The organism is Tenacibaculum holothuriorum (assembly GCF_002120225.1).
Classification (GTDB): Bacteria; Bacteroidota; Bacteroidia; order Flavobacteriales; family Flavobacteriaceae; genus Polaribacter; species Polaribacter holothuriorum.
Map to the genome: position 1 here is coordinate 288,358 of NZ_LAPZ01000001.1, position 115,343 is coordinate 403,700.

Here is a 115,343-nt window from a genome sequence, read left to right on the forward strand (position 1 = left end):
TAATGCCTCTATGCAAAAGCAATATGAAACTGGCGAAGCCGATTATCACGCGCCATTCGGATTAGATGACCAGATGGCAGAAGAAGAGTTTGTTGTAGTTGCTGCGTATCCGGCAATGGCAAAAGAAACCTATAGCTATTACGGAAAAAATGGTGTAAAAGGCCCAGGAACCGTTAAAAACGCTTCAAACATTCATATAGCCGACCAAGCGATGCAATCTATGATTTCTATAGGAGAAGCTTATGCAGATAAAATTGTACAGCCAAGTTTAGTAATATACGGTACCAATGCTTCTACTGCTCCTTGTTCAACACAGTTTATAGCAAAACTTACCAACGATAACACAACGTTGGCATTTGATGAGTTTAGCCATGTAGATTTCTACTACAAACCAGAAGCGGTAAAAGCATCAACAGATGCTGTAGCAGAATTCTTTAATAAATAATAATCATTTAGCACGTATTAGGTTTTTTCTGATTGATTAATAGCACCCTAATACAAGAACCTCTTGCCTAATCCCTAATAGCAAGAGGTTCTATTCTTAAATATTTCATTATGACAGTTCAAGAATTAGAAACATTAGTACAAAGCAAAAAAGTACATCAAATTAGATGTGGAGACCATCGTTTTATCGACATCACCATTGTAGCTACTGAAGGACGTTTTTTTGTACGTCAGTATAAATTCAGAAAACGAAGTTGGTACGATGCTTTTTTAGTAAATCCAGAAGGTGCTATGAAAATTGGCGATTTAGAAGTAGAAATTAAAGGTGTAGTACCTGATGATATAGATCAAGTCAATCCGAAAGTAAATAAGGCATATAGAAAATTGTTAGGACTGATTTATCCTGCGATGCGATTAACCTACGATACTAAAAAACACGAAGCATCTACCTTAGAGCTGGTGCCTACACTTTAACAATCTTTATGTAAAAGTAGTAAGTATTTCAAATACTTATTCAGAAAGCATTATAGTATTCACTATGATGCTTTTTCTGTAAAAAAGTACTTTCCACCCAAAAAGTATAAGTATCTAACCAAAATGTATAAGTACAAAAGTAGTAATCGTTAGAACTTTGTCGTATCATTTTATCACACATTAAAATTCAAAAAAATGAGCGAAAATATATTTGGTAAAGAAGGTTGGACACCTAACCGATTAAAAGACTTAACAGGAAAGACGTATGTAATTACAGGTGCAAATGCAGGCGCTGGTTTTGAAGCCACTAAACTGTTTCTTCGCAAAGGAGCATCGGTAGTAATGCTGAACAGAAACAAACAAAAATCTGAAGCTGCTATTACCGAACTAAAACAAGAGTTTGGTAAGGATGCCAAGGTATCTTTTATCCTTATGGACTTAGCAGAGTTAGATTCTGTTAGAACTGCAGCACAAGAAGTTAAAGACAGAGTACCGTACATAGATGCTTTTTTATGTAACGCTGCCGTGGCGCAAGTAGCCACACAACAATTAACATCATCAGGATTTGAAAGCCAATTAGGTATTAATCATTACGGACATTTTTTATTGCTGAATTTGTTATTCGATAAGATAGAAAACACAGGAAAACGCATTGTTATAATGGGAAGTAATGGGTACAAAATGGGGTTAAAACGGTTGAATTTAGAAGATATGAACTTCGATAAAAAATACAACCCAATGAATGCGTACTGTAATAGCAAGTTAGCTCAAATGGTGTTTGCCTACGAGTTACAACATCGAATTAAAGAAGCAGACAAAGATGTTGAAGTCTACGTATGTCACCCAGGAGCATCAAGAACTTCTTTAGCAAAAGATGAGGCTAATTTTATGACTAAGTTAATTTTTACCATTATGTCGTATACACCATTGGCACAATCGGCTGAAAAAGGTTCATGGCCTGAAGTGATGTGTGCCACTGAAGACGGATTAAAACAACAAGCTTACTATGGCCCAACAAAACGAATGGATTTAGTAGGCCCCATTGGAGAATGTAAATTAGAACCTTTTGTACTCAACAGAGAGATTGCTATAAAACTTTGGGATATGTCTGAAGAGTTGACTAATTGTAAATGGAAGTTTTAATAATAACCTAATAATAGAACTTAAAAAACAAAGAATTTAATTTTAAAATAATAATCATGAACACTAAAAAAAACATCGTAGTAACAGTAGTGGTGGTATTGAGTGTATTTTTAGTAAATGCGCAAAATAGAAACTGGAAAAAAGAAGTTTCTAAAGACGGAAAAGTAACAGTAAAAAGCGAAGTTGCCAAAGATGAAGAAGGCAAAATGATTTATTACATAGCCGAAACAACAACAAATGTAACAGCAGAAAAAGTTGAAGAGTATTTAAGAAAACCGTCTAATTACACCTATTTTTTAGACTATACTGAAAATAGTAAAAAAATAAAAGAAGTGTCAGAAGATGAATGGTTTACTTATATGTTTGTTGATGCACCTTGGCCTATGTCAAACTTCGATTGCGTTCAAAAATATAAATTTCAAAAAACAGACAAGGGATTTAAGCTAAAAGGAGTTGCTGATACAGACGCTTATAAAAAAGGAGATGTGAAGCGTATGCAAGTATATACAATTGAATATGCCTTTGAAAAAATAAACGATACGCAGAATAAATTAACTATAACAGCTAATTATAGACCTACGGCTTCTATGCCTAAGTTTTTATTAAGAGGATGGTTTCCAAACGGTCCTGCTAAGTTAATGTCAAAATTATTAGAAGGAGCTTCTAAATTATAGTAATGCATAAAAATGAAAAGAACAATCGCATTAATAATAACTGCTTTTCTAGGATTTAATTCCATCGCACAGCAAAAAGTTAAAGAAATTCGTGATATAAAATTAGTCGCACCAAATTTTAGCCATAACGCTTCGCTATACGATGCTCTAATGAATAGACGTTCTAAACGTTCTTTTTCTAAAGAAAAGATTAACGACCAAGATATGAGTAATCTACTATGGGCAGCTGCGGGTATTAATCGTAAAGGTAGAGGAAGAACTGTACCCCTGTTAGGAGATATTGCTATTTATGTTGCTATGGAATCGGGCGTTTATTTATACAATCCTAAAACGCATGAACTAGAACATAAATTAACTGAAGATGTCAGAAAGAAAATATCATCACAAGGTCCTGTAAAAAAAGCTCCAGCAGTTTTTATTTACACTATAGACGACAAATCGTTTCCTGGATATATGAAAAGAGCAATGAAAGAAGCTCACGGAATGGATTTTTATTACGGAAATCAAGTAGCCTATTCTACTCAAAACATATACCTGTATGCAGCAGCTAAAAAAATGAATGCAGTTGTGATGGGTGGTTTTTATAGAGAGAAAGTTGATGAAATGCTAGATTTAGATGAAGACCACAATTCTTACTTAATTCAGTTGGTTGGTTATAAATAAGACTATTATAAAATATACTTTAAATGAAAAACTATATAAAGCATATTACAAACATTGGTTTTTTCTTATTGTTATTTTTTTCCTTTGGTTTTAAATCAGAAACTAAAGAGATAAAACATAAAATTCAGGTCATTCATCCTGGAAAAGATTTGAAAGAGCCAGTTGAGACCATTCTGGTTGAACGATTAAATAAGAATAACGAAACTCTTGAATTTTACGTCAATGTAGAGTCAGTAATCTGTTCAGATAATACCTGCAAGATTGTTCCAGTAAACATTTTTTGGGACATAAATGGTGAATACAATCGTATTGAACTAGAAGAAGGAGGCTATTTAGAAAAAATTGAAGGTGTAGAATTTAATGAAGACGATTATCTAAAACTAGATGGTATTCTAAAAAACAAAAACTCGGCTTTAGCAGATTATGACATCAATGAAATTATAGATAAGAATAAGAAAAGTAAACAACAGGATTTCAATTTTAATTTTAATGCTGATGTTGACGCTGTTTCTGGAGCTACAATTATTACTATTGATGAGTCAGAAACCATTGTTGGTGCTACATTAACCAGTTACACGTTGTGGCATTGGGTAAATGGGCCTATACCACAGATTATTAAAAAAATAATGGTAGAGAAACTTTCTCAAGAAGGTCTTATTAATTTATTAAATACTTCTGGTGAGAAACAAGTAATTGCTTTAGAAGAGATATCAAAAAGAAAGCTATTTAATAAAGCTGTAAGAAATATAGTAGTTGAAAATATCGCTTCTGAAAATATAGCGTATAGAAAAGAAGCATTTGCTTACATAAAAAAACTACCAAAAGCGCAGCATTTTGAAGCTTTAAGAGAAATTTTCAATAAAAAGGATGATAAAATACGTTTCAAAGCGCTCTATCTAGTTGAAGATAGTCCATATCCAATTTCTCAAAACTTTAGTGCTTTTCTAACCAAAAATATTATCGAAAAGGAGAATCAAAAAGAAATAGAAAAATTACTTGATATATATCAAGGCAGAAAAAAAACCTTTTCTACCACAAACCAAGAAATTATAAAACTTTTAGATTCTGAAAATTTTTCAATAGCACGTAATGCATATGAGTTTTTAAAAGACAAAGCACTTTTCAAAACGCAACAAAAACTTATAAATAAGTTTTACAATACACATAAAACAGCTTTAGAAAATACCAATAAGTATCAAGGGTTTTAGTATGTAGTTATGAAATATAAATTATTTAAAATAGTAAAAAAGATGTTGTTAACACTTGGAATATTTGTTGGTGTTATTATAATTATGGGTTTGTTATTCGTAAACTTAAGTCCGCAATTTGGTGGTAAGCATACTGATGAAGCTATTGCTCGTTTTGAAACTTCTCAAAACTTTAAAAAAGGAAAGTTTACCAACCAGTCCTTTACACCAACATTTCCTGGTTTTAGTGATTTAGGCAAAGTATTTAAAGCGGTAACTAAAAAAGTCCCTAACACTATTCCTTCTAGCCCAATAAAAGTAGAAAAAGTAAGCAATCAAGAATTTACAAAACCTTCAAACGAAACAAAGTTTATTTGGTTTGGGCATTCTGCTTTTTTATTAGAAATACAAGGCAAGCGTATTTTAATAGATCCTATGTTGAGTGATGTTCCAGCCCCACATCCATGGTTAGGAGGAAAACGATTTACTGATGGATTACCCATGTCTGTTGAAGATTTACCAAGTATTGATGCCGTTATTTTTTCACATGATCATTATGACCATTTAGATTATGAAACTATCCAAAAAATAAAAAAGCGTGTTAAAAAATACTTTACTCCTTTAGGTTTGGGAACCCACTTACAAGCTTGGGGAATTGACAAAGACGATATTGTAGAACTAGATTGGTGGGAAGAGACCCAATTTGAAGACTTAAAATTCGTAGCTACTCCAGCACGCCATTTTTCAGGACGAGGACTTTCAGACTCTATGAAAACGCTTTGGGCTTCTTGGATCATTCAATCAGAAACAGAGAACATCTATTTTAGTGGAGATAGTGGTTACGATACGCACTTCAAAAAAATAGGAGAAAAATATGGGCCTTTTGATATCGCATTTATGGAGTGTGGGCAGTACAATGATGATTTACCTGATTCACCTATACATATGTACCCTGAACAAACTGCTCAAGCAGCTTTAGATGTAAAGGCACAATATACCATGCCCATACATTGGGCTTCATTTAAGTTAAACAATCATCCATGGAAAGAACCTGTAGAAAGATTAATCAAAAAAGCTGAAGAGTTTAATATTACGTTATTAACGCCTAGAATAGGTCAAGTATTTACCCTAAACAGCCTAGATAATAGCTCTTCTAATTGGTGGGAGAAATATTAAAATAAGTCGTAACTTTCAAAAATGTAAAAGAATGAAAATGCCAAGTTTAAAATTTAATAACATATCAGAGTTTCATAAACATTTTGAATTGCCTGAGCCTGAAAATCCACTATTTGGTGTATTATATACCCAATTGGAAGAAGGCGAACAAGCGAGTTGTGAAACCTATGCTTTTGATGAACCTGTGATAATGTCTTGTGATTTTTACAGCATTAGCTTTAAAAACATCATTTCAGGTGAGTTCTCTTATGGTCGTACCAAATACGATTGTACCAATGGTACATTGTTGTTTACAGCACCAAATCAAACCATGACCTTTAAAGATATGGTGTTCAGTTCAGAAAGTTATCACATTGCTTTTCATAAAGATTACATACGTAGTTTGGATATCTATGAAAAAATCAAAACCTATAATTTCTTCAATTATAATGTAAACGAAGCCCTGCATTTGTCGCCTAAAGAAGAGCAGATTATTAAAGATATTTTCAAAAATATAAAAACCGAATATCATAATAATCAGGATGAGTTCAGTAAAGAGATCATCATTTCCCAGTTGGAAACATTGCTGAAATATGCTGATAGGTTTTACAAAAGACAATTTCTCAACAGAACCGATGATAACAAGATTTTAATCACTAAATTCAAGGATATCCTCAACACTTATTTTGAGCAAAACCTATTTGCAGAAGAGGGTATTCCTACTTTGGATTGGATGGCTGTACAACTGAATGTGAGTCACCGCTATATGAGCGACACCATTAAAGCTGAAACAGGACGAACTGCGGTAGACCAAATCAATTTGTTTTTAGTAGAAGAAGCAAAAAGTTTATTACTCAACCCAAACCTTTCTATCTCGGAAACAGCTTACAAGCTAGGTTATGAATATCCTGCTTATTTTACCAGAGTCTTTAAAAAGAAAGTGGGTATGAGTCCTAAGCAATATATTAAAGAATATTCTTTGAACTAGTACAATCCAATCCATAAAACCTACTTATATAATTCCCTTTTATTTCAAATGAGCTTTTAAGAAAAAATAGGGTTAAAAAAGAATATATAATGAAGTATTCATTTAACTAATAAAAAATGAAAAAAGTATTAATAATTGCAAGCATCACAATGATGATGCTAAACTGTAAAAAACAAGAATCAAAAATGGAAAATCCAAAAAGCAATATTGAAATTTCAAAAAATGAAATGATGAAAGGTACACTTATTACTAACGAAAATATCGTAGATGTATTAGAAATACAGCGTGTTATTGACGCGCAAGTGAATGCCTATGATAATCAGGATTGGGACATCGCAAAATCATTTATGACCGATGAATTTGAAACTACCGTTGGACAAGAAGGCACAGGAATGATGAAAGCTGACGATTTTCTTGGGCGTGCAAAAACCTACCATGAAAATGCGGAAGAATTTGTAACACATCATTCAAATTCGGGGTACCGAATATTTTTTAACGACAAAGACCATGCAACGGCATTTGCTCGTGGTGTTATCATCGTAAAAAGCACACCTGCTGGTGAATATGAAGAAGGCGGAACTCTACAAATGGAACGTTGGAACAGCTATGAATATGGTTTAAAAAGAACTTCAGAGGGTTGGAAAATCAATAAGATTTTAATTACCTATAATAATGATAAGATGACTTCGATTCCAAAGAAATAAATCCTAAAGAATGTACTAAAACTTTTTCTTTAGGACTCATCTTGATTAAACCTTATGATTGTTTTAAAATAATGTCTTAAATTTTCATAAGGTTCTTCCCCTGGAATCCAATTTGCAAATTTCCAATACCGCCATTTAGCTATTGTTTTATTGGGTGGTATTAATAAAAAATGCTGCTCCTCGTATAAACCTCCAATCAGAATACTTTCTTCTAATAACTTTCCAACCTGCTCAAGACCTTCAATCCTATATGCTTTAATTAATTCTTGATCTATATTTCTTAAGTAATCTACCTTTTCTATGGATAAAAAATTAGGTTCAATAGCATTCGGTGCAGTAAACCCATTGGTTAATCTTATTAATTCTTTGTAATCTTCTGGAAGTTCTAGAGCTAAGCTTTCTTCTAGCTTTTTAATTTCCTTATTTGAGGCAGGCTTATTTCCAATCCAACCCTTGTTAATCTGTTCTTGAGCATATACTATATCTCCTAGCCTTATGGCTGATTCTGAAAGTTGTTTAAAAAGGCGTTTCATAGTTTAATTTTCTTTGATTTTTTTATACAAGAGATATAATTTGTAAAAAGATATACAAAGAACGTAAAATTGTATACATTTTAACTTGCTTTATTCGAGAACTTTGCATTGTAATTAATTTAAAATTAAATATCATGGCACCAATAACCGAAGAACAAAAAGCAACATTAAAAGCCATCGCTCAAGGATATATAACGGTTCCTGCTAACCGCGCTCCTATTTTAGAAACACCAAAAGATTATGGATTAGATTTTCAAAATGTAACATTCAACACCGAAGATGGTATTGAGTTGGCTGCTTGGTTTATTCCTTCTGAAGGTTCTAACAAGTTGATTATTTGTAATCATCCCGCAACACTAAATAAATATGGATTTCCTGGACATCAAAAACCTTGGAGTGATTTTCAAGACATTGAAGTAAAATTCGGAAAAATACACAAAGCCTTACACGATGCGGGCTATAATGTATTAGCATACGATTTAAGAAATCACGGAGAAAGTGAAGGAACCAAAACACGAATCTGGGGACAAGGATTTGGGGATGAGTATAAAGACGTTATCGCTGCTTTCGACTATGTAAAGTCGCAAGATCACTTAAAAAATATGACGATTGGATTGTTCAATCCATGTGCTGGTGGTAACGCTGCAATGCATGCTATGACTGAACGTCCAGACTATTTTGATGATGTAAAAGCCTTTGTATGTGCACAACCAGCATCTATCAACATTATGTCAAAAGTTGCCCTTAACGGAATGGGATTGAGTGATTTTTTTGATGACTTTGCAAAAGAAATTGAAAACAATATAGGTGTTAAATTAGAAGACATGACACCACATAAACATGTACAACACCTTAAAACACCAATGCTTATTGCCCAAAACAAAGACGATGTATGGACAATTCCAGAAGATGTTCAAACAACCTACGATTTAATCCCTATTGAAGAGAAAAAACTCATTTGGATTGAAAAAGGCGATACCAGACGTTTTATTGGATACAACTATTTCGGTGAAAACTCAGAGGAAATGATTGAATGGTTTGATAAATATATGAGTTAGATATTATTTGTAACTTGAAGTTTTATAATTTATAAATGACTAAAAAAGAAATAGCACGAGAGTATATTATTCAATTAGAAAAAGGTAATATTGAAAATATAGTAGCATTATTCAATAAAAATGGTATTGTTGAATCTCCTTTGTATGGAGTACAAAAAGCAGACGAGTTCTATAAACTGTTAAATAACGACACTAATAATTCAAAACTAACTCTAAACGGAATTTTTGAAGATAATAATTCAAATAATATTGCCTTATATTTTACTTATAATTGGACGTTAAAAAACAACAATATAGTTAAGTTTGATGTCGTAGATATCATTCAATTTGATAATCAAAATAAAATCAGCAATCTAAAGATCATTTACGATACAGTTATTTCCAGAAAGTTAGTAGAACAAATGAAAAAGCATAATGACTAAAATTTCAGTATTAAATATGCAACATTTTAAGAGTTTATCATCCTATTTAGAATATCTCAATTTTCCAAAGTCAGAGCATCCATTGTTAAGTGTCTTACCTATTACACCTGAGCTAATGAAAAGCTTTAAAGAAAGTTCTCCCCCAATCACAACTGATTGTTATATCATTACTTTAAAAACAGTATTAAAAGGAAATATCAACTATGGAAGAACTAAGTATGACTTTACTAATGGAGCTATGGCTTTTGTTTCTCCTCGTCAAATATTACAATGGGATAAATACACCGAAATAGAACAAAAAGGTTTTTTTATCACATTTCATGAAGATTTTATAAGAAGTACAGTATTATCTAAAAATATTAAAAACTATGGATTCTTTTCTTATACTACCAATGAAGCTTTACACCTTTCTCCTAAAGAAGAGCAATTAGTACAAGCTGTTTTTGATACGATTGAGGCTGAATACCATAACAACCAAGATCAATTTAGTAAAGATATTATTCTCTCTCTGCTAGATACCTTACTAACATTTTCAGATAGGTTTTATAACCGTCAGTTTATTAATAGACAGGAAGTTTCAAATATTTTATTAGATAAGTTTAAAGCTCAGTTGCGTTTATTCTATTCTGAAAGTAAGATAACAGGAGTTCCTAATATTGAAAACATAGCCAATAAACTTTCTGTTTCTCAGCGTTATTTAAGCGATACTCTAAAAAAAGAAACAGGAAAAAGTGCCAAAGAGCACATCAACTTATTCATTATTGAAAAAGCAAAAGATAAACTCATTGGAACTTCAGAAACTGTTAGTCAAATTGCCTATGATTTAGGCTTTGAATATCCACAGCATTTTAGTAAAATGTTTAAAAAGCAAACTGGGAAATCTCCCAAAGAATATAGGGTTAATTTGAATTAAAAGGTTAGTAAGAATTTATACCTCTACCAACCCTATTTGAAAAATGATGTTTGATTGTTATTCACATCAAATAGCATCTTATATTATTTATTTTAGGACTCTATTAAAAAAACATTTGTTTTTTGGTAAAGTAAGAAATGTTTTTATGTATTTACATATAAAAATAAGCACAAAAACATTGAATAATATGAACATTTTTCATGAACGTTTTTTTAATAGAAATTATTGAACTATTAGTTTTTATAGATTTTTTTTACATTTATGAACAAATTACATTCCACACTTGACAAATAAATGTTTTAAAACCCATATATTCTATCCATAAACTTTCTTATTAAGAAAAAAAACAGTAATTTGTAAGTGTTTAAAAATTAATGGAATCATTAACCTAGCTTTTAGGTTAATTTTATCCCCTAATTTATCTGCCACACTAAGTAATTTTACTTAGTGTGGTTTTTTATTTATTGTAAGTTTGGATTAGCACCAACAACTCCATTATAAAAAGATTTAATAGTTTCTATATCTTTTTCCATATTATCAGTTGGATAAAATGGTTCAGAAACTGCAACTTGTTTTCTACCAAAATCTAGTGTAAACATAACAATTGGTACTCCAGCACCTTTAGCTATATAGTAAAATCCTGTTTTCCATTTATCTACCTTTTGCCTTGTTCCTTCTGGTGAAAGAGCTAATCTAAATTCATCTTTAGAATCAAAAACTTTAATAATAGCATCAACTAAATTGTTGCTTTTACTTCTATCTACTGGTGCTCCTCCTAACCATTTGAAAATAAAACCAAAAGGAGGTTTAAATAAAGACTTTTTTCCGATATAATTTATCTTTGTTCCCCAAGAGTTTCTTGCAAGAATCGCAATTGGAAAATCTTTCCAGCTAGTATGTGGAGCTCCAATGACTACATATTTTTTTAAATCAGTAGGAAACTCCCCTACTAACTTCCAACCCAATATTTTAGTGTATATAAATTTTGATATCATGTATTAAAAGGGAAAATTAATGGCTTCAATGATACGGTTTTCAGTAAGAACATCAAAAAAAATCAGATATATTTGCTAAAAAACACTGAAATCAACCATTATTTAAAATGCAAAACAATCTTATTTTGTTAATAGTTATAGCTGTTTTAGCTATAGCTGTAGGAATTATAATAGGTAATTTATTAGCTCGTTTAAAAAGTAAAGAACAGTTATTAGTCCTTGAAAAAGAGAGCGACAAATTACAAGCTACTATTAATAATGTTGAGGATCAAAAGATAACGCTTAGTAAATCATTTGAACTTCAAAAAGAAGAACTAAATGAGCGTTTAAACGAAAAAAACAAAGAAAATAATGAGCTAAGACGTGAAAAAGAATTTACTACTATTGAGTTAACCAAACGAAATGAAGAATTGAAGAATCTTCAGCTTAAATTAACTGAAAATAAAGAAGAAGTAACTAAATTACAGGAGAAATTTACTAAGGAATTCGAAAATTTAGCGAATAAGATTTTAGATGAAAAATCGAATAAGTTTACAGAACAAAACAAAGTAAATTTAAAAAATATCTTAACTCCACTTCAAGAGAAAATTCAAACATTTGAAAAGAAAGTAGAAGATACTCAGAAAGAGAGTATTTCTATGCATTCAGCATTAAAACAGCAACTTTTTCAGTTAAAAGAGTTAAATGCTCAAATGAGTAAAGAAACTATAAATCTTACCAAAGCATTAAAAGGTGATAGTAAAACTCAAGGTAATTGGGGCGAATTGGTATTAGAACGTGTTTTAGAAAAATCGGGATTAGAAAAAGACAGAGAATATTTTGTTCAGCAATCATTTGTAAATGATGAAGGTAAACGAATTATGCCCGATGTGGTGATACATCTACCAGATAATAAAAAGATGATTGTCGATTCTAAAGTATCATTAACAGCTTATGAGCAATATGTAAATTCGGATGATGAATTAGAAAAAGAGCAGTTTGTAAAAGAACATATTAACTCTTTAAAAAGACATGTTGATCAATTATCTGAAAAGAAATACGAAGATATTTATAAGATAGAATCACCAGATTTTGTTTTACTTTTTGTTCCAATCGAACCAGCATTTGCAGTAGCTTTAAGTCAAGATAATACTTTATATAACAAAGCTTTTGAAAGAAATATTGTTATTGTAACTCCTACTACGTTATTGGCTACGCTACGTACCATAGATACTATGTGGAATAACGAAAAACAGCAACGAAATGCTATTGATATTGCTGTACAAGCAGGTAGGTTGTATGATCAATTTGTAAACCTAACAAACGATTTAATAAAGGTTGGTAATCAACTAAAAACCGTTCAAGGGAGTTATGATAGTACAATGAAAAAACTAACAGGACAAGGTAACTTAATTAGAAAAGTTGAAGTGATTAAAAAGCTTGGAGCTAAATCGTCTAAAAACTTTAATGATAAATTACTAGGTCGTGCTTTAGAAGAAGATTCTTAATTGAATTAAGAATCTTCTTTTTTAAGTTTTTTTACTAAGTTTCCTACAGTAAGTCCTTGTACTACTATTGAAAATATTACTACGATATAAGTTATAACAAGGAATAAATCACGATACATATCTTGAGAAAGTCCTAAAGCAAGGGCTATTGAAATTCCTCCACGTAACCCTCCCCAAGTCATAATTAATCCTGTATTGGGTACAAAATCTAGTTTCTTTTCAAAAAGTTTTACAGGTAAGAATAGTGATATATAACGGCACAATAGTACTATTGGAATTGCTAATAAACCAGCAACAATATACTTACCTTCTATTACTAAAACTAGCATTTCCATTCCTATTAAAACAAATAAAATTGCATTTAAGAGAATATCAATCAGTTCCCAAAATTTATCTACATAACGTTCTGTAGTTTCTGACATTGCAGTTTCTCTAATCGTATCGTTACCAACTATTAAACCTGCAGTAACCATTGCTAAAGGCGCAGATAAATGAAGCTTTTGAGCAAGTACAGTTCCTCCCATTACAGCTGCTAAAGTAATGATAACCTCTATATCAAAATCATCAATAGATTTTAATAATCGATAGGTAATCCAACCTATAATAAGTCCTAAACCTATTCCGCCGATAACTTCTTGTCCAAATAATTTAATAACATCGAATGTTGTTACATTTTCTGTTCCTGATTTAGCAATTTGAAAAATGGTTAAAAACACTACAACTCCTACTCCATCATTAAATAACGATTCTCCTACAATTTTGGTTTCTAATTTCTTTGGAACTCCAGCTTTCTTTAAAATCCCTAAAACTGCAATAGGATCTGTAGGAGATATTAACGCTCCAAAAAGTAAGCAATAAATAAAATTTACAGGGAAACCTAAAGCTTGTAAAACGAAATACATAACTCCTCCCACTAAAAAAGTAGATGTAAGTACTCCTAATGTTGAAAATAACAATATTGGCCAACGCTGAACTTTTAACTGTTCAAAATTAGTGTGCAAAGCTCCTGCAAAAAGTAGAAAACTAAGCATTTCGTCTAGTAGAACCTTTCTAAAATCAATCTTTGATATTATTTCTTTTTCAAAATTTAGTAATGTAGGATCAAAATAACTCAGTAGAATAACAATAAATGTAAATACAATTGTTATAATCATTAACCCAATTGTATTAGGTAGTTTTAAGTATTTTACATTTATATATCCAAAAATTGCTGCCAGTGAAATTAAAACAGTAGAAATTAAATAAGCGTCCATTCAGTAGTTTTTTAATCGAAAGATAATAAAAAAAGTAACCAAAATAATTCAGTTACTTTTTTGTAGTTATAATTTATAAAATTGTTTAGATAACAAATAATTGTCTGTGGTGCATTAATTCGTATACCTTCTCTCCTATTTGTTCTAAAGCTTCATCATTAGTCGCATTGGTAATTGCTTCATCAATTAAGTCTACAATTACTTCCATATCATCTTCTTTTAAACCTCTTGAAGTTACAGCAGCAGTACCCACTCTAATACCAGAAGTAACAAATGGCGATTGCGTATCAAACGGAACCATGTTTTTATTTACCGTAATATCAGCTTTTCCAAGAGCTTCTTCAGCTTCTTTTCCATTGATATCTTTATTACGTAAATCAATAAGCATCATATGATTGTCTGTTCCTCCAGAAATAATATTATATCCTTTATCTACAAAAGCTTTTGCCATAGCTTTGGCATTTTCTCTTACTTGAATAATATAATCTAAAAATTCATCAGAAAGAGCTTCTCCAAAAGCAACTGCTTTGGCAGCAATAACATGTTCTAAAGGTCCACCTTGATTTCCTGGGAAAACTGCTGAATTAATTAGCGTAGACATCTTCTTTAATTTTCCAGATTTTAACTTTAATCCGAATGGATTTTCAAAGTCTTTACCAATCATAATCATTCCTCCTCTTGGACCACGTAAGGTTTTATGAGTTGTTGTAGTTACAATATGGCAATGTGGTAACGGATCAGATAAAATTCCTTTAGCAATTAAACCTGCAGGGTGTGAAATATCTGCCATTAAAATAGCACCAACACTATCAGCAATTTCTCTAAAACGTTCAAAGTCCATATCTCTAGAATATGCCGATGCACCTGCAATAATTAACTTAGGTTTATGTTTTTGAGCTTGCTCTTCTAAATGCTTATAATCAATTAAACCAGTTTCTTTGTCTACTCCATAAAATACTGGGTTGTACAATTTACCAGAAAAATTAACAGGAGAACCGTGTGTTAAATGTCCTCCATGAGATAAATCAAATCCTAAAATAGTATCTCCTGGTTGTAAACAAGCAGCAAAAACTGCCGTATTTGCTTGTGACCCTGAATGAGGTTGTACATTTACATACTCAGCTCCAAATAATTCTTTAGCTCTATCAATAGCAATTTGTTCAACTATATCTACTACTTCACAACCTCCATAATAACGCTTATTTGGATATCCTTCAGCATATTTATTAGTTAAAACAGAGCCTTGAGCTTTCATTACTTGTTCGCTTACAAAATTTTCTGAAGCAATAAGCTCTAAACCGTTTACTTGCCTTTCTTTCTCGGCTCTTATCAATTCAAAAATTTGACTATCGTGTTGCATTGTTGTTTATTTAAAATAAGATTTTCAAAAGTAACAAAATCATTTCAAGTACCTAAGAAGTATTTAGATTAAATAGTAACAAAAACTATACTTATATTAACTATTAAAAATTGTTCTTTTTTAAAATAATTGAATTAAAACTGCAAAAAATTATGTAGGTTTGAGTTAAAATTTAAACACAACAAATTCAATGGAAATAACAGCAAATAACCCTAATAGAAAATCTTGGTTAAAAGTTGAAGAAAACTCAGATTTTCCTATTCAAAACATTCCTTTTGGAGTCTTTTTAACTAAGGATGATATTATTACAATTGGTACCAGAATTGGTGATTTTGCTATAGATTTAGGAGCTTTACATCAATTAGGTTACTTTGATGGAATTCCTTTAACAGACGATATTTTCTTACAAGATACTTTAAACGATTTTATTGCTGATGGAAGAAAAACTTGGCGTTTAGTACGTAATAGAATTGCAGAAATTTTTGATGTTACTAACGGTAGTTTACGTGATAATGTTGAGCATAAAGACAAGATAATTTTTAGAATGGACGAGGTAGAAATGCAATTACCTGTTTCTGTGGGAGATTATACCGATTTTTATGCTAGTAAAGAACATGCTACAAACGTAGGATCTTTATTTAGAGACCCAAAAAATGCATTATTACCAAACTGGTTACAAATTCCTATTGGTTATCATGGTAGAAGTTCTTCTATTGTTCCTTCTGGTACGCCAATTCGTCGTCCAATAGGACAACAGCGCCCTAACGAAGGAGAAACTAGACCTAATTTTGGACCTTCAAAATTATTAGATTTTGAATTAGAAATGGCTTTTATTACTACAGTTGCTAATGATTTAGGTGATAGAATTCCTATTGAAGATGCAGATGAGTATATCTTCGGATTAGTATTATTCAACGATTGGTCTGCACGTGATATTCAAGCTTGGGAATATGTTCCGTTAGGTCCTTTCTTAGGAAAGAATTTTGCTTCAACAATTTCACCATGGATTGTAACTTTAGATGCTTTAGAACCTTTTAGAGTTGATAATCCTAAGCAAGATTTTGAGCCACTTCCATATTTAAAGAGAGAAGGAAAAGATAGTTTCGACATTAATTTACAAATGGCAATTCAACCAGAAGGTAAAGAAGAAACTGTAGTTTGTAATTCTAACTTTAAATATATGTATTGGACAATGGCGCAGCAATTAGCACATCATACTGTAAATGGATGTCCTGTAAATGCTGGCGATATGATGGGGTCTGGTACAATTTCTGGGCCAACGCAAGATAGTTTTGGTTCTATGTTAGAATTAACTTGGCGAGGTCAAAAACCATTAAAAATGAATGATGGTTCTGAACGTAAATTTATCAACGATAACGATACTGTGATTATGAGAGGATATTCTCAAAACGATAGTGTACGTATTGGTTTTGGTGAATGTGTTGGTAAGGTTTTACCTGCTAAAGAGTAATTATAACAGTTTATTATAAATCCTAAAAACTCGCTAATTAATAGCGAGTTTTTTGTTTCTTAATATTGAATTGTAATTAGACGATTATTCTTTCTTTTTCAAATCCAAAATCTCTTTAGCATCTACCCAATAAATATCTGCTCTATTGCCACCATAACCCCTGTGAAAGAAAAAATATTTGCCATCAGAAGAAATACTTCCATAAGATTCAGCATGTTCAGTATTTATCTTATCACCTAAGTTAATGGCATTTCCCCAAGAACCATCTTCTTGTTTAAAACTGATATACAAATCATTATCACCATAACCTTCCTCTCTTTCACTATCCCAAATTAAATAAGATTCGTCTGGAGCAATAAATGGATGAGCCGTCCATTTCCCGGTATTTATATGCTCACCAAGTAGCTTTGGCTCTTCACGTTTACCATTCTTGATTGTAGAAATACTAATGACGTCATCACTTTTATAATCATCAAAAACATAGGTTCCACTAGCAGAGGCTGTCAGTCTCATAATCCCTCTGTCTTTACCGTCTAATAAAAACTTTGTGTCTTTTACTTCTCCCCATCCAGTATTGGTTTTTTCTCTATATTTTCTTCCTAAGAATAGTGTCTTAGCATCTGGTGTAACAAAAGGTTCGCCTGCATAAGGAGACACTTCTGATTCTACCCATTTATTATCTATATTTTTAATAACAAATAATGTATTCTTTTTATACTTCCCTCCTCTTCTTCTAAAATAAAATTCTTTAGCATCAGGTGAAAACGCTGCTGCGGCTTCTCTAAATTCATTTTTAATAATATCTGGAGCAAATAATTCCGGAACTAAACCAGGAGGTTTCTGTCCTAAATAAACATCCTTAAAAGCTTCTTTGTTTATATCTTTAGATTCTTTTTTTTCTAATTTACAAGAAGCTAAAATTAAGAGGCTAAGTAATGTTAAAGTATATTTTGTTTTCATGTATTTTATAATTCTAATTATTTATTCGGTTTTGAATATTCAATTAATTCCTCCACGTAATTAAAATCCCCTTGAATCTGAGTAAGCTTAATAAAGTTTTTCACCTCTGGTGCATAAAGCCAAATTTCCTCTTCATCTGCATTATAGCCTCTAGAATTTGAAGTTTTACCAGTGTACTTAATAGTATAGGCCATGAACGTACCTGCCGCTACAGTTTCTTCTTTATATGAGAGTATCTCAGCATTTTGACTCTGCTTCCCTGTTGTTCCATCTTGACTGGTCCAACTGTTTTCATATTTCCATTTTTTGCCCACTTTCAAAGGCCAATTATATTTAGGCGTCTTACTATTGTCTGGCTTTACAATTTCAGAAACTGGAATAGTATCCTTTCCTATTGTCATACCTAAAACACCTTTGGTCTCTACTATTTTTCTAGTATCTGTACCATTTGATCTTACTTCTCCTTTGTCAGTTACACCTTTATATTTCCAAACCCATTTTTCACCAACTTGATAGTCAGTAAGAGTTGGTTGTGGAGTAGCACCAGTACTCTTTGAGTTATTACAAGCGCTTAATGTTACTACTAAAAGGAATAATAAAATTTGTTTTTTCATGTTAAATAATGTTTTTGTCCAGTTGCTTAACTATATGTTCTTTATACGATTTTTAGGCTAATTTTATTTTCAAAAAGGTTTTACAAATTTAATCAAAAGCAGGTATTACAATTTCAAAAATAGGTTTCATAATTTTATCATCTTCACTGTCATGACCTGTAATCGTAATGATTAAATCAAGTTCTTTAACTACAATAATGCGTTGTCCACCACCTCCCCAAGTAATTTTAATATCATAACTTTTATTTTTTATCTTCAAAGTTGTTTGGTACCATAGATAACCATAAGAGAATGTTTTAGGTTGCCAATCTTCAGTAGGCTTAGTAATTGCACTAGTCGCTTTTGATAAATATTCTGAAGAGATAAGTTGTTTACCATTCCATTGTCCCTTGCCTAAGACTAAGGTCCCTATCTTCGTCATATCTCGAGAAGTGAAACTTGATCTAGAATCAGCTATTGGTAAACCACTAAGATCATCTCTCCATTTATAATTGTTGATTCCTAATTTATCTAGAAATTCATTTTTTATAAAATCTTTAGCTGAACCTGGTACAACAGCATCTAGAACTTGCATTACTATAATTGGATCAGGTCCTTGATATTTATAATTTTGAGAAGTTGTTGTTATTGGATTGCTCAGTGATAGAAAAGCCTGAACTTGTTTTATTCCCTTATATTTTTTAGGATTCTTTCTAAAATCTGCAATTTGCTCATTACTAAATCGTAAACCAGAACTCATTGTTAACGCCTTACGAAGTGTAATTTTTTCTACTCCGTCAACAAGCTTTGAAGAATCCAAATCTTTTAAAAAATGTACTATAGGCTTATCTAAATCTTCCATGGTTAAATACCCTAATTGAATAGCGCGACCAACTATAAGACTCGTATAACCTTTAGTTGCAGAAGCTTGCATATGAGGCAAATTGATACGTCCTTTTTTATAATAAGACTCAAATACTAATTTGTCTTTATGCGAAATAAGCAATGCATCATAGTGTCCATACTTGCCTTCAAAAATTTCTTGAGAAAGATTAAGGATTCTGTTTCGATCATTGGTTTTAACAACTAATGTATCAACTGATATTCCATCTTTTCTGTTTTCGGGTGTAGTAGTAATAAATGGGCTATTTAGATGTGGAGTATTCCAGAATGATACTTCATAGTTATCCTTTGAGACATGTGTCATTAAGGTTGACAACCAATCCACACTTTTAACTGCTGTCATTGGAAATGCAGTTTGATGAGTGCCATCAATCACTTCTTTAATAACAGATAAGCCATCATCTAATCTACCGTTTAATAATTTAACAAATGTGTTAATCGGTTCACTAACAGTCTTGTCCTCTAAAGAACCATAGGTGATAAAAACATTGGCCTTCAGACTTGAGTTTTTATTTGAAGCTTTGTAAGATCCAAACTTGGTATTAAGCTCAGATAAATGCTTCATCTCTTTTTTAATCGTTGGGCTACCAATAATATAATTATTAAAGGTCTCAGGTTGAGTCATTAGTATATAAGCACCAAATTCACCTCCTAATGAATACCCAAAATAAGTGCGACTGTTTGGGTTTGTACGATAGGTATTATCAACATATTTAATGACATCATTGCGAATAAAATCTAAATGTTTATCTGCTTGCCCAAATTGATACTTATTTTGAACTTCTGAATTGCTGTGTTCACTCATAGAATAATCACGGAACCTACTTACATGGTCTCCTCTTTCTTTTTTTAGATCTTCATTGATGTCTAATTGCCAAGAAATTCCAACAAGAATTATGTCTTCCAGCATGTATTCTGTGACTCCAGATAGCATTTCAAGATGCCACATAGCGTCTGTATAATAAAGCACAGGATACGTTTTATTCTTGTTTTTCGAATAGTCTGCTGGTAACTTTATATAAAGTTTATAGTTTCTTGCTGTTTTTGAATCTTTTATAGGGACTACACGAATTTTTGGTAATTCTAAAGGATACAACCCATTTATACTAGTTTCAACTTCTTTCGCACTATATTTTTGTGCAAAGCTATTGTTTACAATGAGAAGCATAAGTAGTAGCTTACCTAAAATAGTTTTCATAATTGTTAATATTATAATTAAATCTTTCGTAAAGATATAGGTAGAACTAAAGCAAAAATTTTAAACAGGATGAACCATATAATTAAATGACCAACTCATTTCATCATTGATATTCCTGTTTTATCAAGAAATAGTGGATTTATGTTCTTTTTGGTATTACCTTTATCCATTAAATAGACAAATTTCCTATGACCAAAAAGTCTTTAAAGAATACGTTACTCATTAATATTGGAGCTTTTATATTAGTGGTTCTACTTGAAGTAATGAGTGGTTGGGTTACTAGGGATAATTTTGATACAAGTTATTCTTTTTATTTGTGGAACCTTAAATACGCAACTTATATCATGGGGCTCATTTGGATAAATCATTTTGTTCTTATTCCCTTTTTTTTAGATAAAAAACGTTACGTATTGTTTGTTATATTACTCATTGGTAGTATTATTTTAGGGGCGTATTTTAAGACATATGGAAAACCTTGGTCTTCAGTCTCCAAAGTTTCATTTTTTTTTCTATATACAACCGGAACAGGAATGGCTGCTTTCTTTTTAAGAAGAAATCTACTCATTAAAAGAGAAAATTCAGAGAAAGAAAAACTTCAAAAAGAAACTGAACTTAAGTATTTAAAAGAGCAAGTAAACCCTCATTTTTTATTTAATTCATTAAACAGTATTTATGCACTCTCTAGACAAGCTTCTCCAGAAACACCTGAACTAGTTATGCAGCTATCAGAACTGATGCGCTATCAATTAGAAAGCTCTAAAAAAGATATTGTTTTGTTAAAAGAAGAACTTGAGTTTATAGAAAACTATTTACTTTTAGAAGAAAGGCGTTTAAGTAATCGTTGCCATATAGAATTCTTGATAAAAGGTGAATTAAGAGGACTGAAAATAGCACCGATGTTATTGATTCCTTTTGTTGAAAATGCCATTAAACATGGAGCACAAAGTACAAATCAGCAGAGTACTATTGACATTACAGTAACTATAAATAGCGATAGTCTTCATTTTACGGCAATAAATTCAAAACCTAGAGTGTTACAAGAGTCAAAACGAGAAGGTTTAGGACTCGAAAATGTAAAAAGACGTTTAAATTTACTATATCCAAATGAGTATGTATTAAATATTACTAACTTAGAAGAGGAATACAAAGTAAATTTATCAATAAACCTTATTAATAATAAATAAGACGAAAAAGAATGATTAAAGTAGGTATCATAGATGATGAGTTACTGGCACGTAAAATTTTAGAAGACTACTGCTCAAAAATTGACAATTTTGAGTTAGTGATTAGCACTGGTAACCCGTTGGAATTTATCAATTTTATTCAGCAACAGGAACTGGATCTTATATTCTTAGATATTGAAATGCCAGAACTTAATGGTATGGAAGTTTTGCGTTCTATGATAAATCCGCCAAAAGTGATTTTAACCACTGCTTATTCTGAATATGCTTTAGAAAGTTATAATTACGGTGTTGTAGATTATCTTTTAAAGCCAATTAAAATTGAACGTTTTCTAAAAGCGATTAATCGAGTTTCTGCTTCAAAAATAGTACCTAAAGAATCTAGTAGTAATAAAGAACTTCAAATAAAGCACGATGGATTGCCTGTTAATATTCCATTAGAATCTATATTATACATCCAAAGTTTTGGCAACTACTTAAAGATTTTTACTGACGAGAGAATGTATTTAATTCAGGAAACACTTATTAATATTACTAAAGTGTTATCGAAAAATTTTCAAAGAACCCACAAATCCTACATTTCTAATTTAGAACGTGTCACAAAAGCAACTAAATCTCATTTATTTATAAATAATTCTCAAATTCCAATCAGTTCGACGTATCGTGTTTTAGTAAATCAAAAACTAGAAGAATTATAGTTATCTTTTATAAACCTTCAATTTTAGCTTTCCTTAAAAAATAAATTGCAAAAAATGTGGTAATAATCGGAATCATAAAACCATATTCGTCAATCCAAAAAGTAGAATTATCATTTGTAATAGTTAATGGAGTTGCTATTTTTTGAATAAAAATATTGTGAACTGAATGATATATAGCTGCTGGCCATAAACTCTCTGATTTAAAAGTATAATAAGCTAGAATAACTGAAATCCCAATAATCATTATTGTAAATGCAGCTATATGTAAATACAAATGTTCCCCTCTACCATAAATTAGGTTAATGATTGGATAATGCCATACAGCCCAAATAACTCCACTAACCAAAGAAAGCATTCTAAACGACATTACTTTTCTTAATTCAAAAATTAAAAAACCTCTCCACCCTATTTCTTCCCCTAATGTTGAACCAAGGTTTTTAACAACACCAACAGTTAGTAATAAAAAAATCATTAATCCAATAACCAAACTCTGGTTTGCTTCCTCAAGTCCTAACTCTTCACTCCAGCGAGTAACTCTTTCTAGACTAAAAAAATCTCCAAAACCAAATATCCATATAAAAAAATAAGCTAATGTTACATAAAGTATTGGTGTTAAATAAGAAAGCTTTAAATATTTTAAACTTTTTAATTTCCAAGGTAAAACTGATAGCTTTTTCCCTTTTACAAGTAACGTAGCAAAAGTAGCTAATGACGGAGATATCATTAAAACTCCAACATACATACTGGTTGGGTTTAATTTTAAAATTGCATAATATGCAATTGTACTAAACAATGTTAAAAATAAAAGAAATATTCCAATAGTGCTCCAAGCTTCTTTTTTATTAATTGAATTAGTAGTCATTTTCTATTTATTAGTTATTTAAAAAAGACGAAGATTAGGAATGTTTGTTACATAGAAAAACCCATTCCTTTCGAAATGGGTTTATTTTATGCTATTCTTCTTCTGGTGGTGGATGTCCATGAATTTGTTCATACACTTCGTCGAAGTTATTACGTAAATATGCGTTTAACTTTTTTCTGTAATCGTCACGTAACCAATCTATAAAATTATGTGTGCTCTTACATATACATTTAGAATATCTGTGAATTCTATCATCAATATCACTTCCAAGCTTCTTTGCTAAGATCAATGCATCAAAAACATCTTCACTGTTTTCAATACACATTTTTGCATGATGTTCAATTGATTTTTCTAATACTTTTTTTGAAGATTGTCCAGATTGAATTGTTTGTGTATACACTTTCTTTACATCAAAATATAAATCTTCAGAATTGGCGAATTCTTTTTTAACATCTGCAGGTAATTCATATCTAAATGTATTTTCAATTTCTTCATCAGACAATAAATTATCTAAATAGAAATTAGGTGCTCTAAACATTTTTTGCCAATCTAAATCTGCCCCCCAAGGACCAAAACGATGGAAGTTATTCCCTAAATCAATTACATTAAATGTAGGCTTGTTTGGTAAGATACGAGATCCTCTACCAATCATTTGATAGTATAAGGTCAACGACTTGGTAGCTCTATTTAAAATAATAGAGCCTACAGTTGGTTCATCAAACCCAGTAGTTAAGATACTTACCGACGTTAAAATTGCATTAGGAGTTTCTTTAAACCACTTTAAAATTGCATCACGCTCTTTTTTAGAGTTTGTATTATCTAAGTGTGCAATTGGATATCCTGCTCTTCTAAAAGTATCATATACGTGTAAAGAAGTATTAATACCATTGTTAAATATTAATGTTTTAGTATTCTTTGCACGCTCTTCGTAAGCTCTTAAAAGCTTACTTAACATATCTGAATTTGTATATAAATCTTCTGAAGATTTAACTGTATAATCTCCATTTGCTCCTACTTCTAAAGAAGTTAATCCAACATTGTATGAATATACTTCAGAACGAGCTAAATATTCATTTTCTATTAATGAAGCAATAGACTCTCCCACCAATAATTCATCATAATTCTGATTCATTGGTAATTTAATATTTGAACTTAAAGGAGTTGCTGTTACACCTAAAATGAACGACTTATTAAAGTATTTAAATAGCTTCGTAAATGAATTATAGTGAGCTTCATCAATAATAACTAAACCAACATCAGAAATATCAAGCATATCGTCATTTAAGCGATTGTTTAATGTTTCAACCATAGCAACAAAACAATCGTAATCTGCTTGGTCGTCTAAACTAGCTTTACTATCAATAATTTTGTTTTCTACTTCAAACTCACCAAGCATTCGAGCTGTTTGCTTACAAAGCTCAATACGGTGCGTCATAATTAAAACCTTCTTCTGATAGTGTTTTAAATACTGACGAGTAATTTCAGAAAATATTACGGTCTTACCTCCTCCTGTTGGAAGCTGATACAATAAGTGATAATTTTCGGGGGCATTTTCAAAAGCCTTGAAAATTCTGTGTAAAGCGTCTTTTTGGTAATTATATAAATCTTTACCTACTTTTTTAACGGATATATTTTCGCTCAATTTATTTGGATTTTGAAGCATACAAAAGTACCACCATTCCTTAGAAAATAGAAGAAAAAATGCAATTTATTTTACAAAAGAAATCAACGGTATTTCTAAAATACCATAATGAGAAGCGTGAGCAACTGCTTCTCCGTTTTTAATTACCAGTAATTGAGGAGATTGATGTAATACTTGAAACTCATAGCCTACTTCATTAGAAATCTCTCGATAACTCAATAAATCTAAATAGTACACTTTTAAATCTTTCATTTCTTTAGTAAATGATTCTTCAAATTTTCTGATAACCATACTACTTATTCCACAACGGGTAGAATGTTTAAAAATTAAGATAGGTTCTTTTTTCGAAGCGGCTTTAATTTCTTTGAGTTGTTCTAACGATTTTAAAGGTCTCCAATTTATAAATAACTGTTTCTCTTCTTTTGTTTTTTTTGAACTTCCAAATATTGAATTTAATATTCCCATTTTACTAATTTACGTTTCTTTCTAAGTCGATAATCATTCAAAAACCTTTCATTCAGTCAAAAAGACAGTGAAAATTTAAAAAAAAAGACATTTTGACTGTTTTTTTGTTCATTATTTTGATTGGTATTGAATTTGAAATCCCCAAAGCATGAATTTTAACAATTATACAATAAAATCACAAGAAACCATACAACAAGCGCAACAGTTAGCGCAAAGCTATGGGCATAATCAAATAGAAAATGAGCACATTTTTAAAGCCATTTCTTTGGTTGATGAAAATGTGTTACCATTTATATTAAAAAAACTCAACATTAATAGTAATGTTGTACAGCAAATTTTAGACAAACAATTAGAAAGTTTTGCTAAAGTTTCTGGTGCCGAATTAATGCTTTCTAGAGAGGCGGGAAAAACCTTAAATGAAGCATCTATTATTGCTAAAAAAATGAACGATGAATACGTTTCTATCGAACATTTAATATTAGCTATTGTAAAATCTAAAAGAGGTATTGGGCAAGCATTACGTGATCAAGGAGCCACTGAAAAATTAGTAATGGCTGCTATTGAAGAATTACGTAAAGGAGATCGTGTTACTTCACAATCTGCTGAAGACACCTACAATTCTTTAAATAAATATGCGAAGAATTTAAATCAATTAGCACAAGACGGAAAGTTAGACCCAGTAATAGGTAGAGATGAAGAGATTCGTCGTTTATTACAAATATTATCGCGTAGAACAAAAAACAATCCGATTTTGGTTGGTGAACCTGGTACAGGTAAAACTGCTATTGCCGAAGGATTAGCACATAGAATTATCCGTGGCGATGTTCCTGAAAACTTAAAAGAAAAACAAATATTTTCTTTAGATATGGGAGCCTTAATTGCAGGTGCTAAATATAAGGGAGAATTTGAAGAACGTTTAAAATCGGTTGTAAAAGAAGTAACAACTTCTGATGGAGACATTGTACTTTTTATTGATGAAATCCACACCTTAGTAGGTGCTGGTGGCGGACAAGGTGCTATGGATGCAGCTAATATTTTAAAACCTGCCTTAGCTCGTGGAGAGTTACGTGCTATTGGAGCCACTACTCTAGATGAATATCAAAAATATTTTGAAAAGGATAAAGCTTTAGAACGTCGTTTTCAAAAAGTAATGGTGGATGAACCAGATACTGAAAGTGCTATTTCTATTCTTAGAGGAATTAAAGATAAATACGAAACACACCATAAAGTTCGTATTAAAGATGAAGCTATTATTGGAGCTGTAGAATTAAGTCAACGTTATATTACCAATCGTTTTTTACCAGATAAAGCTATTGATTTAATGGACGAAGCTGCTTCCAAATTACGTATGGAAATCAATTCTAAACCTGAAGAATTAGACGTTTTAGATCGTAAAATAATGCAGCTAGAAATTGAAATTGAAGCAATTAAACGTGAAAATGATGAGGCTAAATTAAAATCGTTAAATGCTGATTTAGCCAATTTAAAAGAAGAGCGTAACGAGATTAATGCCAAATGGCAATCAGAAAAAAGTGTGGTTGATACTGTTCAACAATTAAAAACAGATATTGAAAACTACAAACTAGAAGCTGAAAAAGCAGAACGTCAAGGTGATTACGGTAAAGTAGCTGAAATACGTTATGGTAAGATTAAAGAAGCGCAAGAAGCACTTGAAAAACAGCAAGAAATTTTAGCCAATCAAAGTGAAAATGCTTTAATAAAAGAAGAAGTAACTTATGATGATATTGCTGAAGTAGTTGCTAAATGGACAGGAGTTCCAGTAACTAAAATGTTACAATCTGAACGTGAAAAATTATTGAGACTAGAAGATGAATTGCACAAACGTGTAGTTGGACAAGAAGAAGCTATTGAAGCGGTTTCTGATGCTGTACGTCGTTCAAGAGCTGGGTTACAAAATCCGAATAAACCAATCGGTTCTTTCTTATTCTTAGGAACTACAGGGGTTGGTAAAACTGAGCTTGCAAAAGCATTGGCAGATTATTTATTCGACGATGAAAATGCTATGACTCGTATTGATATGAGTGAATATCAAGAGCGTCATTCAGTAAGCCGTTTAGTTGGAGCACCTCCAGGATATGTAGGTTATGATGAAGGTGGTCAATTAACAGAAGCTGTTCGTAGAAAACCGTATTCTGTTGTGTTATTAGACGAAATTGAAAAAGCACACCCAGATACGTTTAATATTTTATTACAAGTATTAGATGAAGGTAGATTGACCGATAATAAAGGTCGTGTAGCAGATTTTAAGAACACAATTATTATCATGACCTCAAACATGGGAAGTCATATCATTCAAGAGAAATTTGAAAATATGAAGGGTGATATTCATACTACTATGGATCTTGCCAAAACTGAAGTTCTTGGATTGTTGAAACAAACAGTACGTCCAGAGTTTTTAAATAGAATTGATGATATTATTATGTTTACTCCATTATCTGAAGACAACATTAAGCAAATTGTAAAATTACAGTTGAATAGTGTTAAAAAGATGATTGCTGAACAAAATATCACATTAGATGCAACTGATGAAGCTATTGATTATTTAGCGAAGAAAGGATATCAGCCAGAATTTGGTGCACGTCCTGTGAAGAGAGTAATTCAAAAAGAAGTTTTAAATCAATTATCTAAAGAGATATTATCAGGAAAAGTAACCACAGATAGTATTATTTTATTAGATGCTTTTGATGATCAATTGGTGTTTAGAAATCAATCGAATCTTGTGGAGAGTTAATAGGTTAGTTTATAGTTAATAAATAATAGCCAATACTTAAAAAGTATTGGCTATTATTATTTTATAATGACTCTTCAATGAATAATTAAAATCTCATACCTAGACCGAATCCTATTAATAATGGATTAATATCGACATCGGCAGGAACAGTTGCTGCACCAGCATTTACTGTTACGTCTGTGTTTAAACCAATGTATTTAGCGTCTAAATTTAAAAACCATGTATCGTCTAAATCATAATCGAATCCTACTTGAAAAGCATATCCAAACGAGTTTTTATAATCTACATCTACAACAGCTCCAGGATCTGCGTTATAAAAAATCGTATAATTTGCACCAGCACCAACATATGGTCTAAAATTTTCTAAATTAAAATGATACTGAACTGTTAATGTTGGAGGTAACAACCAAACATGACCTAAATCTACATTTCCTAAAGTTGTTTTAACTGCTTTTACATCGTGTTTTGTTGTACCCAAAATTAATTCCGTCGAAATATTTTCAGTAAAAAAATACGTAAAATCTAATTCAGGAATAAACGACTTGCTTATTTCTACATCACCTCCTATTGTACCAATTGTTGCAGATTCGTTTGGTAAAACTGTTACCCATCTAAATCTTGCTTGCCACTTTTTAAAATCGTTATTTTTAGTTGTTTCTTGTGCATTTATATTATTAAAAAATAATAGAGCTAAAACCAAACTTGATATAACTTTTCTCATAATTTTGAATTTAAATATTGTATTTATTTTAAGCAAAATTACCTTCAAAGTTTACCTTAAAAGCTGATTAAAGTCATAGAATATTATTTATTAATTATGCTTTAGTTTGATTTTAAAAATAAAAAAAGTACTAAAAGCACTTTTTATTGTTGTTGTAAACCTAATTTCTTTCCCTTCTCAATCATAAAATCGTATGAAGCTTGATATTCATTAGGAATTTTGCCATCTAAAATGGCTTCTTTTATAGCTTCTTTAATTTGCCCGATTTCTCTACATGGTTTTAAATTAAAGGTTTTCATAATTTCTTCACCTGTAATTGGGGGCTGAAAATTACGAACTCTATCTCGTTCTTCTACTTCTTTAATCTTTTGACGAACTATTTCAAAATTTTTATGGTAACGAGCAAATTTCTTAGGATTTTTTGTTGTTATATCTGCTTCACAAAGTGTCATTAAACTATCTACATCATCTCCTGCATCAAAAATGAGTCTTCTCACAGCAGAATCCGTAACTTCAGTAGCCAAAACAATTGGTCGAGAGCTTAACAGTACCATTTTTTGTACAAATTTCATTTTATTATTCAAAGGCATTTTTAAACGTTTGAATAATTTGTAAACCATTTTAGAACCTACGAATTCATGTGCGTGAAATGTCCAACCTTGCTTTTTATGAAATTTTTTGGTAGGTGCCTTTCCAATATCATGTAATAAAGCTGCCCAACGCAACCAAACATCATCTGTATTTACAGCTATATTATCAACTACTTCTAGGCTATGATAAAAGTTGTCTTTGTGTTTTTGTCCTTCTACCTCTTCTACTCCTTTTAAAGCAATTAATTCAGGAAGTATTCTTTTTAGCAAAGTAGTTTTATGTAATAATAAAAAGCCAATAGAAGGTTTTGGAGAAGCTAAAATTTTATTCAACTCTACTACTATTCGTTCTCTTGTAATAATATCTATTCTTGCTGCATTCTTTTTTATTGAATTCAAAGAATTCTCTTCAATTGTAAAATTTAATTGAGTAGCAAAACGAATAGCACGCATCATACGTAAAGGATCGTCAGAATAGGTTACATCTGGTTCTAAAGGAGTTCTGATGATTTTGTTTTCTAAATCTTGAATTCCATTAAAAGGATCTAATAACAAACCAAAATTATCTTCATTCAAACTTAATGCTAATGCATTTATGGTAAAATCTCTTCTATTTTGATCGTCTTGTAGAGTACCTTCTTCAACTTGAGGATTTCTACTGTCTTCTGTATAAGATTCTTTTCTTGCTCCAACAAACTCAATTTCAACTTCTTTATAACGTAACATTGCTGTTCCGTAGGTTTTAAAAACCTGAACTTTTGGTTTGTTTGGTAATAACGACGCAACTTTTTGAGCTAATTCTATTCCGCTTCCTACAGCTACTACATCTATATCTTTAGCAGTTCCTCTTTTTAGTATAAAATCACGTACAAAACCACCTATTACATAACTTTCTAGTTGTAATTCTTTGGCAGCTTTTGAAATGTATTGAAATATATCAGCAGAAAGTGCTTCTTTGTAAAATTGTTGCATACAATTATTCTCTAATCACAATAATATCATCTCCTTCAATTTTTAAAATAGTCGATGATTTTTCGTTTACTTTATCTTGCTGCAAATTTACCACATAATCTACACTCTTTAAAATGGCTTCACTAATTTCTGAAAATGTTTTTGGTGTAGGCTCTCCACTAATATTTGCAGAAGTAGACACAATTGGTTTTCCAAAAGATTCTATTAATTGAATACAAAACTCATTTTCAGGAATTCTTATAGCTATCGTATTATCTTTTGCTATGGTATTTGGAGCCAATCCTATAGGATTATTATAAATAATGGTTGTGGGCTTTGTAGATTCTTTTAAAATATCTAATGCTTTTTGTGGAATATTATTTATATATTCTTTCAGCATTTCTATTGAAGAAACCAAAATAATTAAACTTTTAGATTCTTCTCTGTCCTTTATTGAATAAATCTTTTTTACAGCGTTATTATTTGTAGCATCACACCCAAGCCCCCAAACAGTATCTGTTGGATACAGTATCGTGTTTCCTTCTTTTAATTGTAAATTAATATTTGAAATATTTTTTATCATTGATATTACAATTTCTAAAAAAAAATTAAGTTTGTATTTAACATTATAATAGCAAACATACAATTATCAAAACGAAAATACTACATAAAATAAGTGCTGCTATAATTACATTAAATGAAGAAGTAAATATCGCACGTACTTTAGAGCAATTAACTTGGTGTGATGAAATTGTTGTTGTAGATTCTTTTAGTAGTGATAAAACAGTTGAAATTTGTAAAGAGTATGGTTGTATAGTACATCAAAGAAAATTTAATGGTTATGGAGAACAGAAACTCTTTTTGGTCTCGAAATGTTCTAACAATTGGATTTTGAGTATTGATGCAGATGAAGTTTTAACGAATGAATTAATTAATGAAATTCAGGAAGAATTTTCAAAAAAAACGATTCCCTTTAAAGCTTATAATTTAAATAGAAAACATGTATACTTAGGTAGAATATTTAAATTTGGCAGACTACGAAACACTCCAATCTTACGGCTTTTTAATAAAAGCTATGCTAATTTTACCAATAAAACAGTACATGAAACTGTATCGTACAATGGAATTGTAGGGAAATTTAAAGGATATTTTTTGCACTATACTGCTAACTCAATAGAAAAGATTAGCTATAAGAAAAATAGATATGCTAATTTGGTGGCAGAAGAATATGCTAAGAAAGGTAAAAAGACAAATTTTCCTCAATTACTTTTCAAGTATCCATATACTTTTATTAAAGAATATCTTTTTAGGGGTAATTTTTTAAATGGATATGAAGGTTATGTGTGGAGTGTATATTTGGCTGAATACAGTGTTTTAAAATACCTAAAATTACGAGAGAAAAATAAGTTAAACCAATAACTTTTTATACAAACTCTCATATTTCCTTGCACAAACTTGTACTGTGAAATTTTCATGTAATAAATTATAAGCATTCTTTGTTAAAGAGCTTTTTAACTCTTCATTATCTATAATTTTAATTGTTTTTTCGGCTAAACAATTAAAATCTTCTACATTACAAAGTAGTCCTGTTTCATTTTCTTTTATCAAATCTAAAACACCTTGAGAGTTTGTTGCTACTACAGGTATTTTATGTGAAAAAAAATCTAAAATTGTTGAACCTAAACCTTCTTTTTTTGAAGTAAACAATAACAAATCAAAATTTGGTATTAAAGTATCTATATTATTAATAAACCCAGTTATTGTAATACTATCCTCTAAATTATTTTCTTTAATAAAATTGAAAATATCTTTTTCTAATTTACCTGAACCAACAATATAAAAATGAACATTATTTTTAGTTTTAAGAATTTCTTTAGCCGTTTTTATAAAAGTAATATGATCTTTTTCTTTTGTAAGTGCAGCAACATAAGCAATATTAATTTTACCATCTTTTAAAAAAGGAAAAAATTGGTTTTTATATTCTTCTTTTATTTCAATATAATCAGGAATAATTTCTATCTGATTTTGATCTACAACTGAGCTTAATTCTGCTTTCACTGCCGATGAAATAGCAACAACTTTATTTATAATAGGTGTTTGATACTTTAGTTTTGAAAAATACCCTTTAACAGGAAAAATAACTTTTCTTGTTACTACTATTTTTACATTTAACTTATAAAGTTTTTTAGCAAAAAATGCCTGTGTCTGAGCTTTAGAATCGTGAATATGAATAATATCTATAGATTCTTCTAGACATATTTTGTAAATCTTTTTAATCCAAGTTAAACTAAAACTAGAAGGTTTTTTAATGTAAACTACTGGTAAAGTATCAGACAATCTATTACCCAACTCAGAATTATTAGGTGTGATTAAATATTGTTTAATACTATATTTTTTAAGCTCTTTTACTAAGTAATAAATTTGTCGCTCTCCTCCTCTCCAGTCTTTAGCAGTAGAAATATGTAAAACATTCATTATTGTAAACTTTTATAAACATTAAACACATTTTTTGCAACATTTTCATCCGTAAACTGTTGCGCATATTCAAGACCTTTTTCTTGCATTCTATTTTGCAAACCAGCATCTGATAAAACTTTTACAATTTGTTGATTTAACTCTTCAACATTATACGGTTCTACATAAATTGAATGCTTTCCTCCTGCTTCTGAAAAACAACTTCCTGTACTTGTAATAACAGGCGTTTTAGAAAATAATGCTTCTATAATTGGAATACCAAAACCTTCAAAAATACTTGGATACACGAATAACTTTGTTTGTTGGTATAGAACAGATAGTTCGAATAACGTTAGTTTTTCTAAAAAAATAACTTTCGATTGCAATTTATGTTCATTTATATATGCATCAATCTCTTGCTGATAATCTTTCGTTTTTCTTCCTACCAAAACTAATGGAACATCAACATTTTTCATTGCCTTTATTAAGGATAATGCATTTTTTCTTCTTTCTATGGTACCAACATACAGTACAAACTCTTTTGGTAAATTATATTTTTGAAGTACAACTTGCTTCTCTTCTACCGTTTTTTCTACTTTAAATTCATTATGACATCCTTGATATACTACTTCAATCTTAGAAGGCTTTATTTCTAAAAATTCAATGATATCTCTTTTAGTTTGTTCGCTAATCGCAATTACTTTATCAGCAACTTTGGCTGCATGCTTAAATTTCTTAAAATGTATTTTTCGATCGAAAAAACTATATAACTCAGGATATCTTACAAAAATTAAATCGTGAATTGTTACCACAGTTTTAATCTCTGCTTTATTAATCTTTATAGGTAATTCGCCACTCAACCCATGAAAAATAGTAAGATTGTCTTTTTTTAATTGAGAAACAATTGGTTTTTGACGCCAATATGACGATAATTTCTTCCATATTATTTTATCTGGTAATATTTCCTGCATATTACTTTCTAAACTTAACCTTTTAACAGTTTTGGGTTTAGGGTTGTATAAAAAATATTGATTATCTGGATAAAAATCACTTAAAATTCTTATTAAATCTCTACTATAATTTCCTAAACCTGTAGTATTGTGAAAAGCTCTTTTAGCATCAAAACCTATATTCATTTTCAACTATTTAAGAAATTAATGTATTGTTGTTGTTGAAATTCGTACGTCCATTTTTCTTCTTCATATTGTTTCCCTTCTTTATCAGACAATGAATTTAAGACATTTATAAACGAATCATCAGTATAAAAATAACTTTTAGCTAATAAATTTGGTATAACTTTATAATACTCATCATTTAGCATTGTCTTTTTATAAGCATAAGCTAGATTAAAAGTTCCTGTTATTTTTTGATTAACATAACTCTTATCATTCTTATTTAACAAAGGTAAAATATAGTCAGAACTATGTAGATAATTGTAGTAGGTATCATTCTCTATAAAACCATCAAAAAACATAAAATAGCTTTGAATGTTTAAATCATGAATTTCATTTTTAAATTGAATTCCGTCTGTTGTATTTATATTTCCTAGAATTATAAATTTAATGTTACTATCTAAATTTGTCTTTTTGGCTAACTGTTCAATCAAAAATCGATAATCTCTTCGAGTAAAAAAGATTCTACCAGGAATACAAATCCATATTTCTTCTTTATTTTTCTTCACGTTCTTCAATTCATGATTTGGAAAAAAAATTGGATAAAAAGAAGCTAATTTAATATCATTCGGAACTTTAGCAGCAGCTGCTAAATCGTTGCTTAAAGCAATGTATTTTTTTATTTTGGTTGAAATTACTTTTTGCGTAAAACTATTCTCCAGTTTAGACACATCATGAATAACACCAACGCAAGAAGTCTTTTTAAAATTTAATAAAAAAACTACATTCCTAATTATCTTAGAAGAAGATGCTGTGTTAAAAATAACTTTATCATACCCTTTTAAAAGTTTAAAAAGCTGAATAGATTTTTGAAGTCTTTTTCCTTTGCTATCTCCATCAAACTCTATAATATTTGAAAAATATGATTTATAACCCTTTGATTGCTGAATAACTTTAGGATGTGCGATTAAAGAAATAGAGTAACCTTCATCTTTCATAAATGAAACCTGACTAAATATGCATTCCTCGTGTGACTCACTAATTTCTACAATTGCAATATTCATAAACAATAATAAATAGTATTTTTGACGCTACGAAAATATAAAAATATGAAACCTTTAAAATACTATTTTCATCATCTTTTCAAAAAAGATAACGGAGATACAAGTGTAAAAACTAAAAATATTAACGATTCATTTAACTACTTACAAAAGAAATTAGAAGAAAATGAGCGTGTGTTTTTTGTTAGGTTTGGAGATGGTGAGTTTGTAACTTTAATGAAAAGGAATCATAGAAATTATAAGTATAACGAAAATTTAGATCGTGAAATAGAACAGTCTTTTAACATTAAAGATCCTAACTATCTTATTTCATGTCCTATTAATTACCCTTATGATGAATATATAGCCAAAGGTATATATACGCAGTTTAGTTGGCAGCAAGAAATGATAGATCTAATTAAAAGTAAAAAATTTGATACTTCTTTTATTTTTGAAAATCCTTGTATTTTTCAATGCTTAACGGTTTTTAATCCTAAAAAATTAAAATCTTTTTTAGATACTCACATTAGACCAAAAACAAAAATGTTTATAGGTTCTACAGAAAAAGAAATTGCAGAGAAATTATATGGTAAAATTGATTATTATATTCAAATTCCACCAAAACATGCTTATGAAACGATAGATACTTGGTGGCCTCAAATAGAAGAAAATTATAAAAATGTAGATTTAATAATTCCTTCAGCTGGAAGCACATCTAATGTAATATCTTTACGTTTGTGGAACTTAGGGTACCATAAAAAATTAATAGATTTTGGATCTGTTGTAGATGCTGTAGATAATAAAACTACGAGAAGTTGGATTAGACTTCAAGGACACAAAACTTTAAAACTCTTAAACGATAAACCAAAAATATCCTTTAAAGAAAGAGTTGTTTTTCTATTAAAGGATATTAAATTTTATTTCAGAAATCAGTTTATTTAAACCGCTACATCATATTCACGTAGCGCATCATTTAAAGATGTTTTTTTATTTGTACTTTCTTTACGTTTACCAATAATTAAAGCACAAGGAACATTGTATTCTCCTGCCGCAAACTTCTTAGTATAACTTCCTGGAATTACAACAGATCTAGCTGGAACAATTCCTTTCATCTCTACTGGTTCATCCCCAGTTACATCAATAATTTTTGTTGATGCAGTTAATACTACGTTAGCACCTAATACTGCTTCTTTTTCTACTCGTACACCTTCTACCACGATACAACGAGAACCAATAAAAGCATTATCTTCAATAATTACTGGTGCCGCTTGTAAAGGTTCTAAAACTCCACCAATACCTACTCCTCCAGACAAATGCACATTTTTACCTATTTGCGCACAAGACCCTACAGTTGCCCAAGTATCAACCATTGTACCTTCATCTACATAAGCCCCAATATTTACATAACTAGGCATTAAAATAGTACCTGCAGAAATATATGCCCCATGACGAGCTACCGCATTAGGAACCACACGAATTCCTTTCTCTTGATAATTTCTCTTTAACGGAATTTTATCATGATACTCAAAAATACCAGCTTCTAAAGTTTCCATTTTCTGAATTGGAAAATATAACACTACTGCTTTTTTAACCCATTCGTTTACTTGCCATCCAGTTTCTGTAGGCTCAGCAACACGTAAATCTCCAGCATCCAATAAATCAACTACTTTTCTAATAGCACTTATGGTAGTTTCTTCTTTTAAAAGCTCTCTATTATCCCAAGCTTTTTCTATAATAGATTGTAATTCTGTCATTCTTTAAAAATTTGTACAAATATAAAATCAGATTTTATAATTTATCACGAAGATACATTTTTTAAACAGATATTTTTTCCTTGTTTAAAATCTGTATTTTTGCAGAAAATATTTGAATTTGGGAAGAATATTAGCCATCGATTTTGGTAAAGTAAGAACAGGAATTGCAGTTACAGACGAATTACAAATTATAGCTTCAGGGCTTACTACTGTTGCTACCAAAGATTTGATTCCGTTTTTAAAAGACTATATTCAAAAAGAAAATGTAGAATTATTTGTATTAGGAGAACCAAAACAAATGGATAATTCGGCAAGTGAAAGTGAAGCTTTAATTACTCCTTTTATTGAAAAACTATCTAAACAAATCCCGACTATTCCTATTCATAGAGTTGACGAACGTTTTACCTCTAAAATGGCTTTTCAAACTATGATTGATAGCGGTTTAAAAAAGAAACAGCGTAGAAACAAGGCGCTTGTTGATGAAATTAGTGCTACAATCATCTTACAATCATATCTTTACAACAAATAAAACTAAAAACCTTCTTATTGTAATCTTATACTACCGCCTATTTTTGTACTTTTGCAATCCAAAAACAAAATTTTAGTACATGATTTTACCTATTGTAGCTTATGGAGATCCTGTTTTACGAAAAGTAGGAAAAGAAATAGATGCAGAGTATCCTAACTTAAAAGAGCTTATTGCTAACATGAAAGAAACCATGTACAACGCTCAAGGTGTTGGATTAGCTGCTCCTCAAATAGGAAAAGATATTCGTTTATTTATTATTGATGCTTCTCCTTTTGCAGATGATGAGGATTTAAGTGAAGAAGACCGTAAAGTATTAGAAAACTTTAATCGAGTATTTATCAATGCTAAAATAGTTAACGAAGAAGGTGAAGAATGGGCTTTTAACGAAGGTTGTTTAAGTATTCCTGATGTTAGAGAAGATGTTTTTCGTCATGAAACCATTACTATTGAATATCAAGATGAAAATTTTGATAAACATACTGAAACTTTAAGTGGATTAGCAGCGAGAGTTTTTCAGCATGAATACGATCATATTGAAGGAATTTTATTTACCGACAAACTTTCTTCTTTAAAGAAACGTTTAATAAAAAAGAAGTTAGAAAATATTTCTAAAGGAAAGATAAACGCAGGTTATCGTATGCGTTTTCCAAATGCCAAAAAAAGATAAAATAACTTTTGAATGTATTATTTATTAATGCTATTCAATTAAAAATATTAAGATTATGGAATTTAATAAAATTATAGCCGTTACTGGTAAACCAGGATTATTTGAAATCTTAACACAAACTAAAACAGGAGTAATTGTAAAGTCTATTGTAGACGGAAAGCGTTTTCCTATTACTGCAACTCATAATGTTAGTTTATTAGACAATATTGCAATTTACACATACGAAGAAGAAATTCCTTTAGGACAAGTATTTAAAAATATTGCTGCTAAAGAAGACGGTAAAGAAGGAATCTCTCACAAAGAAAGCGGAGCTAAATTACAAGCTTACTTTTCTGAAGTTTTACCAGGTTACGACGAAGAAAGAGTATATACTTCTAACATTAAAAAAGTAGTTCAGTGGTATAATATTTTAGTAAAAGCAAATTTTGATTTTGCTTCTATAGAGTTAGCTACTGAAGCAGAAACTGAAGAATAATAAATCGTATGAATACTCGTAAGGATCAGTTAGAAGCTTTAAATCGTTTGTTAGATATAATGGACGATCTTCGAGAAAAATGTCCTTGGGACAGAAAGCAAACACTCGAAAGCTTAAGGCATTTAACTATTGAAGAAACTTACGAATTGGCAGATGCTATTCTAAACAACGATTTAGAAGAAATAAAAAAAGAATTAGGCGATGTGTTATTACACATCGTCTTTTATGCTAAAATAGGTAGCGAAAAAAAAGCTTTTGATATTGCTGATATTGCCAATGCTATTTCTGAAAAATTGGTAGATCGTCATCCTCATATCTATGGAGATGTAAAAGTTGAAAACGAAGAGCAAGTAAAACAAAACTGGGAAAAGCTAAAACTAAAAGAAGGTAAGAAATCGGTTTTAGAAGGAGTACCAAAAAGCTTACCTGCTTTAGTTAAAGCGAATAGAATTCAAGATAAAGTTGCTGGTGTTGGTTTCGACTGGGAAGAACCACATCAAGTATGGCAAAAGGTTCAGGAAGAGTTAGCTGAATTAAATGCCGAAATAAAAAAAGGAAACCAAGAAAACATTGAAAAAGAATTCGGAGATGTACTATTTTCAATGATTAACTACGCACGTTTTATTGGTGTAAACCCAGAAAATGCTTTAGAAAAAACGAATAAGAAGTTTATCAATCGTTTTCAATATTTAGAAGAGCATTCTAAAAAAGATGGTAAAGATTTATCTGAAATGTCTTTAGACGAAATGGATTCATACTGGAATGAATCTAAAAAAATCTTCAAGTAAAACTCCTTAAAATTATACCCTTTTTATTTTAATAGTCTTTATTAAGTTAATTTATTATATTTATAATCAAACAATTAACTTAATATTTAAACTATGAGACAAATACCCCCCGTAATTTTGTCCGTTGTTATTTCTATTGCTTTATTTGCAGGATGTAACAGCAATGATTTTCAAACAGAAAAAGAGTCATTAATTTCTGAAAAAGTCTTAAAAAAACTCAAAGACTTTAACATTAACACCAAAGACGTTACAACAGTCATACGGCATTATCCAGACGGAACTTCCGAAAATTTATTTTTAGTAGAAGGTGATATTTATTTATCCTACGATCAAATAATGAATTTTGAAAAGATTGGTGAACAATTAGGCAGAAACTACCGTACAAGTAATTTAGTAGATCTCAATACCAACATTAAAATAATGGGATATACAGCTAGTTCTTTTGGTCTTTCAACTACAGAACAAAACGCACTAGTTTTAGCTGTAGAAAATTACAATGAACTAAATTTAGATATTACTTTTATTTTAAGTTTTGGTACTGATCTTTCTGATAAAGATATGGTTGTATTTAATGATACTTTTGCTTCTGGTGCTGGTGGTTCAGCCAGCTTTCCTTCCAACGGAAAACCAAATAAATGGATAGAAATTCATGGTTTATCTAACTTTAGTATAGATGTAATCGAACATGTAATAACACATGAAATTGGGCATTCTATAGGTTTTAGACATACCGATTGGCAAACAAGACAAAGCTGTGGAGAAAATGTAAATGAAGGTGATGCTGGTGTTGGTGCTATTCCAATACCTGGTACTTCTGCAGGCTACGATCCAACATCTTTAATGCTAGCCTGTTTTAATTCAAATGCATCTGGTGAATTTAATCAAAACGACAAAATAGCCTTGAATTATATGTATTAAAAAAATGGTATAAAAAGCTCTTATTTAAATAAGAGCTTTTATTTTTGAATAAATAAGTTTTTTATATGAATATATTAATTCTTACAGGAGGAAGTAAAGGTATTGGTAAAGCTTTAGCTGAAAAATATAGGTCACAAAATTATAAAGTATATTCTTTATCAAGAAGTATAAACTCTCTTGAAAATATTATTCAAATTTCAGTAGACTTATCTAATTTAAAAGAAACTCACAACTCATTTAAAATGTTGTTTGATGAAATTAAAAAAGAAAAAATTTCATCACTAACATTAATCAACAATGCTGGTAGATTAGGTACAATTGCTAACTTAGAAAATATTAGCTCTGAAGATATTGCGAAAACAATTCAATTAAACACCACTACTCCCCTTTTAATTTCAAGTTTATTTATAGAATTAAGTCAAAAACTACATTGCAAAAAACAAATTATTAACATTTCCTCTGGCGCAGCCACAAAATCCTATGAAGGATGGAGTGTTTATTGCACTTCTAAAGCTGCCATAGATATGATGACAAAATGTATTGCTGCGGAACAAACTGAGCTTACAAATGGGGTTAAATGTGTTTCTATATATCCAGGAGTTGTAGATACAAATATGCAAACTCAAATTAGAGAAACCCAAAAATCTGACTTTAAAAACTTACAACGTTTTATCGATTTAAAAGAGAATAATCAATTATTTACTCCTAAATATGTAGCCGAAACTATTTTTAAAATAGATACTTCTAATTATTTAAACTCTGGAGATGTATATGATATTAGAAATTTCAACCATTAATAGTTGATTTAATTTTTTATAACAATTTACAATAAAAACACTATAATCACAATAAAAAAGATTAAATCACTATAAAATAATCAACAATACTTTCTCTTTTTTGATTTATATCAAAAAATTAAAAATCAATTCATTTCATTTTTGCAGCATAGAAATTTCTATTATTTATTAATTATTTAATCAAACTTTTCAAATGAAAAAAATCACCCTTCCGATTTTATCATTGATTACAGCTGCTGTGTTAATGGTAAGTTGTAGTGACAATGAATCACATCCTGATCAAGAAAAAGCTGTTTCGAAAGAAATCTTAGCAAAACTTAAAGACTTTAACATGAACACTAATGATGTTCAGGTTACTAAGCAAAATTTACCCGATGGTACTTCTAGAGATAGATACCTTGTAGAAGGTGACATCTATTTAACCCGCGATCAAATTATGAACTTTGAAAAAATTGGTGAGCAATTAGGTAGAAATTATCGTACAAGTAATTTAGTAGCTCGTGGTAAAGTAATTGATATTATGGGATATGTTGCTAACGATGGTTATGGTTTAACAAGTAAAGGACAAACTGCCTTAGCTATGGCAGTAGAGAACTTTAATGAGCTAAACTTAGATATCCGTTTCAATCTAACATTCGGAACTAATTATGCACCAAAAGATATGGTTGTATATGTAGATGCTTTAGCTGGAGGTTCTGGTGGATCTGCAGGTTTCCCTACTAATGGTAATCCATACAAATGGGTAGAAATTCACGGTTTAGAGAATTTTAGTTTAGACGTAGTTGAACACGTTATTACTCACGAAATTGGTCATTCTGTAGGATTTAGACATACCGATTGGCAAACAAGACAAAGTTGTGGACAAAACGTTAATGAAGGAGATGCTGGTGTAGGTGCTATTCCAATTCCAGGAACTACTGCTGGTTACGATCCAACGTCTTTAATGTTAGCTTGTTTTAACACTGGGGTTTCTGGTGAATTTAACCAAAACGATAGAATTGCATTAGAATACTTATATTAGTAGGTACGTGTAAATTGAATAGAAAAAGAGGTTATCAATATTGATAACCTCTTTTATTATTAAGCTAATTTCTTAGCGTTTTTTACTTTTTGTTTGGTGAGTGCAATTTCAATTACTTCACTCATCTCAGTTACATAGTGGAATTTTACCCCCTTCAAATAACTTTGTTTTATTTCTTCTATATCCTTTCTATTATCAGCACATAAAATAATTTCTTTAATATTAGCTCTTTTTGCTGCTAATATTTTTTCTTTAATACCACCAACTGGTAATACTTTTCCTCGTAAAGTAATTTCACCAGTCATGGCTATTTTATTCTTTACTTTACGTTGAGTAAATACCGAAACCAAAGAAGTTAACATCGTAATACCAGCACTTGGTCCATCTTTTGGTGTTGCTCCTTCTGGCACGTGAATATGAACATCATACTTATCTAATAGCTCTGGTTTAATTCCAAACTCTTCTGCATTTGCTTTGATGTATTTCATTGCAATTGTTGAAGATTCTTTCATTACTGTTCCTAAATTACCTGTAATTGATAATCCTCCTTTTCCTTTAGATAAAATTGATTCTATAAATAAAATATCTCCTCCAACACTTGTCCATGCTAAACCTGTAACAACACCAGCCGTATCGTTATTTTCATATTTATCACGTTCTAAACGAGCAGGTCCTAAAATAGTTTCAATATCTTCATTGGTTAATGTAACGTTGTACTCCTCCTCCATCGCGATAGATTTTGCAGCATAACGAACTACTTTAGCTACTTGTTTTTCTAAAGTTCTTACTCCAGATTCGCGAGTATATCCTTCAACAATTTTTTCTATTTGAGCTTTTCCTAATTTTAAATGATCATCATTTAAACCATGCTCTTTCAATTGCTTTGGCAACAAATACTTTTTAGCAATTTCAACCTTTTCTTCAATCGTATATCCTGTAACATTAATAATTTCCATACGATCACGTAATGCCCATGGAATTTGATTAATATTATTTGCAGTAGCTATAAATAATACTTTAGAAAGATCGTAACCAACTTCTAAATAGTTATCGTAGAACTCAGTATTTTGCTCAGGATCTAAAACTTCTAACATTGCTGAAGAAGGATCTCCTTGATGACTCTGACTTAATTTATCAATTTCATCTAATACAAATACAGGGTTTGAAGTTCCTGCTTTTTTAATATTCTGAATTAAACGCCCTGGCATTGCTCCAATATACGTTTTACGATGCCCACGAATTTCTGCTTCATCACGTAAACCTCCTAACGACATACGAACATATTTACGACCTAAAGCTTCTGCAACCGACTTTCCTAAAGAAGTTTTACCAACTCCTGGAGGTCCGTATAAACAAATAATTGGCGATTTCATATCTCCACGTAGCTTTAACACAGCTAAATGTTCTATGATACGCTCTTTTACTTTTTCAAGTCCGAAATGATCTCTATCTAAAATTTTCTGAGCTTTCTTTAAATCAAACTTATCTTGAGAATATTCTCCCCAAGGTAATTCTAACATCAACTCTAAATAATTACGTTGTACACCGTATTCTGCCATTTGAGGATTCATTCGTTTTAAACGACTTAACTCCTTTTCAAATGTTTGTGCAACTTCTTTATTCCACTTTTTATCTTTAGCCTTAGTACGCATTTCTTCTAACTCTTGGTCATGAGAAACACCTCCTAATTCTTCTTGAATGGTTTTTAATTGCTGATGTAAATAATATTCGCGTTGCTGTTTATCTAAATCAGATCGTGTTTTAGATTGAATATCATTACGTAATTGTAATTTTTGAAGCTCTTTATCTAAATTTTTAAGTGTTAATAAAGCACGCTCTTTTAAATTATCTTTTTCTAATAATACTTGTTTTTGAGCAACACTCAAATCCATATTAGAAGAAATAAAGTTTACCAAAAATGAGTCTGATTGAATGTTTTTAATCGCAAAAGAAGCTTCTGAAGGTAACATCGGGTTTTCTTTAATTACCTCTAATGCTAAATCTTTAATCGATTCTATAATAGCATCAAACTCCTTTTTATCATCTATATCACGTTCTTCAATTGCTTCAGTAACTTTTGCCTTTAAATAAGGTTCTTCTTGAATAATCTCCTGAATTTCAAAACGTTTTTTACCTTGAATAATAACAGTGGTATTTCCATCTGGCATTTTTAACACTCGTAAAATCTGAGCGACTACTCCTGTAGTGTGAATATCATCAATTCCAGGATTTTCGGTATCACTATTTCTTTGTGCTACTACTCCAACAACTTTATCTCCGCTATTGGCATCTTTTATTAGCTGAATAGATTTATCTCTACCAGCCGTAATTGGAATTACAACACCAGGAAATAAAACGGTATTTCTTAAAGGTAAAATAGGAAGCTCACTAGGAATTTCTTCCTTATTCATGTTTTCTTCATCTTCAGGAGTTAATAAAGGAATTAACTCTGAGTTTTCGTTAAAAACGTCTTGAAGCGACAAATTGTCTAAATGTATAATTTTTGATTTACTCATATCTCTTATATCTGTCATACTGACATTTAAAAAGAATTCTTATGAAGCCTTTTAAAACATCTTAATTACCTAAATAACTAGTTAACACTATATTTGTTGGTAATTGTATTACTTTTTCATCTAAATTAGTCAATTCTTATGCCAAGGTTTATCAAATTTAGTGTAACTATTTTCTAATTAGGTCGTCGTATAAGTACAAACTAACAAACTATGAAAGCTAAATACATTTTATCTACACTAGCCATTGTATTTTTACTACTTAATTGTACGTCTAAAAAGAATTCAGCAGACTTCATTAATAAAACTTCAGGAAGGTATTTTTTTAATGCTGATGAAATTATTGAGGTATTTTACGAAAATGACGAATTAAAATTAAAATGGAGAAAACAAACACTAACTCCTTTAAAAGTAAATGACAGTACTTTTTATGTTAGAGAATTGAATGAAAAACTCATTTTTTCTCCTTCAAAAGATTTGATAAAACTTGCAAAAAAAAGAGAGCATAAAGACAAAAAGTTTGTTTTTAAAAAACTTAGAGAAGGTGAAAAAACTCCAAGTGAATATTTAGCTGAAGGCAATTTTGAAATGGCTTTAAAAGGATATAAAACCATTAAAGCTCAAGATAGTTTAAGTCCTGTAATCCGTCAGCGTAGTTTAAACAGATTAGGATATCATTATTTAAGTAATGACGAGTATGATAAAGCCATAGATGTATTTAAAATAAATATTGAATTATACCCAAAAAGTTCGAATACTTACGATAGTACGGGTGATGCTTATCTAAAAAAGAAAGATACAGCTACTGCTATTGAATATTATAAAAAAGCCTTAGCAATTAATCCAGAAAACAGAAGCTCTAGAAGAGCAATTAAAAGATTAACAAAGAAAAAGGAAGAATAGTGAACGATTTAAGATATCCTATTGGAAAACCTGATATTCCTAACGAAATTACTACTGAAGTAATTGATAAATGGATTTTAACTCTAGCCGAATTTCCTACTAAACTAGAAGTTCTTGTTCAAAACTTAACTCAAGATCAACTAGATACTCCATATAGAAATGGTGGTTGGACAATAAGACAAGTAATACATCATTGTGCCGATAGTCACCATAATTCATACACTCGCTTTAAATGGACTTTAACAGAAGACAAACCTATTATCAAAGCATATTACGAAGATCGTTGGGCAGAATTGTTTGATTCAAAATCAGCACCAATTCAATTTTCAATAAATAGTTTAAAAGCACTTCACGCTAAATGGGTATACTTTTTACAAGGATTGAATGAAGAGGATTTAAATTCAATTTTTATTCATCCGGATGGAAATGAAGAAGTTTCCTTAAAAGAAAATATAGGTATTTATGCGTGGCATTGTAATCATCATTACGCACATATAGAACATCTATTAATCCGTAAAAACTGGATGTAATTAATGGTCATGTTCATCATGCTTTAAGATTTTTATATTTCCATTGAGAAATTCTTTTTTCTCATCCATTGTATGTGCATAACCTATAATTATCTCTTTACCAACAGCTAAAGTTTTTAATTCTTCATCACTATTTAAAAGGTATAAAACATCAACCTTTAAATCGTATTTTTTAGCAATAGATGTAACTGTTTCTCCTTTCTTTACAACATGTGTTATGGTTGGATCAAAGATTTCATCATCGTCATCATCTTCAAAAACAAGGTCTACTTTTTTAGCTTTGGGCTTTTCTCTAGTTATTTTACCTGTTGTTAAATTTATATATGCTGGTTTTCCTTTTAAAGATATTAAACTCCATCCTTTAGGAAGTTTTAAACCTTGAGAAAATATCAACGAGCAATTAAACAATAAAAAAAGTAGTAGCAGTTTTTTCATAGTATTGTGAAGGGTTAAGTTTGGTCGTTTGGTTTATATTAATATTAAGGCAGCAATACCTATAAAAACAATAATTTGTGCCCATTTAAGATAAACTCCTATTTGAGCGTTTTGCTTTATATATGTTGAAATTGAGCCTGCTAATAAAGCTATAGTTGAAAATATTATAAAAGATGTTAGTATAAACAACCCTCCCAAAACATAAAACTGAACCACATTTGAAATACTATCTGAAAATAAAAATTGAGGAAAAAAGGCTAAAAAGAAAATAGTAACTTTTGGATTTAAAACATTCATCCAAAAACCTGTTTTGAATAATTGCAAAGTTGATTTCTTCTCTACTCCCTCAGTTGAAAAAGCAATTTTAGCATCGCTTTTATATACTTGAAAAGCCAGATATAATAAATACCCAGCTCCTAATAATTTAATTACAAAAAATAAACTCGGATTTTGTTTAATGATTTCTGAAACGCCAAATGCTACCAGAGTTGTATGAATAATACAACCTGTCATTAAACCAGCAACCGTAGCTAAACCGTACTTTTTTCCATTTACAATACTTTGAGTAAGCACAAAAATATTGTCTGGCCCTGGTGAAATTGCTAACGTAGCAGTTGCCAAGACAAATGAAAAAAGGGTTTCTAGCATGGTTTAGTTTTCTGCTAAAATAGCTTTATTGATTCTTTTTACCAAACTCGGACCTTCATAAATAAATCCTGTGTAAATTTGAACTAAATCGGCACCTGCATTTAACTTTTCTAAAGCATCTTTTTCTGAGTGAATACCTCCTACTCCAATTATTGGAAATGCTTTGTTAGAATTATCTGCTAAATACTTTATCACTCTTGTGCTTCTTTCTTTTACAGGTTGCCCGCTTAAACCACCATTACCAATTTCTTGTAATCGTTTTTCTGAAGCTTTTAAACCTTCTCTATTAATAGAAGTGTTAGAAGCAATTACACCGTCAATTTTAGTTTCTGCTACTAATTCTATAATCTCATCTAATTGTTGGTTATTTAAATCGGGAGCTATTTTTAATAAAATAGGCTTTTGTTTCGCTTCTTGATTATTCAATTTTTGAACTTCGGTTATTAATTCTTTTAAATAATCTGCATCTTCTAATTTTGCATGGCTACTTACATTTGGGCAACTTACATTCAACACAAAATAATCTACATACGGATGTAAACCTTTAAAACACGTTACATAATCTTCGGTATAGTTTTCAGGCTTTGTTAACGTGTTTTTTCCAATATTTCCTCCAATAATTAACTTTCCTTTATTCTTCTTTAATTGTTCAATAGCAGCCTCAAGTCCTTCATTATTGAATCCCATTCTATTAATAATTCCTTTGTCATCTTTTAAACGGAATAATCTTTTCTTCGGATTACCTACTTGTCCTTTTGGTGTTACCGTTCCTATTTCAATAAAACCAAAACCAAAATCAGCTAATTCATTATACAGCACTGCATTTTTATCGAAACCAGCTGCTAAACCTACTGGATTTTTAAATGTTAATCCAAATAAGTTTCGTTCTAATCGTTTATCATTTACTTGATACATTCCTCTAAAAACAGAAGATATCAACGGAATTTTTGATAAAAACTTAACTAATGAAAATGTGAAGTGATGGATCTTCTCTGGATCAAACAAAAAGAAAATTGGGCGAATAAATAACTTGTACATAATTAATTATCAAATATAAAAAAAGCCCCAATAAATTGGAGCTTCTGAATTATCTTAAAACAGCATCTAAATTCTTCTCGAATGTTTGCTGTAATTTTTGCATTATTTTATCAATCTGCTTATCAGCTAAAGTTTTGTTTTCGTCTTGTAAAACGAAACTAACCGCATAAGACTTTTTACCTTCTGGCAATTTATCTCCTTCATAAACATCAAATAAATCTACTTCTTTTAATAGCTTTCTTTCTGATTGAAATGCTAAATTGTAAATTTCTTTAAACTCAACTTTATTATCTAACAACAAAGCTAAATCACGCTTAACAGCTGGAAATTTTGGTAAATCAGTTACTTTAATTTTCTTTTTACCAACTAAACCTAAAATATTTTGCCAGTTAAAATCAGCGAATAATACTTCTTGTTTAATAGAGAATTCTTTTAAAATTACTCTTTTAACTACTCCAAATTCTACTAATTTAGTTTTACCCAAACTCAATACAATTCCTTCAGAATAAACATCAGATTTTATTGGAGATGTTTTTACGTTAGCAATTCCTAAACGCTCTAAAACTCCTGTAATAATTCCTTTCATATAAAAGAAATCTGAAGTTTGAGTTTCTACTTTCCAACTATCTTTAACTCTATTTCCAGTAACAAATAAGGTTAAGTGCTTATCTTCTTGATATCCACTTTCGTATTTATGATAGGTTTTACCAAACTCATAAAACTTTAACGCATTGTTCTTTCTATTAATGTTATAAGCAACACTTTCTAACCCACTAAATAAAAGTGATTGACGCATTACTTTCAAATCGTTACTTAACGGATTTAACATTTCAACATTATGCTCATCCTTTAAATTTTCTGATAATGCTACATAATCAGCTTTTGTTAAAGAATTTGCCATAGTTTCATTAAAACCTAACGACGTTAATTGATTCGCAACGATGTTTTCTACTTTAACTTCAATATCACTATCAAAAGAAATTGATGTGTTTAGTTTATGAGAGAACTCTATATTATTATATCCGTAAACACGTAAAATTTCTTCAATAATATCAGCTTCTCTTTGAACATCAACCCTGTAAGATGGAATAGTTAACCCTAATCCCCCAGCAGTTTCACTGTTGATTTTAATTTCTAAAGATGCTAAAATATTTTTAATCGTTTCTTTTGGAATTTCTTGACCAATTAAACGATAGGCATTATCGTATGATAAGAATACTTGGAAATCTTCAACTTTTTCTGGGTAGAAATCCAAAATATCTGAAGATAATTTTCCTCCAGCATACTCTTCAATTAATAAAGCTGCACGTTTTAAAGCATATTTAGTTAAATTGATATCAATTCCTCTTTCAAAACGGAAAGAAGCATCAGTATTTAACGCATGTCTTTTTGCAGTTTTACGTACAGAAACTGGGTTAAAGTATGCACTTTCTAAAAAGATTGTGTTTGTATGTTCTGTAACTCCTGAGTTTAATCCTCCGAAAACTCCACCAATGCATAATGGATTATCATCGGCGTCACAAATCATAATATCTTCAGAAGATAATTCTCTTTCAACTTCATCTAAGGTTGTAAACTTAGTTCCTTCTTCTAAAGTTTTAACTACAACTTTATTTCCTCTAATTTTAGATGCATCAAAAGCGTGTAATGGTTGCCCCAATTCATGTAAAACATAGTTTGTTATATCTACAATATTATTTTTAGGTGCTAAACCAATCGCTTTTAATTTATTTTGAATCCATTCTGGAGATTCTTTAACCTCTACATCAGTAATTGTAATTCCACAATAACGAGGTACTAATTCACTATTATCAATTTCAATATCAACTTTATGAGTTCGTTCATCTACATGGAAATCAGATACCGATGGAGAAATCAATTCTAAATTCGTTCCTTGTTGAATTAAACCAGCACGTAAATCTCGAGCAACACCAAAATGACTCATTGCATCGGCACGGTTTGGAGTTAAACCAATTTCAAAAACGTAATCAGTTTCTATATTAAATACTTCTGAACAAGGAGTACCAGGAACTAAACTTTCTTCTAAAACCATAATTCCGTCATGACCTTTACCTAAACCTAACTCGTCTTCGGCACAAATCATTCCATGGCTTTCTTCTCCTCTTATTTTTCCTTTTTTGATTTTAAATCCTTCTCCCTTATCATCATATAACATAGTACCAATAGTAGCAACAGGCACTTTTTGACCAGCAGCTACATTAGGAGCACCACAAACTATTTGAACTGGTGCTTCACCACCTAAGTTCACAGTAGTAACTCTAAGTTTATCTGCGTTAGGATGTTTTTCACAAGTTAACACCTCACCTACTACAACACCTTGTAAACTACCTTTAATACTTTCTACTTTTTCAATCCCTTCTACTTCAAGGCCTAAATCAGTAAGAAGCTCACCAGTTTTTTCTGCTTCCCAATCAATTTGTAAAAACTGTCTTAACCAGTTATATGATATTTTCATATTAATTCTTTGAATTAGCCCGCAAATTTAAGGAAAATCCAGCTAATAAATTCAAATGTTAACGTCTTGTTTATAACTTATTGTGTGTTAACAATTTGATAACATTAACATAACGTTAACAAATGTTAAAAAGCTGTTAATTTGGCGCGTCAAAATCATAAATATTATTCAATGAGAAAACTATTACCCCTTCTTGGGTTGTTACTATCCGTAACAATCTACTCACAAGTTCCATCATACTATAATGATGTAAACATTAACCTTACCGGAACAGCATTAAAAGATGCTTTAGCTACTAAAATTATTAGTTCTCACACTACTTATATTTCATATACCCCAGGTGTATGGGAAGCTTTGAAACAGTGTGATATTAGTCCTACAGATCCAACAAAAGTTGTATTAATTTATGGTTGGAATGATTCAGATTCTGATATTACTAATGATAGAACTAGAGGAAAAGATAATCACGGATCTGGTTCTGGTGTATGGAATAGAGAGCATGTATACTCAAAATCTCTAGGAAATCCTAATTTAGGAACTACTGGTGTTGGTGCAGATGCTCATAACTTACGTCCTTGTGACGCGCAACGTAATTCATCTCGTAGTAATCGTAAATTTGCTGCAGGTAGTGGTACACAATCTTATATTACCTCTGAAGGTCACTGGTATCCTGGTGATGAATGGAAAGGAGATGTTGCTCGTATGATGATGTATATGTACTTACATTATGGTAACCAAACATTGCCAAAAAATGTAGCTGTTGGTACAGTAAATAGTAACGATTCTAATATGATTGATTTATTATTAGAATGGAATGCTGCCGATCCTGTTTCCGATTTGGAAAAACAACGTAACCCTGTATTACAAAACATTCAAGGAAATCGTAATCCATTTATTGATAATCCTGCTTTTGCTACTAAAATTTGGGGAGGACCACAAGCAGAAGACAGATTTGGAAACACAGGAGGTGGAGATACTCAAGCCCCTACAGCTCCAGGAAGTTTAACTGCTTCAAACATTACTCAAAACACAGTTGATTTAGCATGGTCTGCTTCAACAGATAACACTGGAGTAACTGGTTACGATATCTATAATGGTTCTACTAAACTTACATCCACTACAAATACTAATACAACTGTTACTGGTTTAACTGCAGGTACATCTTATACTTTTACAGTAAAAGCAAAAGATGCAGCTGGTAATGTATCTTCTGCAAGTAATATTGTAAATGTTACTACTTCAGGAGCACCTTCGAACGGTACTGCTACTGAATTATTAATTTCTGAATATGTAGAAGGTTCTTCATACAATAAAGCTATTGAGATTGCTAACTTTACAGGAAGTACTGTAGATTTATCTGGTTACTCAATTAAAAAAGCTACAAATGGTGGTGGATCTTGGTCTAACACGTTAACATTAAGTGGTCAATTACAAAACGGAAAAGTATATGTAATTGCTCATAGTAGTGCTTCTACAACTGTTAAAAATAAAGCTCAGTTAACTAACAGTAGTGTTATGAACTTTAACGGTAACGATGCTATCGCTTTATTTAAAGGTAATACTTTAATTGATTTAGTAGGAAATCAAAATAGTAGTGCTAACTTCGGACAAGATGTTACTTTACAAAGAAAGTCGTCTATTAAGTCTCCTAATGTAGCATACACAACTGCAGAATGGAATACTTTAGCTAAAGATACTTTCTCTGGTTTAGGAGATCATACTATAGATGGAGGAACTCCTATTGATACGCAAGCACCAACTGCCCCTGGTAGTTTAATAGTATCTAACGTTACTGAAACTACTGCCGATTTAGCTTGGACAGCTTCTACCGACAATACCGCTGTAACTGGATATGATGTTTACCAAGGTAGTACTAAAATAGCTACAGTTACTGCAACAAATTATAATGTAACTGGTTTAACTGCTGCTACTAATTATACATTCTCTGTAAAAGCAAAAGATGCTGCTGGTAACGAATCTGCTGCTAGTAATACTGTAGGTGTAACAACAAAAACTCCTGCTGATACACAAGCACCGACTGCACCTAGTAGTTTAACAGTTTCTAATGTTACGCAAACTACTACTGACTTAGCCTGGACAGCTTCTACTGATAATACTGCTGTAACTGGATATGATGTTTACCAAGGTAGTACTAAAATAGCTACAGTTACTGCAACAAGTTATAATGTAACTGGTTTAACTGCTGCTACTAATTATACGTTCTCTGTAAAAGCAAAAGATGCTGCAGGTAATGAATCTACTGCTAGCAATACTGTAGGGGTAACAACTAAATCTGTTACTTTAAACTACTGTACTTCTAAAGGAAATAATGTTAATTATGAATATATTGACAATGTAGCAATTGGCGGAATATCTAACAGTACAACAGCTAATGGAGGTTATGGAGACTTCACTTCACAAGTTGGTAATTTATCTGTAGGAAATAACACTATTATTGTAAGTGCTGGTTTTGCTAGTTCTTCATATACTGAATATTGGAGAGTTTGGATTGACTTTAACCAAAACGGAACTTTCGAAAGCTCTGAACAAGTAGTTAGTGGATCTTCTTCTAGCGCTGGAAACTTATCGTACACTTTTGCTGTACCATCAACTGCAAAAATGGGTAACACAAGAATGCGTGTATCTATGAAGTGGAACGGAGCTCCTACAGCATGTGAAACATTTTCTTATGGAGAGGTTGAAGATTATACTGTAAATATTAGTAACACTGCAGCTAGAACATCATTTGACATTACTTCTTTTGATGTAGAAGGTGAATTAGGAAATGAAGCTCCTGTATTTAGTGCAGATGTTTATCCTAACCCAACAACAAATTTCATCAACATTAAAATGGCTGATGATAGATATGCAGAATATAAATTAGTTAACATGATTGGTCAAGTTGTAGAACAAGGAGAAGTTACTAGAGCTAGTATCAATGTTAGTAATTTACAATCTGGAATGTATATCTTAGAAGTTAATGACGGAACACGTTCATTCACTAAGAAAGTACTTAAGAAATAATCAAACTTTACTTAATCCTTTAAAGCTCCGGAGTAATTATTACTTCGGAGTTTTTGTTTTTATAAAGTTTAAAAGATTGATTTCAAATGAAAATTAATACATCAATTTTATCAATAATTAAGATAAAACTAGAAGGAAAAAATAAGTAAAAGTATATAAAACAAAAACTCTGGCTTAGAGCCAGAGTTTTAATTAAAATATAACCAACCCCTCAAAGATTATATTTTAAGATTTAATAAAGTCCCCTATTCTTTATTAACTATACAAATATCATAATTTTAGCTAAAAAATCATAGAGGTATTTTCCCCTATATAAAAAGTTAAATCATTTATTTACAAACAAATAATACAATTAAATTAAAAAAGCATCTCAAAAATGAGATGCTTTTTTAATAACTTATTTCTTCTATGATTTTAAAAAATATAGCGTAAACCTAATTGCATTTGCCAACGAGAATTTAAACTTGTATCATAAACAAATGTTTCTTTTAAATCTGGATTAAAAGAATAGGTTGGTTCCTTACTATAATCAGGAACATAATTAGCAGGGTTCGTATTAGCAGGATTTGCATCTGGAAATCTTACACTAACAGGTTGTACATTTCCTACTTGTTGTACCACTCCCCAATCAGAATTAATTAAATTCCCTACATTTAAAATATCTAAACTTAACTGAATAGTATTTTGTTTATTTTCTGAAACATTAAAATTAAAATCTTGTAATATTTTTAAATCCCATCTTCCTCTCCAAGGAGCTAAAGCTGCATAACGTTCAGCAAACTGACCTCTTCTAGAACTTAAGTATTCATCTTGTTGAATATATTGTTCAAAAGCAGCAGCTTGAGCTGGAGTTGCAAAGTTCATTTGTGATAACTCAGTAGCTGTAGGGATATATAGTAAATCATTTAAACTAGATCCGTCATTATTAATATCTCCTCCATAAGTATAATTAAACCTTCCTCCTTTTGCATATTCGAAAAAGGTAGAAATTGTAGTTGCAAACCTACCTGAACCATAATTAAACTTTTTAGAAGCTACACCTAAAACTCTATGTGTATCACCATACTTAGAATATGACAAAACATCGTTATTTACATTTCCAACTACTGGATTGAACGCAAAAGCATCACCTGTAATTTCTGCTTCAATTGAGTTAACATCTTTAGAGTTTAAGTAGTTATAAGCAATGTTTGCATAAATACCATTAGAAAAGTTTTTCTCTAATTTTAAAGTAGCATTAAATGTTCTTCCTTTATCAGAATTAGTAAATACATAAGCGTTGTTTCCTTTATTAGCATTATCATAAATAATTCTATTTCCACTACCATTTCCTTGTAAAGTAGCTGTTGGAGGTCTTAATCCCCAATTTTGAACATGAGCTCCATTAATATCTTTGGTATAAGCTATGTCTCCAGAAAGTATATAACCACTTTCAAACTTATAATCTGCTCCAATATTCGTTCTCCATACTTGTGGAAATTTAAAATCAGGATCTACCATTTGATAGAAAAATACATTTGGATTTGCTATTTGGTTTCCTAACCAAACGAAAGGTAAACGTCCTGTAAATACTCCTGTACCTCCACGAACCTGTAATTTCTTTTCTCCTTTAACATCCCAATTAAATCCAAACCTTGGTGAAACTAACCATTGATTTGTTGGCATTTTTCTATTATCTAACTTTACTGTTTCTCCTGTATTTGGGTTATAATAATCAATACTTGGTACAAAACAACATGCATTATCAATTACTTCTTGGGCTTTTTCAGCTGTATTAAAGAATAATGGTTTATCAAAACGAACTCCATAGGTTAATTTTAAATTGTCATTTACTTCCCATTCGTCTTGTACATAAAAAGCTAATTGTCCAACATTAGTTTCTGCTAAAGCCCATCCTCCTGGATTACCAGTTCCATTAGCGTTTAAACTATTGTGCGCACTAATTGCTCCATTAAATTGAGCTTGAAAATCAGCTACTAAAGCGGCTTCAGCAGTTGAATTTCCTACTGTGTTTCTGAAATCAGCAATACTTCCTGTAGGGAAAAATACTCCTCTAGCACCGTAAACACCTAAGTTAAATGAGTTATCAAATTCAAACTTTTCAAAAGAAAATCCTACTGTAAAAGTATGATCTCCTTTAAAGAAATTCATATTATTTGTTAATTGAAATACTTTTTGATCTAATTTATTATTAACTGAAAATGGCTCATGACCAGCAATAATATAATTAGAACCGCCTGTTGGATCTAAAATTGAAATAGAAGGCGCTGGTGATGATAACGCATTTCTAAAATCATCGAAATGTGTATAACCAATTTGTAACTTATTAGTAGTTTCTTCGTTAAATGTAGAATTCACTTCTAATAAAAATGAATTGATGTTGTTATTAATTTCATATCCTGCATTTTCAAACTGTAATGTTGTTGCACTAGGTCCTCTAAATCCTAACGCAGTTGGATGTGCAGGCTTTTCTTTTGAAGCTCTTAAGAAGTTGTAAATTAAAGCTAAACGGTGTTTTTTATTAATATTCCAATCTAACTTAAAAATTCCTTTGGTAGATTTAGAATCATATGTAAATCCTCTATAAGCTCCTGGATTATAAAAAATATCATTTCCGTTATCCTCATTACCAATAACTACTTGAGATAATATGTTTTGAACTAATTGTAAGTCAGATTCTAATACTCTCGATTCATTGATTGAACCTGAGCCAGTATTTGGTATCCATCCATTTGAACCTAAGTCTGTACGATCATCTTTTTCAAAATTTGCGAAAAAGAAAAGTTTGTCTTTAACAATTGGTCCTCCTAAACTAACACCATATTGACTTTGATTTAATTTTGGTTTTACTACGCTTTGTCCTTTCACACTACCACCTGTCATATCTTGATTTCTATAAAAACCATAAACAGTTCCTTTAAATTCATTCGTTCCACTTTTGGTTACAGCATCTACAGAAGCTCCTGTAAAGCCTGATAAAGTAACATCATACGGTGCTACTGAAACTGATATTTGTTCGATAGCATCTAATGAAATTGGTTGAGAATCTGTTTGCCCTCCTGGTGTTGCAGCATCTAATCCGAATGGATTATTAAAAATTGATCCATCTAAAGAAAAGTTGTTAAACTGATCGTTACGTCCACCAAAAGATCCTCCACTTGCTGAAGGCTCTAAACGTGTAAAATCTGAAGCTGAACGAGAAATTGTTGGTAATGTTTTTAATTGTTGCGCACTAACACTTGTTTGTGCACCGGTTCTATCATTATTAAATACTTTACTTTTCGATACAGAAATAACAACTTCTTCTAGTTGTTCTCCATCTTCTGAAAGTTTACCATTAATATTAGTCGTTTTTCCTAGCGTTAAGAATATATTATTTATCTCCTGAGATTTAAATCCTACAAAACTAAAAGTTACTTTATAAGGTCCTCCTACTCTTAAATTCGGTATAGTATACTTTCCATTTCCTTGAGTTACAGAACCCGAAACCGTACCTGTAGGTACATGTAAAACCACTACGTTAGCTCCTGGCAATGGTTCACCTAAATTGTCTACAACAGTTCCCTTTATTTTTGAAGTTGTAACCTGTGCTATTAGGTTTCCTCCTAAAATCAAAAACAAAGAGAGTATTAAAAGTTTTTTCATAATTATGTTTTTGGTTAGTTAAATATTTCCCTCTCTAAATTTACACAATAAAAAAACCCACTCAATTGAGTGGGTTTTTGTTTTATTAACAAGTTAGTTAACAGAATATTACTTTTCTGCAACAACTTCAAATACGATGTCAGCTACAACTGTTCTATGTAAACGTACAGCTGCATTGTATTTACCTAATCTTTTTACGTTACCTCCAGTAACTTTGATAAATTTCTTATCGATTTCTGTACCAGCTTTAGCTAAAGCTTCAGCAACGTTAATGTTGTTTACAGATCCGAATAACTTATCTCCTGAACCTACTTTAGAAGCAATCTTTAACTCATAACCTTTAACAGTTTCAGCTAACTTAGTAGCATCTTCTATTAATTTAGCTTCTTTATAAGCACGTTGTTTTAAGTTTTCAGCTAATACTTTCTTTGCAGAAGAAGTAGCTAAAATTGCAAATCCTTGTGGGATTAAGTAGTTACGACCATAACCATTCTTAACAGTTACGATATCATCTTTAAAACCTAAGTTTTCTACGTCTTGTTTTAATATCAATTCCATAATCGTACTGTTTATTATTTTAACATATCACCAACGTATGGCATTAAAGCTAAGTGACGTGCTCTTTTAATAGCTTGAGCCACTTTACGTTGATATTTTAAAGAAGTTCCTGTTAAACGACGAGGTAAAATTTTACCTTGCTCGTTTACTAAATACATTAAAAAGTCAGCATCTTTATAGTCGATGTACTTAATACCGTTTTTCTTAAAACGACAGTATTTAGCTTCTTTCTTAGTTTCGATATCTAAAGGAGTTAAGTATCTTACTTCTCCTTGTTTTCCTCCTTTTGCTTGTTGATCAATAGATGCCATTTCTTACTTTTTTTCAGATTTAACACGATTTCTTCTCTTCTCAGCCCAAGCAGCAGCGTGCTTGTCTAACTTTACAGTTAAGTAACGCATAATGCTATCGTCACGTCTAAACTCTAATTCAAACGGTGCAATTGCATCTCCAGCTACTTTGTACTCGAATAAGTGATAAAATCCACTTTTTTTCTTCTCAATTGGATACGCTAATTTCTTTAAGCCCCAATTTTCTTTGTGAATCATTTCGGCACCCTTACTAGTCAATAAGTCCTCAAACTTTTGTACTGTCTCCTTTATCTGAGCTTCAGATAAAACGGGATTCAAAATGAAAACAGTTTCGTAATGATTCATAATTAATTATTTAAAAATTTAATTTTAAGCGTGCAAATATACTGATTATAGATTAATAACTACTATAAACTTTATTATTTTTTTGGTATGTTTGTTACTATTAACCTTTAATTATGCAAATACCCGAATTACCCAATTTAATACATTATGCAATTCCTTTTTTTGTACTAACAGTTATTATAGAAGTTATACTGACTGTTAAAGTAAAAATGGAAGATTATGAGTATAAAGATGCTTTAACGTCCATAACTATGGGACTAGGAAATGTTTTTATTGGTTTATTTGCTAAAGGGATTATTCTTGCTTTTTTTATTTTTCTGTATCAATTTCGAGTTTTTACACTACCTTTTGCTTGGTGGACTTGGATTCTCTTACTTTTTGCTGAGGATTTTTGTTACTATTGGAATCATAGAATTGCACACGAAAGTAGATTATTTTGGGCGAGCCATGTTGTGCATCATTCTTCACAAAAGTATAATTTAGCTACAGCTTTAAGACAAACATGGTCTGGAAGTTTTTATACATTCATTTTTTGGGCTCTTCTCCCACTTTTAGGCTTTCATCCAATAATGATTGTAATGCAAATGAGTATTTCTTTATTATATCAATACTGGATTCATACCGAATTAATAAATAAACTTCCTCGTTGGTTTGAGGCTATTTTTAATACTCCAAGCCATCATAGAGTACATCATGCAACGAATCCACAGTATTTAGATAGAAACCATGCTGGAATTTTTATTATTTGGGATAAACTCTTTGGCACTTTTGAACCTGAAGTAGAGAAACCTGTGTATGGTTTGGTTAAAAATATTGATACTTATAATCCTATTAAAGTAGCTTTTTTAGAATGGTATTATATGCTTTCTGATGTTCTAAAAAGTAAAACTTCATTAAGAAAACGATTATTATACTTAATAAAACCACCTGGTTGGAGACATGATGGAACTGGAAAATTATCTACAGATTTACGTGCCGAATGGGAACAAAATAAAAAAGGAGAAAGTTAACTTTCTCCTTTTTTATACTCTTTTTGATGAGATTCCGAAATAAATTCAGAATGACAAAAATTTAATTTATATCAAAACGTAATCCTAATGAAATATTTCTAACGTTTGTATTTTTAAATAATGGATTTAAATCATATTTAGCATATAATCCGTAACCTTGGTAAGCAAAATAAGCACTTAATCCGTAGTTAATTGTATTGGTATTAAAACTGTTCTTTTGCACTTCTTCTACTTTAACACCTTGAGCATTTACATATTCTAAATACTGACGTGTTCCTAATTTAAATCCGAAGAAACCACCAACTCCAAAACGGACTCCTTTATGAGTTCTATCTACTACTTCTCCATCTGAATATTTTTTGTTCTTAGAAAAGTCAAATTCTAAATGCATAGGAAAGGTCATTTGTACATGTCTTAATCTACTTTCTGATAATGAATTTGGATTCACAACTAAATCAGTCTGATTACCGTTAACAACATGATATTTATTATTCTCAGCTCTTAAGTTATTCCATAAAAACGATACTCCATATTTAAAATATGTTTTAGATGGTTCTTTAGAAAAACGAGTTTTAAAGGTAAACCCTAATTCATAAAAATGCGATTGCCAAAACTTGTAATCAGAATTATTTAATGAGTTAAAACTGTTATCTACTAAAACATTGTTGACACCTAAAGCAAAAACAAACTGCGTAGTAGTTCTTTTGTTCTTTCTCCTTCTCTTTTTTCTCTTATCACCTTCTAATAATCGCAAACGAAATGTTTCTCCTCCAATAGTAAATACATTATCATCAAAATCTTCTTCATAACTAGCTATTTTTCCGTCAGTTTTATCTTGAACTAATTGCTGAAGCTTAAGTTCTTCGACACCTACTAATTGTTCAATTCGAGTTGCATGATAAGTTGCTGCTTCTTTTTTTAATTTATCTGCTTCTTGTTGAGTAATTCTACTTTCATCTAATTTAACATTAATTTCTTTTACTTTTTGCTTTAAAGAATCTTTTTGTTGCTGTGTAATCTTATCTATTTTTTTAGATATTTTACTTACTTCTTTCTCAAAGTATTTTTCTTGAGATTGGACAATAGTTGTGCTTAACAACACTAATAGTATTAGTATTCTTTTCATAATAAATTTGTTTTAATTGTAAGTTATTTTGCTTTAGGAATAAGTTTGGTACTTATTTATTTCGGTCGGCTATTGCAAGAGCAATATCTGAAATTTTGAGTTTTAGTTTTTGCATAAAATCTCCCTTAAATTCATCGTTTTCTATAGAGCGCTCTACATCTGCTAAAATGGTTTCTGGGTTTACTTTTAAATTAGATAATCGTAATTGTTTTTTTATAGTATCTAAAACATCTTCTCTATTAAGTTTTAGCTTTGCGTAATACGTTTTTACCTCTTCCGGAGAATGAGTAACAGCATATAATAAATCATTACTATTTACTTGTATTCTCTTCTTTTTCTTAAATACAGGAAGTTCATCTTTTACTATTGGATTTACTTGTTTGTTTTTTGTTTTAGCTATAATTACTTCATCTTTTTTAGCAGTGTTAATTGGCAATGTATTTTCAACTAGTTTTATTTTTTTTCGAATTATTGGTTTTATTTCCTTTGAAGCTATCATTGTTTTTTCTTCTTCTACTTTTAAAGGTTCGATATCTTCAATCATTTCAATCTTATCTTCGATAATTTCTGTTTCTTTTGGAGCTTCAACCAATATTTCTTTTTGAGGAATAATTTCTTCAGTATTATTTGATTTCTGAAAAATAAAAACACTTAGTAATAGCAATATACTTGCGGCAACAGCAATTATTTTATAATTATAACCGCTTTTTGTGTTTTCTTGAGATTCATTTAAAGAATTTTCTAAACGTTCCCAAGCTGATGGTGACGCTTGTAAATTTCTATTTTCAAATTTCTCTTTTATTAATTTATCTATCTTATTATCTTCCATCACTAACTTCATTCATCTTAATATAATTCGTTTGCAACCATTTACGTGCTTTAAATAATTGCGATTTAGAGGTACTCTCAGAAATATTTAATTTCTTAGCAATTTCTGAATGTTTGTAACCTTCTATAGCATATAGGTTAAATACTATTTTATATCCTTCTGGGAGTTTATCTATCAACTTTTGAATATCTTCTACCGATGTATTTTCCATATTTTCAATAGCGGCATCAGAAAAAATATATTCTTCATCAGTTAATTGAATTGGTTTTTTCTTTTTTAAATAAGTAATGCAAGTATTTACCATAATTCTTCTTACCCAACCTTCAAAACTTCCTTCATTTTTAAACGTATGAATATGGGTAAACACTTTTAAGAAACCCGAAAGCATTAACTCTTCTGCATGATGTAAATCTTTTACATATTGTCTACAAACACCTAACATTTTAGGAGAAAACTGTTCAAATAATTCTTTTTGAGCTTCTCTATTTTGTTTCGCTGCTTTTTTTATTAAAGTAGCTTGAGATGTATGTAGTGAAATAATTTTCAACCTATTCGATACGTTTTTTGTGTCTTACAAATATAAAGACAAGGTATTTACAAAAAAGGTTGCCTGGAAGTAAAAAAAAGAACCTCCGACTTTGCAAAATCAAGTCGGAGGCTCAAACATCACACTTAGATGATATTTCAGGGGTACCTATTAGCATTAAGCTATTATGCCTCTGAATATATACACACAAAAATAATGATGTTTTTCAGTTTACTTTACAGGAAAAACACTAGATATCTTACAATTTTAGCGTCTTTTTAGACTTTTTTAATTGTTTTTTGAAATTTTCTTCTGTAATAGTATTCTTGTAAAATGGTACTATTTTTTCTAATTTTTCTTTAGCTTCATTACTGTTTATTATCTCTGGAAAAGCTTTTTCTAAAACCTCTAACATTATTGAAGTTGCAGTAGACGCACCTGGTGATGCTCCTAATAAACAGGTTATACTTCCGTCTTTAGATGAAATAACTTCAGTACCAAACTGAAGTTTTCCTCCCTCAAATTCATCTTTTTTAATAATTTGTACTCGCTGACCTGCTACTAACAATTCCCAATCTTCTGCTTTTGCATTTTTCATGAACTTTCTTAAAACTTCCATTCTATCGGAATGATCCATTAAAACTTGTTCAATTAAATATTTGGTTAGAGGAAGATTGTGCCAAAAAGCCCCAAACATTGCTGGTAAATTATCTGTTTTAATAGAATTTACTAAATCTAAATACGACCCTTCTTTTAAAAATTTAGGACTAAAACCTGCAAACGGACCAAAAAGTAATTCTCTTTTACCGTTAATATAGCGAGTATCTAAATGTGGAGTAGACATTGGCGGATCTCCAATTCCTGCTTTGCTATATACTTTAGCATTGTGTTGTTTAATAATTTCTTCATTCTTACAAACCAACCATTCTCCACTTACAGGAAAACCTCCATAACCTTCTTTTTCTAGAATCTCTACTTTTTGTAACAATAAAAGACTTCCTCCACCTGCTCCAATAAAAACATGCTTTGCTTCTAAATTATGAGTAGCATTTGTTTTAGTATTCTTAACTTCAACTGTCCATTCTTCAGCATCTGGATCAATATCTTCAACTTCCATATTACAGTAAACAGGAGTATTGTATTCTTTCTCTAAAACCGTAAAAAGTTTTTTAGTAAGTACTCCGTAATTTACTTCGGTTCCTCTATCCATTCTTGAAGCTGCCATAATCTCATCTTCCTCTCTTTCATTCATAATTAGAGGAAACCATTCGTTCATTTTTGATTGTTCTCTTGTAAATTCGATAGAATCAAACATAAAATGATTTTTAAAAGCTTTGTATCTTTTCTCTAGATAGTCAGAATTTTCTTTTCCCGTTACCCAACTGTGATGTTTTACTGGATTTACAAATTCTTCTGGATTATCAATTAAACTATTCTCTACCAGATAACTCCAAAACTGTTTAGAAGTTTCGAATTGTGTACAAATTTTAATTGCTTTTTCTATAGAGATTGAACCATCTTCTTTTTCTGGACAATAATTCAACTCACACAATGCCGAATGACCTGTCCCTGCATTATTCCATGCAGCAGAACTTTCTTTTGCGACTTCGTCTAATCGTTCTAAAATCAGAACTTTTAAATTCGGATTAAGGAGTTTAGCTAACAATACTAAATTGGCACTCATTATTCCTCCTCCTACACAGATTAAGTCGTATTCTTTCTCGAAATTCATAAACTCTATATTTTAATACGCATCTACATCAATTATAAATCGTATCGCTCTAAAATCTTTTACAGCTTCAAACGAATTTTTAATTTTTTGCAATTGCTTTTTGGTTTTATCTAAAGATTGTTTGGGTGGTATTTTTATAATCAGGTTTTTAATATACTGATTTCTAATTCTGGACACAGCAGGAGCTGTTGGTCCTAAAACATTTTCTCTAAAAACATTTTGTAAAGCTTGGGCTAACCAATTTACTCCCATATCTACTCGGTTATAATCTTTATGCTTTAGTGTAATTTTGATTAATCGATAATAAGGCGGATAATGAAACTGCCAACGATCTTGCAGTTGTTCTTTATACATTTCCTCATAATTATTAATCGATACTTGTTGTAATATTTGGTGATACGGATTATAGGTTTGGATAGCTACATTTCCTTGTTTTTTTGATCTTCCTGCTCTCCCCGACACTTGAACCATTAACTGAAAAGCTCTTTCGTGTGCTCTAAAATCAGGAAAATTTAGCATGCTATCGGCATTTAAAATTCCTACTAAAGATACATTTTCAAAATCTAATCCTTTTGAAAGCATTTGAGTTCCGACCAAAATATCAATTTCTTGGGCTTCAAAAGCTCCAATAATTTTTTGATATCCGTATTTTCCTCGAGTAGTATCTAAGTCCATTCTACCAATAGAATGATTCGGAAACAATTCTTTAAGCTCCAATTCTATTTGCTCTGTACCAAAACCTTTGGTATCTAAAGTAGCGCTTCCACAAGCACCACAAGAACTAGGCATTGCTCTTTGGTAATGGCAATAATGACAACGTAATTCTTTTCTGAATTTATGATAGGTTAAACTCACATCGCAATTAGGACATTGAGGTGAGACACCACAAGTAGTACATTCTACCACTGGAGAGAAACCTCTCCTATTTTGAAATAAAATTACCTGCTCTTTCTCGTCTAAAGCTTCTTGAATCATTTTTAATAAACGATCAGAAAAATGACCATTCATTAGTTTTTTCTTATACTTTTCCTTGATATCAATCAATTCAATTTTTGGTAATTGAATGTTTCCGAAGCGTCTTTTCAATTCAACAAAACCATATTTATTTTGTTTTGCATTAAAACAACTTTCTAACGATGGTGTGGCAGAACCTAATAACACATGTGCTCTGTGTTGATGTCCTAAAACAACCGCCGCATCCCGTGCATTATATCTTGGTGAAGGTTCAAACTGCTTGTATGAACTTTCGTGTTCTTCATCAACAACAATAAGCCCTAAATTAGAAAATGGTAAAAACACCGAAGATCGAGCTCCTAAAATAATTTGTGCTTTTGATTTGTTTTCTAAAACATTATTCCAAACCTCTACACGTTCGTTAATGGAATATTTTGAATGAAATACCGAAATCTGATTCCCAAAAAAGTTTTGTAATCGGGTTATAATTTGCGTTGTTAAAGCAATTTCTGGTAGTAAAAACAATACTTGTTTTCCGTTTGCTAATACTTCTTTTATGAGTTTTACATAAATTTCAGTCTTTCCAGAACCGGTAACTCCATGTAATAACGTAACAGCTTTAGTTTTGAACGATTCTTTAATAGAATTGAAAGCTTCTTCTTGAGCTTCACTCAGCTCTTTTATTGAATTGGTTTCTCCTAAAAAGTTAATTCTATCGGTTTGAATATGATAAAATTCAAAGATATTTTTATCTACCAAAGCTTTAATTACTGCTGAAGAAACTCCTGATTTCTCTTCTAAATCCTTAGCCTTAATTGGCTTTTTAGAAGATGCTAATTGAAAATAATGTAATAATACTTCTTTCTGTTTCTTAGCTCTTGAAACTAATTCTAAAAGCGATTGGAGTTCATTTTCACCAGCATAATCAGCATGTAAACGCACATACTTTATCAATTTTGGTTTATAGGTTTCGTAAATCTCCTCTTTAATATAAACAACACTTTTTTCTATTAAAGAATTAATTACTGGCAATACCGTTTTTTTACCCAAAATATCAACTATTTGATGAATGGTCAATTGCGATTGATATTGTAATGCTTCAAAAATTAAAAACTCTTGGTCTGAAAGTATCGATTCATCAATAGAAGCTTCGTTTTTATAAATAACCGTTTCACTTTCTAATAAAAAAGCTGAAGGTAATGCAGCTCTATACACATCTCCCAAAGAACACATATAATAACTTGCTACCCATTGCCAATGTTTTAACTGCTGCTCATTCACAATGGGTTTTTCATCTAAAATTTGATGAATCTCTTTTGCTTCATACAACTCAGGTGCTTGCTGATGAATAGCAAAAACTAATGCAGTATAAATTTTTGATTTACCAAAAGAAACTGCTACACGCATTCCTTTTTGTAAAAAATCAGCCTCTTCTTTTGTTACCGAATAAGTAAACGTTTTTTGAAGTGGTATAGGTAATATGACGTCTATAAAATGGATAATAATATTCTTTAGAAGAAATCAAAACTAAGTAAAATTCCCTACATTGTAAAACAGAAAACACTTAATATATGACTTCACAAGAGTGGAAAGAAAAAGGAAACTTTATTACCATTAATAATAGAACTGTTTTTGTTGTTGATGAAGGAAACCATGAAGAAACATTAGTCATTCTCCATGGCTACCCTACTTCCTCTTACGATTATTACAAAGTGTTACCAGAACTCGTAAAACATTATCGGGTAATTATTCATGATCATATTGGTTTTGGATTTTCAGACAAACCTTTAAACTATTCTTATTCGTTAATTGAGCAAGCTGATGTTACTATTCAATTATGGAGACATCTACAATTGAAAAAAGTAACCTTACTCGCTCACGATTACGGAACAAGTGTAGCTACCGAAATTATAGCTCGACACAACAAAGAACTAATCGATATAGAAATAGGCCAACTAATCCTTTGCAACGGAAGTATGCATATTGAATTGGCTAAGCTTAGAACAATTCAAAAGCTTTTAAAGAATAAGATTACAGGAAAATGGGTTGGTAAACTTGCTAATCAATTTATTTTCAATAGAAATATTCGAAAAATATATTTTGACAAGAGTAAAGTCACTCAGCAAGAACTAGACGAAATGTGGTTTCAAATTAACAACAATAATGGTAGATCTGTTATTCATTTATTAAGTAACTATATTAATGAGCGATACTTTTTTTGGCATCGTTGGATTGGTGCTTTAAAAGAAACTACAATTCCTACGAGTATAATTTGGGCAACTCACGACCCTATAGCTGTTAAGGCAATTGCTATGCAACTTTCAAAAGAAATACCTAATAATAAATTGTACTGGTTAGAAAATTCTGGTCATTTCCCTATGCTCGAAAATCCAAAAAATTGGAGTTCTTCAGTGCTACAATCTCAAAATAAGATTAACTAAATGTAAATACAATTCATTTTTTACGCCAAAAATTCTTAAAGTCTGTTAATTCTCGTTAAGCTTTTATTAAATCGTGTTAAAGGCTGAAACATTTTATCATAAGCAAGAGTCTATTAGATAACTTAAACCTATAAAACTCTAATTATGAAATCTTTAAAAACGATTGTAAGTATTCTTTTAGTAAGTGTATTTACTGTTGGTAGCACAATGGCTAACAACCCAAATCCAATTGAATCTAAAAAGATTCTAAGATCTGAAATTGTTTCACTTATTGGTGACAACATTCCTTTAGAAATCAACAAAGAAGTTAATGCAGAAATTACTTTTGTATTAAACAAGAACAACGAAGTTGTTATTGTATCTGTAGATTCTCATCACGAAAATTTAGACGCTTTTATTAAAAACAGGCTTAATTACAAAAAGCTTTTTACTAAAACAGCTAAAAAAGGTGAAGTGTATAGATTCAATTTAAAAGTACAAAAACCGTCTTAAAAGCAATTAATTTTGGTTGATTGGAGTCCGTTTAAACAAATTAGTTTACTCGGACTTCTTCTTTTAGTGAACTATCTAAAAGCACTCTTACTTTATCACTATTCCAATTAGCAGCGCCTTTTTTACTCATAACAATGCTACCTTCTTTATTTATAATAAAAGTAGCTGGAATAGAACTACTACTCAACTCTTTCGGCGGATTTGACAAATTATTATATGTAGGAAAATCATATTCATTTTCTCTGTAAAACTTGTTTATTACTGGCCACTTTTCATTAGAAACGAATATAAAAACTACCTTGTCTTTATAATCTTTATGTAACTTCTTAATACTAGGCATTTCAGCCACACAAGGCGGACACCAAGTAGCCCAAAAATTTACGAAAACTACTTTATTTTTAAGTTCATTAAAATTGACTGCCTCTGTTGTATTCAATCCTTCTAAACTCCAATTGTAATTATTTAGTTTTTGTTGCTTATTTTTCTCTATGATAGAAGGTGCAAACGAAATAAGTCTTATAAACTGAATTTTAGTTGGTGGATATATTAATAAGCCTATAATTATTAAAAAGATGAGATTAGATATTTGTCTTTTACTGAGTTTCATTCTTTAAATTTAAACCTTATACTATTTACTAATGCGAGTCTCTATAATATATATCGAAATAAGTTATAATACCTTACCAAAATACTATTTAAAAAAGGTAAAATATAAAACAAATTAGCATAAAATATTTCTCATTTTTTCAATACTTTAGCAACACTTTTAACAAACAACAATACGTAATGAAAAATACTGCATTATCGCATATACATGAAGCTTTAGGAGCAAAAATGGTTCCTTTTGCAGGTTATAACATGCCTGTACAATACGAAGGTGTAACTATAGAACACGAAACTGTAAGAAAAGGAGTTGGTGTTTTTGATGTAAGTCATATGGGAGAGTTTTTCTTAAAAGGAGAAAAAGCTTTAGACTTAATTCAAAAGATTAGTTCTAACGATGCTTCAAAATTAGTTCCTGGTAAAGCTCAATACAGTTGTATGCCAAATGCTGAAGGTGGAATTGTAGATGATTTAATTATTTACATGATTGCTGAAAACGAATATATGTTAGTCGTTAATGCATCTAACATTGAAAAAGATTGGAACTGGATTAAATCTCACAATTCTTTTGGTGTAGAAATGGAAGATCGCTCAGAAGATTGGTCTTTATTAGCTATTCAAGGTCCAAAAGCTGCTGAAGCTATGCAATCATTAACTTCGGTAGATCTATCTACTATTAAATTTTATACTTTTGAAATTACCGATTTTGCAGGAATTCCTAATGTTGTAGTTTCTGCTACAGGGTATACAGGTTCTGGTGGATTTGAAGTATATGTTAAAAATGAAGATGTAGAACAACTTTGGAAAAAAGTTTTCGAAGCTGGTGCTGATTGGGGAATTAAACCAATTGGTTTAGCTGCTCGTGATACACTTCGTTTAGAAATGGGATATTGTTTATATGGTAATGATATTGACGATACTACTTCTCCTTTAGAAGCAGGTTTAGGTTGGATTACTAAATTCACCAAAGATTTTGTTAATGCAGAAGCCTTAAAAGCTCAAAAAGAAGCGGGAATTACCAAAAAATTAGTTGCTTTTGAATTAACCGAACGTGGTATTCCTCGTAAAGACTATGATATTGTAAATGCAGATGGCGACAAAATTGGTCGTGTAACATCAGGAACTATGAGCCCTTCTTTAGGTAAAGGAATTGGTTTAGGGTATGTTCCTAAAGAAGTTTCAAAAGTAGATTCAGAAATTTTTATTCAAGTGCGTAAAAAGCAAATTCCTGCTAAAGTGGTAAAACTTCCATTTTACAAAGGATAACAGTATAAAAAAGCAGCTTTCTACGAAAGCTGCTTTTCATTTCCCCTTATTTTTTTAACCCCTAAAAGTTAAACTCAATTTTTATTGAGCACTATAAAGATTTAATTTTTATTTTATTCTTTTAGATAAAAAGTCTTGAGCGTTCCTATTTTATACTCAAGCGTTTGAATTTAAAACTTCACTTTCTTTTACTTTAAAGACCATAGCTTATTCCTTTTTTCCAAAAAAATAAAATCTTTGATTGATTCTTTTCAAAAAAATCACTTCTCATCTTATCTCCAAAGTTTTGCCAATTTTTACTTTCATTAGTATTTTTAATAATAAAACTATCTACCACTTCTCCTAAACTTTGAACTATTTTTATACTATTTATCGAACGATCACTATTAAATTTTATTAAATATATCCCAAAGTCATTTTCAAACTTACTTTGTAAACTTTTAAATTTTTCTCTTTTTTGAAAAGTTATTCCACCACCACGTATCGGATTCATCTTTTTTAGAGACAAACTATTCAAAACGTCAGATTTTAAAGCAAAATCAATTACTTTTAAATATCTTTTAAAATCATTTCTATACTTTTTTGCTCTTTTTTCTGAAGTTCTTTTGATATAATTACTTGGTTCAAAATTTTTGGATGGATTACAATAATTAATTATTTGATCTCCATTTTTATCTTTAGATGTAAAAAACAACCAATCATCTCCTTCGTAAAAAAATGGTTTATTACAATCTGAATAATTAAAATCTTTTACTACTAAAATAGTTTTAGATGGATTTCCTTTATAAATTTTTCCTACTTTGATTTTTAACTTCTGTTTGTAACCATCTACTTTTTCAATCCTTTCAACTTTCCCTATATAAACATCAGGAAAATTCAAATAAGCATCTACAGGATTTTCAATTGCACATATACAACTACAAGAAAATGCTTGATAACTAAAAAGAATTAAAATAATCGAAATTATTGATTTCATACATTTTTAAACTTCAATCGTTTTTTTAGGCTCGTTAGCTTCTTTTCCTTTAAACACATAAGTATATAACCACATAAGTGTAAAAGTTGGTATAACATCTAACCCTGGCATTGCTTCTTCTATAAATGTTATCGCTGCCGCAATTTTACCTTTATTTCCTTTGTATAATTTAGTCATTAAATATGCAGATGCTGGTGCCCAAATCACGTCAAACAACTCCCCTATTCCAGGAATTAAAAAAGTGGCGTATCCCACAGCATCAAAGAGTAAACTCAAAGCTAATTTTTTGTATTTGTCATTCATGTTTTTTCCGTTTTTTGATATTTCCATTAGCTCTTAATCAAATTTTAAGCCAAATTCAATATTAATTTTATCTAAATACAGTATGTTTGTTTCAAACATCTTAAAGTTAGTTTATTTCAATGGATTTTAAAACTTTTATAAGCAAAATACCTTCATTACAAAGTAAAGCTCTAAACGGATTGGATGCTCAATTTAAATTTGCTCCTAAAATGCGTTTGCAGTATAATGAAGAAAAAATAAAAGCTCAAAACCCAAGAAGAGCAGCTGTATTGGCTTTCTTTTATCCAGATGAAGAACATAACACACGCTTTTTATTAACACAAAGAGCAAGTTATAACGGTACACATTCTGCCCAAATTAGTTTTCCTGGAGGCAAGTATGATGAAGTTGACAACAACTTGCAAGAAACCGCTTTGAGAGAAGCTTTTGAAGAGGTTTCTATTCTTAATGAAACAGTAAAAATTGTTAGAGAAATTACAGATGTTTACATACCTCCGAGTAATTTTTTGGCAACCCCTTTTATAGGATATTCAAATAGTAAACCCAACTTTATTCCTAATGAAGAAGTTGCTGAAATTATCGAAGTAAAATTAGAAGACTTACTTAATGATAACAACATTACTACCATTAATATCACAACATCTTACGCAAAAAACTTAGAGGTACCTTGCTTTAAACTAAACGATTATATTGTTTGGGGTGCTACAGCAATGATGTTAAGTGAAATAAGAGAATTATTTTAATCTTTGTTTTCGTAACTTAGCATTTCGTTTTATCTTAACAGGTAAACAAACCCCTTAAATTAAAAACTATTAAAACTAATTAAGAATGCCTTTATTTAAAAGGAATCCTTTCGGACACATACTATTTATAAAACGTTTTTTAATACAAACACTTGGGTTAATTTCTCATGGTAGGTATCGTAAATTTAACGATCTTCAAATTGAAGGAATGGAAACTTTAAGAAACTTACCTGATAAGAATGTGTTATTCATTTCAAATCATCAAACTTATTTTGCAGATGTAGCTGCTATGTTTCATGTGTTTAACGCTGCTTTAAAAGGGCGAGATAATCACATTAGAAATATTGGTTACCTATGGAAACCAAAACTAAACATTTATTACGTAGCTGCTGGTGAAACAATGCGCTCAGGTTTATTACCAAAAATCTTTGCTTACGTAGGTTCAGTTTCTGTAGAAAGAACATGGAGAAGTGCTGGTAAAGATGTAAAAAGACAAGTAAAAATGTCTGATATTTCGAATATTGGTAAAGCCCTAGATGATGGTTGGGTAATTACCTTTCCACAAGGTACAACTACTCCATTTAAACCTATTAGACGTGGTACAGCTCACATTATAAAAACCTTTAAACCTGTTGTAGTTCCTATAGTTATTGATGGGTTTAGACGTTCTTTTGATAAAAAAGGATTGATGATAAAAAAACGTAACGTACTTCAATCTATGGTGATAAAAGAACCATTAGAAATTGATTACGAAAATGAAGATGTGGCAAGTATTGTAGAAAAAATTGAATATGCTATCGAACAACATTCTTCTTTCTTAAAAGTGTTAACCCCAGAACAGATTAAAGAAGAACAAGAATATCGTGAAAGAAGGCGTTTTTGGGGACCTGAACCTATAACTGAGGAAGAAGAATAATTAACATAAAATATTATGGCTGAAAAAAAATCTATACTAAACAAAAAGTCGTTAGACTTCTTAGAAAAATATTTAAATAATGCTGCTCCTACCGGTTATGAATGGGAAGGACAAAAAATTTGGATGGACTATCTTAAACCTTATGTAGATGAATTTATTACAGATACATACGGTTCTGCAGTTGGTGTAATTAATCCAGACGCTCCATACAAAGTAGTTATTGAAGGACATGCTGATGAAATTTCGTGGTATGTGAATTATATTTCAGACAACGGATTAATCTATGTAATTCGTAACGGAGGAAGCGACCATCAGATAGCCCCAAGTAAAGTAGTAAACATTCACACTAAAAACGGAATTGTAAAAGGTGTATTTGGTTGGCCAGCAATTCATACACGTAACAGAGCTAAAGAAGAAGCACCTAAACCAGATAATATTTTTATTGATGTCGGTTGTTCAACAAAAGAAGAAGTTGAAAAATTAGGAGTTCATGTTGGTTGTGTAATCACCTATCCAGATGAGTTTCATGTTTTAAATGAAAACAAGTTTGTTTGTCGCGCATTAGACAATCGTATGGGAGGATTTATGATTGCCGAAGTTGCTCGTTTATTACACGAAAATGGCAAAAAATTACCTTTCGGACTATATGTTACTAACTCTGTACAAGAAGAAATTGGTTTACGTGGTGCTGAAATGATTACCGAGACCATTAAACCTAATGTAGCTATCGTTACCGATGTAACTCACGATACCACTACTCCAATGATTGATAAGAAAAAAGAAGGTCATTTAGAGTTAGGTAAAGGTCCTGTGGTGGCTTATGCTCCTGCAGTACAACAAAAATTACGTGATCTAATTATTGATGCTGCAGAAGAGAATGAAATTCCATTCCAACGTTCAGCATTATCTAGAGCTACAGGAACTGATACCGATGCTTTTGCTTATAGTAACGGTGGAGTTGCCTCTGCATTAATATCATTACCACTACGCTATATGCACACTACAGTTGAAATGGTTCACAGAGAAGATGTAGAAAACGTAATTAAAATGATTTACGAAAGTTTATTAAAAATTGAAAACGGAGAAGATTTCTCTTATTTTAAATAATATTTAGAATCCCGCTTTTTGCGGGATTTTTATTTCTTATGGATGAACTAATAGATATTCTCGATGAAAACGGAAATTATACTGGTAAAAGTTCTTTAAAATCAGTAGCTCATAAAAAAGGATACTTCCATCCTACTGTTCATATTTGGTTGTATACAAAAAAGCATCAAATTTTATTACAAAAAAGAGCACTCACTAAAAAAGTCTTTCCTGGTCTTTGGGATATTTCTGTTGCTGGTCATATTGCAGCTGGAGAAAATATTGAAAATGCAGCTATTAGAGAAATTGCTGAAGAAATCGGATTTACAATTTCCCAAAAAGAATTACAGAAAATTGGCACAAGAAAACATATGATTAATCATCCAAATGGAATTATAGATAATGAGTTTCATCATGTTTTTATTGCCGAATTAACCATTCCTATAAAAAAATTAAAAATACAAAAAGAAGAAGTAGACGAGTTAAAATTATTTGATCTCAATACCTTAATCAATACAAAAAACTTAGAAAATGTGTTGCTTCCTCAGTATCACGATTATTATTCTTTTGTTTATTATTCAATTTTAGAAAATCTATAGTTTATCATATTTAAAAAAGCTAAAACTTTTAATATTAATTACTTATATTTAAGATTAAAAGTTCTACATGCTAACCAAACAACAAAAAACATTACTAAGAAGCCAATTATTTCGTCATTTAGACGGTATTGTTACTTGTCCTTCGGCTTACGTCTTATATGAAAAAGGAATTACAGATTATCTATTAGAACATACATCAGTAACTTTATCAGAAATAGCAACTCAATTCAATGCTAATGATGGTTATTTAAATGTAGCGTTAAGAACTTTATGCTCTCAAGGCTGGTTAACTCAAATTGTAGACAATACTAAAAACACTGTTGTTTTTGAGCTTAATGAAAAATCAGCAAGTGCTTTTTCTTATTTTCATTTGTACAAAGAAGCTTTTGAATTATTACAATTTTCTGAAGAGTATAGTTCTAGAAAATTCGAAAAACCTCCTTTTTTAAAATTAGAAAGTCTGTATCTAAATTTCAAAAATAAATTCGGAATTACTGCCAGTGAAAACAATGCAATTCTAAACCAAATTCTAGCGCATATTGAAGGAATTATTGTAGGGCCTACCATCGTACTTTTAGGTATGAGTGGTATGTTTCATCAATATTTTATGCAAACAAAATTTACCGCAGAAGAATTTCATAAAGATGCTGAAACTTTTAGTCGATTATTAAACATATTATCAGAATTACAATGGTTTGAAAAAAGCAATGATTCTTATGAATTTACTGATAAAGGGCTCTTTTTTGCAAGACGAGCTAGTGCATACGGAGTTACTGTTTCTTACATTCCAACCTTAAGAAAGCTAGACAAACTCATTTTTGGAAATCCAACTATGTTTGATACTCCGAGTATTCATAACGAAGAAATTCATGTGGATAGAGAAATGAATGTTTGGGGAAGTGGCGGTGCTCATGCAGCCTATTTTAGAGTGATTGATGAAATAATCATCGAATTATTTAACAAACCTATTCACGAACAGCCTAAAGGTATTTTAGATGTAGGCTGTGGTAACGGTGCTTTTTTAAAACATCTTTTCAATGTGATTGAAAATCAAACCAATCGAGGAAAAGTTTTGGAAGATTATCCTCTATTATTGATTGGTGTAGATTATAATGAAGCTGCTTTAAAAATTACTAGAAAAAACCTAGTGCAAGCAGATATTTGGGCTAAAGTTATTTGGGGAGATATTGGGAACCCAAAAGCGATGTCTGAAGACTTGCAAAACAAATATGGAATCAACTTATCGGATTTGTTAAATGTAAGAACATTTTTAGATCATAATAGAATTTGGCAACCACCAACTATTAATGGAAATATCCCGATAACAACTTCTACAGGAGCTTATGCCTATAAAGGAAAACGCTTAAATAACAACTTAGTTATTGAATCTTTAAAACAACATTTTAAAAATTGGGTTCCTTATATTAATAAATTTGGCTTGTTACTCATAGAATTACACACATCAAAGCCCGAATTAGTTTCAGAAAATATGGGAAAAACTGCTGCTACTGCCTACGATGCAACTCATGGATATTCAGATCAATATATTATAGAATTGGATGAGTACATGAAAACTATGGAAGAAATCGGATTAGTTTCTAATCAAAATACTTTTAAAAAGTTTCCAAATTCAGAATTAGCTACAGTTTCTGTAAATCTTTTTAAGTCTAAAAAATAAAGCCTTAAAGATTAAAATCTTTAAGGCTTTTAGATATGATAATATTTTTGAATTAAAGCTTCATTTTTTCTTTAGACTCTTTCTTCTCTTTACCTATAGATAACATATTTGAGAATAATTTGTAAGCTCCAGGAACTCCAGCAGGCAATTCTCTAAAGAAACTTAATCCAGTATAAATATAGTTTCCTTTACCATATTTGGCAATCAGTAAACTTCCTTCTTTAGGAGATTCTCCTTTGTCATTCATCGATAATATTGGTGTAAATTCTTTTGCCCATTGATTAGGAAAATACAATCCACGTTCTTGAACCCAACCTTCAAAATCTTTGTTTGATATTTTATTTGGATAATTTAGCACCGAATGATCTTTAGCTAACATCGTTACATTTGCATGCTCATCTGTAACTCTATCTCTCGATAACTTTAAATTAAATGGAGCTTTTACATCTACTCTTCTATTGGTGTTGTACTGTACAATTAAATTACCTCCATTTTTCACAAAATCTAATAAATACTTTTGTTTAAACTGTAATTCTGGTAAAGTATTATACGCTCTAATACCAACCACAACTGCATCGAAATCTTCTAAGTTTTTATCGTTTATATTTTTCGGATCAATCTCAATAACGCTATACCCTATCTGTCGTAAACTTTCTGGGACAGCATCACCAGAACCTTGAATATACGCAATCTTTTTTCCTACTTTTTGAATATCTAAACGTACAACTTTAGCTGCTGAAGGCATTAAAACTGATTGCTTAGGAATATGATTGTAATTAATTTCTATCAATTCTCTATCAAACTTTTTTCCATTTACAGTTGCAACTGCTTCAATAGTTCCTTCTGATTGATTTTTAGACGGGCTCAACATAAAATCTACTAACTGAATATCTCCTTTTTGCTCAATAGAAAAAGATGCTTCTTTTGGAGATACATTCCATCCATCAGGAATATTTAATGCAATTGTTCCGTTAGTATTCTTAGCTCCTGCTTTAACTTCAACAATTACTTTTTGCGATTGTTCGTTAGAGAAAATTAATACTTTATGAAGTAATTTTGTTGTTACTTTCGGCAGAATTTCAAAAGGCTCGTAAATTTCTCCTTTATCTCTTTTTGAATATCTATGTACTACTGGAATGATAAATGAAATAGCTTCATTATCAATCATTAAATCGTATTGAACTTGAATTGGTCTCGGAGTTTCTGGTTTCCCAATCAATCCCAATTCTTTTACCTTGTACATACCTAAACTCGATTTTTCATTCAGCCAATAAGGTGAAGAATATTCTAAATTTCCTACCGACAACGTTTCTTTGAAATTTTGCTTCTTGTTTGGTAATAAATCTAACTCTTTTTTAATTTTTTGTTGCTCTGGTAAAAACGTAATTGAACTTAATTCTATAGATTGATTGCTTCTATTCAGCGCTTCAAAAGAAACCGTTACGTTACTATTTGGTGTAGTGCTAGAGGTACTTGCCGAAGCTTCTAAATACAAACCGCTACAAGCTAAAATAATATCTTTAATTTCTTTTGTTTTGATTTTTTTCCAATGTTGGTCTTCTAATTTCTGAATCTTTCCATATGCTTTTATCAATGCAGGAAGATGTTTTGACGGATTTACAAAATCGAAATTCTTTTCAACTTCATATAAAATATCACCTATTTCTCCTCCTCCTTTTACACGATTCCATGTGGTATTGATTCCTGAGAAAAGATCTTTTTTATCCTTCGGAAAATCTCCTTTTAAAAATTCCACCCATTCAGTTTGACTTCCACGAGTAGTTAAACGACCAAATCCTTGGCATAAATGCTGGCTACTTGCAATAGAAGCTAGTTCGTTATTTGACAACCCTTTTAAAGGATAGTACACTCCTACATCAACATTCAACATTTTGCTCTTATCTGCTTTTGCAAAGTTTTCTCTACTTCCGTAGAACCACCAAGAAGTATTAAAAAACAATCTGTTGGGTTGCCATACAGATGTTTTATTAAGTTGATTTGGATATTTTGTTTTATCTCCTGCTAAATCGAAAGCCTCAACACTTAACATGGCTGATGAAGTATGGTGACCATGCGTAGTTCCTGGAGTTCTATGATTAAAACGATTGATGATTACATCAGGTTTAAAAGTTCTAATTGCCCAAACTACATCGGCTAGCACTTTATCTTTATCCCAAATTTTTAAAGTTTCATCTGGGTGCTTAGAATATCCAAAATCATTGGCTCTACTAAAACGTTGCTCGCCTCCATCAACTCCTCTTGCCGCTAACAATTCTTGCGTACGAATAACTCCTAATAACTCACGAATTTCCGGACCAATTAAGTTTTGCCCTCCATCACCTCTTGTTAATGATAAATAAGCTGTTCTTGCTTTTTCATGATTCGCCAAATAAGCAATTAAACGTGTGTTTTCATCATCAGGGTGCGCTGCTATATACAATGCTGATCCTAAAAAATTAAGCTTTTGTACTTTTTCAAAAATTTGATTTGACGTTAACTTTTGAGGTTTTTGAGCATTCATATTCGTAACAACTAACAATAGTGTTACAACAGATAAGATTCGTTTACGCATTCTTAATAGTTTGATTGGTAAACAAATGTACTATTTTTAAATAGCGATTAAATTATATTAACAAAATGCTAACATTTTATTCTAAAAAATACTCTTCTTTAAAACCAATTAAATACAGTTTTTCTTGGGCACGTGTTATAGCAGTATATAACCAACGTAAATATTCTACAGATGGTCCGTCCGGTAAATAAGGCTGCTCTATAAATATAGTTTTCCATTGCCCTCCTTGAGATTTATGACAGGTCATTGCATAAGAAAACTTAACTTGTAATGCATTGAAATATTTATTCTTTTTAACACCCATAAACTGTTTGTACTTCGATTTTTCGTGTGCAAAATCTTCTTTTACAGCTTCGTAAAGTTTATTAGATTCTTCATAAGTTAATGATGGACTTTCACTCGTTAACGTATCTAACAACAATACAGTATCAAAAGGTTGCATATCAGGATAATCAATCATACGGATTTCTACTTCAGCAAATTTAAATCCGTATAATTCTTTAATGTTATGAATTCGTTGAACTTCACAAATATCTCCATTGGCAATAAATCCTGCAGATGAAGAACTTTTTAACCAGAAATAATTGTTCTTAACTACCATTACATAATCACCAACCGATATTTCGTTTTCTTGTCCTCTAATTTTTGTTCTAATTTGCTGATTGTATTGATTCGCTCTTTTATTAGAACGAACAATAATTGCGGTATCTTCTACACCAATATCTCCATCATATGCCGATGTTATAGCATCTTGAATATCGTAACCGTCTTCTAAACGAATAATGTCAGGAAAATTCAAATCGAATATAAAATGAGTTGCTTCATTTTGAATTAGGATACGTAAATCGGTAGCATTGAATAAGATTCCAGAGTCTTCTTGCTGTCTAACTACTTCGTCTAATTCGATGTCTAACACATCCTTATTATATTGATAAGCAAGTTCATCGGGTTCTAAAGCTGGACTCACATTCAACTTTACTGGTGGTAACTGTGCTGTATCTCCAATAAAAATAAGTTTGCAATTTTTACCAGAATACACATATTGCATTAAGTCATTTAATAACGATCCGTTTTCAAAAAGTTTCGCATTTTGCTGTTGATCAGAAATCATGGAAGCTTCATCAACTATAAATATTGTATTCGTATGCTTATTAGGTTGTAATACAAAATTTACACCTCCATTACTTTGTTTTTTAGGAAAATAGATTTTTTTATGTACGGTAAATGCTTCTTTTTTAGAATAATTGGCTATTACTTTAGCGGCTCTACCCGTTGGAGCTAATAAAACACCTTTTTTACCTGCTTTCCATAAACTATTAACAAATACGCTAATTACAGTTGTTTTTCCTGTACCTGCATATCCTTTTAAAACAAATAATTCTCTATCATTATCGGTATAAATAAACCTAGAAAGAGTTTCTAACAACTTGGTTTGCTTTATAGTAGGTGAATACGGAAATTTTTTAAGGATTTCTTTATAAAATTCAGAAGGTGTCTTTAACATATTTTTAAATATGAGCAAAGATAAATCTAATTGCAATATTTATTTTTATGATTAAAAAAAAATTGTAGATTTGCCAGTATCATATATTAAAAACAATAAAAATGAATTTATTAGTAATGATTTTAGCAGCTGTGGCGGTTGCATTTCTTTTAGCTTTTTTAATAGTAAAATTTGTACCATTAAAAGCAAGACCTGTAATATCTATTTTATTATTACTGGCAGCAGGGTATTTAGGATACCTTATTTATGGTGCTATTATGGAGCCTATTAACTTTAACAAAGAGAAAAAAGTTCGTTACGCTAAAGTTATTAATAACTTAAAACAAATTCGTGATGCCCAAATTAAGTACAACGAAGCTAAAGGTACTTACGCTAAAGATAAAAACGAATTAATTACTTTCATCGAAGGAGATTCATTAGCTATCACTCAAGTAAACAACGTTGAAAAAGAAGTTGAATTAGGTGGTGGAATTACTAAAAAGATTTCTGTAAGAGTTGTTGATACTGTAGATTTTGAACCAGCAAAGAACTACTTTAAAGATGTAGATTATAAAGGAATGTTTAACGTTCCTGGAACTGATAAAGAATTTACTATTGCTACTGGAATGGTAGAAAAAGTAGCTGGATTAAACGTTCCTGTATTCGAAGCTAAAGTTGATAAAGCTTCAATCTTAAAAGGAATGAATCCTAACTTAGTAAAACAAGAATTAGAAGCTGTAGAAAATGATCAAATTAAAGGAGAATTTGTTTCTGTAGGATCATTAGACGAAGTTTCAACTGGTGGTAACTGGCCTCCTTCTTACGATAAAGCTGAAGCACTTGCAAAAAAAGACGAGAAGAAATAATAAGGCAGTAGCACAGAATAAAAAATTATCCATCCAATTTAGTTTGGATGGATTTTCTTTTTGTATTCTAAATTCAGATACTGAAGAAATCATCACTTTCACTAAATACGAATTTGATAAACCTGTTTCTTCTCCTGAGCTTTTATTAAGTAATTTAATGAATGTTTTTGCTTCTGATAATGACTTACAAGGAGACTTTACCTCTGTTTTTGCAGTTCATCAAAATAATTTAGCGACTCTAGTTCCTGAAGAATATTTTGATAGAAACAATCTTAAACCGTATTTAAAATATTCGGTAAAAACCTTACCTACCGACTATATCACTTACGATACTCTTGACAATATTGAAGCTAATACCGTTTACATTCCTTATGTAAATATCAATAATTACTTATTTCAAAATTTTGGGGAATTTGAATTCAAGCATCATTCAACTGTATTAGTAGATAAACTCTTGAATCTTAATAATGAACACCAACAATTTTATGTTTATGTAAATTCAAAATCTATAGACATTATTGTAACCAAAGGAAAGCAGCTTTTATTTAGCAATTCATTTTCTTACGAAACAAAAGAAGATTTCTTGTATTATATTTTATTTACAGCTGAACAATTACAAATGGATCCTAATGAGTTTTCTTTAACATTTATTGGTGATATTGAAAAAGAATCAGAATTGTACAACATAACCTACAATTATGTAAGAAATGTTGATTTTATAAAAAGCAACAATACTTTCTTTAAGGAAAGTGAAGAGTTTTCTAATCACTCAAACTACATTTTAATAGGATAATGAGAATTATATCAGGAAAATATAAAAGTAAAAGAATTTCTGCACCAAAAAATTTACCTGTTCGTCCAACGACAGATATGGCAAAGGAATCTCTATTTAATATACTTAATAACTTGTATTATTTTGATGGAATTTCTGTCATCGATTTATTTGCAGGTACTGGTAACATCAGTTACGAATTTGCTTCTCGAGGAACACAAGAAATTTATGCAATTGATACACATTATAATTGTATTAAATTCATCAATGAAACCGCAAAAAATTTAAATACTGAAATTAATACTTTTAAAAGCGATGTTTTTAAATTCTTAGAAAAAACTCCTTTAAAAACCGATGTTATTTTTGCTGATCCTCCTTACGATTTTGAGGAAAGTCAATTTTTAAAAATAGTCGATTTAGTTTTTGAAAGAAACCTTTTAAATGACGATGGATTGTTAATTGTTGAACACTCTAAACATACAGATTTAACTGATCATCCAAAACACAGTTACGATAAACGTTATGGTGGTAATGTTTTCAGTTTTTTTGAAAATGAAAGTATTACTGACGAAGAAAAATAAAAAAAGGAAGCAAAATTGCTTCCTTTTTTGTTTTATAAATTAAGTATTCTGCGATTTTAAAAATACATTTTCTCTCTTAATTCTTTTACTTTCGGATCGTCTAAATACTCATCGAAAGTAGCATATTTATCAATTACTCCTTTTGGTGTAATCTCAATAATTCTATTCGCTACAGTTTGTGCAAACTCATGATCGTGTGTTGTAAATAATACAGTTCCTTTAAAATTAATTAAGGAGTTGTTTAGTGCTTGAATAGATTCTAAGTCTAAGTGGTTTGTTGGTTCGTCTAATAAAAGAATGTTAGCACGAGTCATCATCATTCGAGATAACATACAACGTACTTTCTCACCTCCAGACAATACATTACTTTTCTTTAATGCTTCTTCACCAGAGAAAATCATTTTCCCTAAGAAACCTCTTAAGAAAACTTCTTCTCTCTCCTCCTCTGTTTTTGCATACTGACGTAACCAATCTACTAAGTTTAACTCTCCGTTTTGGAAAAAATCAGAGTTGTCTGCTGGTAAATATGATTGCGTTGTGGTAACACCCCAACTAACTTTTCCAGCATCAGCAGGATCATTATCAGTAATCGCTTGATAAAAAGCAGTTGTTGCTTTAGAATTTTTAGAAATAATAGCAACTTTATCTCCTCTATTTAAGTTTATATCGATGTTTGAGAATAATAATTCTCCTTCAGCATCTGTTTTAGATAAACCTTCAACATTTAAAATCTGATCACCTGCTTCTCTATCTCTTTCAAAAATAATTGCAGGATAACGACGACTTGATGGCTTAATTTCTTCAACATTTAATTTCTCAATCATTTTCTTACGAGATGTAGCTTGCTTAGATTTTGCTACGTTTGCAGAAAAACGACGGATAAATTCTTCTAATTCTTTCTTCTTATCTTCTGCCTTCTTGTTTTGTTGAGCTCTCTGTTTAGCCGCTAATTGAGAAGATTCATACCAGAATGTATAGTTCCCTGAGAAATGGTTAATCTTACTAAAATCAATATCAGAAATATGCGTACAAACAGCATCTAAAAAGTGACGATCGTGAGATACAACAATTACAGTATTATCGTAATTAGCTAAGAAATTTTCTAACCAAGAAATAGTTTCGAAGTCAAGGTCATTGGTAGGCTCATCCATAATTAATACATCAGGATTTCCAAATAATGCTTGTGCTAATAACACACGTACTTTTTGCTTACCATCTAAATCTTTAACTAAAGAATAATGTAAATCTTCTTTAATACCTAAGTTAGATAACATTGCTGCAGCTTCGGCATCGGCATTCCAACCATTCATTTCTTCAAACTTAACTTGAAGTTCACCTATTTTCTCTGCATTTTCATCAGTATAATCGGCATATAAAGCATCTATTTCTTTTTTAATAGCATATAAATCTTTATTACCCATTATAACAGTTTCTAAAACTGGAAACTCATCAAAGGCATAGTGGTCTTGAGAAAGTACCGACATACGCTTTCCTGGTTCTAAGTGTACATGACCAGAGGTAGGATCCATTTTCCCAGATAAAATCTTTAAGAAAGTAGATTTTCCTGCTCCGTTAGCACCAATGATCCCGTAGCAATTTCCTTGCGTAAATTTTGTGTTTACTTCATCAAATAAAACACGTTTACCAAATTGAACTGATAAATTAGAAACTGATAACATTCTTTATTTTTTAAATTCGGTGCAAAAGTAAAAAAACTAAATACTTTTTAAGAATTTGCACACAAATATTTAACATATTACATTTGGGCTTTTATAATTCTTTTAACAACGCGTTAACATCAAGATTATAAGGAGATATCTATTTTTGAACATTGAGCTAAACTCATGTATATTGAATGATAAGATACGTTTTACCTCTCATATTATTAACGTTTATTGGTTGTAACTCTAAGCAAAAGGAGAATTACACTTATTTTGGCGGAAAAATAATTAACCCAAAATCTAAGTTTGTAGTTCTTACAAATCATAACAATTTTGCAGATACAATTCCTTTAAAAGACGATCATAGCTTTTTAGGTAAATATAAAGACATAAAAGAAGGTTTATATTACTTTAAGCATGGTCCTGAGCATCAGTATGTTTATATTCAACCACAAGACAGTATTTTACTACGTTTAAATACTTGGGGAGTTTTCGATGAATCTTTAGTTTTTAGTGGTTCAAATGCGCAAAGAAATAATGCTTTAATTGAAGTATTTTTAGAAAATGAAGAAGACCTTAAAAAGTTTTATCAGTTTAAAGGATTAAACTCTAAAGATTACAAAAAAGCATTTGATTCTATCATAAGTCTTAAAAAAGATAAATTAGCTTCTTATATAGATCAAAATGAAGACGAATCTGAACGTTTTTTAAGTTTATTAGAAATAGCTCTCACCTATCAAGCATATACTAAATTAGAGCAATATGCTATTAATAATGCTACGCATCATAAAAAAGATTCATTAAATAATAATTACTTTAATTATAAAGAAAACATTAATACCTCTCTAGATTCATTAATGTTCTTCTATCCTTATAATGAATATGTAATTACAAGTTTATACAACGACGTACATCAAAAAGGAATTAAACATAATACTGAAGCTTTTGTAATTGAACTATTAAATAATATTGGAAGTAAAATAAAAGATGAAAAAGTGAAAAATAGGCTTTTATTTAATTCTACTATTAAACATTTCTTTACCGAAACTTGTCATCGTTCTAACAAAAAAGTTTTGTATACTTTTTTTAAACTAAGTTCTGATATTGATAATAAAAAAGAAATTCAGCGGTTAATTAACGATACCAAGCATGTTACTAAAGGAGATAAATTGCCTTCATTTAATTTAGTAGATGCTACAGGTGAAATGATTGAAGCTTCTAACTTAGTAAAAGGTAAAAAAACCGTTTTATACTTTAGAAATCATAAATCTACTTCAGATGAATGGGTTGCTTCTAGAATAAAATATCTTCAAAAGAAAAACCCTAATATCAACTTCTTAATAGTTAATTCTTGTAAAAAATCTAAAAATTGTTTTACAAAAAATATCGATATTAAAGGGCAACTTAGATTAGCTGACGATAGTAAAGCAAAAGAATTTTTAACTAGTAAATTTTCTCGTTTAATTTTAGTAGATGAAAATGGAATTGTAAAAAACGGGTATAGTAGTTTATCTTCTGATAAATTAAACCAACAATTAGCTGATTTACAAAAATAACTCATCAAGTAGTTCTTAATCGTTTTATTTACCGTACTTTTGCGCCGTCCAAAATCTCACTAAGAGATAAATTTAATTAATAAGAGTTCGCAGAGGGGCATCTGTGAGTTCTGAAAAATTCACAGCATGTCGACATTTTTAGAATTAGGTTTAAAAGAACCTATCACTAGAGCGTTAGTAGACTTAGGTTACGAAACGCCAACTGTTATTCAACAAAAAGCAATTCCACAAATAATTTCTTCAGAAGAAGATTTAAAAGCTTTCGCACAAACTGGTACTGGTAAAACAGCAGCTTTTAGCTTACCTATTATTGAGTTAGCAGATCAAACAAATGTAAATACTCAAGCAATTATTTTATCGCCAACAAGAGAGTTAGCAGTTCAAATTGGTAAAAACATAGAACAATTTTCTAAGTATTTACCTAACTTAAAAACTGTAACTGTTTATGGTGGTGCTAATATCGATGAGCAAATAAGAAAGCTTAAAAGAGGTGCACAAATAGTTGTGGGTACTCCTGGTAGAACAGTTGATTTAATTAAAAGAAGAGCTTTAAAATTGGGTAATGTTCGATGGTTGGTTTTAGATGAAGCTGATGAAATGCTGAACATGGGATTCAAAGATGAATTAGACCAAGTTTTAGAAGCAACTCCAGATAGCAAGCAGACTTTATTATTCTCTGCTACATTCCCAAAGGAAGTTGAAGCAATTGCGAATAATTATATGACGCAACCGGTAGAAATTACTTCTGGTCAGAAAAACCAAGGTTCAGATAACGTAAGTCACGAATATTATTTAGTAAACGAAAGAACTCGTTATCCTGCTTTAAAAAGAGTTGCCGATTTAAATCCTAATATTTACGCAATTGTTTTCTGTAGAACTCGTAGAGAAACTCAAGAAGTTGCTAATAATTTAATTAGAGACGGATATAATGCAGATGCTCTACATGGAGATTTATCGCAAGCACAACGTGATTCTGTTATGGAGAAATTCCGTAAGAAGAATATTCAAATTTTAGTGGCTACAGATGTTGCTGCTCGTGGTTTAGATGTAAATAACTTAACACACGTAATTAACCATAAATTACCAGATCAAATTGAAAATTACAACCACCGTAGTGGTAGAACAGGTAGAGCTGGTAACAAAGGAGTTTCTATTGCTTTGGTTACTAAAAAAGAACAAGGTAGATTACGACCTATCGAAAGAATATTAAAAAAGAAGTTTGAGCAAACTCCTGTTCCTTCAGGAAAAGAAATTTGCGAAAATCAATTATTCCACTTAATCGATAAAGTAAAAAATACAGAAGTTAACACAACTCAAATAGAAGGATTTTTACCTAATATTTATGAGAAGTTAGAAGATTTATCGAGAGAAGAATTAATTCAGAAGTTCGTTTCTTTAGAATTTAACACCTTCTTATCGTACTATGAAAATGCACCAGATTTAAATGATTTAGGTTCGAGAGATAATTCAAGAGGACGTTCTACAGCTGAGAACATGACTCGTTTCTTTATTAATATTGGTAGAAAAGATCGTTTAAATCCAGCCAAATTAATTGGAGTTATCAACGATCAAAACATTGGAGATAAAATTGAAATCGGAGCTATTGATATTTTAGACACCTTCTCTTTCTTTGAAATTGACAAGAATTTTGAAGCTGAAACTTTAGCTGCTTTCGAACAAAACAAACCTGAATTTAGTGGTAGAAAAGTAAATGTAGAAATTACTAAGTCTGACAGAAGATCAGGTGGCGGTGGTCGTCGTAGAAGAAGAGGTCCTGGAGGAGATAGAAGAAGCGACAACAACAGCCCAAGTAAAGGTTTTGGAAGAAGAAGACGTAGTGATTCTAATTCAAACTCAAGTTCTCAAAAAGGAAAAAAAGTAGAAAACTTTAGTAGAAGACGTAGACGTAGATAGTTTTCTTTTTAAATAAGATTTATAAATATCGATTAGGATTTTCTAATCGATATTTTATTTTTGCAACATTATTAAATGTTATGAAACAACTTCTTTCAATTTTATTCTTTCTTATTGTATTCTCAATGAATGCTCAAGAAAAAAGTAAGTTAATTCCGTACAAAATTGGAGTTTTATATAACTACGGAAATGAAGAAAACTTCCTTTTTAACGATAAAGATTATTACTATACAACGAATACTATCAAAGCGCAACTATTTTATAAACTCACCCAGTTTAATAATTTTAAAGTTGATTTAATTTTTCAACCTCAAGTACAATTTTTAAAACATCAGTTATTAAATATTCACTTTGTACAACCTGAAGAAGAAAATTACTTGCTGAAAAGAGAAACTTATGCTTTGCTAAAAAGCATGAACTTATACTCTTTTGAAACAGCTTTAAGTATTCGAAGAACGCTATTAAAAAAACTCGACATACAATTTTCTGTAGGATTAGGGCTATCATACATTGATACACCAACAGAAAGATTAGCTAAAGGTTTTACTTTTATAGAGAACTTTTCTTTAGGTTTTAACTACAAAACAAGTGCTAAAACAAATATTTATTTAGGAAGTAATTTTGGACATGTATCTAACTTTAACTTTGCAAACCCTAATAGTGGATACAACATTTTAGGAATGGAAGTTGGTATTGCTTATCAACTAAAATAAAAAAGGCCCAAGTTTCACTTGAGCCTTTCTTTCATCAACTATTAAAAACTAACTAATCACTAACTTAATTGTTAAGCAATCACTTATAAGACGATGTTTAACCAAGTTAGTTACGCTAATTAATAATCTTTAACAATTTTTTAAGAGCATTTATTTAATTCTCAACTTTTGTCCCACTTTAATCATATTAGAATTTAAACTATTTAACTTTTTTAAAGCCGCCACAGATATATTATGTTTTCTAGCTATACTAAATAAAGTATCACCATTTTTTATTTTATAAACTGATACTGATCTCGATTCTTCTTTAACATCGTTCTTCTTCACAGAACTTTTCTTCTGTATTTTTTCTTCTTTATAACCAACAACTATCTCCTGCCCTACTTCAATTGTATCAAAATCTTCTAAACTATTTAATCTGTATAATTGTGCTAAGTTTAAATTATACTTTCTAGCTATAATACTTAAGGTTTCACCTTTTGATACTGTATGAGTAATTGTAGGATCATATTCTACAACCTTTTTTGGTTTCTTTGCTGCTTTTGTTGGTTTTTCAGTAACAACATCACCTGTAATTAAATTCATATAAGCTTCTTTTCCTTCTAACAATATTGTATCCCAGCCTTCTGGCAACTCTTTTTTTTGAGAAAATAAAACAAGATTAATGAAAAAGAACACTAAAATTAAAATTCGATTTTTTGCCATGATTCGTTAAATTTCCTATCAAATATATAAATCTTTACAGCAGTAAAAAACCTTTTACTTTGATTCATTGTAGTTTATTATTAAATTAGATACCTACTAACTCAACTTTTTAACTATGACAAACACTAACAAACCTTCAGTTTTATTTTGGATAATTGGTGTTGTAGCTCTCTTATGGAATGCCATGGGAGTAAATGCTTACATTCAACAAGCCTATAAAACAGATGCTTTTAAAGCTATGTATCCTGACAAAGAAGTTTTAGAAATGGTTCTAAATACTCCTTCTTGGGTTATGGCAGCTTTTGCTATTGCCGTTTTTGGTGGAACGTTAGGCTGTATTTTCTTATTATTAAGAAAGAAAATAGCAACTCCTATCTTTCTTTTGTCTTTAATAGGGATTATAGTTCAAATGTTCTATAATTTATTTATTAGTAAAGCATTAGAAGTTTATGGACCAGGAGCAGTAATTATGCCTATAATGGTATTAGCCTTAGGACTATTTTTATATTTCTATTCTAAAAAAGTAACTCAAAAAGGGTGGCTTTCATAAACTAAATAAAAAAAGCTGATGTAAAAACATCAGCTTTTTTATTCTATTAAGACAAAAATGAATTCTGCTATACACGCAGGTTTTTCTTGCCCTTTAATTTCTACCAAACAATCTATTGTTAATTTTTTTCCTTTGGAAAAATCTTCAATATTTTTAAGTGAACTTTTTAATCGTAATTGGCTATTTACGGGTACCGAATTTGGAAAACGAACTTTGTTTAATCCGTAATTCAATCCCATTTTTACACTTTTAACTTCAATTACGTTCGCTATCAATTCCGATAGCATTGAAACCGACATAAAACCATGAGCTATAGTAGTTTTTGTTGGTGAGTACTTTGCAGCCTTTTCTTCATCAACATGAATCCATTGTTTATCTAATGTTGCATTAGCAAAATCGTTAATCATGGTCTGAGTTATAGTAAACCACTCTCCTACTGGTAAATCTTTACCTACTAAATTATCTAACTCACTAAGGTTATTTAACACTAATTTTTCCATAAACATTTATTTTCCTAAAACATCATTTTTAATTTTCGGTAGCTCTAATTCATATACAACTGCTACAGTTCTAATGGTTACAATTACTAAAGCAGCTAATATAAATTGTAAATCGGCATTTAATTGTAGTTGATCTAATAATAAATATACAACTCCACCCGCTAAACATGCCGAAGCATAAATTTCTTTTTTAAATATTAAAGGAACTCTACGAGTTAACACATCTCTTATAACGCCTCCAAAAACTGCGGAAACCATTCCCATTACTAAAGCTACGAATGGATGTAATTCATAGTTTAATCCTTTTTGTAAACCTAATAATGTAAATACGCTAATACCAATTGTATCGAATAAAAACATGGTTTTTCTCAGAGGAGCTATTTTACTTTTGAACAGAAATGTCACTAAAACTGCTGATAAAATTGTCCATATATAATTAATGTCTCCAATCCAATTTATAGGATGTGCATTAATTAACACATCACGTATCATTCCACCACCTACCGCAGTAACAAAAGCTATTATTATAACTCCAAAAACATCAAAGTCTTTTTTAATAGCAACCAAGGCTCCGCTTATAGCAAAAGCAAAAGTCCCTGCAATATCTATGGCGTAAATAATACTCATTAAATAGTAATTTCTGACAAGTTTATTTGCAATGACTTTTCAACTTCTTTAACCTTGTTTCTTTCGTTTTCAAGAATTAAAGATAACGACACTCCTCTTTTTCCTGCTCTTGCTGTTCTTCCACTTCTATGTGTGTAATATTCTAATTTTTCTGGTAATTGATGATGCAATACAAAACCTAAATCTTTTACATCAATTCCTCTTGCTGCAACATCTGTTGATACTAATACTTGTAAACTTTCATTTTTAAAAGCACGCATTACCTTATCTCTTTCTTTTTGCTGCATATCACCCTCTAAAGCTTCAACTGAAAAACCTTCTTCTTGTAATTCTTTCGTTAACTTTTTAGCTCCAGCTTTCGTTCTACAGAAAATAATTCCTCTTTCTGAATGTCTTTTCTCTAAAAACTTAACAATTACATCTAACTTTTCTTGAATGGTAGTTTGAACAAACTGATGCGTAATATTAGCATTTACTAAGGCATTTTTATTTACTTCAATTTGTTTTGCTGAAGCATTCATATATTTATTAATAATACTTCTAATTTCATCGGGCATAGTTGCTGAAAACAGCCATGTTTTTCTTGATCCAGACGTGTATTTTAAAATTCTATTCAATTCAAGTTTGAACCCCATACTCAACATTTCATCTGCTTCATCTAAAACTAACGTGTGAATGTTTTTTAAATCAACCTCTCCTCTTTCAATTAAATCTATTAATCTGCCTGGAGTTGCCACCACAATATGAGTAGTTCTTTTTAAATTCTTGATTTGTCGATCAATCTTTTCTCCTCCATAAACAGCTTCAACAAAAATTTTATCATCTACATATTTAGTAAACTTAAATAATTGCTTTTTAATTTGCTGAACCAATTCTCTTGTTGGAGATAAAATTAATGCTTGAATTTGATCTTTCTTCGGATTAATTTTGTGTAAAATTGGTAACCCATAAGCGGCAGTTTTACCAGTACCAGTTTGAGCCAATCCAATAAAATCTGAATTATTTTCAAGTAAATACGGTATCGCTTCTTGTTGTACCTCTGTAGGAGTTTTAATTCCTAACTCTTTCAATCCTTTTATGTATTCTTTTCGTACTCCTAAATCGGTAAATGTTGTCATTTCAAAATTTTATAAGGGCAAAGATAGGAGTATTTAAGGCAATAATAACTTTTTAATTTCTTCAGTAATTCGTTTAGGTCTATGCGATTTAGCATCTAACAAACACCAAGTAGTTTTTGCTTTGGCTAACAAAATTTCTTCTTTAAAAAATTCGACATGACGCTCAGATTTTATTCCTTCGGTAGTACCAACCCAGGTTTTTACAATAACTTCATCATTCAATACTGCCTGATTTTTATAGTCTATTTCATGACGAATAACTACCCAAATATAGTCCGTTAATTGCTCTTTATCTTTGGTTAAATAGTTCCAATGCTCTTCGGCTACATCTTGTACCCATTGTAAATACACCACGTTATTTACGTGATTAAGCATATCTATTTCATTTTCTTTTACTAGTCGTGTTGTTTCATAAACTTCCATTTAACAAACTTACAGTATTGATGTTAATTATTACTTAAATGTGATAGAGATTTTATACCAATCGGATAATATTTTAGATATTCGAATGCTCAATTTTAATTATGAATAAAACTACCAGCAAATTTGGTACTGAAAAAATAAGTAAGCTTCTTTTACAGCAAGCAATACCTGCTTCCATAGGAATTTTAGTCATGTCTTTAAACATGATTGTAGATACAATTTTTGTTGGAAAATGGATTGGCGTATTAGCTATTGCAGCTATTACGGTTGTATTACCAATAGCTTTCTTTATTTCTTCTATTGGAATGGGAATTGGTGTTGGTGGTAGTTCTATTATCTCTAGAGCATTAGGTAAAAAGCAATCTTCTAAAGCTTTTGAAGTATTTGGTAATCAGATAAGTTTAACCTTAGGTCTTTCCTTTTTATTTGTATTTGGCAGCACATTTTTTTGCTTACCAATCTTACAGCTTTTTGGTGCGAATGGTAACATCATAGAGCCTGCTACAGAATATTTTCATGTAATTATTTGGGGAGTTCCTTTTTTAGCGTTTGCTATGATGGGGAACCCAGTGATTAGAGCCGTTGGAAAACCCAACTATGCAATGTTTACGTTGATATTTCCTGCTATATCTAATATTATTTTAGACATACTTTTTATTAAAATAATGAATTTAGGAATGTTCGGAGCAGGATTAGCAACCTCAATATCTTATGGAGTTAGCGGATTGTTTATTTTATGGTTTTTTCTTTCTAAAAATTCTGAATTAAAGATTATTCCTAAATACTTTATTATCAACTTTTCGATATTAAAAGAGATTGTTTCTTTAGGTGGAATTACAGTTATTAGACAAGGTGTAATTAGTATTCTTGTTGTCATTTTAAACTATACACTTTATAAATACGGTGGTGAAATTTCGATAGCTATTTACGGTATTATCAATAGAGTTATGATGTTTGCTTTATTTCCTGTTTTAGGTGTAACTCAAGGTTTTTTACCCATCGCGGGGTATAATTATGGAGCTAACAACTCGATGAGAGTGAGAGAAACTATTAAGACATCTATTTGGTTTGGAACTGCAATTGCAACCTTAATTTTTGTATTAATAATGCTTTTCCCAAACCAATTGGTAAACTTATTTACAAACGATAAAGAATTATTGCTACTTACTCCAAATGCTTTAATTATCGCCTTTTTAGCTACTCCAGTAATTACCATTCAATTAATTGGTTCAGCTTATTTTCAAGCAGCTGGTAAAGCAACTCCCGCCCTATTATTAACGCTATTAAAACAAGGTTTTTTCTTAATTCCCTTAGTATATATTTTACCTGAATTTTTTGGTGTAAATGGTGTTTGGATGTCATTTCCTATTGCCGATATTCTTTCGACAGTAGTAACTTATTGGTTTCTTAAGAAAGAAATTAAAATCAACTTAAATTAAACTCTCTCCGTTTAGATTTGTTGTTAAAATATCACTCATTAAATTGAAATACGGTCGAAGTGCTTTAAATGAATCGTCTATTTCTTGTACAAAATTTGCTGAAAGCACCTCTTTATCCGTAAACTTTCTAACTGCAATAAATCCTTTTTTTCTGATTAAATCTATTGCTGGATGAGTTTTATCAAATCCTTTTGGTGCAGATTTTAATTCTTCTCCTTCTAACTCTCCTCCGAAATATTTGACAAATTTTTCTTCTGAAAGGATTTCTCTAATCTCAGAATCATCTAATTCGAATTCTTTTCGTATTCTAAATAAATCGTCTTTTTCTGGTTGCCAAAATCCACCTCCTAATACGGTATCTCCTGGTTTTATTTGTAAGAAATATCCGCCCCTTAAATGTTTTCCTTTTCTTGAATAAGAAACTGCAAATCGTGGATTGTAGGGAGTTTTATCTTTTGAAAAACGTACATCTCTGTATATACGATACACTTTTTGTTTTTCTATCTCGTCGTGTAATTCTAAGTTGTGATGAATGTTAGAAAATACTTCTTTAGCATTAGCTAATGAATTTTCGTATACTTTTTTATGTTCTGCAAACCAATCACGGTTATTATTTTCATGTAAATCTTTTAAAAACTGATACGAAGTATTTTCTAATTTCATTATTTATATAGATTATTTAATAATAATTTCAAGATACAAAAAAACTCCACAAAATAATGTGGAGCTTCAGTAAATCTTATTTTTAAATCATGTTGTTTTATTCTACATACTTGGTTTTCTTTAACGTGCTTAAAATTATAAATGACGCTAAAAAGAAAATCGCTAAACATAATACACTCCATTGCATAGAGTTAGTTATAGCATAAAGTAAACCATAAACAAATGTACCTAATACGATAGCTATTTTTTCGGTAACATCATAAAAACTAAAGTAGGTTGCATGGTCTTCGGTTTCTGGTAATAATTTAGAATATGTTGATCTTGTTAACGATTGAATAGCTCCTTGTACCAAACCTAATAAACCTCCTAAACCGTAAAAATAAACCGCTACATGCTCTTGGTTTTTATCTAACATAAAAGCACAAAAACAAACCAATGTCCAAATTCCTAATGTTATTTTTAAAGCTGAAATATTACCAATTCTTTCAGACAATCTAGAAAAAATAGCTGCTCCTGCAATAGCTACAATTTGTACTACCAAAATAGTAACTATTAAACTTGTTGACGAAAGTCCTAATTCTGATGAACCAAAAATAGCAGCCATTAAAATAATGGTTTGTACACCAACACTTAATAAAAAGAAGGATATTAAAAAACGTTTTAATGTTGGATATTCTAATACTTCTTTTAAAACTATTTGTAGTTCTCTAAAACCTTTCCAGATATAATCTGCTTCAGGTTTTTTATTATAAATATCGTCTGGTAGTCTTTTAAAAGTAATTTGTGCAAAACCAATCCACCAAATACCTACCATAACAAATGATATTCTTGAAGCCATACCCGCTGTGATTCCAAATAAATCTGGCATCTGGATTAAAATAAGGTTTATAATTAATAGAATTACTGAACCTATATATCCATAAATAAAGCCTTTTGCACTTGCTCTATCTTGTTGCTCTGGATGTGCTACTTCTGGTAAATAAGCGTTATAAAATACTAAACTTGCCCAAAAACCAATGCTTGCCAAAATAGTAAACCATATTCCAATCCAAACGGTATCTACTCCATCAAAAAAGAATAAACTCATTACAGATAAACCTCCCATCCAACAGAAAAATTTCATAAATTTTTTCTTACTTCCGGTATAATCAGCAATTCCTGATAAAATTGGAGAAATAAAAGCTACTACTAAAAATGAAAAGGATAAAGCATAACTATATAAACTATCTGGATGTTCCCACTCCATTCCTAAAAATTGTACTGTTTTACCATCGGTAACAGCACTATAATACAACGGAAATACTGCTGTACTAATTACTAAAGAATATACTGAATTTGCCCAATCGTAAAACGCCCAAGCATTAATTAACTTCTTATCTCCTATTTTATACATATAAATAAATTCAATAAAAAAACCGTTCAAAAAAATGAACGGTTTGCAATATACTATAATTTATTTATCCTCTTATTTATTGGAAGGAACATTATATTTAGCTGCTAAACGCTTAGCTTCTGGTAAAAACGCCCTTAAAGTTTGAATTCTAGTTTGGTTAGAAGGGTGCGTACTTAAAAATTCTGCTGGTGCTTTACCTCCTGCTTTTTGACTCATTCTTACCCAAACTTCAGCAGCTTCATTACCATCATAACCTGCCATTAACATAAATACTAATCCTAATTTATCTGCTTCAGTTTCGTGGCTTCTACTAAAAGGCAACATAATTCCTACTTGAGTTCCTAAACCATAAGCCATATTCCACATTTGAGCATTCTTACTATTTCTTGTTCCTAAAGCTACTGCTACTCCTCCTAATTGTTGTAATTGTCCTGTAGACATACGTTCTTGACCATGTTTAGCAAATGCATGTGCAATCTCATGTCCCATTACAGCAGCTACACCATCTTCATTTGCGCAAATAGGCATAATACCTGTGTAAAAAACTACTTTTCCTCCTGGTAAACACCAAGCATTTACAGTTTTGTCTTCTACTAAATTAAATTCCCATTTGTAAGAATCAGCTTCAGCTTTCATACCATTAGCACGCATAAATCTATCTACAGCTGCCGATATTTTTTTACCAACTCTTTTTATTTGATTGGTTTTTGATACATCTTTAGATAATTTATTTTTTTCTAAAAACCCTTTATATTGAGCAAAACTTGCAGGTAAAACCTGAGCATCACTTACAAAGTTAAGTCGCTTTCTACCAGTAATTGGCACTGTACTACACTGAATAAAAAATACCGTAGTAATTACTAATGCTATAAGTCTTTTCATTTTAATTTAGTTTTTTATATGTAATAGTTTGTACTTTTTAAGACCCAAAAAATTGTAAAAGTCACATTCATTAAACTATTTTAGCTCTTAATTATTCTTTAAAGTTACATATTCTGTAGTTATCTTTAAAATTATTTTTTTACAATTATGAATCTATTACACTCAAATAAAAAATTTGATGCTAGTATAAAAATTCCAAAGTTCATTCAAATATCTGCTAAGGTTTTACAATCAATATCTTATAAGTTTTTAGTGCGATTTGCCGATTTTTTATTTACAACTCCTATAGGTTACCCTACTCCTAAAAGAGAACAAACTATGGAAGAAAGTGCTCAAAAGAAATCTATTTTTGTTCCTTCTATAAACAGGAATATTCATGTTTTATCTTATGGTTATTCAAAGAAAAAAGTACTATTAGTTCATGGTTGGGCAGGAAGAAGTACTCAACTTTTTATGCTTGCTGATAAACTTTTAGAAAAAGGTTATATGGTAATTTCTTTTGACGGACCAGCACATGGAAAATCTGATGGAAAAAGAACTTACATGCCCGAATTTATGGATACAATTATTGAAATCACCAAAGAATTTGGTCCTTTTAATGCTGCTATTGGTCATTCTTTTGGTGGAATGTCTTTAATAAATACGCTTGATAAAAAAGAGTTCAATTTAGAATGTTTAGTAACTATTGGAGCTGCAGATTCTGTAACCAATGTATTAACCAACTTCTCAAAAAACTTGGGTGTAAAACCAATATTAGCTGAAAAGATGCAGCAATTTTATGAAAAAAATTGGTCGGTAAAACTGAATGATTATGCTCCGATGAATGCTGCAAAAAATGTTAAAATTCCAACATTAGTTGTTCACGATAGTGAAGATGGAGATGTGCCTGTAAGGGCGTCCTATAATATTCGTCAAAATTTACAGAATGGAACATTATTAGTTACTCACGGTTTTGGACACACTAAAATTTTACGTAACAATAATGTCTCTAATAAGATCGTAAAATTTATAACGGAACATACCTAAATAGAACTCTCGCAAAGGGTTTTATCAAAAAGTTAAACACATGAAAAAAATCCTTTTAATAATTCTAACAGTATTTATTGCTAACTGCACAAGCTACGGACAAAAGAAAAAGAAAGTTCAGCGAACTTATAAAATCGAAAAAACGAATGCTGAATGGAAAAAAGCCTTAACTCCAAAACAATATTATGTTTTAAGAGAAGCTGGTACAGAAAGACCTTTTTCTAGTCCACTAAATAAGAATTATAAAAAAGGAACTTATGTTTGTGCTGCCTGTGAAACACCGCTTTACAAATCTGAAAATAAATTCGATTCAGGAACTGGTTGGCCTTCTTTTGATCAAGGAATTACAAAGAATTTAGAATTAGATGTAGATTATAAAATCGGATATGCTCGAACAGAGCTAAAATGCAACACTTGTGGCGGGCATTTAGGACATGCTTTTAATGATGGACCAAGAGAAACAACAGGACAAAGACATTGTATAAATGGAGTCGCTTTAAAATTTATTCCCAAAGGATAAAATCTTTCAAAAAATCGTAAATTAGGGCTGAATATCAGCTCTTTTTTTATGGACAATTCTTACTTAACAAGTGTAAAAAAACAAATAACATATTATAAAAGTTTAGGAGATAAAACATTTGAACAACTAACTGAAGAACAGCTTTTTTGGCAAAAAAATAAACAAAGTAATTCTATTGCTATTATTATAAAACATATTGCAGGAAACATGTTATCTCGTTGGACAAACTTTTTTACAGAAGATGGAGAAAAACCATGGCGAAATCGTGATGATGAATTTGTAAATACTTTTAAGGATAAAGATGAAATGCTAGCTTATTGGGAAAAAGGATGGAACTGTTTTTTAGGTGCAATCAATTCTTTACAACCAGATGATTTAGAAAGAATTATTTATATAAGGAATCAAGGACATACAGTTACAGAAGCTATTAATCGACAAATTTGTCACTATCCATATCATATTGGACAAATAGTATTTTTAGGTAAAATGCTAATTAATGACGAATGGAAATCTCTTTCTATTCCTAAAAACGCTTCAAAACAATACAACAACGAGAAGTTTTCAAAAGAAAAAACTCGTAAACATTTTACTGATGATTTATAGCCCTGTTGTATTTTAGCACCCTATGAAAAATTATATTTTTACTTCAGAAAGGTTAGGCTTTAGAAATTGGAAAAACTCTGATATAGATTTCTTATTTGAACTGAACTCAAATAAAGAAGTGATGAAATATTTCCCTTCTACTCAAACTAAAGAACAATGCGAAGCATTTATGAATAGAATGCAAAACTTATATTATAAAACTAAGTTTTGCTATTTTTTAGTTGAAGAACTAACTACACAAAAAAGTATTGGTTTTATTGGCCTATCTGAACAAACTTATAAGGCCGATTTTAATCCTTCAATAGATATAGGTTGGAGATTACATCCTGATTTTTGGAATAAAGGTTATGCTACCGAAGGTGCTAAAGCTAGTTTATTATATGGTTTTCAACAATTAAAATTAAAAGAAATCGTATCGGTTGCACCAATTATTAACGCTCCTTCAATTTCGGTAATGAATAAAATAGGTATGGAAAAAGTTAACGAATTTAATCATCCGCTTTTAGCTGAGTTTCCTAATTTAGAAAAGTGTGTGTTGTACAGAAAAAGTAACACAATGTAAGTTTATTCGTCTTACTTAGGTAAACTAACCAAAACCTATTATGAAAGACAAAACTCTACCGCAATTATTTATTATTTATCTACGATACATGCTTGGATTTGCATTTGTTTTTGCTGCAATTGTAAAAATTCAAGGATTACGTTTTACTGCAGATAGTGGTGCTTCAAATCCTATAAATTCTGCGTGGCATTATTTTGAAACCATGTATCAATCTGGAATATATTGGAAATTTATAGGAATTGGTCAATTTTTAGCTGGTTTTTTGTTGATGACTCAGCGTTATGCAAAATTAGGTGCTCTATTATTTTTAACTGTAATCGCTAATATTTTCTTTGTCACCATTTCCTACGATTTTAACTATACTCCAGTAATAACAGGTTCAATGTTATTAGCTACAATTTTACTTATAATTTGGGATTGGAGCACGTTTAAAATATTATTCAATAAAACTCCTGTTTTAGAAAACAAGAAACGTTGGGAACATGATAAATCTTGGGAAATTATTGGACTAATTATGGTTTTAATAACAATATTTTCTCGATTAGAATTAACTCCAAATTCAGTTTTAATAGGTTTTCCTTTGTTGTTAATTACTGGAATAATTGGATTGATTATTGGATGGAAAAGGAAAAAGTTATACTAATTACCTTCAAACCATTTTTTAAACAACGATACTTTTTCTCGACTTACAATTATTTCTTTATCAACACTTACTTTTGGTGATATTTTTAAACGACTATTAGAGTAAACTACCACATCTTTTATGGTATTAATTGATATAATAAAGGTTCGGTTTACTCTAAAAAATGAATCTGTGTTAAGAACATTCATAAGATCTTCTAACTTATAATCTAGAATAAACTTTTTATTATTGTTCGTTACTAAATAAACCGTTCTACCATCAGCATAAAACAGAGAAATATCTGTAGTTTTAATAGAATGAATATGATTACCTAAACGAACCAAAAAACGATCTTTTGTTTTTTTAGTAGCTATCTCATCTACCACTTTTTTTATAACTTCTTGAGGAGTGAATAAATTTTGCATGTTTTTAAACTTATTCATTGCCTTAGAAACATCGGTAAATGTTATGGGTTTTAGTATATAATCTATACTATTTACTTTAAATGCATCTACCGCATACTCATCAAAAGCTGTTGTAAAAATTAAAGGTTTATTTATGGTTGCTCTATTAAAAATTTCAAAACTCAATCCGTCGGTTAATTGAATATCCATAAAAACTAAATCATAGTTTTCATTTTCTTGAAACCATGATGTAGCATCTTTTATACTTGATAAAACTTTAATTATACTTATTTCTCTATTAAACTTTAATAAGTAGCGCTCTAGCTTTTCTGATGCTAAATTTTCGTCTTCTACAATTACAATTTTCATTTTAAAGTTTGGTTGTTAGTTTGGGTAAAGAAATAGTTCTTTTATTATTCTCTTCTTCAACTTGAATTAAATCATCACTATAAATTGTATATACTCTTTCTATTTCAGCAAGCATACTAGCCTTGAATGGTTCTGTTATTTTATCGTTAGATGAATATTCAATTTTAAAAAACTCATCAGAATCTGTTACTATAATTTTTAATTCTAAAGCTGATGTAGTTATCGTTGTTCTTACAATTAATTCGATAATAAATAATAAACTTTTGGGTACTACTAAAAACTTAGATTGTAAATTATTCTCTAAAACTATATTTCTATACGGTAAATAATTAAAAAGTTTTACCAATTCTTTACTGGTGTTTATTTCATCAGTTATTTCAATCAATTGTTTGTTTTTACTTGATAAAATATAACGGTAAATCGTTGCTAGATAATCTATAAAATCATCTGCTTTGTTTTTGTCTTGCTCAATAAGAATTAGCAATGTTTCTAAGCTTTCAAAAAGCAACTTGGGATTAATTCCTTGTTTAAAATCTTGAAAATCGGCTTCAATACTTTGCTTTATTAATGCTTCATTTTTTAACCTTTCAGTATTTATTTTAAACAAATACTCATGACTAATGTATAATAAAATATAAATGAATGTAATAGCGCAAAAAATACTATTAAAAAGCCATAACTCTTCTGTATTAGGAGAAAAGCCTAAAACGTTTTTATAATAAATAGTGATTGAAACACTTACTATAACTACACATAAAAATAATGATACTACAATTTGGATAATAAAGTTTATAACTTCATTTTTAACCTTCGGAAGTCGTTTATAAAGTACCAATAACAACCTAGAAAATTCTTGAATTACATATGACAACCCTATACATACATATAATTCCTCTCCTAAAAATTCTTCTTGTAATTGTGCTACATTATTGTTTACTAACAAAATAAGCAAATACACCACTACCCCACTAAAAACAGGACTTAACAAACGAAATAACGGTTGATGCACAAATAATTTTCTCATACAATAATGGGTATTTTAACCGTAAAATCATTTCCGTTTGTAGTAATAATACCTTCACCGTATAATAATAAATATCTTGAGTTTATATTTTTTAATCCTATTTTAAAAGAACTTACTTTTTTAGCTACAGAAGTTATATTGTTATGAACTTTAATATGTTTTCCATCCACAGTAATTCTTACTTCCAAAAGGTTTTCATCACTCAATACATTATGCTTTACTGCATTTTCAATAAGCATTTGTAATGTTAATGGTGGAATTTTAGTTTCAAGTAATTCTTCAGGAATCATTATTGTACAATGAAACTTATTTTCAAAACGTGTTTCAACTAAAAAAATATATGAATTCACAAACGCTAACTCTTCTTGTAAAGTGATAAGTTTTGTGTCATAACTTTTTAAGGTATAATCGTACATAGTTGCTAACTTCCTAATAAAAAGTTTTGCTTTCTGTTCGTTTTTATAAACTAAAGACGAAATTGTATTTAATCCGTTGAATAAAAAATGGGGACTTAACTGAGATTTTAAAGCATTTAACTGTAATTCTATTTGTTTTCGCTCTTGCTTAACGGTTTCAATCTGCAAGGTTGCATATGAGTAATAAGAATATAATGCGAAGTATATTACTTGAAATAGTATACAAATTAAAAACACCAAAATTGCCAACTTTATAAAAGATGATTCATAACTATTAAAAACATCTTCAGTATTAAAAATTATAGAATTATATAATTTAACTGCTGAAAAAGTCAAAAGCGAAATCAATACAAAATGTGCTATAATTCCAACAAATAATCTATTTCCAACTTGATTTTTCCAAGGTAGTAATCTATCTAATTGTATGGATAAAAAATAACTTACGTACGCTATTAAAATACCACCTAAAGCAGATAAAATAAGTGACATAATTTCAATAGCAGCTAATTCTTGATCGCTAATTAAAATATAATAACCTAACGACAGCCCAAGTATTGCTCCTATTAAAATGATAAGCAAATGCTTTTTCATTACAGGTTGATTGATTAGTTGATGTAGTGACTGCATAAAACTAAGGTAGTTAAATATCTCTATAGAAAATCTAACTACCTTAATTTTTTATTTTAGTAAATAGCTTTCATAGCTCTACCGAAATAAGTATCTGAACTTATTGATTTTGCAACTTTCATATAAGCGTCTTTTACTCTCTGAGAACTATTTTTTACTTGTGGAGCAAAAGAAATTAATGAACTTGATAAATAATTACTTGAACTAATATTTCTCTTCATAGCATCCATTACTTTTATTAACTGATTATCATTAAGTTTCTTTTTACTTAATCGTTTATAAATTCCAGATGCGTAATAATCTGAACTTACATTTTTAGTAATTAATTGCAACAATTTATCTAACGATTTATCGTCTAAATCTTTCTTTAACAATCCATTAATAACTCCTGAAGCGTAATAGTCTGAACCAATATCATCCATTGAAGAAATAAATGTCTCGTAATTTTCAGAAGATAAATTCTTCTTATTCAACGCTTTTTTTAATACTTGAGACTTGTAATAATCTGAATTTATATTGTTTGAAAGCTTCATTATCTTATTCATGTTCGATTTATTCAACTCTCTATTCTTTAAAATATCGGTTAATACTTGAGATAAATAATAATCAGATCCTATATCTTCAGAAATTTGAAGTAAATCTGTTAGTTGATTGTCATTAATATCATCCGTTTTAATAGCTTCTCTTAAAACTTGTGCCATATAATAATCTGAACCAATATTTTTTGAAGCTGTAATGTATGCTGAAATTGTCTCTGGACTCGATAAAAATGCTTTTTGATTACTTTTTAAAATTTGAGCTAAGTAATAATCAGATTTAATATTTTTCCCGGAAGATTGAAGTACTCTAGTTAACTCACTATTGCTTAAATCTCTCTGTAATAAATACCCAAAATATTTCGCTTGAACGTAATCGCTTTTCAGTTCTCTAATTTCTGCTAAAACAGCATTAACACCTCCTTTATCAAAAAACCTGTTTACTCTAGACTCTGCACCAATAGTTGTTGATCTTACTATTTCTGGTAAAATTTCTGCTAACCAAGCTTTTCCTTCTGGGTAATAATCTTTTTCACTCCACCCAACATAATAACGTTTGTTAAGTTTTCCACTTTCTGCTTCAATTACAATTTTTCTCTTCTTTCCGAAGCTCGATTTTTTAATTTCAATAAATCCGCCTCTAGAAATATCTACAATATCTTTATCATCATCAGACAACGTAATTTCACCTTCATACTCTACTTTAAAATCTGTTTTACTATTCTTAACATGAATTTTATGAACTCCATTATTAACTACTGAAGTATAAGTTTGATTCTTTTTTGAATTAGAAACAGATACAGATTGTGCTAACATTGTTTGACCTTGAAAAACTAACAATGCTAGTAAAATTCTAACATAAAACATTTTTGATAAATTAATTGCTACTTTCATAATATTCGTTTTTTTGATTTTGATACTTCAAATGTATTTTCATTTCCCACTTTAAAAAAATTGAATGTAATGAACTGTAGTTTTAATGTATTCAATTGTAATTAATTTTAAATTCCTATTTTTAAACTGTTATTATTTTAGAACTATGGATAAAAAAGCGATTGCAGATTTACTTGAAGAAAAACACAAAAATTTATTTGATTGGACTAATAATCAACCAGATGCTATCAATGAAACAGGTCCTGAAGGAAAATGGACTACAGGACAACATGTCGTTCACTTAGTTGATTCTATAAAGCAAGTGAATACTGCATTAAGCTATCCTAAGTTTTTATTAAAATATAAATTTGGAGTTGCTAACCGAGAAGTTAGACCGTATGAAGAAATTGTAAAACGCTATCAAGAAAAGCTTTCAAAAAATCAAGAAAAAGCTCAAGAGTTTAATAGTAATGTAAAAACACCTTCACAAAAAAAATACAAAGAATTACTTTTTACACTTCAAGTACAAAACAAAAAACTACAGCATAAAACAAAAAAGTGGAACGATAAAGATCTTGATAATATTATCTTACCACATCCTCTTATGGGTAAAATGCCTGTACGCGAAATTATTATGTGGACAGCCTATCATACAGAGCATCACACAAAGATTTTAGAAGAAAACCACTCATAAACAGCAGCTTATAAAACATAAGTTCTTAGTACTACATCTAACCCAAATTTCCTATATTTGTGCTTCCAAAAAAAGCACACAAACAGTATGTTTAATAATTTAAGTGAAAAGTTAGATAAGGCGTTACATACGCTGAAAGGACACGGAAAGATTACCGAAGTAAATGTTGCTGAGACTTTAAAAGAAGTTCGTAGAGCTTTATTAGATGCCGATGTTAACTTTAAAATTGCCAAAGATTTTACTAAAAGAGTAAAAGAAAAAGCGATTGGACAAGACGTATTAACTACGTTAAATCCAGGGCAATTAATGGTTAAATTGGTTAAAGATGAATTAACTGAATTAATGGGTGGTGATACGGTAGGTATCAACTTAGGAGGTTCACCAACTGTAATTTTAATGTCTGGTTTACAAGGTTCGGGTAAAACAACGTTCTCTGGTAAATTAGCTAACTTCTTAAAAACTAAAAAAGCAAAACAAGTATTATTAGTAGGTTGTGATGTATATCGTCCTGCCGCTATTAATCAGTTACGTGTTGTTGGAGAGCAAATTGGTGTTGAAGTTTATGCTGAAGAAGGAAATCAAAATCCTGTTGAGATCTCTCAAAACGCAATTAAACATGCAAAAGCAAATAGTAAGAATGTAGTTATTATAGATACTGCTGGTCGTTTAGCTGTGGATGAAGAAATGATGAATGAAATTTCTAACATCCATAAAGCTGTAAATCCACAAGAAACATTATTCGTGGTGGATTCTATGACAGGGCAAGATGCTGTTAATACTGCTAAAGCCTTTAATGATGTATTAAACTTCGATGGAGTTGTACTTACTAAGTTAGATGGTGATACTCGAGGTGGTGCTGCATTATCAATTAAATCGGTTGTAAACAAACCAATTAAATTTATTGGTACGGGTGAAAAAATGGATGCTATTGATGTATTCCACCCAGATCGTATGGCAGATCGTATTTTAGGAATGGGAGACGTTATCTCGTTAGTAGAACGTGCCCAAGAACAATACGATGAACAAGAAGCACGTAAACTTCAAAAGAAGATTGCTAAAAATCAATTTGGTTTTGATGATTTCTTAACTCAAATTAATCAGATTAAGAAAATGGGGAGCATGAAAGATTTAGTTGGAATGATACCTGGTGCTGGAAAAGCTTTAAAAGATGTAGATATTGATGATGATGCTTTTAAAGGAATTGAAGCTATTATTCATTCAATGACTCCAGACGAAAGAACTTCACCATCAATTATAAACGCTAGTCGAAAGAAAAGAATTGCAAAAGGTTCTGGTACTTCGGTACAAGAAGTAAACCAGTTGATGAAGCAATTTGATCAAATGAGCAAAATGATGAAGATGATGCAAGGAGGCGGCGGAAGAAAAATGATGCAAATGATGAAAAACATGAGATAATAACAAAGGAGAAGCTACGGCTTCTCTTTTTATTTATACACAACACTAAACACACACAACACACTAAAAATGATTTTACTAGACGGTAAAAAAACATCTGCAGATATTAAAGCTGAAATAGCTTTAGAGGTAGCAGAATTAAAAAAACAAGACAAAAAAACACCACACTTAGCAGCTGTTATTGTTGGAAATGACGGAGCTAGCTTAACTTATGTAAACGCAAAAGTTAAAGCTTGTGAGCGTGTTGGTTTTGAGTCTTCTTTAATAAGACTCTCTGAAGAAACTACTGAGGAAGAATTATTAAACGAAATTGCTATTTTAAATATTGATAAAGATATTGACGGATTTATAGTTCAACTACCTCTACCCGACCATATCGATGAGCAAAAAATATTAATGGCTATTGATCCTGATAAAGATGTTGATGGATTTCACCCAATGAATGTTGGTAAGCTAGCTTTAAACCTACCTACATTTATTTCTGCTACACCTTTTGGAATTCTAGAACTATTAGAACGTTATAATATTGAAACTTCTGGTAAAAATGTTGTAGTTATTGGTCGTAGTCATATTGTAGGAAGCCCTATGAGTATCTTGTTAGCTCAAAAAAGAAAAATAGGAAATGCTACTGTTACATTAACACATAGTAGAACTCAAAACTTATCAGAAATTACTAAAAAAGCTGATATAATTATCGCTGCACTTGGTATTCCAGAATTTTTAAAAGGAGAAATGGTAAAAGATAATGTAGTTATTGTTGATGTGGGTATTACCCGAGTTGCAGATTCTTCTAAGAAAAACGGATTTAGATTAGTTGGGGATGTCGCTTTTAATGAAGTTTCTGAAAAAGCTTCTCATATTACTCCTGTTCCTGGTGGTGTAGGTCCTATGACTATAGCAATGTTGTTAAAAAACACTTTACTCGCTTGCGAAAGAAGAAATTCATAAAACATAAAAAGTAGCTTAATTAAGCTACTTTTTTATTTAAAATATGATTGAATTTCTATATCACTCTCCAATTCAATAGCATCTTTTCCTTGCTGAAATAACCTTGCTGTATACTTTCCTCTTATAGTAATTACATTATCAATTACTTCTAACCAACTTCCTTCTCGCAATCCTAAAACCGAAGTTTTATTAAATACATGAAACTCTTTAATTCGCGTTTCTCTAGTTTCCCCCATATGAGTAGAATCTGGGTTCGGATCTAAATAATGCGCATTAATATTAAACGGAATCATTCCTAAAGTATCAAAACTTGGTGGATAAACAATTGGCATGTCGTTCGTATTCATCATTGTTACACCACAAATATTACTACCTGCACTTGTACCTAAATACGGAGTTCCCTTTTCTAAAGTTTTCTTTAAAACTTCAATAAGATTATTCTTGTATAATTGATTTACTAGCTCGAAAGTATTTCCACCTCCAGTAAAAATTGCGTTAGCATTTTTTACAGCTTCAATCGGATTTTCAAACTCATGAACTCCTTTTACATTTTTATCAATCGTCAAAAATGCTTTTTTAGCTATTGCTGTATATACTTCATAACTAATTCCACCAGGACGAGCATATGGAATAAAAAGAATTTCTTTAGCTTCTTTAAAAAATGTCTTTAATGTAGGGAGTATATATTCTAAATAAGTACTACCATGAACTGTAGAAGTACTTGCTACTATTAATCTTTTATTCATATTCAATTACAGATTTATTTCTATATTGCGCTAAATTAACCACTCAATTTTTTAAATACTATGAAAAAATTATTTTATTTATTATTTGTTGCTGTTTTAGCTGTATCATGTTCAAACAACGAAAATGAAGTTTTTACTCCAATTGATATTCCTGAGGCTGACTTAGTTGGAACTTGGGACGTTACTGCTTTTAATTCTGATGGAGAAATTGCTGGTAGTGCTGCAGGTCAAACTATAGCTGGTTCTTATAACAGTTATGGAAAGAATTTTGATTTTAAGTATGTTTTTACAGATAGCCCTAAAAAGGTAACAGCTTCTGGTAGTTTTACTACTGTAGCCACAGTTAAAGTAAACGGTCAATCTCAAACTACTGAACAACCAACTTCATTAGTAGAAGGTTTAGGTAATGGAGATTGGAAAGAAGATAATGGTGTTATTACCATTACTTCTAATGGTGTTTCTGATAAAGCCTATGTTAAAAGTTATGAAAATGGTGTTTTAGTTTTAAAAATTGATTTAAACCAAAGTGTTGATCAACAAGGAGTAGATTTTAAAATTAAAGGTGACCTTTTTATTACTCTAAAAAAGAAATAATTTAGATTTAAGAATATTTATTAAAAAAAGCAGAATCAAACAGATTCTGCTTTTTTATTTAACAAAAGTTTACGAGCTTCTTAAAACATTTTTAAGAGTAACACATAGTTAATTTGTAATACATCAAAAATCAGCTATATGAATAAACAACTACTCAAAAATTATTGCTCTTTAAAAAGAACATTCAAATTCTTATTTCTCTTAACCTCATTAAATATTTATAGTCAAGCCAAACAAAAGTTTGTGTATGGTAAAGTTTTTGATGATATAGGTTTTGTTGTAAATGCTCATGTTATTAATCAAAATAATAAATTAGGAACTTATACCAACGAAAATGGAGAATTTAGAATTAAAGCAGAAATAAACGACACTATAAAAATATCATCTGTTGGTTATAAAACAAAAGATTGGGTCGTTCAACCAGAAAGTTTTACGGCAAGTAATAATCTTATAGAAATTATAAAAACCGATTATACTTTAGACGAAGTAAAACTAAAAAAGCATTTACTAGATGGTATTTTAGAAAGAGATATGAAACAAACTCCTGAAGATATTGCTATAGTAAAATCGAAAAGCGCTTTAGATTTTTCTAATATAAATTTTAATGAGCCTGTTATAAAACCTATTGATGAAATTGATAGATCAAGAGCTCCAGATATGAGAAAAGTAACAGATCCTACAGCTAAATTTGCAGGAGTTGGAGGTTCTATTAGTAGCGGTCCAGATGCATATTCTCTTAAATTAAAAAAAGCTAGAAAATCTGTTTCGTATAAAGAACGTTTTCCTGTATTATTACTATCTGAATTTGGTCAGTATTTTTTCTTCTCAGAGTTAAAAATTCCAAAAGAAAAATATTATCATTTTTTAGATTATTGCAACGCAAAAAACATTGAAAGTCTATATAAAGAAGGAAAGACAATTGAAGTGATAAAAATACTTCAACAAGAAAGCAAACCGTATTTAGAACTTGTTAAAAATCAATAGTGAAGTATTTATCGTTTATAATATTACTTATCTCCTTAAATAGTATATCTCAAACTAAGAGAATATATCTTTATGGTGAATTATACGATAAAGTAGATGCCGTTGTAAATGCACACATTATAAATTTAACAACCAAACAAGGAACTTACTCTAATGAAAATGGTGAATTTAGAATATATGCTAAAGCCAACGATTCATTACAAATATCTTCTGTAGGTTATAAAACTAAAATTTTACATGTAAAAGTTACCGATTTTGGAATTGCTAAAAATAGGATTGAGCTACTCAAAGAAAATTACACGTTAGACGAAGTTGAAGTTGGGAAAAACAATTTAATTGGTAGTATTTATTCTGATAGTAAACTAGTAAAAGACAAAAAACTAATTAATGCAGAAACCTTAAAACTGCCTTTTGCTGGATCTAAAAAATTAACGCCAGCAGAAAGAAGGTTACATACTGCACGTGGTGGTGGATTTAAATTATCTACCATTGTTTCATTAGATTTAATTATAAACAGTATTTCTGGAAGAATTAAAAAATTAAAAAAACTAAAAGAGCTAGAAACTACTGAGAATAGAACTAAACAAATAGAATCTCGTTTTGCATTACATATTGAAAAAGATTTTAAAATTTTAAAATCAGATATTCATCGCTTTATTTCATACTGTACTTCTGATGAAGAATTTAATCGTGTGTATTATGCTGGTGAAATTGACATGATACAATTTTTAAAGAAAAAAGCAGACGAGTTTAAAAAGTTAAACCCAAAAAACTATTAAGTTAAATTATCTTATAGTCTTTAAAAAACGTAAAATATTTTGTAAATTAGAAGAGTAATCTCCTCTAAACCTAACCAAATGAAAAAACGTTTTTTATTACTGTTATTAATAATCACCTCAATTACATATGCGCAAGATCAACGTAAAACTTTATTCGGTATTGTTTACAATGCAAAAGGTCCATTAGCTAATGCACATATTGTAAACTTTACTACGAATCAAGCAACATTTTCTAACGAAAAAGGAGAATATCGTCTTTTTGCTAAACCTCAAGATTCTATTCGCTATACATCTATTGGTTATAAATCCATTTATGAAATATTAACCGAAAAAGATTTCAATACATATAGAAAACGTACAACCTTAGAAAAACAAAACTATGAGCTAGATGAAGTCGCTCTTATCCAAAAACAACTTTCTGGAGTTTTAACAAGCGATTTATCAAAAATTAAAAAAAATAAATTAGAGAATGCTGTAGCTAAAGCTACTAATTTTTCAGATGTTAAAGTGTCTTATGAAGTTAATGACGATTTTATAGATAAAAATGTAAAACCTAATGTAGTTCAAACGATTCCTAATACATTCGAAGGTGCTGGAGTATCTACTAGCTTAGGTACAAAGAAACTACAACAAATCAAACAGTTACGTAAAGATCTTAACTTTAAAGAAAGTCTTCCTTCAAAATTATTAAATGAATTAGGTGAAGAATTTTTCTTTGTTGAATTAAAAATACCTGTAGAAAATTATTATCACTTTTTAGAATATACTAATCCGTTAGGAATTGAAAATTTATATAAAAACAATGAAGTTCTAAAAGTGATTAACATTTTAAGAAAAGAACATAAAAATTATTTAAAGCTAATTAAAAAAGAGTAATTTGGCTCGGTAATTGGTTTAAGATAATTATGAAGAAAACAGTTTTTATACTTTTACTACTTCCTTTATTTGCTTTTTCTGTACACAAATATTATTTAGCATTAACTGAGATTGAATACGATGCAAAAAATAAATCTGTACAAATGATTATGAATGTTTTTATGGATGACTTCGAGTTGGCTATTAATAAAGACTTTAATTTAAATCTTGAATTAGCATCAAACAAAGAACCAAAAAATGTTGATGAACATTTCTTCAAATACTTAAAGCAACATTTTAAAGTAAAAATTAATAATAAAGAGAATTCATACAGGTTTATTGGTAAAGAGTACGATGGAAACATCATCTTTTTTTACCTAGAAATTGATGATGTTAATGAAGTCAAATCAATTGAAATTCAAAATGATATCTTAGTACTTCACTTCCCTGATCAACAGAATTTAGTAAAAGCTAAAATTAACAATAAGCGTAAAAGTTTATTTTTAGATAAAAAAAATGATAAAGGTTTGTTAAATTTTTAACTAATACTAGTTTCTAGTAACATTATTTCTGTAAATTTCCGCTAATTTTAAATATTCAATTTTCCAACAAAAAAATGAGAAAGTATACTACACTATTATTTTCTGCTCTTTTTGTTTCCGCATCATTATTTGCACAAGAAACAACTAAAAAAGAACCTCAAAAAGGTCACACAGATCAAAACAAATTCCGTCAATTAAAAGACGTATTACCAACACCAAATGATCAAAGAACTGCTTCTGGTGCACCAGGACATCAGTACACGCAACAAAAAGTTGATTATGTTATGGATATTCGTTTAGACGAAGTCAATAACAAACTATATGGTGATGAACATATTACCTATCATAACAATTCTAAAGATAATTTAGAATATTTATGGGTACAATTAGACCAAAATATGCGTGCTCCAGACTCTAAAACTCCATTAGCAAAATCTAAAGGAGCTAGCGGATGGCAAACACCTGCTAAGTTTGTAGAGGAAAATATGGGCAAAGCTAAAGATTTTGGATATAAAATTGAGGCTGTAAAATATGCAGATGGTAGAGATCTTCCTCATACAATTAATCGTACTATGATGCGTATTAATTTACCTAAACCTTTAGCTCCAGGTGAGATTTTTAAATTTAGAATTAAATGGAACTACTTAATCAATAACTCTGTTGAAGATGGTGGTCGTTCTGGATTCGAATTATTTAAAGACGGAACTAAAGCATATACAATTGCTCAATTTTTCCCACGTTTAGCTGTATACAACAATGTTGAAGGATGGCAAAACATGCAATTCTGGGGACGTAGTGAATGGGCTTTAGAATTTGGAGATTATGATGTTAAAATTACTGTGCCTGCAGATCATATTTTAGATGCAACGGGTACTTTACAAAATCCTAAAGAAGTTTTAACACGTGAACAACGTAAGCGTATGGAAAAAGCTTCTAAATCATATAAAGATCCTGTATTTATCGTTACTCAGAAAGAAGCTGAAGAAAACGAAAAAGAAGGAACTACGAAAACTAAAACTTGGCACTTCAAAGCGAAGAATGTTCGTGATTACGCATTTGCTTCATCTAGAAAATATATTTGGGATGCTATGGCAGTAAACATTAACGGTAAAAACGTTATGGCTGTTTCATTATATCCAAAAGAAGGAAATCCTTTATGGGAAGAGCATTCTACAAGAGTAGTTGCAAATACGTTAGAAGAGTATTCTAAAATGACATTTGATTATCCTTACCCAAAAGCAGTTTCTGTACATGCTAAGCGTCAAGGAATGGAATATCCAATGATTTGTTTCAACTATGGTCGTCCAAACGAAGACGGAACTTATTCAGACAGAGTTAAAAACGGAATGATTGGAGTAATTACTCACGAGGTTGGTCACAACTTCTTCCCTATGATTGTAAATTCTGATGAGCGTCAATGGACTTGGATGGATGAAGGATTAAACTCTTTCGTAGAAATTTTAGCTGAATTAGACTACGATCCTAATTTTAATACAGGTAATTTACCTAAAGATATTGTTCGTTACATGAGTTTAGATCAAAAGAACTTAACTCCTATTATGGCGCAAGGAGATTATGTTAAAAACTTCGGTCCTAATGCATATACAAAACCAGCTGCTGGTTTATACATGTTACGTCAAACTATTATGGGACCTGAATTATTTGACTATGCTTTTAGAACTTATTCTAAAAGATGGATGTTTAAGCACCCAACTCCGGCAGATTTCTTTAGAACTATGGAAGATGCTTCTGGTATGGACTTAGATTGGTTCTGGAGAGGATGGTTCTATACTACTGATTATACTGATATTGGTATTAAAGAAGTTAAGCCTATTTACTTAACAAATAAGCCAAACGAAAGAACTCAAAAATTACAAAAACAATATCCAGGTTATTTTGCTAGTTTAGGTAAATTAATCTTCTTAACTACTAAAAAAGAAGACGCTAATGCTTCTGAAGTAGAAGATTACATTAACTCTTTACCGGCTGATAAAAAAGCTAACTTAAAGAAATTACCAAAGTATATGTATCAAGTAGAGTTTGAAAAGCCAGGTGGTTTAGTAATGCCTATTATTGTTGAATTAACTTATGCTGATGGTACTAAAGATCGTGAAACTTTCCCAGCTCAAATTTGGAACAAAGATGAAAACAAAGTATACAGAGTTTTCACTTCAGATAAAGAAGTTAAGAGTATTGTTGTAGATCCAGATTTAGAAACTGCAGATATTGATACTTCTAACAATAGTTGGCCTAAAAAAGAAGAATCTAAATTTAACAAGTTTAAAAACAAGGTTAAGAAATAAAATTAGATTTTATATCATATATAAAAGCATCCAAAAAATTTGGATGCTTTTTTCTTTTCTAAAAACAGTATTTTAGTGTTCTATTTTTACTCTACATGAAAAAAGCAATTTTATTCTTATTAGTTACTATCCTAGTTTCTTGTAACGAAGAGCAACAAACCAAATTATCAAAAGGAATTTATAAAGCTGAATTAACGCTTCAAGGCAATCAGGTTTTACCCTTTATGTTTGAAGTATTCAAAGAAGATTCTTTAGAAGTATACAATGCAGAAGAAAAAATAAAAGTAACGGATATTACATACAAAAATGATTCTGTTTATATCCAAACACCAGTATTTGAAGGATTTATTGCTGCTAAAATTTCTAATAATTTTTTAAATGGTCATTTTAGCAAACCAACACTACAAAGAGTAGTTCCCTTTACTGCTCTTAGAAACAGTAAAAATAGATTTGAAAAGACCAATCCTACAACTGTAAACATAACTGGAAATTGGGAAACCGTATTCAGTCCTAACAATGATAAGGATAAATATATTGCCAAAGGAATTTTCTCACAAGATAAAGAAGGAAACGTAACGGGTACATTTAGAACAACTACTGGAGATTATCGATATTTAGAAGGAATTATGGATGGAGATTCTTTAAAACTCTCAACTTTCGATGGAGCTCATGCTTTTTTATTTGTAGCTAAAGCTACCGATTCTACTTTAAATGGAAACTTTTACTCAGGAAATCACTGGAAAGAACCTTTTACAGCAAAACTTAATAATTCCTATGAATTACCTAAAGCTGAAGAATTAACACAACTAAAAGAAGGTTTTGATACATTTAACTTCTCCTTTCCTAATGAAAAAGGGGAATTAGTTTCTTATACAGATGAGAAGTTCAAAAACAAGGTAGTCATTGTTCAAATAATGGGAAGCTGGTGCCCAAATTGTTTAGATGAAAGTAAATATTATGTTGAATATTTAAAAAACAATCCAAATCCTAATCTTGAATTTGTTTCTTTAGCTTTTGAATTAGACCGAACTCCAAAACAAGCCTTTCAAAAAATCAATAGATTAAAAGAAGAAATAGGTATTAATTATCCTGTTTTGTTAGCGCAATACGGAGGTTCAGATAAAAAAGAAGCTGCAAAAAAACTTCCTATGTTAAATCATATTCTCTCCTATCCTACTACCATATTTATCGATAAAAAGGGAAAAGTTCGTAAAATACATACAGGTTTTAATGGACCAGCTACAGGAAACAAATACACAGAGTTTAAAACAAGCTTTAAAAGTTTTGTAAATCAACTAACGAAAGAATAGAATTTAACTTGATTCTAAATATTTAAAAAATTAAATTCGCTAACGGTGACTATAAGTCATTAAAACGACGCATAGTCAAAAACCCATTAGCGAAAATCTTTATTTTCCTTTCTCAAATTACCATTAAAAAGTTCCACAATATTTTACTAATTTCGGTTTTCTAAACGCATTAAATGAAAGTCTGTATAGCCGAAAAGCCCAGTGTAGCCCGAGAAATTGCTAATATCTTAGGAGCCAATACCAAACGAGATGGATATTTCGAAGGTAATGGCTATGCGGTTACCTATACTTTTGGTCATTTATGTACACTTTTAGAGCCTAAAGACTACAAACCTCACTGGAAAAGTTGGGATTTGAATAATCTCCCAATGCTTCCAGATAAGTTTGATACAAAAGTAACTGACGATTCTGGTATTCAGAAACAGTTTAAAATTGTTAAAGGATTATTTGAAAAAGCTGATGTAGTTATTA

At 30.4% G+C, this 115,343-nt stretch carries 112 protein-coding genes (2 of these 112 only partly in view); 62 read left to right on the top strand and 50 right to left on the bottom strand.

Annotated features, from left to right (window positions below):
* From WH52_RS01430 to WH52_RS01470, 9 genes are all read left to right on the top strand, one after another.
* Window positions 1-445: the 3' end of an alpha/beta hydrolase gene (locus tag WH52_RS01430; RefSeq protein ID WP_198938348.1), read on the top strand. The gene continues 626 nt to the left of window position 1, outside the view; 445 of the gene's 1,071 nt are visible here — the last part of the coding sequence; its start codon lies off the left edge, out of view; it ends in the stop codon at window positions 443-445.
* Between the two features lie 110 nt (window positions 446-555).
* Window positions 556-918, top strand: a complete 363-nt coding sequence (locus WH52_RS01435) for a DUF2255 family protein (protein WP_086029137.1) — start codon at window positions 556-558, stop codon at window positions 916-918.
* Between the two features lie 195 nt (window positions 919-1,113).
* The gene (locus tag WH52_RS01440) at window positions 1,114-2,061 is read left to right on the top strand and encodes an SDR family oxidoreductase (RefSeq protein ID WP_086029138.1); all 948 of its coding nucleotides are present in this window, start codon (window positions 1,114-1,116) and stop codon (window positions 2,059-2,061) included.
* Between the two features lie 56 nt (window positions 2,062-2,117).
* Complete coding sequence (locus tag WH52_RS01445; protein WP_086029139.1) at window positions 2,118-2,735, top strand: SRPBCC family protein; 618 nt, start codon at window positions 2,118-2,120, stop codon at window positions 2,733-2,735.
* A gap of 12 nt (window positions 2,736-2,747) precedes the next feature.
* Window positions 2,748-3,398, top strand: a complete 651-nt coding sequence (locus WH52_RS01450; RefSeq protein ID WP_086029140.1) for a SagB/ThcOx family dehydrogenase — start codon at window positions 2,748-2,750, stop codon at window positions 3,396-3,398.
* Window positions 3,399-3,421: 23 nt separating this feature from the next.
* Window positions 3,422-4,606: a hypothetical protein gene (locus WH52_RS01455; protein ID WP_086029141.1), complete on the top strand. Its 1,185-nt coding sequence runs from the start codon at window positions 3,422-3,424 to the stop codon at window positions 4,604-4,606.
* Window positions 4,607-4,615: 9 nt separating this feature from the next.
* The gene (locus WH52_RS01460) at window positions 4,616-5,761 is read left to right on the top strand and encodes an MBL fold metallo-hydrolase (protein WP_233131493.1); all 1,146 of its coding nucleotides are present in this window, start codon (window positions 4,616-4,618) and stop codon (window positions 5,759-5,761) included.
* A gap of 31 nt (window positions 5,762-5,792) precedes the next feature.
* Window positions 5,793-6,728 carry a helix-turn-helix domain-containing protein gene (locus WH52_RS01465; protein WP_086029142.1) on the top strand — a complete coding sequence of 312 codons (936 nt, stop codon included), beginning with the start codon at window positions 5,793-5,795 and terminating at the stop codon, window positions 6,726-6,728.
* Between the two features lie 116 nt (window positions 6,729-6,844).
* Entirely contained in the window at window positions 6,845-7,432 is a 588-nt protein-coding gene (locus WH52_RS01470) for a nuclear transport factor 2 family protein (RefSeq protein WP_086029143.1), read from the top strand.
* 29 nt (window positions 7,433-7,461) lie between these two features.
* Here the strand turns inward: WH52_RS01470 and WH52_RS01475 are convergent, their stop codons facing one another.
* Window positions 7,462-7,965 (bottom strand): SMI1/KNR4 family protein, encoded by a 504-nt coding sequence (locus WH52_RS01475; RefSeq protein WP_143592012.1) that lies wholly within the window; start codon window positions 7,963-7,965, stop codon window positions 7,462-7,464.
* Window positions 7,966-8,099: 134 nt separating this feature from the next.
* Between WH52_RS01475 and WH52_RS01480 the strand changes: the two genes are divergently transcribed.
* From WH52_RS01480 to WH52_RS01490, 3 genes are read left to right on the top strand one after another with little or no spacing between them, the layout of a single operon-like run.
* Window positions 8,100-9,023 carry an alpha/beta hydrolase family protein gene (locus WH52_RS01480; RefSeq protein ID WP_086029144.1) on the top strand — a complete coding sequence of 308 codons (924 nt, stop codon included), beginning with the start codon at window positions 8,100-8,102 and terminating at the stop codon, window positions 9,021-9,023.
* A 35-nt stretch (window positions 9,024-9,058) separates the two neighbouring features.
* Window positions 9,059-9,445 (top strand): nuclear transport factor 2-like protein, encoded by a 387-nt coding sequence (locus WH52_RS01485; RefSeq protein ID WP_086029145.1) that lies wholly within the window; start codon window positions 9,059-9,061, stop codon window positions 9,443-9,445.
* Window positions 9,438-10,358: a helix-turn-helix domain-containing protein gene (locus tag WH52_RS01490; RefSeq protein WP_233131494.1), complete on the top strand. Its 921-nt coding sequence runs from the start codon at window positions 9,438-9,440 to the stop codon at window positions 10,356-10,358. Before WH52_RS01485 ends, WH52_RS01490 begins: the two co-directional genes overlap by 8 nt.
* A 461-nt stretch (window positions 10,359-10,819) precedes the next feature.
* Here the strand turns inward: WH52_RS01490 and WH52_RS01495 are convergent, their stop codons facing one another.
* Window positions 10,820-11,353, bottom strand: coding sequence for a lysophospholipid acyltransferase family protein (locus WH52_RS01495; RefSeq protein ID WP_086029146.1), 534 nt, complete (start codon window positions 11,351-11,353; stop codon window positions 10,820-10,822).
* A 107-nt stretch (window positions 11,354-11,460) separates the two neighbouring features.
* Here WH52_RS01495 and rmuC point away from each other — a divergent pair, with 107 nt between their 5' ends.
* A complete protein-coding gene (gene rmuC, locus WH52_RS01500) occupies window positions 11,461-12,840 on the top strand; it encodes a DNA recombination protein RmuC (protein ID WP_086029147.1) in 1,380 nt (459 codons plus the stop codon).
* A 5-nt stretch (window positions 12,841-12,845) separates the two neighbouring features.
* On the opposite strand, the gene WH52_RS01505 is transcribed toward rmuC, so the two are convergent.
* Both WH52_RS01505 and glyA read right to left on the bottom strand, forming a co-directional pair.
* Window positions 12,846-14,093: a cation:proton antiporter gene (locus tag WH52_RS01505; RefSeq protein ID WP_086029148.1), complete on the bottom strand. Its 1,248-nt coding sequence runs from the start codon at window positions 14,091-14,093 to the stop codon at window positions 12,846-12,848.
* A gap of 85 nt (window positions 14,094-14,178) precedes the next feature.
* Window positions 14,179-15,453, bottom strand: a complete 1,275-nt coding sequence (gene glyA, locus WH52_RS01510; protein ID WP_086029149.1) for a serine hydroxymethyltransferase — start codon at window positions 15,451-15,453, stop codon at window positions 14,179-14,181.
* 190 nt (window positions 15,454-15,643) lie between these two features.
* On the opposite strand from glyA, the gene fahA reads away from it, so the two are divergent.
* Window positions 15,644-16,924: a fumarylacetoacetase gene (gene fahA / locus WH52_RS01515; protein WP_086029150.1), complete on the top strand. Its 1,281-nt coding sequence runs from the start codon at window positions 15,644-15,646 to the stop codon at window positions 16,922-16,924.
* An 84-nt stretch (window positions 16,925-17,008) separates the two neighbouring features.
* Here the strand turns inward: fahA and WH52_RS01520 are convergent, their stop codons facing one another.
* The 3 genes from WH52_RS01520 to WH52_RS01530 form a co-directional block, all read right to left on the bottom strand.
* Window positions 17,009-17,884, bottom strand: a complete 876-nt coding sequence (locus WH52_RS01520; RefSeq protein ID WP_086029151.1) for a TolB-like translocation protein — start codon at window positions 17,882-17,884, stop codon at window positions 17,009-17,011.
* A 17-nt stretch (window positions 17,885-17,901) separates the two neighbouring features.
* Complete coding sequence (locus WH52_RS01525) at window positions 17,902-18,498, bottom strand: hypothetical protein (RefSeq protein ID WP_086029152.1); 597 nt, start codon at window positions 18,496-18,498, stop codon at window positions 17,902-17,904.
* Window positions 18,499-18,586: 88 nt separating this feature from the next.
* A complete protein-coding gene (locus tag WH52_RS01530; RefSeq protein ID WP_086029153.1) occupies window positions 18,587-20,578 on the bottom strand; it encodes an alpha/beta hydrolase-fold protein in 1,992 nt (663 codons plus the stop codon).
* A 188-nt stretch (window positions 20,579-20,766) separates the two neighbouring features.
* On the opposite strand from WH52_RS01530, the gene WH52_RS01535 reads away from it, so the two are divergent.
* Both WH52_RS01535 and WH52_RS01540 read left to right on the top strand, forming a co-directional pair.
* A complete protein-coding gene (locus WH52_RS01535; protein ID WP_086029154.1) occupies window positions 20,767-21,762 on the top strand; it encodes a sensor histidine kinase in 996 nt (331 codons plus the stop codon).
* A gap of 11 nt (window positions 21,763-21,773) precedes the next feature.
* Complete coding sequence (locus WH52_RS01540) at window positions 21,774-22,457, top strand: LytR/AlgR family response regulator transcription factor (RefSeq protein ID WP_086029155.1); 684 nt, start codon at window positions 21,774-21,776, stop codon at window positions 22,455-22,457.
* Between the two features lie 7 nt (window positions 22,458-22,464).
* Here WH52_RS01540 and WH52_RS01545 read toward each other — a convergent pair whose 3' ends face one another.
* The 3 genes from WH52_RS01545 to ytxJ all read right to left on the bottom strand — a co-directional run bounded on the left by WH52_RS01545 (window position 22,465) and on the right by ytxJ (window position 25,426).
* Window positions 22,465-23,319 carry a CPBP family intramembrane glutamic endopeptidase gene (locus WH52_RS01545; protein WP_086029156.1) on the bottom strand — a complete coding sequence of 285 codons (855 nt, stop codon included), beginning with the start codon at window positions 23,317-23,319 and terminating at the stop codon, window positions 22,465-22,467.
* A gap of 91 nt (window positions 23,320-23,410) precedes the next feature.
* Window positions 23,411-24,982, bottom strand: a complete 1,572-nt coding sequence (locus WH52_RS01550; protein ID WP_198938349.1) for a DEAD/DEAH box helicase — start codon at window positions 24,980-24,982, stop codon at window positions 23,411-23,413.
* A gap of 45 nt (window positions 24,983-25,027) precedes the next feature.
* On the bottom strand, window positions 25,028-25,426 hold the full coding sequence (ytxJ, locus tag WH52_RS01555; RefSeq protein ID WP_086029157.1) for a bacillithiol system redox-active protein YtxJ: 399 nt from the start codon (window positions 25,424-25,426) through the stop codon (window positions 25,028-25,030).
* Window positions 25,427-25,574: 148 nt separating this feature from the next.
* On the opposite strand from ytxJ, the gene clpB reads away from it, so the two are divergent.
* Window positions 25,575-28,178, top strand: coding sequence for an ATP-dependent chaperone ClpB (gene clpB, locus WH52_RS01560; protein ID WP_086029158.1), 2,604 nt, complete (start codon window positions 25,575-25,577; stop codon window positions 28,176-28,178).
* Between the two features lie 85 nt (window positions 28,179-28,263).
* Here the strand turns inward: clpB and WH52_RS01565 are convergent, their stop codons facing one another.
* The 3 genes from WH52_RS01565 to WH52_RS01575 all read right to left on the bottom strand — a co-directional run bounded on the left by WH52_RS01565 (window position 28,264) and on the right by WH52_RS01575 (window position 31,023).
* Entirely contained in the window at window positions 28,264-28,899 is a 636-nt protein-coding gene (locus WH52_RS01565; protein ID WP_086029159.1) for an OmpW/AlkL family protein, read from the bottom strand.
* 143 nt (window positions 28,900-29,042) lie between these two features.
* Window positions 29,043-30,461 (bottom strand): CCA tRNA nucleotidyltransferase, encoded by a 1,419-nt coding sequence (locus WH52_RS01570; RefSeq protein ID WP_086029160.1) that lies wholly within the window; start codon window positions 30,459-30,461, stop codon window positions 29,043-29,045.
* Window positions 30,462-30,465: 4 nt separating this feature from the next.
* Window positions 30,466-31,023, bottom strand: a complete 558-nt coding sequence (locus WH52_RS01575) for an L-threonylcarbamoyladenylate synthase (protein ID WP_086029161.1) — start codon at window positions 31,021-31,023, stop codon at window positions 30,466-30,468.
* A gap of 104 nt (window positions 31,024-31,127) precedes the next feature.
* Here WH52_RS01575 and WH52_RS01580 point away from each other — a divergent pair, with 104 nt between their 5' ends.
* Entirely contained in the window at window positions 31,128-31,859 is a 732-nt protein-coding gene (locus WH52_RS01580) for a glycosyltransferase family 2 protein (protein WP_262509538.1), read from the top strand.
* Here WH52_RS01580 and WH52_RS01585 read toward each other — a convergent pair.
* Genes WH52_RS01585 through WH52_RS01595 form a run of 3 tightly spaced genes read right to left on the bottom strand, consistent with a single transcriptional unit; the run spans window position 31,848 to window position 35,070 of the window.
* Entirely contained in the window at window positions 31,848-32,915 is a 1,068-nt protein-coding gene (locus WH52_RS01585) for a glycosyltransferase family 4 protein (RefSeq protein ID WP_086029163.1), read from the bottom strand. The two genes, WH52_RS01580 and WH52_RS01585, sit on opposite strands and share 12 nt — an antisense overlap.
* Window positions 32,915-34,030: a glycosyltransferase family 4 protein gene (locus WH52_RS01590; protein ID WP_086029164.1), complete on the bottom strand. Its 1,116-nt coding sequence runs from the start codon at window positions 34,028-34,030 to the stop codon at window positions 32,915-32,917. The genes WH52_RS01585 and WH52_RS01590 overlap by 1 nt, the downstream gene beginning before the upstream one ends.
* 2 nt (window positions 34,031-34,032) lie before the next feature.
* Window positions 34,033-35,070, bottom strand: a complete 1,038-nt coding sequence (locus WH52_RS01595) for a glycosyltransferase family protein (RefSeq protein WP_086029165.1) — start codon at window positions 35,068-35,070, stop codon at window positions 34,033-34,035.
* A 45-nt stretch (window positions 35,071-35,115) separates the two neighbouring features.
* Between WH52_RS01595 and WH52_RS01600 the strand changes: the two genes are divergently transcribed.
* The gene (locus tag WH52_RS01600; RefSeq protein WP_086029166.1) at window positions 35,116-35,988 is read left to right on the top strand and encodes a GT-D fold domain-containing glycosyltransferase; all 873 of its coding nucleotides are present in this window, start codon (window positions 35,116-35,118) and stop codon (window positions 35,986-35,988) included.
* Here WH52_RS01600 and WH52_RS01605 read toward each other — a convergent pair.
* Window positions 35,985-36,800, bottom strand: coding sequence for a 2,3,4,5-tetrahydropyridine-2,6-dicarboxylate N-succinyltransferase (locus WH52_RS01605; RefSeq protein WP_086029167.1), 816 nt, complete (start codon window positions 36,798-36,800; stop codon window positions 35,985-35,987). The genes WH52_RS01600 and WH52_RS01605 overlap by 4 nt on opposite strands.
* Window positions 36,801-36,918: 118 nt before the next feature.
* On the opposite strand from WH52_RS01605, the gene ruvX reads away from it, so the two are divergent.
* The 7 genes from ruvX (at window position 36,919) to WH52_RS01640 (ending at window position 41,995) form a co-directional block, all read left to right on the top strand.
* Window positions 36,919-37,329, top strand: coding sequence for a Holliday junction resolvase RuvX (gene ruvX, locus WH52_RS01610; RefSeq protein WP_086029168.1), 411 nt, complete (start codon window positions 36,919-36,921; stop codon window positions 37,327-37,329).
* Between the two features lie 79 nt (window positions 37,330-37,408).
* Complete coding sequence (def, locus tag WH52_RS01615; RefSeq protein WP_086029169.1) at window positions 37,409-37,996, top strand: peptide deformylase; 588 nt, start codon at window positions 37,409-37,411, stop codon at window positions 37,994-37,996.
* A 55-nt stretch (window positions 37,997-38,051) separates the two neighbouring features.
* The gene (locus tag WH52_RS01620) at window positions 38,052-38,471 is read left to right on the top strand and encodes a DUF5606 family protein (protein ID WP_086029170.1); all 420 of its coding nucleotides are present in this window, start codon (window positions 38,052-38,054) and stop codon (window positions 38,469-38,471) included.
* Window positions 38,472-38,479: 8 nt separating this feature from the next.
* Window positions 38,480-39,259 (top strand): nucleoside triphosphate pyrophosphohydrolase, encoded by a 780-nt coding sequence (gene mazG / locus WH52_RS01625; RefSeq protein ID WP_086029171.1) that lies wholly within the window; start codon window positions 38,480-38,482, stop codon window positions 39,257-39,259.
* A gap of 93 nt (window positions 39,260-39,352) precedes the next feature.
* Window positions 39,353-40,177 (top strand): M57 family metalloprotease, encoded by an 825-nt coding sequence (locus WH52_RS01630; protein ID WP_086029172.1) that lies wholly within the window; start codon window positions 39,353-39,355, stop codon window positions 40,175-40,177.
* Window positions 40,178-40,242: 65 nt separating this feature from the next.
* Window positions 40,243-40,974 carry a (S)-benzoin forming benzil reductase gene (locus WH52_RS01635; RefSeq protein WP_086029173.1) on the top strand — a complete coding sequence of 244 codons (732 nt, stop codon included), beginning with the start codon at window positions 40,243-40,245 and terminating at the stop codon, window positions 40,972-40,974.
* A 193-nt stretch (window positions 40,975-41,167) separates the two neighbouring features.
* A complete protein-coding gene (locus WH52_RS01640) occupies window positions 41,168-41,995 on the top strand; it encodes a M57 family metalloprotease (protein ID WP_086029174.1) in 828 nt (275 codons plus the stop codon).
* A gap of 59 nt (window positions 41,996-42,054) precedes the next feature.
* On the opposite strand, the gene lon is transcribed toward WH52_RS01640, so the two are convergent.
* On the bottom strand, window positions 42,055-44,529 hold the full coding sequence (gene lon, locus WH52_RS01645) for an endopeptidase La (protein WP_086029175.1): 2,475 nt from the start codon (window positions 44,527-44,529) through the stop codon (window positions 42,055-42,057).
* Window positions 44,530-44,721: 192 nt separating this feature from the next.
* On the opposite strand from lon, the gene WH52_RS01650 reads away from it, so the two are divergent.
* On the top strand, window positions 44,722-45,411 hold the full coding sequence (locus WH52_RS01650) for a tetratricopeptide repeat protein (RefSeq protein ID WP_086029176.1): 690 nt from the start codon (window positions 44,722-44,724) through the stop codon (window positions 45,409-45,411).
* Complete coding sequence (locus WH52_RS01655) at window positions 45,411-45,941, top strand: YfiT family bacillithiol transferase (RefSeq protein ID WP_233131495.1); 531 nt, start codon at window positions 45,411-45,413, stop codon at window positions 45,939-45,941. Before WH52_RS01650 ends, WH52_RS01655 begins: the two co-directional genes overlap by 1 nt.
* On the opposite strand, the gene WH52_RS01660 is transcribed toward WH52_RS01655, so the two are convergent.
* From WH52_RS01660 to pheT, 4 genes are read right to left on the bottom strand one after another with little or no spacing between them, the layout of a single operon-like run.
* The gene (locus WH52_RS01660; RefSeq protein ID WP_086029178.1) at window positions 45,942-46,376 is read right to left on the bottom strand and encodes a LysM peptidoglycan-binding domain-containing protein; all 435 of its coding nucleotides are present in this window, start codon (window positions 46,374-46,376) and stop codon (window positions 45,942-45,944) included. It lies immediately after the preceding gene.
* A 33-nt stretch (window positions 46,377-46,409) separates the two neighbouring features.
* On the bottom strand, window positions 46,410-47,024 hold the full coding sequence (locus tag WH52_RS01665; protein ID WP_086029179.1) for a LysE family translocator: 615 nt from the start codon (window positions 47,022-47,024) through the stop codon (window positions 46,410-46,412).
* A gap of 3 nt (window positions 47,025-47,027) precedes the next feature.
* Window positions 47,028-48,062 (bottom strand): quinone-dependent dihydroorotate dehydrogenase, encoded by a 1,035-nt coding sequence (locus WH52_RS01670; RefSeq protein WP_086029180.1) that lies wholly within the window; start codon window positions 48,060-48,062, stop codon window positions 47,028-47,030.
* 49 nt (window positions 48,063-48,111) lie between these two features.
* On the bottom strand, window positions 48,112-50,538 hold the full coding sequence (gene pheT, locus WH52_RS01675) for a phenylalanine--tRNA ligase subunit beta (RefSeq protein WP_086029181.1): 2,427 nt from the start codon (window positions 50,536-50,538) through the stop codon (window positions 48,112-48,114).
* Window positions 50,539-50,709: 171 nt separating this feature from the next.
* Between pheT and WH52_RS15000 the strand changes: the two genes are divergently transcribed.
* Window positions 50,710-53,562: an endonuclease gene (locus WH52_RS15000; protein WP_086029182.1), complete on the top strand. Its 2,853-nt coding sequence runs from the start codon at window positions 50,710-50,712 to the stop codon at window positions 53,560-53,562.
* 414 nt (window positions 53,563-53,976) lie between these two features.
* On the opposite strand, the gene WH52_RS01685 is transcribed toward WH52_RS15000, so the two are convergent.
* From WH52_RS01685 to rpsF, 4 genes are all read right to left on the bottom strand, one after another.
* Window positions 53,977-57,207 (bottom strand): TonB-dependent receptor, encoded by a 3,231-nt coding sequence (locus tag WH52_RS01685; protein WP_198938350.1) that lies wholly within the window; start codon window positions 57,205-57,207, stop codon window positions 53,977-53,979.
* 108 nt (window positions 57,208-57,315) lie between these two features.
* Entirely contained in the window at window positions 57,316-57,765 is a 450-nt protein-coding gene (gene rplI, locus WH52_RS01690; RefSeq protein ID WP_086029184.1) for a 50S ribosomal protein L9, read from the bottom strand.
* A gap of 14 nt (window positions 57,766-57,779) precedes the next feature.
* The gene (rpsR, locus tag WH52_RS01695) at window positions 57,780-58,076 is read right to left on the bottom strand and encodes a 30S ribosomal protein S18 (protein ID WP_086029185.1); all 297 of its coding nucleotides are present in this window, start codon (window positions 58,074-58,076) and stop codon (window positions 57,780-57,782) included.
* A gap of 3 nt (window positions 58,077-58,079) precedes the next feature.
* A complete protein-coding gene (gene rpsF, locus WH52_RS01700; protein ID WP_086029186.1) occupies window positions 58,080-58,421 on the bottom strand; it encodes a 30S ribosomal protein S6 in 342 nt (113 codons plus the stop codon).
* Between the two features lie 113 nt (window positions 58,422-58,534).
* On the opposite strand from rpsF, the gene WH52_RS01705 reads away from it, so the two are divergent.
* Window positions 58,535-59,431 (top strand): sterol desaturase family protein, encoded by an 897-nt coding sequence (locus WH52_RS01705; protein WP_086029187.1) that lies wholly within the window; start codon window positions 58,535-58,537, stop codon window positions 59,429-59,431.
* 61 nt (window positions 59,432-59,492) lie between these two features.
* On the opposite strand, the gene WH52_RS01710 is transcribed toward WH52_RS01705, so the two are convergent.
* The 5 genes from WH52_RS01710 to priA form a co-directional block, all read right to left on the bottom strand.
* Window positions 59,493-60,557, bottom strand: a complete 1,065-nt coding sequence (locus WH52_RS01710) for a coiled-coil domain-containing protein (protein ID WP_198938352.1) — start codon at window positions 60,555-60,557, stop codon at window positions 59,493-59,495.
* Window positions 60,558-60,609: 52 nt separating this feature from the next.
* The gene (locus WH52_RS01715) at window positions 60,610-61,398 is read right to left on the bottom strand and encodes a hypothetical protein (protein WP_143592014.1); all 789 of its coding nucleotides are present in this window, start codon (window positions 61,396-61,398) and stop codon (window positions 60,610-60,612) included.
* A complete protein-coding gene (locus tag WH52_RS01720; RefSeq protein WP_086029190.1) occupies window positions 61,376-61,933 on the bottom strand; it encodes an RNA polymerase sigma factor in 558 nt (185 codons plus the stop codon). Before WH52_RS01720 ends, WH52_RS01715 begins: the two co-directional genes overlap by 23 nt.
* A 238-nt stretch (window positions 61,934-62,171) precedes the next feature.
* Complete coding sequence (gene mqo / locus WH52_RS01725; RefSeq protein WP_086029191.1) at window positions 62,172-63,644, bottom strand: malate dehydrogenase (quinone); 1,473 nt, start codon at window positions 63,642-63,644, stop codon at window positions 62,172-62,174.
* A 12-nt stretch (window positions 63,645-63,656) separates the two neighbouring features.
* Entirely contained in the window at window positions 63,657-66,101 is a 2,445-nt protein-coding gene (gene priA, locus WH52_RS01730) for a replication restart helicase PriA (RefSeq protein ID WP_158091348.1), read from the bottom strand.
* A gap of 68 nt (window positions 66,102-66,169) precedes the next feature.
* Between priA and WH52_RS01735 the strand changes: the two genes are divergently transcribed.
* Together WH52_RS01735 and WH52_RS01740 are read left to right on the top strand one after the other, a co-directional pair.
* Window positions 66,170-67,039 (top strand): alpha/beta fold hydrolase, encoded by an 870-nt coding sequence (locus tag WH52_RS01735; RefSeq protein ID WP_086029193.1) that lies wholly within the window; start codon window positions 66,170-66,172, stop codon window positions 67,037-67,039.
* Between the two features lie 144 nt (window positions 67,040-67,183).
* On the top strand, window positions 67,184-67,531 hold the full coding sequence (locus WH52_RS01740; RefSeq protein WP_086029194.1) for a hypothetical protein: 348 nt from the start codon (window positions 67,184-67,186) through the stop codon (window positions 67,529-67,531).
* 40 nt (window positions 67,532-67,571) lie between these two features.
* Here WH52_RS01740 and WH52_RS01745 read toward each other — a convergent pair whose 3' ends face one another.
* Window positions 67,572-68,138 (bottom strand): TlpA family protein disulfide reductase, encoded by a 567-nt coding sequence (locus tag WH52_RS01745; RefSeq protein ID WP_086029195.1) that lies wholly within the window; start codon window positions 68,136-68,138, stop codon window positions 67,572-67,574.
* Window positions 68,139-68,317: 179 nt separating this feature from the next.
* Between WH52_RS01745 and gcvT the strand changes: the two genes are divergently transcribed.
* On the top strand, window positions 68,318-69,400 hold the full coding sequence (gene gcvT / locus WH52_RS01750) for a glycine cleavage system aminomethyltransferase GcvT (RefSeq protein ID WP_086029196.1): 1,083 nt from the start codon (window positions 68,318-68,320) through the stop codon (window positions 69,398-69,400).
* 193 nt (window positions 69,401-69,593) lie between these two features.
* Here the strand turns inward: gcvT and WH52_RS01755 are convergent, their stop codons facing one another.
* A complete protein-coding gene (locus tag WH52_RS01755) occupies window positions 69,594-70,376 on the bottom strand; it encodes a hypothetical protein (RefSeq protein ID WP_086029197.1) in 783 nt (260 codons plus the stop codon).
* A gap of 6 nt (window positions 70,377-70,382) precedes the next feature.
* Window positions 70,383-70,706: a hypothetical protein gene (locus tag WH52_RS01760; protein WP_233131496.1), complete on the bottom strand. Its 324-nt coding sequence runs from the start codon at window positions 70,704-70,706 to the stop codon at window positions 70,383-70,385.
* A 92-nt stretch (window positions 70,707-70,798) separates the two neighbouring features.
* On the opposite strand from WH52_RS01760, the gene WH52_RS01765 reads away from it, so the two are divergent.
* The 5 genes from WH52_RS01765 to WH52_RS01785 all read left to right on the top strand — a co-directional run bounded on the left by WH52_RS01765 (window position 70,799) and on the right by WH52_RS01785 (window position 75,701).
* Window positions 70,799-71,422: an NUDIX hydrolase gene (locus tag WH52_RS01765; protein WP_086029198.1), complete on the top strand. Its 624-nt coding sequence runs from the start codon at window positions 70,799-70,801 to the stop codon at window positions 71,420-71,422.
* A gap of 85 nt (window positions 71,423-71,507) precedes the next feature.
* On the top strand, window positions 71,508-72,338 hold the full coding sequence (locus WH52_RS01770; RefSeq protein ID WP_086029199.1) for a lysophospholipid acyltransferase family protein: 831 nt from the start codon (window positions 71,508-71,510) through the stop codon (window positions 72,336-72,338).
* Window positions 72,339-72,353: 15 nt separating this feature from the next.
* Window positions 72,354-73,445 carry a M42 family metallopeptidase gene (locus tag WH52_RS01775; protein ID WP_086029200.1) on the top strand — a complete coding sequence of 364 codons (1,092 nt, stop codon included), beginning with the start codon at window positions 72,354-72,356 and terminating at the stop codon, window positions 73,443-73,445.
* A 38-nt stretch (window positions 73,446-73,483) separates the two neighbouring features.
* On the top strand, window positions 73,484-74,023 hold the full coding sequence (locus WH52_RS01780) for an NUDIX hydrolase (RefSeq protein ID WP_086029201.1): 540 nt from the start codon (window positions 73,484-73,486) through the stop codon (window positions 74,021-74,023).
* A gap of 67 nt (window positions 74,024-74,090) precedes the next feature.
* The gene (locus WH52_RS01785; RefSeq protein WP_086029202.1) at window positions 74,091-75,701 is read left to right on the top strand and encodes a class I SAM-dependent methyltransferase; all 1,611 of its coding nucleotides are present in this window, start codon (window positions 74,091-74,093) and stop codon (window positions 75,699-75,701) included.
* A gap of 52 nt (window positions 75,702-75,753) precedes the next feature.
* On the opposite strand, the gene WH52_RS01790 is transcribed toward WH52_RS01785, so the two are convergent.
* The gene (locus WH52_RS01790) at window positions 75,754-78,273 is read right to left on the bottom strand and encodes a PIG-L family deacetylase (protein WP_086029203.1); all 2,520 of its coding nucleotides are present in this window, start codon (window positions 78,271-78,273) and stop codon (window positions 75,754-75,756) included.
* Window positions 78,274-78,349: 76 nt separating this feature from the next.
* Complete coding sequence (locus WH52_RS01795; protein WP_086029204.1) at window positions 78,350-79,777, bottom strand: ATP-dependent DNA helicase; 1,428 nt, start codon at window positions 79,775-79,777, stop codon at window positions 78,350-78,352.
* A 101-nt stretch (window positions 79,778-79,878) separates the two neighbouring features.
* Between WH52_RS01795 and WH52_RS01800 the strand changes: the two genes are divergently transcribed.
* From WH52_RS01800 to rsmD, 3 genes are read left to right on the top strand one after another with little or no spacing between them, the layout of a single operon-like run.
* On the top strand, window positions 79,879-80,622 hold the full coding sequence (locus WH52_RS01800; RefSeq protein WP_086029205.1) for a hypothetical protein: 744 nt from the start codon (window positions 79,879-79,881) through the stop codon (window positions 80,620-80,622).
* Window positions 80,597-81,415 (top strand): DUF3822 family protein, encoded by an 819-nt coding sequence (locus WH52_RS01805; protein WP_233131497.1) that lies wholly within the window; start codon window positions 80,597-80,599, stop codon window positions 81,413-81,415. Before WH52_RS01800 ends, WH52_RS01805 begins: the two co-directional genes overlap by 26 nt.
* Entirely contained in the window at window positions 81,415-81,975 is a 561-nt protein-coding gene (gene rsmD / locus WH52_RS01810; protein ID WP_086029206.1) for a 16S rRNA (guanine(966)-N(2))-methyltransferase RsmD, read from the top strand. The genes WH52_RS01805 and rsmD overlap by 1 nt, the downstream gene beginning before the upstream one ends.
* Window positions 81,976-82,031: 56 nt before the next feature.
* On the opposite strand, the gene WH52_RS01815 is transcribed toward rsmD, so the two are convergent.
* Complete coding sequence (locus WH52_RS01815) at window positions 82,032-83,654, bottom strand: ABC-F family ATP-binding cassette domain-containing protein (RefSeq protein ID WP_086029207.1); 1,623 nt, start codon at window positions 83,652-83,654, stop codon at window positions 82,032-82,034.
* Between the two features lie 176 nt (window positions 83,655-83,830).
* On the opposite strand from WH52_RS01815, the gene WH52_RS01820 reads away from it, so the two are divergent.
* The 3 genes from WH52_RS01820 to WH52_RS15005 all read left to right on the top strand — a co-directional run bounded on the left by WH52_RS01820 (window position 83,831) and on the right by WH52_RS15005 (window position 87,819).
* Window positions 83,831-85,192, top strand: a complete 1,362-nt coding sequence (locus WH52_RS01820) for a thioredoxin domain-containing protein (RefSeq protein ID WP_086029208.1) — start codon at window positions 83,831-83,833, stop codon at window positions 85,190-85,192.
* A 126-nt stretch (window positions 85,193-85,318) separates the two neighbouring features.
* Window positions 85,319-87,106 carry a DEAD/DEAH box helicase gene (locus WH52_RS01825; RefSeq protein ID WP_086029209.1) on the top strand — a complete coding sequence of 596 codons (1,788 nt, stop codon included), beginning with the start codon at window positions 85,319-85,321 and terminating at the stop codon, window positions 87,104-87,106.
* A gap of 80 nt (window positions 87,107-87,186) precedes the next feature.
* Window positions 87,187-87,819, top strand: a complete 633-nt coding sequence (locus WH52_RS15005; RefSeq protein ID WP_233131498.1) for an acyloxyacyl hydrolase — start codon at window positions 87,187-87,189, stop codon at window positions 87,817-87,819.
* 150 nt (window positions 87,820-87,969) lie between these two features.
* Here WH52_RS15005 and WH52_RS01835 read toward each other — a convergent pair whose 3' ends face one another.
* Window positions 87,970-88,524, bottom strand: a complete 555-nt coding sequence (locus tag WH52_RS01835) for a LysM peptidoglycan-binding domain-containing protein (RefSeq protein ID WP_086029210.1) — start codon at window positions 88,522-88,524, stop codon at window positions 87,970-87,972.
* A gap of 115 nt (window positions 88,525-88,639) precedes the next feature.
* On the opposite strand from WH52_RS01835, the gene WH52_RS01840 reads away from it, so the two are divergent.
* Window positions 88,640-89,074 (top strand): hypothetical protein, encoded by a 435-nt coding sequence (locus WH52_RS01840; RefSeq protein ID WP_086029211.1) that lies wholly within the window; start codon window positions 88,640-88,642, stop codon window positions 89,072-89,074.
* A gap of 38 nt (window positions 89,075-89,112) precedes the next feature.
* Here the strand turns inward: WH52_RS01840 and WH52_RS01845 are convergent, their stop codons facing one another.
* The 4 genes from WH52_RS01845 to WH52_RS01860 are packed head-to-tail and all read right to left on the bottom strand — an operon-like array spanning window position 89,113 to window position 91,742.
* Entirely contained in the window at window positions 89,113-89,574 is a 462-nt protein-coding gene (locus WH52_RS01845) for a MaoC family dehydratase (protein WP_086029402.1), read from the bottom strand.
* Between the two features lie 6 nt (window positions 89,575-89,580).
* A complete protein-coding gene (locus WH52_RS01850) occupies window positions 89,581-90,201 on the bottom strand; it encodes a trimeric intracellular cation channel family protein (protein WP_086029212.1) in 621 nt (206 codons plus the stop codon).
* Entirely contained in the window at window positions 90,201-91,319 is a 1,119-nt protein-coding gene (locus WH52_RS01855; RefSeq protein WP_086029213.1) for a DEAD/DEAH box helicase, read from the bottom strand. Before WH52_RS01855 ends, WH52_RS01850 begins: the two co-directional genes overlap by 1 nt.
* A 33-nt stretch (window positions 91,320-91,352) precedes the next feature.
* Entirely contained in the window at window positions 91,353-91,742 is a 390-nt protein-coding gene (locus WH52_RS01860) for an acyl-CoA thioesterase (protein WP_086029214.1), read from the bottom strand.
* Window positions 91,743-91,843: 101 nt separating this feature from the next.
* Here WH52_RS01860 and WH52_RS01865 point away from each other — a divergent pair, with 101 nt between their 5' ends.
* The gene (locus WH52_RS01865; protein ID WP_086029215.1) at window positions 91,844-93,181 is read left to right on the top strand and encodes an MATE family efflux transporter; all 1,338 of its coding nucleotides are present in this window, start codon (window positions 91,844-91,846) and stop codon (window positions 93,179-93,181) included.
* Here the strand turns inward: WH52_RS01865 and WH52_RS01870 are convergent.
* The 3 genes from WH52_RS01870 to WH52_RS01880 all read right to left on the bottom strand — a co-directional run bounded on the left by WH52_RS01870 (window position 93,173) and on the right by WH52_RS01880 (window position 96,119).
* Window positions 93,173-93,844: a DUF2461 domain-containing protein gene (locus WH52_RS01870; RefSeq protein WP_086029216.1), complete on the bottom strand. Its 672-nt coding sequence runs from the start codon at window positions 93,842-93,844 to the stop codon at window positions 93,173-93,175. The genes WH52_RS01865 and WH52_RS01870 overlap by 9 nt on opposite strands.
* 97 nt (window positions 93,845-93,941) lie before the next feature.
* Window positions 93,942-95,237: an MFS transporter gene (locus WH52_RS01875; RefSeq protein WP_086029217.1), complete on the bottom strand. Its 1,296-nt coding sequence runs from the start codon at window positions 95,235-95,237 to the stop codon at window positions 93,942-93,944.
* Window positions 95,238-95,309: 72 nt separating this feature from the next.
* Window positions 95,310-96,119: a M48 family metallopeptidase gene (locus WH52_RS01880; RefSeq protein ID WP_086029218.1), complete on the bottom strand. Its 810-nt coding sequence runs from the start codon at window positions 96,117-96,119 to the stop codon at window positions 95,310-95,312.
* Window positions 96,120-96,266: 147 nt separating this feature from the next.
* On the opposite strand from WH52_RS01880, the gene WH52_RS01885 reads away from it, so the two are divergent.
* From WH52_RS01885 to WH52_RS01905, 5 genes are read left to right on the top strand one after another with little or no spacing between them, the layout of a single operon-like run.
* Window positions 96,267-97,145 carry an alpha/beta hydrolase gene (locus WH52_RS01885; protein ID WP_086029219.1) on the top strand — a complete coding sequence of 293 codons (879 nt, stop codon included), beginning with the start codon at window positions 96,267-96,269 and terminating at the stop codon, window positions 97,143-97,145.
* Between the two features lie 40 nt (window positions 97,146-97,185).
* Window positions 97,186-97,665: a peptide-methionine (R)-S-oxide reductase MsrB gene (gene msrB, locus WH52_RS01890; RefSeq protein WP_086029220.1), complete on the top strand. Its 480-nt coding sequence runs from the start codon at window positions 97,186-97,188 to the stop codon at window positions 97,663-97,665.
* Window positions 97,666-97,713: 48 nt separating this feature from the next.
* A complete protein-coding gene (locus WH52_RS01895) occupies window positions 97,714-98,268 on the top strand; it encodes a DUF1572 family protein (RefSeq protein WP_086029221.1) in 555 nt (184 codons plus the stop codon).
* 22 nt (window positions 98,269-98,290) lie between these two features.
* Window positions 98,291-98,830 (top strand): GNAT family N-acetyltransferase, encoded by a 540-nt coding sequence (locus WH52_RS01900; protein WP_086029222.1) that lies wholly within the window; start codon window positions 98,291-98,293, stop codon window positions 98,828-98,830.
* Window positions 98,831-98,870: 40 nt separating this feature from the next.
* Window positions 98,871-99,473, top strand: coding sequence for a hypothetical protein (locus tag WH52_RS01905; RefSeq protein WP_086029223.1), 603 nt, complete (start codon window positions 98,871-98,873; stop codon window positions 99,471-99,473).
* On the opposite strand, the gene WH52_RS01910 is transcribed toward WH52_RS01905, so the two are convergent.
* Genes WH52_RS01910 through WH52_RS01925 form a run of 4 tightly spaced genes read right to left on the bottom strand, consistent with a single transcriptional unit; the run spans window position 99,470 to window position 103,722 of the window.
* On the bottom strand, window positions 99,470-100,225 hold the full coding sequence (locus WH52_RS01910; RefSeq protein WP_086029224.1) for a LytR/AlgR family response regulator transcription factor: 756 nt from the start codon (window positions 100,223-100,225) through the stop codon (window positions 99,470-99,472). The genes WH52_RS01905 and WH52_RS01910 overlap by 4 nt on opposite strands.
* 1 nt (window position 100,226) lies before the next feature.
* Window positions 100,227-101,249 (bottom strand): histidine kinase, encoded by a 1,023-nt coding sequence (locus WH52_RS01915; RefSeq protein ID WP_086029225.1) that lies wholly within the window; start codon window positions 101,247-101,249, stop codon window positions 100,227-100,229.
* On the bottom strand, window positions 101,246-102,292 hold the full coding sequence (locus tag WH52_RS01920) for a sensor histidine kinase (protein ID WP_086029226.1): 1,047 nt from the start codon (window positions 102,290-102,292) through the stop codon (window positions 101,246-101,248). The genes WH52_RS01915 and WH52_RS01920 overlap by 4 nt, the downstream gene beginning before the upstream one ends.
* 56 nt (window positions 102,293-102,348) lie before the next feature.
* Window positions 102,349-103,722 carry a hypothetical protein gene (locus WH52_RS01925; protein ID WP_233131499.1) on the bottom strand — a complete coding sequence of 458 codons (1,374 nt, stop codon included), beginning with the start codon at window positions 103,720-103,722 and terminating at the stop codon, window positions 102,349-102,351.
* 145 nt (window positions 103,723-103,867) lie between these two features.
* Here WH52_RS01925 and WH52_RS01930 point away from each other — a divergent pair, with 145 nt between their 5' ends.
* The 3 genes from WH52_RS01930 (at window position 103,868) to folD (ending at window position 106,759) form a co-directional block, all read left to right on the top strand.
* Window positions 103,868-104,395 (top strand): DinB family protein, encoded by a 528-nt coding sequence (locus WH52_RS01930; protein WP_086029228.1) that lies wholly within the window; start codon window positions 103,868-103,870, stop codon window positions 104,393-104,395.
* 87 nt (window positions 104,396-104,482) lie between these two features.
* Complete coding sequence (gene ffh, locus WH52_RS01935; protein ID WP_086029229.1) at window positions 104,483-105,811, top strand: signal recognition particle protein; 1,329 nt, start codon at window positions 104,483-104,485, stop codon at window positions 105,809-105,811.
* A 69-nt stretch (window positions 105,812-105,880) separates the two neighbouring features.
* Window positions 105,881-106,759, top strand: a complete 879-nt coding sequence (gene folD, locus WH52_RS01940; protein WP_086029230.1) for a bifunctional methylenetetrahydrofolate dehydrogenase/methenyltetrahydrofolate cyclohydrolase FolD — start codon at window positions 105,881-105,883, stop codon at window positions 106,757-106,759.
* A gap of 32 nt (window positions 106,760-106,791) precedes the next feature.
* Here the strand turns inward: folD and pepE are convergent, their stop codons facing one another.
* Window positions 106,792-107,505 (bottom strand): dipeptidase PepE, encoded by a 714-nt coding sequence (gene pepE, locus WH52_RS01945; RefSeq protein WP_086029231.1) that lies wholly within the window; start codon window positions 107,503-107,505, stop codon window positions 106,792-106,794.
* 60 nt (window positions 107,506-107,565) lie between these two features.
* On the opposite strand from pepE, the gene WH52_RS01950 reads away from it, so the two are divergent.
* From WH52_RS01950 to WH52_RS01985, 8 genes are all read left to right on the top strand, one after another.
* Window positions 107,566-108,099 (top strand): hypothetical protein, encoded by a 534-nt coding sequence (locus tag WH52_RS01950; protein WP_086029232.1) that lies wholly within the window; start codon window positions 107,566-107,568, stop codon window positions 108,097-108,099.
* Between the two features lie 138 nt (window positions 108,100-108,237).
* Window positions 108,238-109,083 carry a carboxypeptidase-like regulatory domain-containing protein gene (locus WH52_RS01955; RefSeq protein WP_086029233.1) on the top strand — a complete coding sequence of 282 codons (846 nt, stop codon included), beginning with the start codon at window positions 108,238-108,240 and terminating at the stop codon, window positions 109,081-109,083.
* Complete coding sequence (locus WH52_RS01960) at window positions 109,083-109,862, top strand: carboxypeptidase-like regulatory domain-containing protein (protein ID WP_158091345.1); 780 nt, start codon at window positions 109,083-109,085, stop codon at window positions 109,860-109,862. The genes WH52_RS01955 and WH52_RS01960 overlap by 1 nt, the downstream gene beginning before the upstream one ends.
* A gap of 78 nt (window positions 109,863-109,940) precedes the next feature.
* Entirely contained in the window at window positions 109,941-110,738 is a 798-nt protein-coding gene (locus WH52_RS01965) for a carboxypeptidase-like regulatory domain-containing protein (protein ID WP_086029235.1), read from the top strand.
* A gap of 29 nt (window positions 110,739-110,767) precedes the next feature.
* On the top strand, window positions 110,768-111,259 hold the full coding sequence (locus tag WH52_RS01970) for a DUF6702 family protein (RefSeq protein WP_086029236.1): 492 nt from the start codon (window positions 110,768-110,770) through the stop codon (window positions 111,257-111,259).
* A gap of 74 nt (window positions 111,260-111,333) precedes the next feature.
* Entirely contained in the window at window positions 111,334-113,562 is a 2,229-nt protein-coding gene (locus tag WH52_RS01975) for a M1 family metallopeptidase (protein WP_086029237.1), read from the top strand.
* A gap of 95 nt (window positions 113,563-113,657) precedes the next feature.
* Complete coding sequence (locus tag WH52_RS01980) at window positions 113,658-114,872, top strand: TlpA disulfide reductase family protein (RefSeq protein ID WP_086029238.1); 1,215 nt, start codon at window positions 113,658-113,660, stop codon at window positions 114,870-114,872.
* 173 nt (window positions 114,873-115,045) lie between these two features.
* Window positions 115,046-115,343, top strand: partial view of a type IA DNA topoisomerase gene (locus WH52_RS01985; protein ID WP_086029239.1) — the 5' portion only. It continues 2,021 nt past the right edge of the window; the window shows 298 of its 2,319 coding nt (coding positions 1-298); it begins with the start codon at window positions 115,046-115,048; its stop codon lies off the right edge, out of view.

Bases quoted from the DNA above. Each gene is read 5' to 3' on its own strand.
- WH52_RS01640 (WP_086029174.1), top strand. From the start codon at position 41,168: ATGAAAAAAATCACCCTTCCGATTTTATCATTGATTACAGCTGCTGTG.
- WH52_RS01955 (WP_086029233.1), top strand. From the start codon at position 108,238: ATGAATAAACAACTACTCAAAAATTATTGCTCTTTAAAAAGAACATTC.
- folD (WP_086029230.1), top strand. From the start codon at position 105,881: ATGATTTTACTAGACGGTAAAAAAACATCTGCAGATATTAAAGCTGAA.
- WH52_RS01475 (WP_143592012.1), bottom strand. From the start codon at position 7,965: ATGAAACGCCTTTTTAAACAACTTTCAGAATCAGCCATAAGGCTAGGA.
- WH52_RS01445 (WP_086029139.1), top strand. From the start codon at position 2,118: ATGAACACTAAAAAAAACATCGTAGTAACAGTAGTGGTGGTATTGAGT.
- rsmD (WP_086029206.1), top strand. From the start codon at position 81,415: ATGAGAATTATATCAGGAAAATATAAAAGTAAAAGAATTTCTGCACCA.
- WH52_RS01760 (WP_233131496.1), bottom strand. From the start codon at position 70,706: ATGGAAATATCAAAAAACGGAAAAAACATGAATGACAAATACAAAAAA.
- WH52_RS01845 (WP_086029402.1), bottom strand. From the start codon at position 89,574: ATGGAAAAATTAGTGTTAAATAACCTTAGTGAGTTAGATAATTTAGTA.
- WH52_RS01755 (WP_086029197.1), bottom strand. From the start codon at position 70,376: ATGAAATCAATAATTTCGATTATTTTAATTCTTTTTAGTTATCAAGCA.
- WH52_RS01440 (WP_086029138.1), top strand. From the start codon at position 1,114: ATGAGCGAAAATATATTTGGTAAAGAAGGTTGGACACCTAACCGATTA.
- WH52_RS01710 (WP_198938352.1), bottom strand. From the start codon at position 60,557: ATGAAAAGAATACTAATACTATTAGTGTTGTTAAGCACAACTATTGTC.
- rplI (WP_086029184.1), bottom strand. From the start codon at position 57,765: ATGGAATTGATATTAAAACAAGACGTAGAAAACTTAGGTTTTAAAGAT.
- WH52_RS01620 (WP_086029170.1), top strand. From the start codon at position 38,052: ATGGAATTTAATAAAATTATAGCCGTTACTGGTAAACCAGGATTATTT.
- WH52_RS01715 (WP_143592014.1), bottom strand. From the start codon at position 61,398: ATGAAGTTAGTGATGGAAGATAATAAGATAGATAAATTAATAAAAGAG.
- glyA (WP_086029149.1), bottom strand. From the start codon at position 15,453: ATGCAACACGATAGTCAAATTTTTGAATTGATAAGAGCCGAGAAAGAA.
- WH52_RS01870 (WP_086029216.1), bottom strand. From the start codon at position 93,844: ATGAAATTAGAAAATACTTCGTATCAGTTTTTAAAAGATTTACATGAA.
- WH52_RS01660 (WP_086029178.1), bottom strand. From the start codon at position 46,376: ATGAAAAAACTGCTACTACTTTTTTTATTGTTTAATTGCTCGTTGATA.
- rpsR (WP_086029185.1), bottom strand. From the start codon at position 58,076: ATGGCATCTATTGATCAACAAGCAAAAGGAGGAAAACAAGGAGAAGTA.
- WH52_RS01825 (WP_086029209.1), top strand. From the start codon at position 85,319: ATGTCGACATTTTTAGAATTAGGTTTAAAAGAACCTATCACTAGAGCG.
- WH52_RS01900 (WP_086029222.1), top strand. From the start codon at position 98,291: ATGAAAAATTATATTTTTACTTCAGAAAGGTTAGGCTTTAGAAATTGG.
- WH52_RS01465 (WP_086029142.1), top strand. From the start codon at position 5,793: ATGAAAATGCCAAGTTTAAAATTTAATAACATATCAGAGTTTCATAAA.
- gcvT (WP_086029196.1), top strand. From the start codon at position 68,318: ATGAAAAATACTGCATTATCGCATATACATGAAGCTTTAGGAGCAAAA.
- WH52_RS01595 (WP_086029165.1), bottom strand. From the start codon at position 35,070: ATGAATATTGCAATTGTAGAAATTAGTGAGTCACACGAGGAATGCATA.
- WH52_RS01535 (WP_086029154.1), top strand. From the start codon at position 20,767: ATGACCAAAAAGTCTTTAAAGAATACGTTACTCATTAATATTGGAGCT.
- WH52_RS01600 (WP_086029166.1), top strand. From the start codon at position 35,116: ATGAAACCTTTAAAATACTATTTTCATCATCTTTTCAAAAAAGATAAC.
- def (WP_086029169.1), top strand. From the start codon at position 37,409: ATGATTTTACCTATTGTAGCTTATGGAGATCCTGTTTTACGAAAAGTA.
- fahA (WP_086029150.1), top strand. From the start codon at position 15,644: ATGGAAATAACAGCAAATAACCCTAATAGAAAATCTTGGTTAAAAGTT.
- WH52_RS01650 (WP_086029176.1), top strand. From the start codon at position 44,722: ATGAAAGCTAAATACATTTTATCTACACTAGCCATTGTATTTTTACTA.
- WH52_RS01525 (WP_086029152.1), bottom strand. From the start codon at position 18,498: ATGAAAAAACAAATTTTATTATTCCTTTTAGTAGTAACATTAAGCGCT.
- WH52_RS01460 (WP_233131493.1), top strand. From the start codon at position 4,616: ATGAAATATAAATTATTTAAAATAGTAAAAAAGATGTTGTTAACACTT.
- WH52_RS01835 (WP_086029210.1), bottom strand. From the start codon at position 88,524: ATGGCAAAAAATCGAATTTTAATTTTAGTGTTCTTTTTCATTAATCTT.
- WH52_RS01590 (WP_086029164.1), bottom strand. From the start codon at position 34,030: ATGAATATAGGTTTTGATGCTAAAAGAGCTTTTCACAATACTACAGGT.
- lon (WP_086029175.1), bottom strand. From the start codon at position 44,529: ATGACAGATATAAGAGATATGAGTAAATCAAAAATTATACATTTAGAC.
- WH52_RS01795 (WP_086029204.1), bottom strand. From the start codon at position 79,777: ATGTTAAAGACACCTTCTGAATTTTATAAAGAAATCCTTAAAAAATTT.
- WH52_RS01665 (WP_086029179.1), bottom strand. From the start codon at position 47,024: ATGCTAGAAACCCTTTTTTCATTTGTCTTGGCAACTGCTACGTTAGCA.
- WH52_RS01540 (WP_086029155.1), top strand. From the start codon at position 21,774: ATGATTAAAGTAGGTATCATAGATGATGAGTTACTGGCACGTAAAATT.
- WH52_RS01585 (WP_086029163.1), bottom strand. From the start codon at position 32,915: ATGAATGTTTTACATATTTCTACTGCTAAAGACTGGAGAGGAGGAGAG.
- pepE (WP_086029231.1), bottom strand. From the start codon at position 107,505: ATGAATAAAAGATTAATAGTAGCAAGTACTTCTACAGTTCATGGTAGT.
- WH52_RS15000 (WP_086029182.1), top strand. From the start codon at position 50,710: ATGAGAAAACTATTACCCCTTCTTGGGTTGTTACTATCCGTAACAATC.
- WH52_RS01965 (WP_086029235.1), top strand. From the start codon at position 109,941: ATGAAAAAACGTTTTTTATTACTGTTATTAATAATCACCTCAATTACA.
- WH52_RS01850 (WP_086029212.1), bottom strand. From the start codon at position 90,201: ATGAGTATTATTTACGCCATAGATATTGCAGGGACTTTTGCTTTTGCT.
- WH52_RS01565 (WP_086029159.1), bottom strand. From the start codon at position 28,899: ATGAGAAAAGTTATATCAAGTTTGGTTTTAGCTCTATTATTTTTTAAT.
- WH52_RS01530 (WP_086029153.1), bottom strand. From the start codon at position 20,578: ATGAAAACTATTTTAGGTAAGCTACTACTTATGCTTCTCATTGTAAAC.
- WH52_RS01635 (WP_086029173.1), top strand. From the start codon at position 40,243: ATGAATATATTAATTCTTACAGGAGGAAGTAAAGGTATTGGTAAAGCT.
- WH52_RS01910 (WP_086029224.1), bottom strand. From the start codon at position 100,225: ATGAAAATTGTAATTGTAGAAGACGAAAATTTAGCATCAGAAAAGCTA.
- WH52_RS01780 (WP_086029201.1), top strand. From the start codon at position 73,484: ATGGATGAACTAATAGATATTCTCGATGAAAACGGAAATTATACTGGT.
- WH52_RS01570 (WP_086029160.1), bottom strand. From the start codon at position 30,461: ATGCAACAATTTTACAAAGAAGCACTTTCTGCTGATATATTTCAATAC.
- WH52_RS01815 (WP_086029207.1), bottom strand. From the start codon at position 83,654: ATGTTATCAGTTTCTAATTTATCAGTTCAATTTGGTAAACGTGTTTTA.
- clpB (WP_086029158.1), top strand. From the start codon at position 25,575: ATGAATTTTAACAATTATACAATAAAATCACAAGAAACCATACAACAA.
- WH52_RS01895 (WP_086029221.1), top strand. From the start codon at position 97,714: ATGGACAATTCTTACTTAACAAGTGTAAAAAAACAAATAACATATTAT.
- WH52_RS01785 (WP_086029202.1), top strand. From the start codon at position 74,091: ATGCTAACCAAACAACAAAAAACATTACTAAGAAGCCAATTATTTCGT.
- ytxJ (WP_086029157.1), bottom strand. From the start codon at position 25,426: ATGGGAATATTAAATTCAATATTTGGAAGTTCAAAAAAAACAAAAGAA.
- msrB (WP_086029220.1), top strand. From the start codon at position 97,186: ATGAAAAAAATCCTTTTAATAATTCTAACAGTATTTATTGCTAACTGC.
- WH52_RS01980 (WP_086029238.1), top strand. From the start codon at position 113,658: ATGAAAAAAGCAATTTTATTCTTATTAGTTACTATCCTAGTTTCTTGT.
- WH52_RS01885 (WP_086029219.1), top strand. From the start codon at position 96,267: ATGAATCTATTACACTCAAATAAAAAATTTGATGCTAGTATAAAAATT.
- WH52_RS01765 (WP_086029198.1), top strand. From the start codon at position 70,799: ATGGATTTTAAAACTTTTATAAGCAAAATACCTTCATTACAAAGTAAA.
- WH52_RS01880 (WP_086029218.1), bottom strand. From the start codon at position 96,119: ATGAAAAGACTTATAGCATTAGTAATTACTACGGTATTTTTTATTCAG.
- WH52_RS01860 (WP_086029214.1), bottom strand. From the start codon at position 91,742: ATGGAAGTTTATGAAACAACACGACTAGTAAAAGAAAATGAAATAGAT.
- WH52_RS01930 (WP_086029228.1), top strand. From the start codon at position 103,868: ATGGATAAAAAAGCGATTGCAGATTTACTTGAAGAAAAACACAAAAAT.
- WH52_RS01670 (WP_086029180.1), bottom strand. From the start codon at position 48,062: ATGTACAAGTTATTTATTCGCCCAATTTTCTTTTTGTTTGATCCAGAG.
- WH52_RS01520 (WP_086029151.1), bottom strand. From the start codon at position 17,884: ATGAAAACAAAATATACTTTAACATTACTTAGCCTCTTAATTTTAGCT.
- WH52_RS01740 (WP_086029194.1), top strand. From the start codon at position 67,184: ATGAAATCTTTAAAAACGATTGTAAGTATTCTTTTAGTAAGTGTATTT.
- WH52_RS01480 (WP_086029144.1), top strand. From the start codon at position 8,100: ATGGCACCAATAACCGAAGAACAAAAAGCAACATTAAAAGCCATCGCT.
- WH52_RS01775 (WP_086029200.1), top strand. From the start codon at position 72,354: ATGGCTGAAAAAAAATCTATACTAAACAAAAAGTCGTTAGACTTCTTA.
- WH52_RS01840 (WP_086029211.1), top strand. From the start codon at position 88,640: ATGACAAACACTAACAAACCTTCAGTTTTATTTTGGATAATTGGTGTT.
- WH52_RS01485 (WP_086029145.1), top strand. From the start codon at position 9,059: ATGACTAAAAAAGAAATAGCACGAGAGTATATTATTCAATTAGAAAAA.
- WH52_RS01865 (WP_086029215.1), top strand. From the start codon at position 91,844: ATGAATAAAACTACCAGCAAATTTGGTACTGAAAAAATAAGTAAGCTT.
- WH52_RS01490 (WP_233131494.1), top strand. From the start codon at position 9,438: ATGACTAAAATTTCAGTATTAAATATGCAACATTTTAAGAGTTTATCA.
- WH52_RS01455 (WP_086029141.1), top strand. From the start codon at position 3,422: ATGAAAAACTATATAAAGCATATTACAAACATTGGTTTTTTCTTATTG.
- WH52_RS01545 (WP_086029156.1), bottom strand. From the start codon at position 23,319: ATGACTACTAATTCAATTAATAAAAAAGAAGCTTGGAGCACTATTGGA.
- WH52_RS01495 (WP_086029146.1), bottom strand. From the start codon at position 11,353: ATGATATCAAAATTTATATACACTAAAATATTGGGTTGGAAGTTAGTA.
- rmuC (WP_086029147.1), top strand. From the start codon at position 11,461: ATGCAAAACAATCTTATTTTGTTAATAGTTATAGCTGTTTTAGCTATA.
- WH52_RS01575 (WP_086029161.1), bottom strand. From the start codon at position 31,023: ATGATAAAAAATATTTCAAATATTAATTTACAATTAAAAGAAGGAAAC.
- WH52_RS01905 (WP_086029223.1), top strand. From the start codon at position 98,871: ATGAAAGACAAAACTCTACCGCAATTATTTATTATTTATCTACGATAC.
- WH52_RS01875 (WP_086029217.1), bottom strand. From the start codon at position 95,237: ATGTATAAAATAGGAGATAAGAAGTTAATTAATGCTTGGGCGTTTTAC.
- rpsF (WP_086029186.1), bottom strand. From the start codon at position 58,421: ATGAATCATTACGAAACTGTTTTCATTTTGAATCCCGTTTTATCTGAA.
- WH52_RS01550 (WP_198938349.1), bottom strand. From the start codon at position 24,982: ATGCTTCAAAATCCAAATAAATTGAGCGAAAATATATCCGTTAAAAAA.
- WH52_RS01450 (WP_086029140.1), top strand. From the start codon at position 2,748: ATGAAAAGAACAATCGCATTAATAATAACTGCTTTTCTAGGATTTAAT.
- WH52_RS01790 (WP_086029203.1), bottom strand. From the start codon at position 78,273: ATGCGTAAACGAATCTTATCTGTTGTAACACTATTGTTAGTTGTTACG.
- WH52_RS01705 (WP_086029187.1), top strand. From the start codon at position 58,535: ATGCAAATACCCGAATTACCCAATTTAATACATTATGCAATTCCTTTT.
- WH52_RS01770 (WP_086029199.1), top strand. From the start codon at position 71,508: ATGCCTTTATTTAAAAGGAATCCTTTCGGACACATACTATTTATAAAA.
- WH52_RS01745 (WP_086029195.1), bottom strand. From the start codon at position 68,138: ATGAAACTCAGTAAAAGACAAATATCTAATCTCATCTTTTTAATAATT.
- WH52_RS01605 (WP_086029167.1), bottom strand. From the start codon at position 36,800: ATGACAGAATTACAATCTATTATAGAAAAAGCTTGGGATAATAGAGAG.
- WH52_RS01435 (WP_086029137.1), top strand. From the start codon at position 556: ATGACAGTTCAAGAATTAGAAACATTAGTACAAAGCAAAAAAGTACAT.
- WH52_RS01950 (WP_086029232.1), top strand. From the start codon at position 107,566: ATGAAAAAATTATTTTATTTATTATTTGTTGCTGTTTTAGCTGTATCA.
- WH52_RS01630 (WP_086029172.1), top strand. From the start codon at position 39,353: ATGAGACAAATACCCCCCGTAATTTTGTCCGTTGTTATTTCTATTGCT.
- ffh (WP_086029229.1), top strand. From the start codon at position 104,483: ATGTTTAATAATTTAAGTGAAAAGTTAGATAAGGCGTTACATACGCTG.
- WH52_RS01800 (WP_086029205.1), top strand. From the start codon at position 79,879: ATGAATTTATTAGTAATGATTTTAGCAGCTGTGGCGGTTGCATTTCTT.
- WH52_RS01820 (WP_086029208.1), top strand. From the start codon at position 83,831: ATGATAAGATACGTTTTACCTCTCATATTATTAACGTTTATTGGTTGT.
- WH52_RS01470 (WP_086029143.1), top strand. From the start codon at position 6,845: ATGAAAAAAGTATTAATAATTGCAAGCATCACAATGATGATGCTAAAC.
- WH52_RS01975 (WP_086029237.1), top strand. From the start codon at position 111,334: ATGAGAAAGTATACTACACTATTATTTTCTGCTCTTTTTGTTTCCGCA.
- mazG (WP_086029171.1), top strand. From the start codon at position 38,480: ATGAATACTCGTAAGGATCAGTTAGAAGCTTTAAATCGTTTGTTAGAT.
- WH52_RS01505 (WP_086029148.1), bottom strand. From the start codon at position 14,093: ATGGACGCTTATTTAATTTCTACTGTTTTAATTTCACTGGCAGCAATT.
- WH52_RS01920 (WP_086029226.1), bottom strand. From the start codon at position 102,292: ATGCAGTCACTACATCAACTAATCAATCAACCTGTAATGAAAAAGCAT.
- WH52_RS01970 (WP_086029236.1), top strand. From the start codon at position 110,768: ATGAAGAAAACAGTTTTTATACTTTTACTACTTCCTTTATTTGCTTTT.
- WH52_RS01735 (WP_086029193.1), top strand. From the start codon at position 66,170: ATGACTTCACAAGAGTGGAAAGAAAAAGGAAACTTTATTACCATTAAT.
- mqo (WP_086029191.1), bottom strand. From the start codon at position 63,644: ATGAATTTCGAGAAAGAATACGACTTAATCTGTGTAGGAGGAGGAATA.
- WH52_RS01925 (WP_233131499.1), bottom strand. From the start codon at position 103,722: ATGAAAGTAGCAATTAATTTATCAAAAATGTTTTATGTTAGAATTTTA.
- WH52_RS01685 (WP_198938350.1), bottom strand. From the start codon at position 57,207: ATGAAAAAACTTTTAATACTCTCTTTGTTTTTGATTTTAGGAGGAAAC.
- pheT (WP_086029181.1), bottom strand. From the start codon at position 50,538: ATGAAAATATCATATAACTGGTTAAGACAGTTTTTACAAATTGATTGG.
- WH52_RS01915 (WP_086029225.1), bottom strand. From the start codon at position 101,249: ATGAGAAAATTATTTGTGCATCAACCGTTATTTCGTTTGTTAAGTCCT.
- WH52_RS15005 (WP_233131498.1), top strand. From the start codon at position 87,187: ATGAAACAACTTCTTTCAATTTTATTCTTTCTTATTGTATTCTCAATG.
- WH52_RS01855 (WP_086029213.1), bottom strand. From the start codon at position 91,319: ATGACAACATTTACCGATTTAGGAGTACGAAAAGAATACATAAAAGGA.